The sequence below is a fragment of the Citrobacter portucalensis genome (assembly GCF_002042885.1).
Classification (GTDB): domain Bacteria; phylum Pseudomonadota; class Gammaproteobacteria; order Enterobacterales; family Enterobacteriaceae; genus Citrobacter; species Citrobacter portucalensis.
Genome location: NZ_MVFY01000004.1, coordinates 173,015 through 288,357, shown reverse-complemented (window position 1 = coordinate 288,357; position 115,343 = coordinate 173,015). Strand labels below are relative to the sequence as shown.

102 protein-coding genes and 1 tRNA gene (2 of these 103 running past the window's edge) are annotated in these 115,343 nt (G+C 53.0%); 60 read left to right on the top strand and 43 right to left on the bottom strand.

Features of this window, described 5'->3' with window-relative positions:
• The 6 genes from BZK40_RS08480 to BZK40_RS08455 form a co-directional block, all read left to right on the top strand.
• Positions 1-29, top strand: the end of a protein-coding gene (locus BZK40_RS08480; RefSeq protein WP_003025602.1) for a DUF2065 domain-containing protein. 169 nt of this gene lie to the left of the window's left edge; 29 of the gene's 198 nt are visible here — the last part of the coding sequence; the start codon falls outside the window, past its left edge; it ends in the stop codon at positions 27-29.
• Between the two features lie 102 nt (positions 30-131).
• Positions 132-1,430: an adenylosuccinate synthase gene (gene purA / locus BZK40_RS08475; protein WP_003025606.1), complete on the top strand. Its 1,299-nt coding sequence runs from the start codon at positions 132-134 to the stop codon at positions 1,428-1,430.
• A 216-nt stretch (positions 1,431-1,646) separates the two neighbouring features.
• Positions 1,647-2,072, top strand: a complete 426-nt coding sequence (nsrR, locus tag BZK40_RS08470) for a nitric oxide-sensing transcriptional repressor NsrR (RefSeq protein ID WP_003830485.1) — start codon at positions 1,647-1,649, stop codon at positions 2,070-2,072.
• Positions 2,073-2,110: 38 nt separating this feature from the next.
• The gene (gene rnr / locus BZK40_RS08465; RefSeq protein ID WP_048215088.1) at positions 2,111-4,573 is read left to right on the top strand and encodes a ribonuclease R; all 2,463 of its coding nucleotides are present in this window, start codon (positions 2,111-2,113) and stop codon (positions 4,571-4,573) included.
• Between the two features lie 72 nt (positions 4,574-4,645).
• Entirely contained in the window at positions 4,646-5,377 is a 732-nt protein-coding gene (gene rlmB / locus BZK40_RS08460; RefSeq protein ID WP_003830482.1) for a 23S rRNA (guanosine(2251)-2'-O)-methyltransferase RlmB, read from the top strand.
• A gap of 120 nt (positions 5,378-5,497) precedes the next feature.
• The gene (locus BZK40_RS08455) at positions 5,498-7,120 is read left to right on the top strand and encodes an isovaleryl-CoA dehydrogenase (protein WP_079934475.1); all 1,623 of its coding nucleotides are present in this window, start codon (positions 5,498-5,500) and stop codon (positions 7,118-7,120) included.
• 86 nt (positions 7,121-7,206) lie between these two features.
• On the opposite strand, the gene yjfN is transcribed toward BZK40_RS08455, so the two are convergent.
• Both yjfN and bsmA read right to left on the bottom strand, forming a co-directional pair.
• Complete coding sequence (gene yjfN / locus BZK40_RS08450; RefSeq protein ID WP_003830465.1) at positions 7,207-7,482, bottom strand: DUF1471 family protease activator YjfN; 276 nt, start codon at positions 7,480-7,482, stop codon at positions 7,207-7,209.
• A gap of 147 nt (positions 7,483-7,629) precedes the next feature.
• On the bottom strand, positions 7,630-7,959 hold the full coding sequence (gene bsmA, locus BZK40_RS08445) for a biofilm peroxide resistance protein BsmA (protein ID WP_008786010.1): 330 nt from the start codon (positions 7,957-7,959) through the stop codon (positions 7,630-7,632).
• A 181-nt stretch (positions 7,960-8,140) separates the two neighbouring features.
• Here bsmA and yjfP point away from each other — a divergent pair, with 181 nt between their 5' ends.
• Positions 8,141-8,890 carry an esterase gene (gene yjfP / locus BZK40_RS08440; RefSeq protein ID WP_071446746.1) on the top strand — a complete coding sequence of 250 codons (750 nt, stop codon included), beginning with the start codon at positions 8,141-8,143 and terminating at the stop codon, positions 8,888-8,890.
• On the opposite strand, the gene ulaR is transcribed toward yjfP, so the two are convergent.
• Together ulaR and ulaG are read right to left on the bottom strand one after the other, a co-directional pair.
• Positions 8,887-9,642 carry an HTH-type transcriptional regulator UlaR gene (gene ulaR / locus BZK40_RS08435; RefSeq protein ID WP_003025646.1) on the bottom strand — a complete coding sequence of 252 codons (756 nt, stop codon included), beginning with the start codon at positions 9,640-9,642 and terminating at the stop codon, positions 8,887-8,889. The genes yjfP and ulaR overlap by 4 nt on opposite strands.
• Before the next feature lie 106 nt (positions 9,643-9,748).
• Positions 9,749-10,813 carry an L-ascorbate 6-phosphate lactonase gene (gene ulaG / locus BZK40_RS08430; protein WP_003025649.1) on the bottom strand — a complete coding sequence of 355 codons (1,065 nt, stop codon included), beginning with the start codon at positions 10,811-10,813 and terminating at the stop codon, positions 9,749-9,751.
• A gap of 367 nt (positions 10,814-11,180) precedes the next feature.
• On the opposite strand from ulaG, the gene ulaA reads away from it, so the two are divergent.
• Genes ulaA through BZK40_RS08400 form a run of 6 tightly spaced genes read left to right on the top strand, consistent with a single transcriptional unit; the run spans position 11,181 to position 15,591 of the window.
• Positions 11,181-12,578 (top strand): PTS ascorbate transporter subunit IIC, encoded by a 1,398-nt coding sequence (gene ulaA / locus BZK40_RS08425; protein ID WP_003830456.1) that lies wholly within the window; start codon positions 11,181-11,183, stop codon positions 12,576-12,578.
• A gap of 15 nt (positions 12,579-12,593) precedes the next feature.
• Positions 12,594-12,899, top strand: coding sequence for a PTS ascorbate transporter subunit IIB (gene ulaB / locus BZK40_RS08420; RefSeq protein ID WP_003025655.1), 306 nt, complete (start codon positions 12,594-12,596; stop codon positions 12,897-12,899).
• 11 nt (positions 12,900-12,910) lie between these two features.
• Positions 12,911-13,378 (top strand): PTS ascorbate transporter subunit IIA, encoded by a 468-nt coding sequence (ulaC, locus tag BZK40_RS08415; protein ID WP_006686330.1) that lies wholly within the window; start codon positions 12,911-12,913, stop codon positions 13,376-13,378.
• Positions 13,379-13,390: 12 nt separating this feature from the next.
• Positions 13,391-14,041, top strand: coding sequence for a 3-keto-L-gulonate-6-phosphate decarboxylase UlaD (gene ulaD, locus BZK40_RS08410; protein ID WP_003025660.1), 651 nt, complete (start codon positions 13,391-13,393; stop codon positions 14,039-14,041).
• A gap of 9 nt (positions 14,042-14,050) precedes the next feature.
• Positions 14,051-14,905, top strand: a complete 855-nt coding sequence (locus BZK40_RS08405) for an L-ribulose-5-phosphate 3-epimerase (RefSeq protein WP_079934474.1) — start codon at positions 14,051-14,053, stop codon at positions 14,903-14,905.
• Entirely contained in the window at positions 14,905-15,591 is a 687-nt protein-coding gene (locus BZK40_RS08400; protein WP_020996261.1) for an L-ribulose-5-phosphate 4-epimerase, read from the top strand. Before BZK40_RS08405 ends, BZK40_RS08400 begins: the two co-directional genes overlap by 1 nt.
• 131 nt (positions 15,592-15,722) lie before the next feature.
• Here the strand turns inward: BZK40_RS08400 and yjfY are convergent, their stop codons facing one another.
• Complete coding sequence (gene yjfY / locus BZK40_RS08395) at positions 15,723-15,998, bottom strand: DUF1471 family protein YjfY (protein ID WP_003025668.1); 276 nt, start codon at positions 15,996-15,998, stop codon at positions 15,723-15,725.
• A 299-nt stretch (positions 15,999-16,297) separates the two neighbouring features.
• Between yjfY and BZK40_RS08390 the strand changes: the two genes are divergently transcribed.
• The 6 genes from BZK40_RS08390 to BZK40_RS08365 all read left to right on the top strand — a co-directional run bounded on the left by BZK40_RS08390 (position 16,298) and on the right by BZK40_RS08365 (position 19,726).
• Entirely contained in the window at positions 16,298-17,062 is a 765-nt protein-coding gene (locus BZK40_RS08390) for a TSUP family transporter (protein ID WP_003830447.1), read from the top strand.
• A gap of 158 nt (positions 17,063-17,220) precedes the next feature.
• Positions 17,221-17,616, top strand: coding sequence for a 30S ribosomal protein S6 (gene rpsF / locus BZK40_RS08385; RefSeq protein ID WP_003025672.1), 396 nt, complete (start codon positions 17,221-17,223; stop codon positions 17,614-17,616).
• A 6-nt stretch (positions 17,617-17,622) separates the two neighbouring features.
• Complete coding sequence (gene priB / locus BZK40_RS08380) at positions 17,623-17,937, top strand: primosomal replication protein N (RefSeq protein ID WP_003025674.1); 315 nt, start codon at positions 17,623-17,625, stop codon at positions 17,935-17,937.
• 4 nt (positions 17,938-17,941) lie between these two features.
• A complete protein-coding gene (gene rpsR, locus BZK40_RS08375) occupies positions 17,942-18,169 on the top strand; it encodes a 30S ribosomal protein S18 (protein WP_000135199.1) in 228 nt (75 codons plus the stop codon).
• Between the two features lie 41 nt (positions 18,170-18,210).
• On the top strand, positions 18,211-18,660 hold the full coding sequence (gene rplI / locus BZK40_RS08370) for a 50S ribosomal protein L9 (RefSeq protein ID WP_003025676.1): 450 nt from the start codon (positions 18,211-18,213) through the stop codon (positions 18,658-18,660).
• Between the two features lie 142 nt (positions 18,661-18,802).
• Positions 18,803-19,726: a DMT family transporter gene (locus BZK40_RS08365; protein ID WP_079934473.1), complete on the top strand. Its 924-nt coding sequence runs from the start codon at positions 18,803-18,805 to the stop codon at positions 19,724-19,726.
• Between the two features lie 64 nt (positions 19,727-19,790).
• Here the strand turns inward: BZK40_RS08365 and BZK40_RS08360 are convergent, their stop codons facing one another.
• Complete coding sequence (locus tag BZK40_RS08360; protein WP_079934472.1) at positions 19,791-20,441, bottom strand: LysM-like peptidoglycan-binding domain-containing protein; 651 nt, start codon at positions 20,439-20,441, stop codon at positions 19,791-19,793.
• Between the two features lie 219 nt (positions 20,442-20,660).
• Here BZK40_RS08360 and bamJ point away from each other — a divergent pair, with 219 nt between their 5' ends.
• The gene (bamJ, locus tag BZK40_RS08355) at positions 20,661-21,281 is read left to right on the top strand and encodes a BamJ family beta-barrel-assembly machinery protein (protein WP_032934269.1); all 621 of its coding nucleotides are present in this window, start codon (positions 20,661-20,663) and stop codon (positions 21,279-21,281) included.
• A 308-nt stretch (positions 21,282-21,589) separates the two neighbouring features.
• On the top strand, positions 21,590-22,999 hold the full coding sequence (gene cycA, locus BZK40_RS08350) for a D-serine/D-alanine/glycine transporter (protein WP_008786019.1): 1,410 nt from the start codon (positions 21,590-21,592) through the stop codon (positions 22,997-22,999).
• A gap of 147 nt (positions 23,000-23,146) precedes the next feature.
• Here the strand turns inward: cycA and ytfE are convergent, their stop codons facing one another.
• Positions 23,147-23,809, bottom strand: coding sequence for an iron-sulfur cluster repair protein YtfE (gene ytfE / locus BZK40_RS08345; RefSeq protein ID WP_003025690.1), 663 nt, complete (start codon positions 23,807-23,809; stop codon positions 23,147-23,149).
• A 244-nt stretch (positions 23,810-24,053) separates the two neighbouring features.
• On the opposite strand from ytfE, the gene BZK40_RS08340 reads away from it, so the two are divergent.
• Complete coding sequence (locus BZK40_RS08340) at positions 24,054-25,625, top strand: methyl-accepting chemotaxis protein (RefSeq protein ID WP_079934471.1); 1,572 nt, start codon at positions 24,054-24,056, stop codon at positions 25,623-25,625.
• A gap of 68 nt (positions 25,626-25,693) precedes the next feature.
• Here the strand turns inward: BZK40_RS08340 and BZK40_RS08335 are convergent, their stop codons facing one another.
• The 3 genes from BZK40_RS08335 to BZK40_RS08325 all read right to left on the bottom strand — a co-directional run bounded on the left by BZK40_RS08335 (position 25,694) and on the right by BZK40_RS08325 (position 28,490).
• A complete protein-coding gene (locus BZK40_RS08335; RefSeq protein WP_079934470.1) occupies positions 25,694-26,659 on the bottom strand; it encodes a DMT family transporter in 966 nt (321 codons plus the stop codon).
• 76 nt (positions 26,660-26,735) lie between these two features.
• On the bottom strand, positions 26,736-27,560 hold the full coding sequence (locus BZK40_RS08330; RefSeq protein WP_079934500.1) for an AraC family transcriptional regulator: 825 nt from the start codon (positions 27,558-27,560) through the stop codon (positions 26,736-26,738).
• A gap of 81 nt (positions 27,561-27,641) precedes the next feature.
• Positions 27,642-28,490, bottom strand: a complete 849-nt coding sequence (locus BZK40_RS08325) for an SDR family oxidoreductase (protein ID WP_079934469.1) — start codon at positions 28,488-28,490, stop codon at positions 27,642-27,644.
• A gap of 90 nt (positions 28,491-28,580) precedes the next feature.
• Between BZK40_RS08325 and BZK40_RS08320 the strand changes: the two genes are divergently transcribed.
• A complete protein-coding gene (locus BZK40_RS08320) occupies positions 28,581-28,961 on the top strand; it encodes a winged helix-turn-helix transcriptional regulator (RefSeq protein ID WP_032934267.1) in 381 nt (126 codons plus the stop codon).
• Positions 28,962-29,008: 47 nt separating this feature from the next.
• Here BZK40_RS08320 and cpdB read toward each other — a convergent pair whose 3' ends face one another.
• Positions 29,009-30,952, bottom strand: a complete 1,944-nt coding sequence (cpdB, locus tag BZK40_RS08315) for a 2',3'-cyclic-nucleotide 2'-phosphodiesterase (protein WP_079934468.1) — start codon at positions 30,950-30,952, stop codon at positions 29,009-29,011.
• A gap of 189 nt (positions 30,953-31,141) precedes the next feature.
• On the opposite strand from cpdB, the gene cysQ reads away from it, so the two are divergent.
• Positions 31,142-31,882 carry a 3'(2'),5'-bisphosphate nucleotidase CysQ gene (cysQ, locus tag BZK40_RS08310; RefSeq protein WP_008786026.1) on the top strand — a complete coding sequence of 247 codons (741 nt, stop codon included), beginning with the start codon at positions 31,142-31,144 and terminating at the stop codon, positions 31,880-31,882.
• On the opposite strand, the gene BZK40_RS08305 is transcribed toward cysQ, so the two are convergent.
• On the bottom strand, positions 31,872-32,429 hold the full coding sequence (locus BZK40_RS08305) for a YtfJ family protein (RefSeq protein ID WP_008786027.1): 558 nt from the start codon (positions 32,427-32,429) through the stop codon (positions 31,872-31,874). The genes cysQ and BZK40_RS08305 overlap by 11 nt on opposite strands.
• Positions 32,430-32,757: 328 nt before the next feature.
• Here BZK40_RS08305 and BZK40_RS08295 point away from each other — a divergent pair, with 328 nt between their 5' ends.
• Positions 32,758-32,964: a DUF1107 domain-containing protein gene (locus BZK40_RS08295; protein ID WP_003025710.1), complete on the top strand. Its 207-nt coding sequence runs from the start codon at positions 32,758-32,760 to the stop codon at positions 32,962-32,964.
• Positions 32,965-33,030: 66 nt separating this feature from the next.
• Here BZK40_RS08295 and paeA read toward each other — a convergent pair whose 3' ends face one another.
• The gene (paeA, locus tag BZK40_RS08290) at positions 33,031-34,371 is read right to left on the bottom strand and encodes a polyamine export protein PaeA (RefSeq protein ID WP_003830418.1); all 1,341 of its coding nucleotides are present in this window, start codon (positions 34,369-34,371) and stop codon (positions 33,031-33,033) included.
• A 272-nt stretch (positions 34,372-34,643) separates the two neighbouring features.
• Complete coding sequence (msrA, locus tag BZK40_RS08285) at positions 34,644-35,282, bottom strand: peptide-methionine (S)-S-oxide reductase MsrA (protein WP_003830412.1); 639 nt, start codon at positions 35,280-35,282, stop codon at positions 34,644-34,646.
• Between the two features lie 212 nt (positions 35,283-35,494).
• On the opposite strand from msrA, the gene tamA reads away from it, so the two are divergent.
• Genes tamA through BZK40_RS08270 form a run of 3 tightly spaced genes read left to right on the top strand, consistent with a single transcriptional unit; the run spans position 35,495 to position 41,348 of the window.
• Positions 35,495-37,228, top strand: coding sequence for an autotransporter assembly complex protein TamA (gene tamA, locus BZK40_RS08280; protein ID WP_079934467.1), 1,734 nt, complete (start codon positions 35,495-35,497; stop codon positions 37,226-37,228).
• Positions 37,225-41,001, top strand: coding sequence for an autotransporter assembly complex protein TamB (gene tamB, locus BZK40_RS08275; RefSeq protein WP_079934466.1), 3,777 nt, complete (start codon positions 37,225-37,227; stop codon positions 40,999-41,001). Before tamA ends, tamB begins: the two co-directional genes overlap by 4 nt.
• A 2-nt stretch (positions 41,002-41,003) precedes the next feature.
• Positions 41,004-41,348, top strand: coding sequence for a gamma-glutamylcyclotransferase family protein (locus BZK40_RS08270; protein ID WP_003025723.1), 345 nt, complete (start codon positions 41,004-41,006; stop codon positions 41,346-41,348).
• Between the two features lie 57 nt (positions 41,349-41,405).
• Here the strand turns inward: BZK40_RS08270 and BZK40_RS08265 are convergent, their stop codons facing one another.
• The 3 genes from BZK40_RS08265 to ppa form a co-directional block, all read right to left on the bottom strand.
• The gene (locus BZK40_RS08265; protein ID WP_079934465.1) at positions 41,406-43,415 is read right to left on the bottom strand and encodes a TonB-dependent receptor domain-containing protein; all 2,010 of its coding nucleotides are present in this window, start codon (positions 43,413-43,415) and stop codon (positions 41,406-41,408) included.
• 84 nt (positions 43,416-43,499) lie between these two features.
• On the bottom strand, positions 43,500-44,570 hold the full coding sequence (yncE, locus tag BZK40_RS08260) for a 7-bladed beta-propeller protein YncE (protein ID WP_057066562.1): 1,071 nt from the start codon (positions 44,568-44,570) through the stop codon (positions 43,500-43,502).
• Between the two features lie 199 nt (positions 44,571-44,769).
• Entirely contained in the window at positions 44,770-45,297 is a 528-nt protein-coding gene (gene ppa / locus BZK40_RS08255; protein ID WP_003025726.1) for an inorganic diphosphatase, read from the bottom strand.
• A gap of 309 nt (positions 45,298-45,606) precedes the next feature.
• Here ppa and ytfQ point away from each other — a divergent pair, with 309 nt between their 5' ends.
• The 5 genes from ytfQ to BZK40_RS08230 all read left to right on the top strand — a co-directional run bounded on the left by ytfQ (position 45,607) and on the right by BZK40_RS08230 (position 51,409).
• Entirely contained in the window at positions 45,607-46,563 is a 957-nt protein-coding gene (gene ytfQ / locus BZK40_RS08250; RefSeq protein ID WP_003025728.1) for a galactofuranose ABC transporter substrate-binding protein YtfQ, read from the top strand.
• 103 nt (positions 46,564-46,666) lie between these two features.
• Positions 46,667-48,169, top strand: coding sequence for a galactofuranose ABC transporter, ATP-binding protein YtfR (ytfR, locus tag BZK40_RS08245; RefSeq protein WP_048215067.1), 1,503 nt, complete (start codon positions 46,667-46,669; stop codon positions 48,167-48,169).
• Positions 48,170-48,182: 13 nt separating this feature from the next.
• Positions 48,183-49,205: a galactofuranose ABC transporter, ATP-binding protein YtfT gene (ytfT, locus tag BZK40_RS08240; protein WP_003830397.1), complete on the top strand. Its 1,023-nt coding sequence runs from the start codon at positions 48,183-48,185 to the stop codon at positions 49,203-49,205.
• Positions 49,192-50,193 carry a galactofuranose ABC transporter, permease protein YjfF gene (gene yjfF / locus BZK40_RS08235; RefSeq protein WP_079934464.1) on the top strand — a complete coding sequence of 334 codons (1,002 nt, stop codon included), beginning with the start codon at positions 49,192-49,194 and terminating at the stop codon, positions 50,191-50,193. Before ytfT ends, yjfF begins: the two co-directional genes overlap by 14 nt.
• A 103-nt stretch (positions 50,194-50,296) precedes the next feature.
• Positions 50,297-51,409: a methyl-accepting chemotaxis protein gene (locus tag BZK40_RS08230; protein ID WP_008786037.1), complete on the top strand. Its 1,113-nt coding sequence runs from the start codon at positions 50,297-50,299 to the stop codon at positions 51,407-51,409.
• A gap of 76 nt (positions 51,410-51,485) precedes the next feature.
• Here BZK40_RS08230 and fbp read toward each other — a convergent pair whose 3' ends face one another.
• The gene (fbp, locus tag BZK40_RS08225; RefSeq protein ID WP_003830390.1) at positions 51,486-52,484 is read right to left on the bottom strand and encodes a class 1 fructose-bisphosphatase; all 999 of its coding nucleotides are present in this window, start codon (positions 52,482-52,484) and stop codon (positions 51,486-51,488) included.
• Positions 52,485-52,659: 175 nt separating this feature from the next.
• Here fbp and mpl point away from each other — a divergent pair, with 175 nt between their 5' ends.
• Entirely contained in the window at positions 52,660-54,036 is a 1,377-nt protein-coding gene (gene mpl / locus BZK40_RS08215; protein ID WP_079934463.1) for a UDP-N-acetylmuramate:L-alanyl-gamma-D-glutamyl-meso-diaminopimelate ligase, read from the top strand.
• Positions 54,037-54,135: 99 nt separating this feature from the next.
• Here mpl and yjgA read toward each other — a convergent pair whose 3' ends face one another.
• The gene (yjgA, locus tag BZK40_RS08210) at positions 54,136-54,687 is read right to left on the bottom strand and encodes a ribosome biogenesis factor YjgA (protein ID WP_008786039.1); all 552 of its coding nucleotides are present in this window, start codon (positions 54,685-54,687) and stop codon (positions 54,136-54,138) included.
• 95 nt (positions 54,688-54,782) lie between these two features.
• Here yjgA and pmbA point away from each other — a divergent pair, with 95 nt between their 5' ends.
• From pmbA to BZK40_RS08155, 11 genes are all read left to right on the top strand, one after another.
• The gene (pmbA, locus tag BZK40_RS08205) at positions 54,783-56,135 is read left to right on the top strand and encodes a metalloprotease PmbA (RefSeq protein ID WP_003830385.1); all 1,353 of its coding nucleotides are present in this window, start codon (positions 54,783-54,785) and stop codon (positions 56,133-56,135) included.
• A gap of 86 nt (positions 56,136-56,221) precedes the next feature.
• Positions 56,222-56,608 carry a cytochrome b562 gene (gene cybC / locus BZK40_RS08200; protein ID WP_003025756.1) on the top strand — a complete coding sequence of 129 codons (387 nt, stop codon included), beginning with the start codon at positions 56,222-56,224 and terminating at the stop codon, positions 56,606-56,608.
• Positions 56,609-56,940: 332 nt separating this feature from the next.
• Positions 56,941-57,249, top strand: a complete 309-nt coding sequence (locus BZK40_RS08195; RefSeq protein WP_003025758.1) for a glycine dehydrogenase — start codon at positions 56,941-56,943, stop codon at positions 57,247-57,249.
• A gap of 10 nt (positions 57,250-57,259) precedes the next feature.
• Entirely contained in the window at positions 57,260-57,622 is a 363-nt protein-coding gene (locus BZK40_RS08190) for an SFCGS family glycine-rich protein (RefSeq protein ID WP_003830384.1), read from the top strand.
• A 2-nt stretch (positions 57,623-57,624) separates the two neighbouring features.
• Entirely contained in the window at positions 57,625-57,924 is a 300-nt protein-coding gene (locus BZK40_RS08185) for a DUF4312 family protein (RefSeq protein ID WP_003025762.1), read from the top strand.
• Between the two features lie 22 nt (positions 57,925-57,946).
• On the top strand, positions 57,947-58,723 hold the full coding sequence (locus BZK40_RS08180; RefSeq protein WP_003025764.1) for a DUF4311 domain-containing protein: 777 nt from the start codon (positions 57,947-57,949) through the stop codon (positions 58,721-58,723).
• A gap of 11 nt (positions 58,724-58,734) precedes the next feature.
• Positions 58,735-59,379 carry a DUF4310 family protein gene (locus tag BZK40_RS08175; protein ID WP_003830379.1) on the top strand — a complete coding sequence of 215 codons (645 nt, stop codon included), beginning with the start codon at positions 58,735-58,737 and terminating at the stop codon, positions 59,377-59,379.
• Between the two features lie 113 nt (positions 59,380-59,492).
• Positions 59,493-60,626 (top strand): amidohydrolase/deacetylase family metallohydrolase, encoded by a 1,134-nt coding sequence (locus BZK40_RS08170; protein WP_079934462.1) that lies wholly within the window; start codon positions 59,493-59,495, stop codon positions 60,624-60,626.
• Complete coding sequence (locus BZK40_RS08165) at positions 60,610-61,728, top strand: DgaE family pyridoxal phosphate-dependent ammonia lyase (RefSeq protein WP_079934461.1); 1,119 nt, start codon at positions 60,610-60,612, stop codon at positions 61,726-61,728. Before BZK40_RS08170 ends, BZK40_RS08165 begins: the two co-directional genes overlap by 17 nt.
• Complete coding sequence (gene dagF, locus BZK40_RS08160) at positions 61,725-62,465, top strand: 2-dehydro-3-deoxy-phosphogluconate aldolase (protein WP_071446755.1); 741 nt, start codon at positions 61,725-61,727, stop codon at positions 62,463-62,465. The genes BZK40_RS08165 and dagF overlap by 4 nt, the downstream gene beginning before the upstream one ends.
• 21 nt (positions 62,466-62,486) lie before the next feature.
• A complete protein-coding gene (locus BZK40_RS08155) occupies positions 62,487-64,400 on the top strand; it encodes a BglG family transcription antiterminator (RefSeq protein WP_079934460.1) in 1,914 nt (637 codons plus the stop codon).
• Positions 64,401-64,433: 33 nt separating this feature from the next.
• Here BZK40_RS08155 and nrdG read toward each other — a convergent pair whose 3' ends face one another.
• The 5 genes from nrdG to treR all read right to left on the bottom strand — a co-directional run bounded on the left by nrdG (position 64,434) and on the right by treR (position 71,830).
• Positions 64,434-64,898, bottom strand: a complete 465-nt coding sequence (nrdG, locus tag BZK40_RS08150) for an anaerobic ribonucleoside-triphosphate reductase-activating protein (RefSeq protein ID WP_048227187.1) — start codon at positions 64,896-64,898, stop codon at positions 64,434-64,436.
• 159 nt (positions 64,899-65,057) lie between these two features.
• A complete protein-coding gene (gene nrdD, locus BZK40_RS08145) occupies positions 65,058-67,196 on the bottom strand; it encodes an anaerobic ribonucleoside-triphosphate reductase (RefSeq protein ID WP_048215057.1) in 2,139 nt (712 codons plus the stop codon).
• 408 nt (positions 67,197-67,604) lie between these two features.
• The gene (treC, locus tag BZK40_RS08140) at positions 67,605-69,257 is read right to left on the bottom strand and encodes an alpha,alpha-phosphotrehalase (RefSeq protein ID WP_079934459.1); all 1,653 of its coding nucleotides are present in this window, start codon (positions 69,255-69,257) and stop codon (positions 67,605-67,607) included.
• Positions 69,258-69,306: 49 nt separating this feature from the next.
• A complete protein-coding gene (treB, locus tag BZK40_RS08135) occupies positions 69,307-70,725 on the bottom strand; it encodes a PTS trehalose transporter subunit IIBC (RefSeq protein WP_079934458.1) in 1,419 nt (472 codons plus the stop codon).
• A gap of 157 nt (positions 70,726-70,882) precedes the next feature.
• Complete coding sequence (treR, locus tag BZK40_RS08130) at positions 70,883-71,830, bottom strand: trehalose operon repressor TreR (RefSeq protein ID WP_032942194.1); 948 nt, start codon at positions 71,828-71,830, stop codon at positions 70,883-70,885.
• 191 nt (positions 71,831-72,021) lie between these two features.
• Between treR and mgtL the strand changes: the two genes are divergently transcribed.
• From mgtL to BZK40_RS08110, 5 genes are all read left to right on the top strand, one after another.
• A complete protein-coding gene (mgtL, locus tag BZK40_RS24955) occupies positions 72,022-72,075 on the top strand; it encodes a mgtA regulatory leader peptide MgtL (protein ID WP_223240846.1) in 54 nt (17 codons plus the stop codon).
• Positions 72,076-72,219: 144 nt separating this feature from the next.
• Entirely contained in the window at positions 72,220-74,928 is a 2,709-nt protein-coding gene (gene mgtA, locus BZK40_RS08125) for a magnesium-translocating P-type ATPase (protein ID WP_048215054.1), read from the top strand.
• Between the two features lie 375 nt (positions 74,929-75,303).
• Positions 75,304-76,281, top strand: a complete 978-nt coding sequence (locus BZK40_RS08120) for a TRAP transporter substrate-binding protein (RefSeq protein ID WP_079934457.1) — start codon at positions 75,304-75,306, stop codon at positions 76,279-76,281.
• A 62-nt stretch (positions 76,282-76,343) separates the two neighbouring features.
• The gene (locus BZK40_RS08115; protein ID WP_020996255.1) at positions 76,344-76,853 is read left to right on the top strand and encodes a TRAP transporter small permease; all 510 of its coding nucleotides are present in this window, start codon (positions 76,344-76,346) and stop codon (positions 76,851-76,853) included.
• Positions 76,854-76,883: 30 nt separating this feature from the next.
• Entirely contained in the window at positions 76,884-78,170 is a 1,287-nt protein-coding gene (locus BZK40_RS08110) for a TRAP transporter large permease (protein ID WP_003830349.1), read from the top strand.
• 91 nt (positions 78,171-78,261) lie between these two features.
• Here BZK40_RS08110 and ridA read toward each other — a convergent pair whose 3' ends face one another.
• The 4 genes from ridA to pyrL all read right to left on the bottom strand — a co-directional run bounded on the left by ridA (position 78,262) and on the right by pyrL (position 80,273).
• Complete coding sequence (ridA, locus tag BZK40_RS08105; protein WP_000047544.1) at positions 78,262-78,648, bottom strand: 2-iminobutanoate/2-iminopropanoate deaminase; 387 nt, start codon at positions 78,646-78,648, stop codon at positions 78,262-78,264.
• A gap of 76 nt (positions 78,649-78,724) precedes the next feature.
• A complete protein-coding gene (gene pyrI / locus BZK40_RS08100) occupies positions 78,725-79,186 on the bottom strand; it encodes an aspartate carbamoyltransferase regulatory subunit (RefSeq protein ID WP_003025816.1) in 462 nt (153 codons plus the stop codon).
• 13 nt (positions 79,187-79,199) lie between these two features.
• Positions 79,200-80,135 carry an aspartate carbamoyltransferase gene (gene pyrB / locus BZK40_RS08095; protein ID WP_003025818.1) on the bottom strand — a complete coding sequence of 312 codons (936 nt, stop codon included), beginning with the start codon at positions 80,133-80,135 and terminating at the stop codon, positions 79,200-79,202.
• 36 nt (positions 80,136-80,171) lie between these two features.
• Positions 80,172-80,273 (bottom strand): pyr operon leader peptide, encoded by a 102-nt coding sequence (gene pyrL / locus BZK40_RS08090; protein ID WP_003025819.1) that lies wholly within the window; start codon positions 80,271-80,273, stop codon positions 80,172-80,174.
• Between the two features lie 238 nt (positions 80,274-80,511).
• Between pyrL and BZK40_RS08085 the strand changes: the two genes are divergently transcribed.
• A complete protein-coding gene (locus tag BZK40_RS08085; RefSeq protein WP_079934456.1) occupies positions 80,512-80,964 on the top strand; it encodes a YhcH/YjgK/YiaL family protein in 453 nt (150 codons plus the stop codon).
• Between the two features lie 107 nt (positions 80,965-81,071).
• Here BZK40_RS08085 and argF read toward each other — a convergent pair whose 3' ends face one another.
• Together argF and argL are read right to left on the bottom strand one after the other, a co-directional pair.
• Positions 81,072-82,076 (bottom strand): ornithine carbamoyltransferase, encoded by a 1,005-nt coding sequence (gene argF / locus BZK40_RS08080; RefSeq protein WP_079934455.1) that lies wholly within the window; start codon positions 82,074-82,076, stop codon positions 81,072-81,074.
• Complete coding sequence (argL, locus tag BZK40_RS25010; protein ID WP_370867251.1) at positions 82,046-82,141, bottom strand: putative translational regulatory protein ArgL; 96 nt, start codon at positions 82,139-82,141, stop codon at positions 82,046-82,048. The genes argF and argL overlap by 31 nt, the downstream gene beginning before the upstream one ends.
• Positions 82,142-82,239: 98 nt before the next feature.
• On the opposite strand from argL, the gene rraB reads away from it, so the two are divergent.
• From rraB to BZK40_RS08065, 3 genes are all read left to right on the top strand, one after another.
• Positions 82,240-82,665: a ribonuclease E inhibitor RraB gene (gene rraB, locus BZK40_RS08075; protein WP_003025845.1), complete on the top strand. Its 426-nt coding sequence runs from the start codon at positions 82,240-82,242 to the stop codon at positions 82,663-82,665.
• Positions 82,666-82,716: 51 nt separating this feature from the next.
• Positions 82,717-83,475 (top strand): tRNA isopentenyl-2-thiomethyl-A-37 hydroxylase MiaE, encoded by a 759-nt coding sequence (miaE, locus tag BZK40_RS08070; protein ID WP_008786061.1) that lies wholly within the window; start codon positions 82,717-82,719, stop codon positions 83,473-83,475.
• Positions 83,476-83,640: 165 nt separating this feature from the next.
• Positions 83,641-84,471 (top strand): hypothetical protein, encoded by an 831-nt coding sequence (locus tag BZK40_RS08065; RefSeq protein ID WP_032942198.1) that lies wholly within the window; start codon positions 83,641-83,643, stop codon positions 84,469-84,471.
• Between the two features lie 26 nt (positions 84,472-84,497).
• Here BZK40_RS08065 and BZK40_RS08060 read toward each other — a convergent pair whose 3' ends face one another.
• From BZK40_RS08060 to pepA, 4 genes are all read right to left on the bottom strand, one after another.
• Complete coding sequence (locus BZK40_RS08060) at positions 84,498-85,001, bottom strand: GNAT family N-acetyltransferase (RefSeq protein ID WP_049014657.1); 504 nt, start codon at positions 84,999-85,001, stop codon at positions 84,498-84,500.
• Positions 85,002-85,207: 206 nt separating this feature from the next.
• The gene (locus BZK40_RS08055; RefSeq protein WP_008786064.1) at positions 85,208-88,063 is read right to left on the bottom strand and encodes a valine--tRNA ligase; all 2,856 of its coding nucleotides are present in this window, start codon (positions 88,061-88,063) and stop codon (positions 85,208-85,210) included.
• On the bottom strand, positions 88,063-88,506 hold the full coding sequence (gene holC, locus BZK40_RS08050; protein ID WP_003830256.1) for a DNA polymerase III subunit chi: 444 nt from the start codon (positions 88,504-88,506) through the stop codon (positions 88,063-88,065). Before holC ends, BZK40_RS08055 begins: the two co-directional genes overlap by 1 nt.
• Positions 88,507-88,618: 112 nt before the next feature.
• The gene (gene pepA / locus BZK40_RS08045; RefSeq protein WP_003025870.1) at positions 88,619-90,130 is read right to left on the bottom strand and encodes a leucyl aminopeptidase; all 1,512 of its coding nucleotides are present in this window, start codon (positions 90,128-90,130) and stop codon (positions 88,619-88,621) included.
• A 153-nt stretch (positions 90,131-90,283) separates the two neighbouring features.
• On the opposite strand from pepA, the gene BZK40_RS24690 reads away from it, so the two are divergent.
• The 3 genes from BZK40_RS24690 to lptG all read left to right on the top strand — a co-directional run bounded on the left by BZK40_RS24690 (position 90,284) and on the right by lptG (position 92,579).
• Entirely contained in the window at positions 90,284-90,334 is a 51-nt protein-coding gene (locus BZK40_RS24690; RefSeq protein WP_212723231.1) for a hypothetical protein, read from the top strand.
• 62 nt (positions 90,335-90,396) lie between these two features.
• On the top strand, positions 90,397-91,497 hold the full coding sequence (lptF, locus tag BZK40_RS08035; RefSeq protein ID WP_032942200.1) for an LPS export ABC transporter permease LptF: 1,101 nt from the start codon (positions 90,397-90,399) through the stop codon (positions 91,495-91,497).
• On the top strand, positions 91,497-92,579 hold the full coding sequence (gene lptG / locus BZK40_RS08030) for an LPS export ABC transporter permease LptG (protein ID WP_008786067.1): 1,083 nt from the start codon (positions 91,497-91,499) through the stop codon (positions 92,577-92,579). Before lptF ends, lptG begins: the two co-directional genes overlap by 1 nt.
• A gap of 103 nt (positions 92,580-92,682) precedes the next feature.
• Here lptG and BZK40_RS08025 read toward each other — a convergent pair whose 3' ends face one another.
• Positions 92,683-94,185 (bottom strand): helicase HerA-like C-terminal domain-containing protein, encoded by a 1,503-nt coding sequence (locus BZK40_RS08025; RefSeq protein ID WP_079934499.1) that lies wholly within the window; start codon positions 94,183-94,185, stop codon positions 92,683-92,685.
• Positions 94,186-94,332: 147 nt separating this feature from the next.
• A complete protein-coding gene (gene ahr / locus BZK40_RS08020) occupies positions 94,333-95,352 on the bottom strand; it encodes an NADPH-dependent aldehyde reductase Ahr (protein ID WP_060682818.1) in 1,020 nt (339 codons plus the stop codon).
• A gap of 220 nt (positions 95,353-95,572) precedes the next feature.
• Between ahr and BZK40_RS08015 the strand changes: the two genes are divergently transcribed.
• From BZK40_RS08015 to BZK40_RS08005, 3 genes are all read left to right on the top strand, one after another.
• A tRNA-Leu gene (locus tag BZK40_RS08015) sits at positions 95,573-95,657 on the top strand.
• 333 nt (positions 95,658-95,990) lie between these two features.
• Positions 95,991-99,290: an STY4851/ECs_5259 family protein gene (locus tag BZK40_RS08010; RefSeq protein ID WP_048236220.1), complete on the top strand. Its 3,300-nt coding sequence runs from the start codon at positions 95,991-95,993 to the stop codon at positions 99,288-99,290.
• A gap of 13 nt (positions 99,291-99,303) precedes the next feature.
• The gene (locus BZK40_RS08005) at positions 99,304-105,624 is read left to right on the top strand and encodes a DEAD/DEAH box helicase (protein WP_048236219.1); all 6,321 of its coding nucleotides are present in this window, start codon (positions 99,304-99,306) and stop codon (positions 105,622-105,624) included.
• Between the two features lie 39 nt (positions 105,625-105,663).
• Here the strand turns inward: BZK40_RS08005 and symE are convergent, their stop codons facing one another.
• From symE to BZK40_RS07965, 7 genes are all read right to left on the bottom strand, one after another.
• Positions 105,664-106,002, bottom strand: a complete 339-nt coding sequence (gene symE / locus BZK40_RS08000) for an endoribonuclease SymE (protein WP_079934454.1) — start codon at positions 106,000-106,002, stop codon at positions 105,664-105,666.
• Between the two features lie 350 nt (positions 106,003-106,352).
• On the bottom strand, positions 106,353-107,705 hold the full coding sequence (locus tag BZK40_RS07990; RefSeq protein ID WP_079934452.1) for a restriction endonuclease subunit S: 1,353 nt from the start codon (positions 107,703-107,705) through the stop codon (positions 106,353-106,355).
• Positions 107,702-109,291, bottom strand: a complete 1,590-nt coding sequence (locus BZK40_RS07985) for a type I restriction-modification system subunit M (RefSeq protein ID WP_079934451.1) — start codon at positions 109,289-109,291, stop codon at positions 107,702-107,704. Before BZK40_RS07985 ends, BZK40_RS07990 begins: the two co-directional genes overlap by 4 nt.
• Positions 109,292-109,448: 157 nt before the next feature.
• Positions 109,449-112,958 (bottom strand): type I restriction-modification system endonuclease, encoded by a 3,510-nt coding sequence (hsdR, locus tag BZK40_RS07980; protein ID WP_079934450.1) that lies wholly within the window; start codon positions 112,956-112,958, stop codon positions 109,449-109,451.
• Positions 112,959-113,136: 178 nt separating this feature from the next.
• Positions 113,137-113,820 (bottom strand): winged helix-turn-helix domain-containing protein, encoded by a 684-nt coding sequence (locus BZK40_RS07975; protein ID WP_079934498.1) that lies wholly within the window; start codon positions 113,818-113,820, stop codon positions 113,137-113,139.
• A gap of 28 nt (positions 113,821-113,848) precedes the next feature.
• On the bottom strand, positions 113,849-114,721 hold the full coding sequence (locus tag BZK40_RS07970) for a phosphorothioated DNA-binding restriction endonuclease (RefSeq protein WP_079934449.1): 873 nt from the start codon (positions 114,719-114,721) through the stop codon (positions 113,849-113,851).
• Positions 114,722-115,220: 499 nt separating this feature from the next.
• Positions 115,221-115,343: the end of an NAD(P)/FAD-dependent oxidoreductase gene (locus BZK40_RS07965; RefSeq protein ID WP_079934448.1), read on the bottom strand. Its footprint extends 1,134 nt past the window's final position; 123 of the gene's 1,257 nt are visible here — the last part of the coding sequence; its start codon lies beyond the right edge, outside the window; it ends in the stop codon at positions 115,221-115,223.

Sequence of the window (115,343 nt, the reverse complement as noted above, 5' to 3'; positions counted from 1 at the left end):
ACTACATGTTGAGGAAAACGATTGGCTGAACAATAAGTAGACTAATTTGCGGATTTTCGCATGCAAAAAGTGCTGTATATCTGAAAAAGCGGTGGTAGAATCCATTTTTAAGCAAACGGTGATTTTGAAAAATGGGTAACAACGTCGTCGTACTGGGCACCCAATGGGGTGACGAAGGTAAAGGGAAGATCGTCGATCTTCTGACTGAACGGGCTAAATATGTTGTGCGCTACCAGGGTGGTCACAACGCAGGCCATACTCTCGTAATCAACGGTGAAAAAACCGTCCTCCATCTTATTCCATCAGGCATTCTTCGCGAAAACGTAATCAGCATCATCGGTAACGGTGTTGTTCTGTCTCCGTCCGCGCTGATGAAAGAAATGAAAGGATTGGAAGATCGTGGTATCCCGGTTCGCGAGCGCCTGCTGCTGTCTGAAGCTTGTCCGCTGATCCTTGATTATCACGTTGCGTTGGATAACGCTCGTGAGAAAGCGCGTGGCGAGAAAGCGATCGGTACTACCGGTCGTGGTATCGGTCCGGCTTATGAAGACAAAGTAGCTCGTCGCGGTCTGCGTGTTGGCGATCTGTTTGATAAAGCAACTTTCGCTGAAAAACTGAAAGAAGTGATGGAATATCACAACTTCCAGCTGGTGAATTTCTATAAAGTTGAAGCAGTTGACTACCAGAAAGTGCTGGATGATGTGATGGCTATCGCCGACATCCTGACCTCAATGGTTGTTGATGTTTCCGATCTGCTGGACCAGGCGCGTAAGCGTGGCGATTTCGTCATGTTTGAAGGTGCGCAGGGTACGCTGCTGGATATCGACCACGGTACCTATCCGTACGTAACGTCCTCCAACACCACCGCAGGTGGCGTGGCAACCGGCTCCGGCCTGGGCCCACGTTATGTGGACTACGTTCTGGGTATCATCAAAGCTTACTCTACTCGTGTAGGTGCGGGTCCGTTCCCGACAGAGCTGTTTGATGACGTTGGCGAGTTCCTGTGCAAACAAGGTAACGAGTATGGCGCGACCACCGGTCGTCGTCGTCGTACCGGTTGGCTGGACTCCGTTGCTGTACGCCGTGCAGTACAGATTAACTCCCTGTCTGGCTTCTGCCTGACCAAACTGGACGTACTGGACGGTTTGAAAGAGGTGAAAATCTGTGTCGCTTACCGTATGCCGGATGGCCGCGAAGTAACGACTACTCCGCTGGCAGCTGACGACTGGAAAGGTATCGAGCCGATTTACGAAACCATGCCGGGTTGGTCTGAATCCACCTTCGGCGTGAAGGAACGTAGCGGTCTGCCGCAGGCAGCGCTGAACTACATCAAGCGTATTGAAGAACTGACCGGTGTGCCGATTGATATTATCTCAACTGGCCCAGACCGTACTGAAACCATGATCCTGCGCGACCCGTTCGACGCATAATTCTGGTTATAGCGTAGCGTCAAACGGCGCTGCGCTTGCACTAATTTAGGCCGGATAAGGTGCTTTGCATCAGAATCCGGCTTAAAATCACGTAAGTTCCTCGCTTTTTTCCTTCCCGAACTGAAATAAATTAGCGACCTGGCTGGTGGCTGGTTTATCATCAATGTAATTAATACTACCAGGTTTATCCGTTTTATCCCTTTTCCTGAGGTTGATGTGCAGTTAACAAGTTTCACCGATTACGGATTACGTGCGCTAATCTACATGGCGTCACTTCCCGAAGGACGTATGACCAGTATTTCTGAGGTGACAGAAGTCTACGGCGTGTCCCGTAATCATATGGTCAAAATAATCAATCAACTTAGCCGGGCGGGCTTTGTTACTGCTATTCGAGGAAAAAATGGCGGTATCCGCCTGGGTAAACCCGCTAAGGATATTGGTATTGGTGATGTGGTTCGCGAGCTGGAACCCTTATCGTTGGTCAACTGTAGCAGCGAGTTTTGCCACATTACCCCGGCCTGTAGACTCAAACAGGCGCTTTCTAAAGCAGTGCAAAGTTTTCTCACGGAACTGGACAACTACACACTTGCTGATTTGGTTGAAAAGAATCAACCGCTTTATAAATTATTGCTGGTGGAGTAACGACTCCCGCCAGCAGCGATGATGACGGAGGAACCGACATGTCACAAGATCCTTTCCAGGAACGCGAAGCAGAAAAATACGCGAATCCTATCCCGAGCCGGGAATTTATCCTCGAACATTTAACTAAACGTGAAAAGCCGGCCAACCGCGATGAGCTGGCCGCTGAACTCAATATTGAAGGTGAAGAGCAGCAAGAAGCGCTGCGTCGTCGCCTGCGCGCGATGGAGCGTGACGGACAACTGGTCTTCACCCGTCGTCAGTGCTATGCGCTGCCGGAACGTCTCGACCTGCTGAAAGGTACCGTTATTGGCCACCGTGATGGCTACGGCTTTCTGCGCGTTGAAGGCCGCAAAGATGACCTGTATCTGTCCAGCGAGCAAATGAAAACCTGCATTCATGGCGATCAGGTGCTGGCGCAGCCGTTGGGCGCGGACCGTAAAGGTCGCCGCGAAGCGCGTATTGTGCGCGTACTGGTGCCGAAAACCAGCCAGATTGTCGGTCGCTACTTCACCGACGCTGGTGTTGGGTTTGTCGTCCCAGACGACAGCCGCCTGAGCTTCGATATTCTGATCCCGCCGGAAGAGGTAATGGGCGCTCGTATGGGCTTTGTGGTCGTCGTTGAACTGACCCAGCGTCCGACTCGCCGCACCAAAGCGGTGGGCAAAATTGTTGAAGTGCTGGGCGATAACATGGGAACCAGCATGGCCGTGGATATGGCCCTGCGTACTCATGAAATCCCATATATCTGGCCTCAGGCGGTTGAGAAACAGGTCGCCGGGCTGAAAGAAGAAGTGCCGGAAGAGGCGAAAGTAGGACGTGTCGATCTGCGCTCCCTGCCGCTGGTGACTATCGATGGCGAAGATGCGCGCGACTTCGACGATGCGGTCTACTGCGAGAAGAAACGCGGCGGTGGTTGGCGTTTATGGGTGGCGATTGCTGACGTAAGCTATTACGTTCGCCCGCCGACTCCGCTGGACCAGGAAGCGCGTAGCCGTGGCACATCCGTTTACTTCCCGTCGCAGGTAGTTCCGATGCTGCCGGAAGTGCTGTCTAACGGATTGTGTTCACTCAACCCGCAGGTGGACCGGTTGTGTATGGTCTGTGAAATGACCATTTCGTCGAAAGGCCGCTTAACTGGCTTTAAATTCTACGAAGCGGTCATGAGCTCCCATGCGCGTCTGACCTACACCAAGGTCTGGCATATGCTGCAAGGCGACCAGGAGCTGCGTGAGCAGTACGCACCGTTGGTTAAACACATTGAAGAGCTGCATAACCTCTACAAAGTGCTGGATAAGGCCCGTGAAGAGCGTGGCGGTATCTCGTTTGAAAGTGAAGAGGCGAAGTTTATCTTCAATGCTGAACGCCGTATTGAGCGTATCGAGCAGACGCAGCGTAACGACGCACACAAGCTGATTGAAGAGTGCATGATCATGGCGAACATCTCAGCGGCGCGATTCGTTGAGAAAGCCAAAGAGCCAGCGCTGTTCCGTATTCACGATAAGCCGACGACCGAAGCGATTAACTCGTTCCGTTCCGTCCTGGCAGAGCTGGGGCTGGAGCTGCCTGGTGGCAACAAACCTGAGCCGCGTGATTACGCTGAACTGCTGGAGTCGATTGCTGACCGTCCTGACGCAGAAATGCTGCAAACCATGCTGCTGCGTTCGATGAAGCAGGCGATTTACGATCCGGAAAACCGTGGTCACTTTGGTCTGGCGCTGCAATCTTATGCACACTTTACTTCACCGATCCGTCGTTACCCGGATCTCTCCTTGCACCGGGCGATTAAGTATCTGCTGGCGCAGGAGCAGGGCCATAAGGGCAACACAACGGAAACCGGTGGCTACCATTATTCGATGGAAGAGATGCTGCAACTGGGTCAGCACTGTTCGATGGCCGAGCGCCGTGCTGATGAAGCCACGCGCGATGTCTCTGACTGGCTGAAGTGCGACTTCATGCTGGACCAGGTGGGTAATGTCTTCAAAGGCGTGATTGCCAGCGTGACCGGATTTGGTTTCTTTGTCCGTCTCGATGAACTGTTTATCGATGGTCTGGTGCATGTCTCCTCTCTGGATAACGACTACTATCGTTTCGACCAGGTTGGGCAGCGCCTGACGGGGGAATCCAGCGGCCAGATGTATCGCCTGGGCGATCGCGTGGAAGTTCGCGTGGAAGCAGTCAACATGGACGAGCGTAAGATCGACTTCAGCTTGATCTCCAGCGAACGTGCGCCGCGTAATGAAGGTAAAACCGCGCGCGAAAAAGCCAAAAAAGGCGATGCGGGTAAAAATACCGGTAAACGTCGTCAGATGGGCAAAAAGGTGAATTTCGAGCCGGACAGCGCTTTCCGCGGCGAGAAGAAAGGCAGAGCCAAACCTCAGGCGGATAAGAATGCGGCTGAGAAGAAAGGCGATAAAAAAGCGAAAAAGCCCTCGGCAAAAACGCTTAAAATTGCTGCCGCCACTAAAGCTAAACGTGCGGCGAAAAAGAAAGTCGCACAATAACAGCCATAGACTGTAAGTCGGGCAACCTTCGCGTTGCCCGGCGTTACGCATAAACTATTAACGAGTACATTCATGAGTGAAATGATTTACGGCATCCATGCGGTGCAGGCCCTGCTGGAACGTGCGCCTGAGCGCTTCCAGGACGTCTTTATTCTCAAAGGTCGTGAAGATAAACGCCTGCTGCCGCTGATCCACGCACTGGAAGCACAGGGTGTTGTCATTCAACTGGCTAACCGTCAGTTTCTGGATGAGAAAAGCGAGGGTGCGGTACATCAGGGGATTATTGCTCGCGTGAAGCCTGGCCGTCAGTATCAGGAAAACGATCTGCCGGATCTGATTGCTACGCTCGATCAGCCGTTCTTTTTGATCCTCGATGGCGTCACCGATCCGCATAACCTGGGCGCATGCCTGCGTAGCGCCGATGCCGCTGGCGTACATGCTGTAATCGTACCGAAGGATCGTTCCGCACAGTTGAATGCGACGGCGAAAAAAGTGGCCTGTGGTGCGGCAGAAAGCGTACCGCTGATCCGCGTCACCAACCTGGCGCGCACCATGCGTATGCTGCAGGAAGAGAATATCTGGATCGTCGGAACCGCAGGTGAAGCCGACCATACTCTCTATCAGAGCAAAATGACCGGTCGTCTGGCGCTGGTGATGGGCGCAGAGGGTGAAGGTATGCGCCGTCTGACTCGCGAACACTGTGACGAACTGATCAGCATCCCGATGGCAGGGAGCGTTTCGTCATTGAACGTTTCAGTTGCGACGGGCATCTGCCTGTTTGAAGCCGTCCGCCAGCGCGGCTAATTCATTCTCTATGTCTCTTAAGCCATCCCTCGGGATGGCTTTTTTGTGACCTGAATCCCAGGCACTCTATTGTCTGGCTGACCATACTTAAAGCGACGGCCATTGACGGAGGGAGACACAATGCACTGGCAAACGCATACCGTTTTTAACCAACCTGTACCGCTCAATAACAGTAACTTATATTTGTCCGATGGCGCGCTGTGCGAAGCGGTTATCCGCGAAGGCGCTGGCTGGGACAGCGATCTTCTTGCCAGTATTGGTCAGCAGCTAGGGACTGCCGAGTCGCTCGAACTGGGGCGTCTGGCCAATGCTTTTCCACCTGAACTGTTGCGCTACGACCCGCAGGGGCAGCGGCTGGATGATGTGCGTTTTCATCCTGCCTGGCATTTGCTGATGCAGGGATTGTGCGCCAACCGCGTACATAATCTGGCCTGGGAAGAAGATGCGAGGCAGGGAACATTTGTTGCCCGGGCGGCGCGTTACATGCTGCATGCGCAGGTTGAAGCAGGTACGTTGTGTCCGGTGACCATGACTTTTGCCGCCACGCCGCTGTTACTTCAAATGTTACCCGCCCCCTTTCACGACTGGCTTACGCCGCTGCTAAGCGACCGTTATGACTCGCATTTACTGCCAGGTGGGCAAAAGCGTGGGCTGCTTATTGGCATGGGCATGACCGAGAAGCAGGGTGGTTCAGATGTGCTGAGCAATACCACTCAGGCAGAACGTCTTGCTGACGGCTCGTATCGGCTGGTGGGACATAAGTGGTTTTTCTCCGTGCCGCAAAGCGATGCCCATTTAGTGCTGGCCCAGGCTAAGGGGGGATTATCCTGCTTTTTTGTGCCGCGATTTTTACCTGACGGGCAGCGTAATGCTATCCGTCTTGAGAGATTGAAAGATAAGTTAGGCAACCGCTCCAACGCCAGCTGCGAGGTTGAATTCCACGATGCGATTGGCTGGCTATTGGGTGACGAAGGGGAAGGTATACGCCATATCCTGAAAATGGGGGGGATGACGCGTTTTGACTGTGCGCTCGGTAGTCACGGTATGATGCGGCGTGCTTTTTCCGTCGCGATTTACCATGCGCACCAGCGGCAGGTCTTTGGCAAGCCATTGATTGAACAGCCGATGATGCGTCAAGTGTTAGGTCGGATGGCGCTCCAACTGGAAGGTCAAACGGCGTTACTGTTTCGACTGGCGCGGGCCTGGGACCGCCGTGCTGATGCTAAAGAAGCGCTGTGGGCCAGATTGTTCACACCAGCGGCGAAATTCTCCGTTTGCAAAAGCGGTATGCCATTTGTGGCAGAGGCGATGGAAGTGCTGGGTGGGATTGGCTATTGCGAGGAGAGCGAGCTGCCGCGTTTGTATCGTGAAATGCCGGTAAACAGTATCTGGGAAGGCTCTGGCAACATTATGTGCCTTGATGTGTTGCGGGTACTGACCAAACAACCCGGCATATACGAGATGCTCAGTGAAGCCTTTGCGGAAGTCAAAGGGCAAGACCGACATTACGATCGAATGGTGCGTCAGCTCCAGCAGCGTTTACGTAAACCCAGCGAGGCATTGGGGCGGGAGATTACGCAGCAGCTTTTCCAGCTTGGTTGCGGAGCGCAGATGTTGCGCTATGCCTCTCCACCAGTGGCGCAGGCCTGGTGCCAAATGATGCTTGATACGCGGGGGGGACTACGATTGTCTGAGCAGGTGCTGAATGATTTGCTTCTGCGGGCAACGGGGGGATTACGGTAATAATATGCCTGATGGCGACGCTTTCGCGTCTTATCATGTCTACAGTTCACTGTAGCTCAGATAAGTTTACGCCATCCGGCAATGTGTTAAGCATAGAGTATGGCCTGTACGCGCCAGTTGTCGGGCTGCTGATCTTCGTACATTTGAATGATCCGATACCATGAGGCACCTTGTTCATCCGCTTTTAACGCGACAACACGTTCTACATCCTGCGGATTTCCTGCAATGTTACTGACAGATATCTGGCCAATTTCGTTCAGGCCAGTAACACAGTCAGCACTGGCGAATTCGGCAGACTGCGCCGTAGTACCTACCAGTCCGGCAGAAAGCAGCAGTGAGGATAAGGCAAGTGATTGTTTCATCGTCAGCTCCATTATTCGTACCCCTACACACGGCAGGGCATTCCATCGCGATAATAAACCTCAAGCTTCCTGCTGTTGGTTTATTGTGCACAGGTAAACGCATAGGGGCGCAAAGCAATGTAAAGCTGACTAAATTTCAACCCAATGTTATTTACGATACAAAATAGCCTGTGAATACCATTGGCCTGTCACGATGGTTTCATCCACTAATAAAACCACGTAGTAATCAGCTTTAGCCGCGGCGGCTTTGGCACGGATCTCTGCCAGCGCATCATCCGGAGAGCCTCTTACCAGTGCGCTAACCGTCCCTAATCGCTGTAACCCATTACTCTGGTCACGGCGGATCTCCTGCGGGTGGTCGGCAACGGGCGGTGCGGGTTGCGGCGTTCCCTGTAGCACGCTACAGGCGCTTAAAAACATAACCAACAACACAGAGGCAAACCGACGCATAACTCTATCTCGTTTCCTGATAGCCATAGTGTAGTGCCTTATTAATTTCCCTTTAGGGGAATGTTCCCGAATTGTTATCTCTCACGCGATTTTCGAATGAAAATGTTGCGAAAGCGTAACCCAGTTCTCAACATTATGAATCATTGCCGAACACATTCGCTTGCGTTAAGTATTGCTGCATGGCATACCAGAAAGAAAGAGGCGACAAATGATCGAAATTGAAACACGACGGCTAGCTGGTATCCCTGTCCTGCACGCCGTTCCGGCTGGCAAACGCGAATGTTCACTCCCTTGTATTATCTTCTATCACGGGTTTACATCTTCAAGTCTGGTTTACAGCTATTTTGCCGTTGCGCTGGCTCAGGCCGGGTTCCGCGTCGTCATGCCAGATGCGCCTGACCACGGTGCCCGCTTCAAAGGTGATGCTCAGGGGCGAATGTTCCGCTTCTGGCATATTTTGCAGCAAAATATGCAGGAGTTTGCGACGTTACGTGCGGCGCTGGTGGCGGAAAATTGGCTTTCAGATGAGCGGCTTGCCGTCGGTGGGGCGTCAATGGGGGGAATGACAGCATTGGGCATAATGGCGCGCCATCCTGAGGTTAAATGTGTAGCCAGCCTGATGGGTTCAGGCTATTTTACCCGGCTTGCGCAGACGCTTTTTCCCCCTTTACTGGTTCAGACCCCAGAGCAGCAGGCGGAATTTGATGCCGTTATCGCCCCGCTTGCCGAATGGGATGTTACGCATCAGTTACCACGCCTCGCTGACAGGCCGTTGCTGCTGTGGCATGGACAGGATGATGATGTTGTACCCGCTGTTGAAACCTTCCGCTTACAGCAAGCGCTGATTCAGGCAGGTTTGGACAACAATCTGACCTGCCTGTGGGAAGCGGGCGTACGACATCGCATCACGCCAGAAGCGTTGGCCGCAACAGTGACGTTTTTCCGCCAGCACCTTTAAACGCGCATAATGCTCACGCCCTGGGCTTCAAGCTGTTGCAGAATCTCAGGGTTTGCATTTTTGCCAGTAATCAGCATGTCGATTTGGTCGGCGCGACTGAACAGCATTCCCGCACGTTCACCGACTTTACTGCTATCGACCAGTACCACCAGTTTGCCCACCACGTTAAGCATCTTCTGCTCGGCCATCGCGGTCAGCATATCGGTTTTATACAGTCCGTCCGCGGTCAACCCTTTGCCACTGGTGAACATCCAGTGCCCGGCATACAGGCTATTTTCACTGCCTTGCGGGCTAAGCGTGATGGATTGGCTTTTGTTATATTGCCCTCCCATGATGATCACGCTGTCATGCTCCTGGTCGATCAGATAGTTCGCCAGCGGCAGATAATTAGTGATGATCTGCACCGGCTTGCCGCACATTTCGCGACCCAGCAGAAAGGCTGTCGATCCGCAGTTGATCACCACGCTTTCACCCGCATTCACAAGCTGGGATGCCGCCTTGGCAATGCGAACTTTTTCATCGTGGTTCTGTGCCTGGTGCAGATTCATTGGCGTCCAGCGCGGTCGCTGCTGGGTAATAGCTTCTGCGCCATTGCGGACTTTCTTGAGTTTGCCGCTTTCATCGAGTTTGTTGATATCCCGGCGTGCTGTGGCGGGTGAAATCCCCAGACGCTCAATCACGTTCTCAACGGTAACAAAGCCCAACTGCGCCAGCATATCCAGCAATATTTGATGTCTTTGTGCTTCAGTCATGAGCTATTCCGATACAAATTGATTTGAAAAGATGATATTTGAAATAGCCTGGAAATACTAAAGTAAATGGGAAAAAATGCCGGGATGGCCCGGCATTTTGTGTGGATCACAAGAACGATTTAAATGGTAAATCCGGTTCAATCGTGAAGCAGTCGTCAAAGCCGCGCGGATAGTGATATTCAAAGTTATCTTTGTCCAGCGGCCAGGTGAACTTGCCACCCACCTGCCAGATAAAAGGCTTAAAGCCATACTTCAGCCGATCCTTTTTCATCTCCCACAGTACGCGGATCTCCTGAGGATCGGCCTGGAAGTTTGACCAGATATCGTGATGGAAAGGGATCACCACTTTTGTATTCAGGGCCTCCGCCATACGCAGCATGTCGGAACTGGTCATTTTGTCCGTAATACCCCGTGGGTTCTCGCCGTAGGATCCGAGCGCGACGTCGATCTGGTGCTCATTGCCATGCTTTGCATAGTAGTTGGAGTAGTGTGAATCACCGCTGTGATAAAGCGTACCGCCCGGCGTTTTGAACAGATAGTTTACGGCGCGGGCATCCATACCATCCGGCAGCACACCTGCCGCTTTTTGATCGGCAGGAAGCGTGATCAATGCCGTACGATCAAACGCATCAAGCGCGTGAATTTCAATATCTTTCACTTTCACCACATCGCCAGGTTTTACCACGATGCAGCGCTCTTTTGGTACACCCCAACCGATCCACAGATCCACACAAGTCTGCGGTCCAATAAACGGCACGTCGTCGGCACAGTTCTGCATGACGGCTGCCGCAACATTTACGTCAATGTGATCGTTATGATCGTGCGTGGCCAGCACCGCATCGATCTGACGAATGGCAAACGGATCAAGAACAAACGGCGTGGTACGCAGGTTTGGCTGCAGTTTCTTCACGCCCGCCATGCGTTGCATCTGGTGACCGGTTTTCATCAGCGGGTTACCGTGACTCTGTTTACCCGTACCGCACCAGAAATCGACGCAGACGTTAGTCCCGCCTTCAGACTTTAGCCAAATTCCGGTACAGCCAAGCCACCACATAGCGAAAGTGCCAGGTGCGACCTGTTCCTGCTCGATCTCTTCATTGAGCCAGCTTCCCCACTCCGGGAATGTGCTCAGAATCCATGATTCACGCGTGATGCTTTTTACTTTACTCATCGCAATTACCTTCATGTTTGTTCAAGTTGAATCAAATGATGATTTGTTTTGATTGATACTGACATCATTTTCTCAAGAAGGCAATGCGCTGATTTTTGGTGTTGAATGGGAAAATGTGAACAAATTACAACGTGACAAGATGGTTTATATGAAATGTATTTTTGTATTTTATTGTTTTAAATGAATTTATTTTGACGTGTATGGATTTGAAGTAAATCCACTCTGCAAGTAAGAGAATTATTTGCGTACTTCATCACATTTAATCAAATTCAATCTTGTTGTGATTACTTTTGAAAATTAGAGTGAGGGCACAACATCCTGGGCATCTGTAATGAATGTTCAGCAACTTCGTCTACTGGAGATCGTTATGGAGATCCTCTACAACATCTTTACCGTCTTTTTTAATCAGGTCATGACCAATGCACCGTTGCTGTTGGGTATTGTGACCTGCCTCGGCTATATCCTGTTGCGTAAAAGTGTCAGCGTCATTATCAAAGGCACGATCAAAACGATTATCGGTTTTATGTTATTGCAGGCAGGGTCGGGCATTCTGACCAGCACGTTTAAACCGGTGGTGGCGAAGATGTCTGAGGTTTACGGTATCAATGGCGCGATCTCCGATACCTATGCCTCCATGATGGCAACCATCGAACGAATGGGTGATGCCTACAGTTGGGTAGGGTACGCCGTACTGTTAGCGCTGGCGCTGAACATTTGTTACGTACTGCTACGGCGTATTACCGGTATTCGAACCATCATGCTGACTGGGCACATCATGTTCCAGCAGGCGGGGCTGATTGCTGTCTCTTTCTACATCTTTGGTTACCCGATGTGGACCACCATCATCTGTACCGCGGTGCTGGTGTCGCTCTACTGGGGGATTACCTCCAATATGATGTACAAACCGACGCAGGAAGTGACCGACGGCTGCGGTTTTTCCATCGGTCACCAGCAGCAGTTCGCCTCATGGATTGCTTACAAAGTCGCGCCGTATCTGGGTAAGAAAGAGGAGAGCGTAGAAGATCTCAAGCTGCCAGGCTGGCTGAATATCTTCCATGACAACATCGTTTCCACCGCGATTGTGATGACCATCTTTTTCGGGGCGATCCTGCTCTCTTTCGGCATAGATGTGGTTCAGGCGATGGCGGGTAAAACCCACTGGACGGTCTATATCCTGCAAACCGGTTTTTCGTTTGCTGTCGCTATCTTCATCATCACCCAGGGCGTACGTATGTTCGTTGCTGAACTTTCAGAAGCGTTCAACGGTATCTCTCAACGTCTGATCCCCGGGGCGGTGTTGGCTATCGACTGCGCAGCGATTTACAGCTTTGCCCCCAACGCGGTGGTCTGGGGTTTTATGTGGGGCACCATCGGTCAACTGATTGCGGTAGGTATTCTGGTTGCCTGCGGCTCTTCCATCCTGATTATCCCAGGCTTTATCCCGATGTTCTTCTCGAACGCCACTATCGGCGTATTTGCTAACCACTTTGGCGGCTGGCGCGCGGCGCTCAAGATTTGCCTGGTGATGGGGATGATCGAAATCTTCGGCTGCGTCTGGGCGGTTAAGCTCACCGGTATGAGCGCCTGGATGGGCATGGCGGACTGGTCAATTCTGGCACCGCCGATGATGCAAGGCTTTGCCTCCATCGGCATCGTGTTTATGGCCGTCATTATTTTGATTGCACTGGCTTATATGTTTTTCGCAGGACGCACGTTGCGCGCTGAGGAAGACGCAGAAAAACAACTGGCAGAACACTCTGCTTAATAAGGAGTTCCGATTATGACCGTACGTATTCTGGCTGTATGTGGCAATGGGCAGGGCAGTTCCATGATCATGAAAATGAAGGTGGACCAGTTTTTAACCCAGTCAAATATTGACCATACGGTAAACAGCTGCGCCGTGGGTGAATACAAAAGTGAACTGAGCGGCGCGGATATCATCATCGCCTCTACGCATATCGCCGGTGAGATTACCGTTTCTGGCAATAAATATGTCGTTGGCGTACGCAACATGCTGTCTCCTGCCGATTTTGGACCAAAACTGCTGGAAGTGATCAAAGCGCATTTCCCACAGGACGTGAAGTAAGGGGGCGGCATATGAAATTACGTGACTCGCTGGCAGACAATAATTCCATCCTTTTGCAAGCCGAGGCCAGTACCTGGCAGGAAGCGGTAAAGCTTGGCGTGGATCTGCTGGTTAAGGCTGATGTGGTTGAACCACGCTACTACCAGGCCATCCTTGATGGCGTTGAGCAGTTTGGCCCGTACTTTGTGATTGCGCCAGGCCTGGCGATGCCGCACGGCCGTCCGGAGGAAGGGGTCAAGAAAACCGGTTTTGCGCTGGTGACGCTGAAAACGCCGCTGGTGTTTAACCACGAAGATAACGACCCGGTCGATATTCTGATAACGATGGCGGCAGTTGACGCCAACACGCATCAGGAAGTGGGCATCATGCAGATCGTGAATCTCTTTGATGACGAAGCCAATTTTGACCGTTTACGCGCCTGCCGCACCGCGCAGGAAGTGTTGGATTTAATTGATAACGCCACTGCGGCGGCTGTTTAAAAGGATACCAAAATGTCATTACCTATGTTGCAGGTTGCGCTGGATAACCAATCAATGTCTTCCGCGTATGAAACGACGCGTCTGATTGCCGAAGAGGTCGATATCATTGAGGTGGGCACCATTCTTTGCGTGGCAGAGGGCGTGCGCGCCGTTCGCGATCTGAAGGCGCTTTACCCGCATAAAATTGTGCTGGCGGACGCCAAAATTGCCGATGCGGGAAAAATCCTCTCCCGCATGTGTTTCGAAGCCAACGCTGACTGGGTCACCGTCATCTGCTGTGCGGATATCAACACCACCAAGGGGGCACTGGAGGTGGCGAAAGAATTTAACGGTGATGTACAGATTGAACTGACGGGTTACTGGACCTGGGAGCAGGCGCAAGAGTGGCGTGACGCGGGCATTGGGCAAGTTGTGTATCACCGCAGCCGTGATGCGCAGGCAGCAGGTGTGGCGTGGGGAGAGGCGGATATCAGCGCGATCAAACGCCTGTCCGAGATGGGCTTTAAAGTCACCGTCACCGGCGGTCTGGCGCTGGAAGATCTGCCGCTGTTCCAGGGAATTCCGATTCACGTATTTATTGCCGGTCGCAGCATTCGCGATGCCGCCTCTCCGGTGGAAGCGGCCCGTCAGTTCAAACGTTCTATCGCCCAGCTGTGGGGATAAGGAGCGACTATGTTGTCGAAACAGGTCCCGCTCGGTATTTATGAAAAGGCACTCCCCGGCGGGGAGTGCTGGCTGGAGCGCTTGCAGCTGGCGAAGGAACTGGGCTTTGACTTTGTCGAAATGTCGGTTGATGAAACCGACGCTCGCCTGGCGCGTCTTGACTGGAACCGCGAGCAGCGACTGGCGCTGGTGGCCGCTATCGCCGAGACAGGGATACGGGTACCGTCCATGTGCCTGAGCGCTCATCGTCGTTTCCCGCTTGGCAGTGAAGATGATGCGGTGCGCGAACAGGGGCTGGAGATCATGCGTAAAGCCATTCAGTTTGCGCAGGATATCGGTATTCGCGTTATTCAACTGGCGGGTTACGACGTTTATTACCAGCAGGCCAATAACGAAACGCGTCGTCGGTTTCGCGATGGGCTGAAAGAAAGCGTAGAGATGGCGAGCCGTGCACAGGTGACGCTGGCGATGGAAATCATGGATTATCCACTGATGAATTCGATCAGTAAGGCGCTGGGATACGCCCACTATCTCAACAATCCGTGGTTCCAGCTGTATCCCGATATCGGCAATTTGTCGGCGTGGGACAACGACGTGCAGATGGAGCTGCAGGCGGGAATGGGCCATATCGTTGCCGTACACGTGAAAGATACCAAACCCGGCGTATTCAAAAATGTGCCGTTTGGTGAAGGGGTTGTCGATTTCGAACGTTGTTTTGCGACGCTCAAACAGAGTGGGTATTGCGGGCCATACCTGATTGAGATGTGGAGTGAAACGTCGGACGATCCGGCTCGTGAAGTGGCGAAGGCGCGCGACTGGGTGAAAGCGCGTATGGCCAGCGCCGGTCTGGTGGAGGTGGTGTAATGCAAAAACTCAAACAGCAGGTTTTTGAGGCTAATATGGATCTGCCGCGCTACGGGCTGGTGACGTTTACCTGGGGTAATGTCAGCGCCATCGACCGCGAACGCGGGATGGTGGTGATTAAGCCCAGCGGCGTCGACTACCAGACAATGACAGTGGACGACATGGTGGTTGTGGATCTGCACGGCAACGTGGTGGAAGGACGCTATCGTCCTTCTTCCGATACCGCCACCCATCTGGCGCTGTATCGTCGCTATTCCTCTCTTGGCGGCGTGGTGCATACCCACTCAACCCACGCGACGGCATGGGCGCAGGCAGGTCTGGCAATTCCTGCGCTAGGCACGACGCATGCGGACTACTTCTTTGGTGATATCCCCTGCACCCGGGCGTTAACTGAAGCGGAAGTTCAGGATGAGTATGAGCTGAATACCGGCAGGGTGATTGTTGAAACGCTGGGGGAGGTGGAACCTTTGCATACGCCAGGCGTAGTGGTGTACCAACATGGCCCGTTTGCCTGGGGCAAAGACGCTCATGACGCGGTACATAACGCGGTGGTGATGGAAGAGGTGGCAAAAATGGCATGGATTGCGCGTGGCATTAATCCGGCACTCAGCGCTATCGACAGTTATCTGATGAATAAGCACTTCATGCGTAAGCACGGCCCAAATGCCTATTACGGGCAGAAGTAGGAAAAAACGTTCCGGAGCCAACTCTTCATGGGGATGAGATCGGTCTGGCTTCGGGATTGTTTTGCAAAAAAAGCCCCCAGTGAAGGGGGCAAGTCAAACTGTGGCAATGTTCTCGTTGGTTATTTCTGGTGTTAACGATAAATATCTGCACTGGCGTGCATATTTCCGTTACTACCGGGTTCCCTGGTGAGGATCACGTGGTAGTAGGTTGCGCCTTGCGCATCGGTCTCTTCATTCAGGGCCTGAGTGGCTTCACTTTCAGTGGCGAAGTTATGATTTATGTAAATGACGCCTAAGCTCTGCACATCATCCATGTTCCTGGCCTGATGGTTATCAATTTTGATGGCTGCCGTTGCATTTGCACTGAGCAAAAGCACAGCCAGAAGGGTCAAAACACGGGCTCGCATATGTACCTCCTCGACTGCGGTCTCTGGTTGCCTCTCTCCTGTGAGTGATTAACTTCTGATGTAATTTTAACCGCTACCAGCGCAGTCGATAGCGACCATTTCTGATGCAGTTGTTCAAAAAATTACCGCATAACCATCTTTTCTTTAATTAACAGTCTGCTGGTGTATACCGCTGCGGTGAAAAAATACCTGCCTTTCGCGCATAAGCTCTTACCAAATAGTCAATTTAATCGGGTGAGTACGCCGTTTATAGTGAGCCGGATAATTAATATAACTTTATGATAATAAGGCAAAAACTTATGGATACTTCATTCATGGATTTCAGCTATTTCGTGGTTATGTTTATGGTCGCGCTGGTGGCTGGCTTTATTAACGTGGTGTCGGGTGGTGGTGGATTTCTCTCTATTGGCGCACTCTTAATTTCTGGTTTACCCCCGGCTAATGCGCTGGCAACCAATAAAATTCAGGCTCTGGGTAGCTCGCTGACCTCCGGAATTTACTTTTTACGCCGAGGACATATCAACGTGCAGGAGCACAAGTATGTGTTTTTATCTGCCTTTATCGGTTCTGCGCTGGGAACGACGCTTATCCAGTTCATTGAACCGGAACTGCTGAAGAAACTGCTCCCAATCCTGATTATCGCAGTCGCCATTTACTTTATTTTTGCGCCAAACCTTAGCGAACCGAAAAGAAAGCAGCAGGTATCCCTGTTTCTCTTCTCGTTGATCGGTGGGGGATGTATTGGTTTTTATGATGGCTTTCTCGGGGCTGGGGCAGGTTCCTTTTATACCCTCAGCTATATTCTGCTGTGGGGATACAGTATTGATAAAGCGCAAATCCACTCGAATTTTATTAACCTGGCGTCGAACATCGCCTCGATTTTGTTCTTCATTTTCGGCGGTAAAATGATCTGGTCGCTGGGTTTGGTGATGTTTGCAGGGCAATCCCTTGGCGCACGTCTTGGTGCGACAGTCGTACTGACGCGCGGTAAGAAAGTCATCCGACCCATGATTGTCATTGTCTCCATTTGTATCAGCATCAAAATGCTGCTGGATATGTATTAATGGCAACATGATAAATAATCGTACAAGCACCTTGAGTTTACCTGCTGACCCCAGTATTATGACGCGTCATTTTTCAGCCGACCTTTAACACGTTCCTTGCCTCCATGGGCCTCGGCTGACCCAGACAGGAGGCTGAATAATCCGTAAGGAGCAATTCGATGCGTCATTACGAAATCGTTTTTATGGTCCATCCTGACCAGAGCGAACAGGTTCCGGGTATGATCGAACGCTACACTGCTGCCATCACTGGTGCAGAAGGCACGATCCACCGTCTGGAAGACTGGGGCCGCCGTCAGCTGGCTTACCCGATCAACAAACTGCACAAAGCTCACTACGTTCTGATGAACGTTGAAGCGCCGCAGGAAGTGATCGATGAGCTGGAAACTACCTTCCGCTTCAACGATGCCGTTATCCGCAGCATGGTTATGCGTACTAAACACGCTGTTACCGAAGCATCTCCGATGGTTAAAGCGAAAGACGAGCGTCGTGAACGTCGCGATGATTTCGCTAACGAAACCGCAGATGATGCTGAAGCTGGGGATTCTGAAGAGTAATTTCTGATGACCAACCGTCTGGCGTTGTCCGGCACTGTGTGCAGGGCCCCCCTTCGAAAGGTCAGTCCATCAGGAATTCCTCATTGCCAGTTCGTGCTTGAGCATCGTTCTGTGCAGGAGGAAGCCGGGTTTCACCGGCAGGCGTGGTGCCAAATGCCCGTTATTATTAGCGGACACGAAAACCAGGCCATTACTCACAGTATAACGGTCGGTAGCGCAGTGACCGTTCAGGGGTTCATCTCTTGCCACAAGGCAAAGAACGGCCTGAGCAAAATGGTTCTGCATGCCGAGCAGATTGAATTGATAGATTCTGGAGACTAGCCATATGGCACGTTATTTCCGTCGTCGCAAGTTCTGCCGTTTCACCGCGGAAGGCGTTCAAGAGATCGACTATAAAGATATCGCTACGCTGAAAAACTACATCACCGAAAGCGGTAAGATTGTCCCAAGCCGTATCACCGGTACCCGTGCAAAATACCAGCGTCAGCTGGCTCGCGCTATCAAACGCGCTCGCTACCTGTCCCTGCTGCCGTACACTGATCGTCATCAGTAATCGGTCACGGTCCATTAATACGACTTTGAGAGGATAAGGTAATGCAAGTTATTCTGCTTGATAAAGTAGCAAACCTGGGTAGCCTGGGTGATCAGGTTAACGTTAAAGCGGGCTATGCTCGTAACTTCCTGGTACCACAGGGTAAAGCTGTTCCTGCTACCAAGAAAAACGTTGAATTTTTCGAAGCGCGTCGCGCTGAGCTGGAAGCTAAACTGGCTGACGTTCTGTCCGCTGCTGAAGCTCGTGCTGAGAAAATCAACGCACTGGAAACCGTAACCATCGCGTCTAAAGCTGGCGACGAAGGTAAACTGTTCGGTTCCATCGGTACTCGCGACATCGCTGACGCTGTAACTGCAGCTGGCGTTGAAGTAGCTAAGAGCGAAGTTCGTCTGCCGAACGGCGTTCTGCGTACCACTGGCGAGCACGAAGTGAGCTTCCAGGTTCACAGCGAAGTGTTTGCTAAGCTGACTGTAAACGTAGTTGCAGAATAAGTTTTTATTCTGATGACCGCGTAAAAGCGCCGGCCCTGTGCCGGCGTTTTGCTTTTCTGTTCCCCCGCTTTTCTCTCTGGCTATTCTTTATCCTTTTCGGGATAATCACAAAAATAAAACATTATTTCAAAGTGGTGATGGAATGGAACCAACGCACCAACCTCTGTTTGCGCGTAAAAATGTTGTCTACCTGAGCGCAGCGTTCTGCTGTCTGTTGTGGGGGAGCGCCTATCCGGCGATCAAAAGCGGATATGAGATCTTCCAGATTGCCACGGATGACATTCCCTCAAAGATTGTCTTTGCCGGATATCGCTTTCTGTTTGCGGGATTATTGCTGCTACTGCTGGCGGTAGCGCAGCGTAAACCGATTGGCCGGTTAAGCCCGCGTCAGTACGGCCAACTCACGCTGTTGGGGCTAACGCAAACCTCGCTGCAATACATCTTCTTTTACATTGGCCTGGCGTTCACGACGGGAGTGAAAGGGTCCATCATGAATGCGACCGGGACCTTCTTCAGCGTGCTGCTGGCCCATTTTATCTACCATAATGACAAACTGAGCTACAACAAAGCGCTGGGCTGTATTCTCGGCTTTGCTGGGGTGATGGTAGTGAACTTTAGCAGCGGACTGGATTTTAGCTTCAGCCTGTTAGGAGACGGCTCAGTAGTGATGGCGGCCTTTATTCTCTCTGCTGCCACGCTATATGGAAAACGTATTTCTCAGACGGTGGACCCGACAGTAATGACAGGGTACCAGTTGGGCGGTGGCGGTCTGGCGTTGGTTATCGGCGGCTACGCTTTTGGCGGCACGCTAACCGTACACGGTGCGTCTTCGGTGGCGATTCTCGGCTACCTGACGTTACTCTCTTCGGTCGCTTTCGCCTTGTGGAGTATTCTGCTCAAACATAATCGCGTGGGGATGATTGCGCCGTTTAACTTCCTGATCCCAGTTTCGGGAGCAGTGCTGTCGGCAATATTCCTCGGTGAAAACATTCTCGAATGGAAATATGCGGTGGCGCTGGTGCTGGTCTGTTCGGGGATCTGGTGGGTGAACAAGGTGAAACGCTGACGTTTCACCTTGATGCCTGATGGCGCTATCGCTTATCAGGCCTGGAATCGCGGGGTCACAGCGCTTAACGGGCGCGGATAAAACTGCCGTTAGGCTGGCGGGTAAACAGTACCTGCTGACCATTCCCGGTATCAATGGTTAATCCCGTCACCACGCCATTGGCATTCTGCCTGATCTGTATCATCTGACCGTCTTTCAGATTGCTCAGTGGTTTTCCGGCGCCTTCAACCTGTGCCATCGCATACACATCGGTTGGCGGGAGGTTATGGTCACGGAATACCTGCGCCAGCGTTTTACCTGAGTCTACGCGGTAGGAGCGCCACTGCTGGTCAATTCCGCTATCCTGTTGGAAAGGTTGTGTCTGCGACTGAGATTGCTGGACCTGAGGCTGGGCATCAGGTTCTCCTTCCTGGATTGGCTCTGGCGCAACCGGAGCGACCTGGCCGGGATCATTTTGCGGCGGGACAAGCTGTGCCTGCAGCTGAGCCTCGGTCGGTGGCTGCGACTGTGACTGTAAATCCAGCTGGGCAGTACGCGTCACCATAGGGGTATCGCTGGTGTCACTGGAAGGGAGCAGGAAACCTATCACCAACACAATAGCAGCAATAATAATGCCGCGGCGGTGCATAGGCGGTAGCGGGTCCATAATGCGAAAATTGTCCGGTGCATGCCAGATTTTCGCCAGGGTTGGTTTTAATTCAAAGCGCCCGGGCATGGCTTTCCTCCTGCTCCGCGTCTCGTTCCTCGATCATAGAGTATAGATGGCTAACGCTATGATGTTCGTCATATTACCCGCTTTCGTGACGTCAACGCGGGATATTCCTATTGTTTATGTTTCCTCGCGATTTGTCATCTGTTCCCGAGACAAAGTTTTACCGGATGCGGCATGGCTGATATGCTGCCCGCTACTTTACATCCGATGAAAGGAAATATGATGGCTAACCCGACTTTTGACACTATCGAAGCGCAAGCAAGCTACGGCATTGGTTTGCAGGTAGGACAACAGCTGAGCGAATCCGGACTGGAAGGACTGTTGCCTGAAGCGCTGGTAGCGGGTATCGCTGACGCGCTGGAAGGTAAGCACCCGGCAGTGCCGGTTGATGTTGTGCATCGCGCACTGCGTGAAATCCACGAACGTGCTGATGCAGTTCGTCGCGAGCGTTTCCAGGCTATGGCGGCTGATGGCGTCAAATATCTGGAAGAAAACCGTGAGAAAGACGGTGTGAACAGCACTGAATCCGGTTTGCAGTTCCGTGTTCTGACCCAGGGTGAAGGTGCTATTCCGGCACGTACTGACCGCGTTCGCGTGCACTACACCGGTAAGCTGATCGACGGTACCGTGTTTGACAGCTCTGTCGCACGTGGCGAACCGGCTGAATTCCCGGTTAACGGCGTAATCCCAGGCTGGATTGAAGCGCTGACCCTGATGCCGGTAGGTTCCAAATGGGAACTGACTATTCCTCAGGAACTGGCTTACGGCGAGCGTGGCGCTGGCGCGTCCATTCCTCCGTTCAGCACGCTGGTGTTCGAAGTTGAGCTGCTTGAGATCCTGTAAGCAGTGACTTCTGTTCCCCCCGAGGCCGGGGGGAGCAAAAAAATAGCGTGAAAAGCTATAGTTACGTCGTTGTCGATATTTTATCTTGCAAATGCCCCATCAGCGTGTATTTTTGTGAGCTGATTCGCGCTATCAGAGTGATATGACACTCACTTTAAACATTAAATTAACATTATATCTAAATCTTAGTATTCATCCCGCCAATTCTTACCTAATATCGATGAGTCCTGATAACAGGATCGTCGTATCATAGACACACTAAAGGCCGTAGAGCCTGAACAACACAGACAGGTACAGGAAGAAAAAACATGGTAGATCAGGTAAAAGTCGACACCGCTGAAGAGGCGTCGTCTGAACAGTCGCTACGGCGCAATCTCACAAACCGTCATATTCAACTTATTGCTATTGGTGGCGCTATCGGTACTGGCCTGTTTATGGGCTCCGGTAAAACCATCAGTCTCGCCGGCCCGTCGATCATCTTTGTGTATATGATCATCGGTTTTATGCTGTTTTTCGTGATGCGCGCAATGGGTGAATTGCTGCTCTCGAATCTGGAGTACAAATCGTTTAGTGATTTTGCCTCTGACCTGCTCGGGCCATGGGCCGGGTATTTTACCGGCTGGACCTACTGGTTCTGCTGGGTTGTTACCGGGATGGCAGACGTGGTCGCGATTACCGCGTATGCGCAATTCTGGTTCCCCGAATTGTCAGACTGGGTCGCCTCGCTGGCGGTGATTGTGCTGCTGCTGAGCCTCAACCTCGCCACCGTAAAAATGTTCGGTGAGATGGAGTTCTGGTTTGCGATGATCAAAATCGTTGCCATCATCGGCCTGATTGTCGTCGGTCTGGTGATGGTGCTGACGCACTTCCAGTCGCCAACCGGCGTTCAGGCATCGTTCACGCACTTGTGGAATGACGGTGGCTGGTTCCCGAAAGGTCTGAGTGGCTTCTTTGCCGGCTTCCAGATAGCCGTGTTTGCGTTTGTGGGTATTGAGCTGGTGGGTACGACCGCAGCGGAAACCAAGGATCCGGAGAAATCTCTGCCGCGCGCCATTAACTCGATTCCAATCCGTATCATCATGTTCTACGTGTTCGCGCTGATCGTGATTATGTCCGTTACGCCGTGGAGCTCGGTAGTGCCAACCAAGAGCCCATTCGTTGAACTGTTTGTGTTGGTTGGTCTGCCTGCTGCGGCGAGCCTGATCAACTTTGTGGTGCTGACTTCAGCTGCCTCTTCTGCAAACAGCGGCGTGTTCTCTACCAGCCGTATGCTGTTCGGTCTGGCGCAGGAAGGCGTTGCGCCTAAAGCGTTTGCCAAGCTGTCTAAACGCGCAGTTCCGGCGAAGGGTTTAACCTTCTCCTGTATCTGTCTGCTGGGCGGCGTGGTGATGCTGTACGTGAACCCGAGCGTGATTGGCGCCTTCACCATGATCACCACTGTATCGGCGATTCTGTTCATGTTCGTCTGGACCATCATTCTTTGCTCGTACCTGGTGTACCGCAAGCAGCGTCCTCACCTGCATGAAAAATCAATCTACAAGATGCCGTTAGGCAAGCTGATGTGCTGGGTATGTATGGCGTTTTTCGTCTTCGTACTGGTACTGCTGACGCTGGAAGATGATACCCGTCAGGCGCTGATCGTAACGCCGTTGTGGTTCATCGCGCTGGGTCTGGGCTGGTTGTTTATCGGTAAGAAACGTATGGCAGGCGTGCGTTAATCGCTAAGACGTGAGATGTTGGCCGGATAAGGCGTTTACGCCGCATCCGGCACTATGCTGGCGGGATTGCCTGATGCGGCTTCGCCTTATCAGGCCTACGTTCGAGGTCGTTGTAGGCCCGGTAAGCGCTAGCGCCACCGGGCTTTTTTATTCACCTGCGAGGGCACGCGGGAACAACACATTGTTTTCCAGGCTGATGTGTTCCATCAGGTCGTCAATCATCTCGTTAATGCCGTTATACATGGCTTTCCAGGTAGTGCAGGCCTCTGGTGGCGGCGTTACGTTATGGGTGATGTGTTTGATCACTTCCACCAGTTCACCCGCATCGTCATGCTCGCTTTCCATCACGCTGATTGGCCCCATCGCCTGGCTACCCATGCCCTGTTTGATCATCGGGAACAGGATCTGTTCTTCTTTCATCATGTGGCTGGACAGCTCTTCATGCAGCATGGTCAGGTTTTTCGCCAGACCGCGCGGTACGTTCGGTTTGTCTGCGTGAACGCGTTCAACTTTAGTGGCCTGCAGGATCAGCTCCGGCAGCTGTTCGCGGTGTCTGTCGTGATAACGCACGATGATATGGTCGATGATTTCAGCCAGAGCCACGGTACGCCAGTCTTTCTCCAGCGGCTGTTCAGCCAGCTGCGCGAGCTGCGCCTCAATAACGTCTAAATCCAGCTCTTTACGCGCGGCAGCGCGTGCCAGCGTTTGCTTACCGCCGCAGCAGTAATCCATATCGTATTTACGAAACAGGGCCGAAGCGCGAGGAATAGAGAGCGCCAGTTCACCTAAAGGTTGATCGCGATAAGACATTGCCGTTACCTCATTCTCAATAATATAAGGTGCATTTTAAATGCAACTTATGGCGAAGGATATAACCCTTTCGGGGTGGGGTGTTTTGTGATGGGCGTCACGAAAATTTCTTATCTCGTTAAGATGCTGAATCTTATTGGAAAGGAGAAGTACGGCGAAAAAAGCCGCACGACAGGATTAAATAAGCGCACGCCGCTGCCGATAGTTAGACCTCAGACAATACCTGCATAATAAAAGGCTACAGATGTTCAAACGAATCAAAGTGATAACCTTACTTATCACCGTGTTACTCGCGCTGGGCGCAATGCAGCTCATCTCCGCGGGCGTCTTTATTGGCGCACTCAATAACGATAAGCAGAACTTTAACGTGTCTCAACTTTCCAGCCAGAACGTGGCCGAGTTTACCGATGCGTGGATTAGCCTGAACCAGGCTCGCGTCACGCTCAACCGGGGCATGCTGCGTTTACAGGGAACGATGGCCAGCGAGATTAACGGCGGTCAGTTGCAGGAGCTGGTGAACACGGCAAATCGCCTGTTGGCCGAATCGAAAGAGCATTACGATAAATACTACGCTCTGCCGGAAACGCCGGGGCTGGATGAGCATCTGGCCGATCGACTGGAAGAGCAGTACGGCATCTATTCTGCGACGCTGGCAAAAATGAACGCGCTGCTGGCTGAAGGAAAGCTGGAAGAGATGTTCAAGCAGAATGCCGAGCAAAAGCAAACGGCCATGCAGGACGTTTATCGGCAATGGCGTAGCGCGCAAACGGCGCTGGCCGCTGCTGGAGTGCAGGAAAATGAAAACGACTATCTGCGTATATTGTGGACGCTGGCCATCGTGATAGCAGTCGTTGTGGCTGTTATCGTAATTAGCTGGGTCGCTATGCAGCGTGTATTGCTCAAGCCGCTCAACGAGGTGATGGGACATATTCGCTACATTGCCGCCGGTGATTTGACGCATCGTATCAACGCCGATGGCAGTAATGAAATGGCGCTGCTGGCAAGCAACGTCCGTGACATGCAGCAGGCGCTGGCGAACACGGTCAGCGTGGTGCGTGACGGGGCCGATACCATCTATACCGGCGCGGGTGAAATTGCCGCCGGCAGTAACGATCTCTCTTCACGTACCGAACAGCAGGCCGCCTCTCTGGAAGAGACCGCAGCCAGTATGGAACAACTCACCGCAACCGTGAAGCAGAATGCGGATAACGCGCGTCAGGCGACCAGTCTGGCAAAAAATGCTTCACAGACGGCGCAAAAAGGCGGAACCGTGGTCGATGGCGTGGTGCGTACGATGGATGAAATTGCCACCAGTTCCAGCAAAATCGCGCAAATTACCAATGTTATCGACGGCATTGCCTTCCAGACTAATATTCTGGCGTTGAACGCGGCGGTGGAAGCGGCGCGTGCGGGCGAGCAGGGGCGCGGATTTGCCGTGGTCGCAGGCGAGGTTCGGACGCTGGCGCAGCGTAGCGCTCAGGCGGCGAAGGAGATCAAAGCGCTGATAGATGACTCAGGGAATCGGGTCAATGCCGGTACGGCGCTGGTGCATGAAGCGGGCGAAACGATGGCGGAAATAGTTAGCGCTGTGACCCGCGTGACTGACATCATGGGCGAAATTGCCTCAGCTTCTGATGAACAAAGTCGGGGTATCGATCAGGTAGGCCAGGCGGTTGCCGAAATGGATCGCGTCACGCAGCAAAACGCCTCGCTGGTAGAAGAATCCGCTTCCGCCGCTGCTGCGCTTGAAGAGCAGGCCGCGCGGTTGAACCAGACGGTAGCGGTGTTTAAGGTGTCGCGCCGGATGGCGGCGTAAACGCCTTATCCGGCCTACATGAGATCGTACAGTCCTTGTAGGCCGGATAAGCAGTGCCATCCGGCACATTATGATTGTGAAACCACCACGACGCTCGGTTTCTGCGGCTTGGCTCTGACGGCTATCACCACCCCAACCATCAGTAGCGCAATACCGCTAACCGTCAGCAGAGGTGGAAATTCCTGACGCAGAATAAAGGTGTACAACAAACCGGCCAGCGTTTCGAAGACAATCAGCGGGCCGAGGATCACCGTCGGTAATTTTTGGCTGGCGACGTTCCAGCACAGTGCGCCAACCCACGAACACAATACCGCAATGGCTATCATCAGACCGATAAACACGCCCGGACGCGGACCGAAGGGTAGAGCGAAGTCCGGCGTTTGCCCGTTCAGCCACAGGCAGGCGGCAATGTAACCGAGCAGAGAAACGGGCAACGTTACCAGAGCCTGGGCCGTCGCCCACATCATCGGGTGCTTATCCGGATTCTCGCGCAGCCAGCGGGCATTACGCAGCGCATACCATGCCCAACACACCACCGAGACAAGCGCCAGCGCGATGCCGGAACCATAACGCCAGCCACTAAAGTCTGGTAACCCCTGATTCAACTCCGAGATATTCACGCACAGCAGTCCTATACCAATCAATACCAGCGCAGGCGACAGGCGCCACCATGATAATTTGCCGTCACGCTGGCTGTAGAGCAGGTTAGCGAAGACCGGGATCACCACCGGCAATGTGCCGATAATCATCGTTGAAACCGGCGCGCCGGTGCGCTGAATGGCGCTTGCCAGGCAAACGTAATAAATCAGATTCCCCATCATTGTTAGCGTCAGCGCAGTTATCCAGTCTTTCCGCACAAGTTGACGCAGGCGCGCACGTCCCAGCCAGGCAATCGGCAATGCGATCAGCCCCAGCGCCAGATAACGCCCCATCGACTGCAATACCGCCGGGTATTCCGGTACGATCAGCGGTCCAACAAAAATTAATCCCCACATCAGCCCGGCCAACAGGGCATACAACACACCGCTAATCATTTTGGACATCCACATCGTTTAACAATACGTCGAGTGTAGGCAGGAAAAATGCTGCCGTATTGTATGAGATTGCTGATCAACGCCGGACGACTTGTTTCTGATAACGCACCGGCGTAATGCCGTAGCGATGGGTAAACGCGCGGGTGAGATGCGACTGGTCGGTGAGGCCGGTTGCGGCGGCGACCTCTGCGGCGGGCATACCGTAAGTGAGAAAACCTTTGGCTCGCCACAACCGGATCGCCATCAGCATCTGGTGCGGCGTGACGTGGAAATGAGACTTAAACTGGCGCTGAAAATGCCAGGGACTCAGCGATGCAACCCGCGCCAGCTCGTCGAGCGTGACCGGATGCATATAATTATCGTGCAGATACTCACGTACCCGTTCAAAGCGATGCGCCCCCTCCGTTAATATTGGCGCATGGCGGGCCAGCGGCTGGAACGTGTCGATCAGATCGAGTAGAAGGCCTTTTTGCGCCAGCGGATCTTCAGTGTTCCACAGGCCGTGGATCAGCGAGCAGATCTGGCGCGAGCGCAGCGGATCGTGACGCGTTACGTCATGAAACCACCAGTGGCGGATCCCGGTGACCTCTTCCAGAAGGTCGGGTTCAAGATAAATCATCCGATAGCGCCAGCCGTCGGCGGTTTCGGCTTCGCCGGTATGCAGCTCATCGGGATTCATGGTGACGACGGAATGGGCGGGGGCAACATACTGCGTGCCGCGATAACGAAAACGTTCGGCTCCGGCTTCTATCGCGCCAATGCCAAACGCTTCATGGGTGTGCGGCTCGAAAGCGTAACGCGAGATGTGTGCATGATACAGCTCAACGCCCGGCACCTGCGCCAGATGGCGAAAGCGGGCGCTGTCTTTCTCATCAATAAACTGCTCAGGTACACCTTGCACGTTTTCTCTCCCCACGCATCATCCTGTCATTATCAGAGAGGATGCGCGGGGATGCCACCACAATTAACTAATTTTTAACACTTACACGATGCCTTTGACGCTGTCAGACAACGAGGTGGTCGGGCGACCAATCAGTTTGCTCAGTGTATGGCTGTCGTCGAACAGACCACCTTTGGAGGCGCCAGTGTCTGAGTCAGCCAGCATGTCCGCCAGCCCGGCAGGCAGGCCTACACCTTTAAGTGCGGCGGCAAAATCTGCTTCGCTCAGGTTCTGATACACCACTTTTTTACCACTCTGTTTTGCCAGCTCGGCAGCCAACTGGCTCAGGGTCCAGCCTGCGTCGCCCGCCAGTTCATAAGTTTTACCGGCGTGACCGTCTTCACTGATGACGCGCGCGGCGGCAGCGGCATAGTCGGCGCGGGTCGCTGAGGCAATTTTGCCTTCACCTGCAGCCCCGATAAACACGCCGTGTTCCAGTGCAGCCGGTGCGCTGGCGAGATAGTTTTCGGTGTACCAGCCGTTACGCAGCAGCGCGTAGGCGATACCGGATTCAGCCAGCATCTTCTCGGTTGCCACATGCTCATCAGCCAGCCCCAGCGGGGAGGTGTCGGCGTGCAGCAGGCTGGTGTAGGCGATGAATTTCACGTGCGCGGCTTTCGCTGCGTTAATCACGTTACGATGCTGCGGGGCGCGTTGTCCCACTTCGCTGGAGGAGATTAGCAGTAGCTTGTCGATACCCTGTAAGGCAGTTGTAAAGGCGGCTTCATTGCTGTAATCCGCCTGACGAACGGTAATGCCCTGCTGGCTAAGCCCCGTCGCTTTAGCGGGATTACGCACAATTGCCACAATCTGGCTGGCAGGAACGGTTTTCAGCAGAGATTCAATAACGTGTTGGCCCAGTTGGCCGGTGGCGCCGGTAATTGCGATCATGGGGTGACTCCTTGGTATTGGTCTTGTGTTTAATCACGCTAACACCTAAACTTACTTTTAGTAAGTACGCACAAAAAGGTTAGTATGAAAATGACAGCATCGACGCTCTCCCAGCAGTTACGCGATGGCAACTTGTTTGCCGAACAGTGTCCCTCCCGTGAGGTGTTAAAACACGTCACCAGCCGCTGGGGCGTGTTGATTCTGGTGGCGCTGCGCGACGGTACGCACCGTTTCAGCGATTTGCGCCGTAAGATGGGCGGGGTCAGTGAAAAGATGCTGGCGCAATCCCTGCAAGCGTTAGAGCATGATGGGTTTATCAATCGGGTGTCGTATCCGGTGGTGCCGCCGCACGTGGAGTATAGCCTGACGCCGTTGGGTGAGCAGGTGAGCGATAAAGTCGCCGCGCTGGCGGACTGGATAGAACTGAATTTGCCGCAGGTTTTAGCGCAGCGGGACGAACGGGCTGCGTAGTTTTGTAGGCCGGATAAGACGCTATTGCGCCGCATCCGACACGAAAATTACTTACTTAAATCCATCTGATAAATAGTGAAACCGATGTCATCGGTCGCGACTTTCTTCAGCGGATACTGGCCTTTCTCTTTAATAAATGCCGCGGCTTTATCAGACGGTGATGTTTCAAAGCGAATATCCAGTGGTGTGTCGCTATGAATTGGCGCCAGACGCCAGTTGTTATCTGCCGCCGGGTGAATTTCACCGGCACGCTTCGTCTCAGCACCAATCCACGCGGCCAGCACCGAGCGGTTTTCATCCGGAGAAGCAAACGCGATGTGGCTGTCGCCGGTTCCGGCAAACTTACCGCCGTAGGCGCGGTAGTTGTTGGTCGCGACGAGGAAGGTGGCATTCGGATCGATTGGTTTGCCGTTAAAGGTCAGATTTTTAATACGTTCCGCTTTCGGGTTAATGGTCTGACATTCACCGTCGTAGCGAGCAGGTTGTGAAACATCAATCTGATAATTCACGCCGTCAATCACGTCGAAATTATAGGTACGGAAGCCATCCCAGTTAATCAACGACTGTGGTTTGCTGCTGTGGATATCAATCTGATTGAACTGCCCGGCAGAACATTCCAGCCACTCTTTCACCTCTTTACCGCTGGCTTTCACCACCACCAGAGTGTTGGGATAGAGATACAAATCAGCGGCGTTACGGAAGGTTAACTGACCTTTTTCGACTTCTACGAAGCTTGCCGGATCGTTCTTGCGTCCACCGACCTTAAACGGCGCGGCGGCGGAAAGTACCGGTAGTTTTGCCAGATCCGGATCGCCCTGAATAAAGTGTTCTACATAGGCTTTCTGCGCGTTGTTCACCACCTGTACGGTCGGGTCATCCTGTACCAGCGCCAGATAGCTGTACATGTTGTCGGCGGATTTACCGATCGGTTTGCTGACAAACTCACGCGTGGCGTCGTGATCAGCTTTCAGGATCTCAACGATTTTTTTGTCTTCTGCTGCCAGTGATTTTTTGGCTGCGGCGTCATAGATCGGACGCGCCTCGGCTTTCGCCTGAGTGACCTGCCATTTACCGCTGTCGTTATTCAGCACTAAATCCACCACGCCCAGGTGATCGCCCCACATACCCGGCATCACCGCAGGAACCCCATTCAGCGTACCTTTTGTGATATCTGCGCCTTTTATATTGGCAAAGTCTTTACCTGGGAAGACGGCGTGAGCGTGACCAAACATAATGGCATCCACGCCCGGTACTTCGCTGAGGTAATAAACGGAGTTTTCCGCCATCGTTTGATATGGGTCGGCAGAAAGCCCGGAGTGAGCAACCACCACCACGACATCGGCGCCTTTTTCCCGCATTTCCGGAACGTATTTGCGTGCAGTTTCCGTAATGTCGTCCACCGTGACTTTGCCGCTGAGGTTGGCTTTATCCCAGGTCATAATCTGCGGTGGCACAAAGCCGATATAGCCAATCTTCAGCGTCTGCTTGTTCCCTTCCTTGTCGACCACTTCAGTGTCTTTGATCAAGTAAGGCGTAAACAGCGGCTTTTTGGTCTTCACGTCGATGATATTGGCGTTAACGTAAGGGAACTTCGCTCCGGCCAGCGCGTTGTGCAGATACTCCAGACCGTAGTTGAATTCATGGTTGCCGAGGTTACCCACCGCGTAATCCAGGGTATTCAGCGCCTTATATACCGGGTGAGTTTCGCCCGCTTTCAGCCCCTTGGCCGCCATATAATCTCCGAGCGGGCTGCCCTGAATCAGATCGCCATTATCAACCAGCACGCTGTTTTTGACTTCACCACGCGCAGCGTTGATCAGACTTGCCGTACGTACCAGACCGAATTTTTCAGTCGGTGTATCTTTGTAATAATCGAAATCCATCATATTGCTATGCAAATCAGTGGTTTCCATTATACGCAGATCGACGGTCGCGGCATTGACGCTGGCTGCAATCAGCGTTGCCAGAAGCGTTGCACTAAACTTAATCATCAGGGGGCATCCTTTTAAGATCTAAGCCACAAAAGAAAATGTATATAAATCTTCTTGCTTACAGAACTGTGAATCATGACATGAATATAGCGTTTAAAACCGCAGACGCTATCACAGTTGGCGGATCCCCTGACGATCGGGTATAAGTAAAACAACGAGTTAACACCACTGACAGAAACGAGGTGGAGAATGCTAGAACATGTATGCCAGCTTGCACGGAACGCGGGCGATGCCATTATGCAGGTCTACGATGGAATCAAACCGATGGAGATTACCAGCAAGCAGGATGATTCTCCGGTCACGGCGGCAGATATCGCCGCACATACGGTGATCCTCGAAGGATTACTGGCGCTGACGCCGGATATTCCGGTTCTGTCTGAAGAGGCGCCTCCTGGCTGGGATGTTCGCCAGCATTGGCAGCGCTACTGGCTGGTGGACCCGCTGGACGGGACCAAAGAGTTCATTAAGCGTAACGGTGAATTTACCGTCAATATTGCGCTGATCGAGAAAGGAAAGCCGGTTCTGGGCGTGGTTTACGCGCCGGTAATGAAAGTGATGTACAGCGCAGCAGAAGGTAAAGCGTGGAAAGAAGAGTGCGGCGTACGCAAACAAATTCAGGTTCGTGACGCGCGTCCGCCGCTGGTGGTCATTAGCCGCTCGCATGCCGACAATGAGTTAAAAGAGTATCTGCAACAGTTGGGCGAGCACCAGACCACGTCGATTGGCTCATCGCTGAAGTTCTGCCTGGTGGCGGAAGGGCACGCACAGCTGTATCCGCGTTTTGGGCCAACCAACGTGTGGGACACCGCCGCTGGCCATGCCGTTGCCGCCGCAGCCGGAGCGCACGTTCACGACTGGCAGGGGAAACCTCTGGATTACACCCCACGTGAATCGTTCCTCAACCCCGGCTTCCGCGTCTCTATTTACTGAGTAATTTGTGCAGCAGGGCAATTACCTGCTGCACCTCTTCCTGCGTTAATGCGCCATCTTTTGCCCACTGCACGCGTCCGTCCTTGTCGAGTACGACGATAGCGGAACTCTCTTCATCCAGTTGCCAGGCTTTACGCGCAATGCCATTGCTGTCGACAATAAATTGCGACCACGGGTAGAGCTTCTTATTGCTCTCCAGACTGCTGCGCACAAACATACCGGAGCCGGGAATGGCGTCATCCGTGTTGACGATAGTGGTGGTCTGGTATTTGTCGTGCGGCAGGTTGGCGGCTTTGATTGCCTCGATCAGCGTCGCATTTTTCTCTTTGGCGGAGGTGCGTCCGGCAATGTGTTGCACAATTCGCACTTTGCCTGGCAACTGCGCGCTATTCCAGCTTTTGTAGCTAAACTTATCGTTATCGAGAATCAGTTCGCCGCGATCGGCGATCCCCACCGGCGGTACGCGCTGGTCAGTCTCAAACTTATGTGCGGAGGCAATCATCGGCAGTAGCAGGCACGACAGCGCCAGCAGATTTCGTAAGGTCATAGGTTTTCCTTCTTTCTTTTATTTTGCAGGTGATCCGACCACTTGGGTCTGGAATTTAATCATATGTGCGAATGATGCTTTTTCCCGCAAGCGCGATGCCAGTTTGCGGACGGGCGCACAAATCCTGCGAAAAATGAAGGCTTATACTGAAGACAGCGAAGCGTTGAAAAGATAATTCTGAATAATTGTAACTTGAAGGTAAATAAACTTATACACGCTGGAAACATCAACGAGATAGTCTATAGTCATAGGGCATTAAAATTTGCGCCTGAGGATTGTCGGACCGATTGTGGTACCGCAAAGGCGTAATGCTCAGCAGGAGACAACAATGAAAATTTTCCAACGATACAACCCGCTGCAGGTGGCGAAGTACGTGAAGATCCTGTTTCGTGGACGGTTATATATCAAGGATGTAGGCGCTTTTGAATTTGATAAGGGTAAGATTCTTATCCCAAAAGTGAAGGACAAACTGCATTTTTCCGTGATGTCCGAAGTTAACCGTCAGGTCTTGCGTCTGCAAACTGAGATGGCTTGATCAAAGTGCTATGCAGTAGTTAAAAAAACGGCTCCTGATGGGAGCCGTTGATGTTTCTGTAAGGCGTTAAGACGCCTTTGCCTCTTCTTTTGCATCTGGCAGTTTTGGTACCAGAACGGTAGGTTTACTGTCCAGACGCGTCACCAGCAGCTGATCGATCTTGTAGTTATCGATATCCACCACTTCAAATTTGTAACCTGAATACTTCACCGAGTCGGTGCGTTTCGGGATTTTACGCAGCATGAACATCATAAAGCCGCCGATGGTTTCATAGTTGCCGGACTGCGGGAACTCGTCGATATCCAGCACGCGCATCACGTCATCAATCGGCGTACCGCCGTCGACTAACCATGAGTTTTCATCACGTGCCACAATCTGCTCTTCCAGACCCTGACCTACCAGATCGCCCATCAGCGTCGTCATAACGTCGTTGAGGGTGATAATCCCCACCACCAGCGCGTACTCGTTCATGATGACGGCAAAGTCTTCGCCTGCGGTTTTGAAGCTTTCCAGCGCTTCAGAGAGCGTCAGCGTGTCCGGGACGATCAGCGTATTGCGGATCTGTACGCCGCTGTTCAGCGCCATGCTTTGGTTTGCCAGTACGCGGTTGAGGAGATCCTTTGAATCAACATAACCAATGATGTGGTCGATATCTTCGTTACACACCAGGAATTTGGAGTGCGGATGTTCCGCCACCTTGTTCTTCAGGCTTTGCTCATCTTCATGGAGATCGAACCAGATAATATTCTCGCGCGAGGTCATTGAAGACGGGACGGTACGGGATTCCAGTTCGAACACATTTTCAATCAGCTCATGCTCCTGCTTGCGCAGAACACCCGCCAGCGCACCCGCTTCGACCACGGCGTAAATGTCGTCCGAGGTGATGTCGTCTTTACGCACCATTGGGATCTTAAACAGACGGAAAATGTTGTTTGCCAGACCGTTAAAGAACCACACCAGCGGGCGGAAGACCAGCAGGCAGAAGCGCATCGGGTTGATGATACGCAAAGCCACAGCTTCTGGCGCAATCATACCGATGCGTTTCGGGGTTAAATCCGCGAACAGGATGAACAGGCCAGTAACCAGCGAGAACGACAGAATAAAGCTTAACTGTTCGGACAGCTCTGGAGTGAAGTACTTCGAGAAAAGGCTGTAAAACGCCGGGGAGAATGCTGCATCACCGACGATACCGCCGAGAATGGCGACCGCGTTAAGGCCAATTTGCACGACGGTAAAAAACATGCCGGGGTTTTCCTGCATCTTCAAAACACGTTGTGCGTTTACGTTGCCTTCATCGGCAAGCAGTTTAAGTTTTATTTTGCGTGATGCAGCAAGCGAGATCTCAGATATCGAGAAAAACGCACTCACGGCGATCAGGCAGAGAATGACTAAAATACTGTTTAACATATCTTATCCGACCGTTCGGGTCAGATCCTCGGAAGGGAGAAGTTGATACTCGTCGTCTTTCAAGCTGCAGGTGCGTTAGCTGCACTCATTCACCCCAGTCACATAGTTCTCTATGCTCCTGGGGATTCACGAGTTTGCCGCCTGCCTGCAACTCGAAATCCTTAGAGTATAAATCCAATGGAATATTCATTGAAAACCGGCTCGTGGAAGTGAGCCGGTAAATTCAGAAGCTAGTATAGCGTAAGGTACTGTAAAGTCGCCAGAGGGGGAAATTATCCTTGTGGCGGCAGGCAAACACCAATACCACCAATGCCACAATATCCATAAGGATTTTTGTGCAGATACTGCTGGTGATCGTCCTCGGCATAATAGAACGGGGTTGCCGTAGTGATTTCCGTGGTAATGGTGCGCTCGTCGCCTGCGGCGGTCATTGCTGCCTGAAAACGTTCAAGGCTGGCCTGTGCGGCGGCGGTTTGTTCCGGCGTTAACGGGTAAATGGCGGAGCGATACTGCGTGCCCTGGTCGTTCCCCTGACGCATGCCTTGAGCCGGGTCGTGATTTTCCCAGAACACCTGCAGCAGTTGTTCGTAGCTGATAACATGCGGGTCATAGACGATGCGTACCGCTTCGGCATGCCCGGTATCGCCAGAACACACTTCACGATAGGTTGGGTTTGGGGTGTAGCCGCCGGTGTACCCGGCTGCCGTGCTGTAGACCCCTGGCAATGACCAAAATAAACGCTCAACGCCCCAGAAGCATCCCATGGCGAAATAAGCTATCTCCATACCGTCGGGCACGTTGGTCATCGAATGTTGGTTAACCGCATGCAGCGTTGCCACTGGCATCGGGGTGTTGCGTCCAGGTAGTGCATCTGCTTGAGTAACAAGATGCTTTCTATCAAATAAACTCATGGCCGTTCTCCCGAAATCAGTCATTTGGGTTAAGGTTGTAACGAGACGCGTCTTTGCCCACAATAAACGGCGTGAATACGTCTAGAGTTAAACATAAGAAATATTTGGGTTGTCGTCTGTTTTTCAACTCTTATTGTTGATTTTTTGTTAAGCCGAGGAACGGCATAGTATTTTTTTCCAGGGGTGGGAAAAAAGGATATTCAGGAGAAAATGTGCCACATATCCGTCAGTTATGTTGGGTGGGATTACTGTGCTTAAGTGGCTCCGCCGCCGCCGCGAATGTTCGCTTACAGGTCGAAGGATTATCAGGACCGCTGGAGAAAAACGTCCGTGCGCAGCTGTCCACGATTCAAAGTGATGAAGTCACTCCAGACCGACGCTTTCGTGCGCGCGTTGATGATGCCATCCGCGAAGGGCTAAAAGCGCTGGGCTACTTTGAGCCGACCATTGATTTTGAACTGCGTCCACCGCCGGCAAAAGGCCGCCAGGTGCTGATTGCCAAAGTGACCCCCGGCGAGCCGGTGCTGATTGGTGGCACTGAGGTGATTTTGCGCGGTGGCGCGCGTACGGATAAAGATTATCTGGATCTGCTGAAAACGCGCCCGGCAATCGGCACCGTGCTGAATCAGGGGGACTATGACAACTTCAAAAAGTCACTCACCAGCGTGGCGCTGCGCAAAGGCTACTTCGACAGTGAATTTAATAAAAGCCAGCTTGGAATAGCGCTTGAGCGTCGCCAGGCGTTCTGGGATATCGATTACAACAGCGGCGAACGCTATCGCTTTGGGCATGTCACCTTTGAAGGCTCGCAAATTCGCGATGAGTATCTGCAAAATCTGGTGCCCTTTAAAGAAGGTGAAGAGTACGAGTCGAAAGATCTGGGCGAACTGAACCGTCGTCTGTCGGCGACCGGATGGTTTAATTCCGTGGTCGTCGCACCGGAGTTTGATAAAGCCCGCAAAACCAAGGTGCTACCCCTGAAAGGCGTGGTCTCACCGCGAACCGAAAACACCATCGAAACCGGGGTCGGTTATTCAACTGACGTCGGGCCACGGGTGAAGACCTCGTGGAAAAAGCCGTGGATGAACTCCTACGGTCACAGCCTGACGACCAGCGCCAGTATCTCGGCGCCAGAGCAGGTGCTTGATTTCAGCTATAAAATGCCGCTGTTAAAGAACCCGCTGGAACAGTATTACCTGGTACAGGGCGGCTTTAAGCGTACCGATTTAAACGACACCGAGCAGGATTCCACAACGCTTGCGGTTTCCCGTTACTGGGACCTCTCCAGCGGCTGGCAGCGTGCGATTAACCTGCGCTGGAGCCTCGACCACTTTACCCAGGGTAATGTCACCAACACCACTATGCTGCTCTATCCGGGCGTGATGATCAGCCGGACGCGTTCACGCGGCGGCCTGATGCCTGTCTGGGGCGATTCCCAGCGCTACTCTATTGATTACTCGAACACGGCCTGGGGTTCAGATGTTGATTTCTCCGTTTTCCAGGCGCAAAACGTCTGGATCCGCACGCTGTACGACAAGCATCGCTTTGTGATGCGCGGTAATCTCGGCTGGATTGAAACCGGAGACTTCGACAAAGTGCCGCCGGACCTGCGTTTCTTTGCCGGGGGCGATCGCAGTATTCGCGGCTACAAATACAAATCTATTTCGCCGGAAGGCAGCGACGGCAAGCTGAAAGGGGCCTCCAAGCTGGCAACTGGCTCGCTGGAATACCAGTACAACGTGACCGGTAAATGGTGGGGAGCGATGTTTGTCGATAGCGGCGAAGCGGTCAGCGATATTCGCCGAAGCGATTTCAAAACCGGTGCCGGGGTCGGCGTACGCTGGCAATCGCCGGTTGGACCTATCAAGCTCGACTTTGCCGTCCCGGTCGGCGACAAAGATGAACATGGTTTACAGTTTTACATCGGTCTGGGGCCTGAATTATGAGTTTATGGAAGAAGATAAGCCTCGGCGTGCTGGTTTTTATCCTGCTGTTGTTAGGTACGGTGGCGTTCCTCGTCGGTACCACCTCGGGCCTGCATCTGATCTTCAAAGCCGCTAATCGTTGGGTTCCGGGTCTGGAAATTGGTCAGGTCACCGGCGGCTGGCGGGATCTATCACTGAAAAATATTCGCTACGACCAGCCTGGCGTGGCGGTGAATGCTGGTGAAGTGCATTTGGCCGTGGGGCTTAACTGTCTGTGGGACAGCAGCCTGTGCGTCAACGATCTGGCGCTGAAAAACATCAACGTGGCGATCGACAGCAAAAAGATGCCACCATCCGCGCCGGTTGAGGAAGAAGAGAGCGGTCCGCTTAATCTTTCCACGCCTTACCCCATCACGCTTTCGCGCGTGGCGCTGAACAACATCAATATCAAAATCGATGACACCACGGTTTCAGTGCTGGATTTTACTTCCGGCCTGAACTGGCAGGAAAAAACGCTGACGCTGAAGCCAACGTCATTACAGGGGCTGCTGATTGCTCTGCCTAAAGTGGCGGAAGTGGCACAGGAAGAGGTTGTCGAACCGAAGATTCAAAACCCGCAGCCGGATGAAAAGCCGCTCGGGGAAACGCTAAAAGATCTGTTCTCAAAGCCGGTACTGCCGGAAATGACCGATGTCCATCTGCCGCTCAATCTCAATATTGAAGAGTTTCGCGGCGAGCAGCTGCGCGTGACCGGGGATACGGATTTAACAGTACATAGTATGCTGCTGAAAGTGAGCAGCATAGACGGCAACATGAAGCTCGACGCGCTGGATATCGACTCGAATCAGGGAACGGTAAAAGCCAGCGGCACGGCGCAACTGACCGACACGTGGCCGGTTGATATTACGTTAAACAGCACGCTAAACATCGACCCGTTAAAAGGCGAAAAGGTGAAGCTGAAGGTCGGCGGTGCGCTGCGCGAACAGCTGGAAGTCGGCGTCAATCTGTCTGGTCCGGTGGATATGGACCTGCGTGCGCAGACGCGCCTGGCAGAAGCCGGATTGCCGCTCAACATTGAGGTGGTAAGTAAGCAGGTTTACTGGCCGTTTACCGGTGAGAAACAGTTCCAGGCCGATGACATCAAGCTCAAACTGACCGGCAAGATGACCGACTATACGCTGTCGATGCGTACCGCCGTGAAAGGTCAGGATATTCCTCCGGCTACCATCACGCTGGATGCCAAAGGCAACGAACAGCAGATCAATCTCGACAAACTCAGCGTTGCGGCGCTGGAAGGGAAAACCGAGCTGAAAGCGCTGGTGGACTGGCAGCAGGCGATCAGCTGGCGCGGGGAGCTAACGCTGGATGGTATCAATACCGCGAAAGCGATCCCGGACTGGCCGTCAAAACTGAATGGCCTGGTGAAAACGCGCGGTAGTCTGTACGGCGGAAGCTGGCAGATGGAGGTTCCGGAGCTGAAGCTGACCGGCAACGTGAAGCAGAACAAGGTCAATGTGAACGGTTCGCTGAAGGGGAACAGCTACCTGCAGTGGACGATTCCGGGCCTGCATCTGGAACTGGGACGTAACAGTGCGGACGTAAAAGGCGAACTGGGGGTTAAAGACCTCAACCTCGACGCGACGATTGATGCCCCAAGCCTGGATAACGCGCTGCCGGGGCTGGGCGGTACGGCGAAAGGGCTGGTAAAAGTTCGTGGTACGGTTGAAGCACCACAACTGCTGGCGGATATTACCGCCCGTGGTCTGCGCTGGCAGGAACTTTCCGTTGCTCAGGTGCGCGTCGAAGGCGATGTGAAATCGGCAGAGCAAATCGCCGGTAATCTCAACGTTCGCGTAGAGCGAATTGTACAACCTGACGTGAATATTGGTCTGGTGACGCTCAACGCCAAAGGCAGTGAAAAGCAGCATGAGCTGCAGTTACGCATTCAGGGTGAGCCGGTTTCCGGGCAACTGGATCTTGCCGGGAGCTTTGATCGCAAAGAACAGCGCTGGAAAGGGGAGTTAAGCAATACCCGCTTCCAGACGCCGGTCGGTCCGTGGTCGCTCAACCGGGCTATCGCGCTGGATTATCGTAATCAGGAACAGAAAATTAGTATCGGGCCGCACTGCTGGAACAACCCGAATGCGGAGCTGTGCGTACCACAAACCATTGATGCCGGTGCAGAAGGTCGCGCGGTGGTGAATCTTAACCGCTTCGACCTGGCGATGCTAAAACCGTTTATGCCGGAGACAACCCAGGCCAGCGGTGTGTTCACTGGCAAAGCTGATGTGAGCTGGGATACCACCAAAGAGGGGCTGCCACAGGGGCAGGTCACCCTGAGCGGACGTAACGTGAAGGTCACGCAAAGCGTGAATGATGCCCCGCTCCCCGTGGCGTTTGAAACGCTGAATCTGACCGCCGACCTGCACAATAACCGTGCCGAATTGGGCTGGCTGATTCGTCTGACCAACAACGGGCAGTTTGACGGACAGGTGCAGGTAACGGACCCGCAAGGGCGTCGTAATCTGGGCGGTAACGTCAATATTCGCAACTTCAATCTGGCGATGGTGAACCCCATCTTCTCGCGCGGTGAAAAAGCGGCAGGGATGATCAACGCCAACCTGCGGCTGGGCGGCGATGTGCAAAGCCCGCAGCTGCTCGGACAGCTGCAACTGAGTGGTCTGGATATTGACGGTAACTTCATGCCGTTTGACATGCAGCCAAGCCAGTTAGCCGTTAACTTCAACGGAACACGCTCAACGCTGGCGGGCGTGGTACGTACGCAGCAGGGAGAAATTAACCTGAGCGGCGATGCCGACTGGAGTCAGATAGACAACTGGCGGGCGCGCGTTGCGGCTAAAGGCAGCAGGGTGCGTATTACCGTACCGCCGATGGTCCGCCTCGACGTATCGCCGGACGTGGTCTTTGAAGCCACGCCGAGCCTGTTTACTCTCGATGGCAACGTGGATGTGCCGTGGGCGCGTATCGTGGTACATGACCTGCCGGAAAGTGCGGTTGGGGTTTCCAGCGATATGGTTATGCTTAACAACAACCTGCAGCCCGAGAAACCGCAGACCGCCGGCATTCCGATCAACAGCAACCTGAACATCCACGTCGGTAACAACGTGCGTCTTGACGCCTTTGGTCTGAAAGCGCGTCTGACGGGCGATCTGAAAGTGGTGCAGGATAAGCAAGGTCTGGGGCTTAACGGGCAAATTAATATCCCGAGCGGTCGCTTCCACGCCTATGGTCAGGATCTGATTGTGCGTAAGGGCGAGCTGTTGTTCTCCGGTCCGCCGGATCAGCCGTTGCTCAACATCGAAGCGATTCGTAACCCAGATGCCACCGAAGACGACGTGATCGCTGGCGTTCGCGTCACCGGTACCGCCGATGAACCGAAGGCGGAGATCTTCTCCGACCCGGCAATGTCGCAGCAAATGGCGCTTTCCTACCTGCTACGTGGACAAGGGCTGGATAGCGAACAGAGCGATAGCGCAGCGATGACTTCAATGCTTATTGGTCTGGGGGTTGCACAAAGTGGTCAGGTTGTGGGTAAAATCGGGGAGACATTTGGCGTAAGCAATCTGGCACTGGACACGCAAGGGGTGGGCGACTCATCTCAGGTGGTTGTCAGCGGATACGTACTGCCAGGTCTGCAGGTGAAATATGGTGTGGGTATATTTGACTCCTTAGCGACACTCACGCTACGTTATCGTCTGATGCCTAAGCTATATCTGGAAGCAGTGTCTGGCGTAGATCAGGCACTTGATTTGCTCTATCAGTTCGAGTTTTAGCAATGCGAATATTTGTCTACGGCAGTTTACGAACCAAACAAGGCAACAGCCACTGGATGACCAATGCCCTGTTGCTGGGAAATTTCAGTATCGATAACTACCAGTTGTACAGCCTGGGCCACTATCCAGGCGCGGTTCCGGGAAATGGAACAGTACACGGGGAAGTTTATCGTATTGATAACGCCACGCTGGCAGAGCTTGACGCTCTGCGTACCCGCGGCGGTGAATACGCACGCCAGTTAATTCAAACGCCGTACGGAAGTGCATGGATGTACGTGTACCAACGTCCGGTTGATGGCTTAACGCTGATTGAAAGCGGTAACTGGTTAGACAGAGACCAGTACTGATATATCGTCTACCAGAATAAACAACGCCGCCTTCGGGTGGCGTTGTTTATTAAAGGCTTAAAACTCCACGCGCGCGCCGAGGTTATAGCGGCGTCCTTCCACCTGCGCGGATTCATTCCATGCAGTCGTCAGTTTCGGATCTTCATCCAGCACGTTGTAGATCCCTGCCATCAGCTGCGTGTGCTTATTGAGCTTATAACGTACGCCTACATCGACCATCGTGTAGTCATCGTACTTATAGTTATTGCCGCTGTTGCGGTTACTGCTGCGGTAATTCACCGTACTCCATACGTCCAGACTCTGCGTTGCCGCCCAGTTCAGCGACAGGTTCGCCATATGGCGCGGATAATCGTTGAGCGCGTAGCCTTTGTTTACGCCGCTTTTCTGTTCGCTATGGTTCCAGGTGTAGTTAGCGTTGGCTTTTACATCGGCGCTAATCTGCCAGTCGGCATTCAGTTCTATGCCGTACACGTCCGCCTTGCTGACGTTGAAGTATTTACTGACGGAGTCCGCCTTGTAGCCATTCACGGAGCACTGATTCGTCGATGTAGTTTCGCAAATGGTTTGTTCAGCAATTTTGTCTTTGAACTGCGTATAGAAGACTGTGCTATCCAGTGACAGCGCATTCCCCGTCCAGTAGAGGCCCAGCTCAGAGTTAACGCTTTGTTCTGGTTTCAGATCGTCGTTACCGACGGTCAGGAAGGGATAAGGTACGGTCGAGCCGTATGGGGTGACAAAGTCGCTGGATGTCGCACGCAGCTCAGGTTTTTTATAACCTGCGGAAACGCCGCCCTTCAGCGCCCAGTCATTGCTGAAGGCCCAGTTACCGTACATTTTCGGCGTAATATGTGTGCCAAAGTTATCATCCTGGTCCATACGCGCTGATGTGGTCAGGATGAAGTCGTCAATGCTCCAGCCGTCTTCAGCAAACAATGCCCAACCGTTACGGCTGATTTTTGTCACTGGCTCAGATCCGGGCAGCGTTTTGTTGGCCACATCAAAGCGGTCATTCAACTCTTCGCGGGTGAAATTCGCCCCAACGGTCAGTTTATGGTTGTCGAGCGTGAAGGTGGTTTGCGAATTAGCGACGTAGTTCTCCATCTGTACATACTGCGGCGACTGGCCGTCATAAACGTACTTCGAACGGCCTTTTTCATAATTTATGTAGTTGGTCGTTGCAATGGTGTCGTCGGCATACCAGCCGGTATGCGTTAAGGTGGCGGCGTTACGATCGAACAGCCATGACCACGGCGCGCCGCGCTTCTGGGTACGGTTTTTCTCCTGCTCACCGATGACCACATTGAGGTCGAACAGGTTATTTTCGCTAGCGGCCAGGCCCAGCGTCATATCAACGGATTTACGGTTGTGTTTGCCGAAATAGTTATTGCGATCGTCATCGCGACGGTCGAGCCAGTCGGCCGCTACGCTAAGGCCGAGAACATCGGGCACAATCGGCCCCATGGTAAACAGATTCATCTGGCTGGTATTACCCAAATACTGGTGTTCCTGAAGCCAGGTATTGGCGGCAATTGCCGTCGTCCACTCTTTTGCGCCATACGGTTTTTTGGTAATCACGTTGACCACACCGCCGATGGCATCTGAGCCGTACAGCGAGGACATGGGCCCGCGGATAACTTCGATACGCTCAATGGCCTCCATCGGCGGTAAGAAGTTGGCTTCAGTACCGATGTCATGTCCGTAAGGGCGAGATTCACCGGTATTTTGTTTGACGCTGTTGACCATAAACGCGGTATAGGACGGGTCCATGCCGCGAATCATAATGCTGCCAGCGTTCATACCGCTGCTGTTGGTGACCGAGACGCCAGGAAGGTTTTTAATCGCTTCACCAATGCTACGGTCCGGCTGAATATCCAGCGTTTTACGATCGATAACGGAAATGGTGGCCGGCGCTTCGCGCTTTTGCTGCGAGAACCCGGATGCGGTGATCACCATTTCATCTTCGCTATTGCGTGAGGTTTCGGTGAGTTCTTCTGCCTGAGTGGGGAAAATAACACCGCCTGAGAATGCAACGATCCCTGTCAGCGTAATAAGTTGACGCGTTTTCATAATATAGACACCTGAAAAGTAAAAAATAAAAGCATCACCTTGCAGCCCAGAAAAGCTGCAAGGTGTCAGAAGCGTTATTAATTATTAATATTTGGAGAGGTCGATTTTCAGCATGTAATCGGGCTTCACACCTGCCGTTTTTTCCGGCTGTTTGACGCTGACATACAGAGTGTTGGCATCAGACGAGAGCGCCAGGCTATTAGGTAACGCATTGGTTTCAATGCTTTGTTTTACCTGATAAGTCTTGCTGTCCACAATGCTGATACGCTTTGCATTACGGTGGGTGATATACACTTCCTGGCGCTTTTCGTTATATATCACTGCCAGCGAGTTGATAACCTTAATGGGCGCAATAACCTTACCGGTATTAATATCAACAACCAGTACATCCGCTAAATCAGGATCGGTCAGGAATGCGCGATTATTTTTTGCATCCAAAGCAATATTCAGGAAAAAATGTTTTTTGCCTGGCTCAATACTAAAGCGGTTAATAATTTGATGGTTAGTGGTATCCAGCGTAATAAGTTCGTTGCGGCCATTTACGACATACAGGCGGTTCTTATTGGCATCTACGGCCATGCCGGTCGGATACTGGCCCATGTTTTCAAGGGTGGCGATTTTCTCGCGCTTTTGCGTATCCACCACCCAGACAATGCCCTTTTCAGCTACGCCGGAAACGTACAGGCGGTGATGCTGTTTATCGAGCACCATTTCGCGGGTATGGACAATTTCTTTCGGGTTTTTGGCTTCGCTCAGTTGCAGTATCGCCAGCTCTTTACCGCTGCGGGTATCAATGAGCGTGACCGAACCCTCCAGCGTGTTGCCGACATAGAGCACCTGGTTTTCTGCATCCAGGGCAGTGGCAAAGGCACGACGGCTGGTTTCGATAACTTCAGTCGTGGTGAGCTTCTCCAGATCGAGTTTATAGATAAGCCCGCTGGTTTTATCTTTATCAAACGACGGCGACGAGGCAGCAAAAAGCGCATTCTGCTGGCTATCAACCGCCAGTTCATACACGCCGTTGCCAACGTCGCGGGTCAGAAAATCTTGCTCAGGTAGCGTCTGCGCCACGCTGGACAGGCTGGTAAATAACAGTGCTGTGGCGAGAGCCACGCAGGAATAGCGTTTCAGGGACTTCACATTGTGGAGGTTCATTGACTTTTATTCACATTTATTTACATGCTGAGAATGATAATGAGATCTAATCTCATTCGCAATTAAGATAAATGAAATGTGACTACCCAATCTGGTAGGTCAAAAAGAAAACAGCGAAGGGGAGGGGGAAAAGAAAGTAGAAATTAAAAAACCCTTACTAACCAGGGGCTGGCGTTCAGGGCTTTACGCTAACGCGAACTTACTTCTTCGCGCGCTCGAAGGAAGCAACGATTTCAGCTTTAGCAGCTTCAGCGTTGTCCCAACCGTCAACTTTCACCCATTTGCCCGCTTCGAGATCTTTGTAGTGTTCGAAGAAGTGGGTGATCTGCGCTTTCAGCAGTTCCGGCAGGTCGGTCACATCTTTGATGTGATCGTATTCTTTGCTCAGCTTGGTGTGCGGTACCGCAACCAGTTTCGCATCTTCACCGGATTCGTCGGTCATTTTCAGTACGCCAACCGGACGGCAGCGGATCACTGAACCTGGCTCCAGCGGGTACGGAGTCGGGACCAGAACGTCTACCGGGTCACCATCCAGAGACAGGGTGTGGTTGATGTAACCGTAGTTGCACGGATAGAACATCGCGGTGGACATGAAGCGGTCAACGAACAGGGCGCCGCTCTCTTTGTCAACTTCGTATTTGATCGGATCTGCGTTCGCAGGGATCTCGATAACAACGTAGATATCTTCCGGCAGGTCTTTACCGGCAGGGACGTTGAGTAAGCTCATGTCTGTTTCCTTTAAATAAGCTATGGCAAACAAGTGGCGGGTATTATAGCCAACTCGCGCGGAATGTCTCCGCTTGTTTTCGCTTTCTCTGCGTGCATTTTCTTCTTTTTACCTCTCTCTCGTGACAGAAAAATCCATATCTTCAGCCGCATTTTTCATAGTGAGATGAAAGCGATTACAAAGTTGTGATTAACGTTTTATTTACTTTTTTGAAGTGTGATGTAACGCAATCCGTTACATGCTCAATTGTCTATAGTTTTTTCGCAACGGTTAATTAACCAACAATAATCACCCTACGAGGACGCACTTATGTGGAAGCGCTTACTTTTAGTCACAGCAGTTTCGGCAGCCATGTCGTCTATGGCAATGGCAGCCCCTTTAACCGTAGGATTTTCGCAGGTTGGCTCTGAATCCGGCTGGCGCGCCGCAGAAACCAACGTCGCGAAAAGCGAGGCCGAAAAGCGGGGAATTACGCTGAAAATCGCTGATGGCCAGCAAAAGCAGGAAAACCAGATTAAAGCAGTCCGCTCATTTGTTGCGCAGGGCGTCGACGCCATCTTTATTGCGCCGGTCGTGGCAACGGGTTGGGAGCCGGTGTTAAAAGAAGCTAAAGATGCCGACATTCCGGTCTTTTTGCTCGATCGTTCCATCGATGTAAAAGACAAATCTCTCTATATGACCACGGTCACCGCCGACAACGTGCTGGAAGGTAAATTGATCGGCGACTGGCTGATTAAACAAGTGGACGGCAAGCCGTGTAACGTCGTTGAGCTGCAAGGGACCGTTGGGGCCAGCGTGGCGATCGATCGTAAGAAAGGCTTTGCTGAAGCTATTGCCAGTGCGCCAAACATCAAAATTATTCGCTCTCAGTCCGGTGACTTCACCCGCAGTAAAGGGAAAGAAGTGATGGAGAGCTTTATCAAAGCGGAAAACAACGGCAAGAACATCTGTATGGTTTACGCCCACAACGATGACATGGTGATCGGTGCGATTCAGGCGATCAAAGAAGCGGGCCTGAAACCTGGCAAAGATATTCTCACCGGTTCTATCGATGGCGTACCGGATATCTACAAAGCGATGATTGACGGTGAAGCCAACGCCAGCGTCGAACTGACGCCGAATATGGCCGGCCCGGCATTCGACGCGCTGGAGAAATTCAAAAAAGACGGCACGATGCCTGAGAAGCTGACCATTACCAAGTCGATCCTCTATCTGCCGGATACGGCAAAAGAAGAGTTAGAGAAGAAGAAAAACATGGGCTACTAAGCCTTCATGAAAATGCCGGGGGCGCTGCGCTTGCCCGGCCTACATTACGCTCTTTTGTAGGCCGGATAAGCGTAGCGCCATCCGGCGTGATGCAGGGGGAACCATGACCACCGACCAACATCAGGAAATCCTCCGCACCGAAGGATTAAGCAAATTCTTTCCCGGCGTCAAAGCGTTGGATAACGTGGATTTCAGCTTGCGTCGTGGCGAGATTATGGCGCTGCTGGGAGAAAACGGAGCCGGCAAATCGACGCTCATCAAAGCGCTGACCGGCGTTTACCATGCCGATCGCGGCACTATCTGGCTCGAAGGCCAACCGATCACCCCCAAAAACACCGCCCATGCACAACAACTGGGGATTGGCACCGTGTACCAGGAAGTGAACCTGCTGCCCAATATGTCGGTTGCCGATAACTTATTTATTGGTCGTGAACCGCGGCGCTTTGGCCTGCTCCAGCGCAAGCAGATGGAAAAACGTGCGACGGAGCTGATGGCGTCATACGGTTTTTCCCTCGACGTGCGCGAGCCGCTGAACCGCTTTTCCGTGGCGATGCAACAAATCGTCGCCATCTGTCGGGCGATCGATCTCTCCGCGAAAGTGCTGATCCTCGATGAGCCGACCGCCAGCCTTGATACCCAGGAAGTTGAAATGCTGTTTGGCCTGATGCGACATCTGCGCGATCGGGGCGTCAGTCTGATCTTCGTCACCCACTTTCTTGATCAGGTTTATCAGGTCAGCGATCGCATTACTGTTCTGCGTAACGGCGGCTTCGTTGGCTGCCGTGAAACCCGAGAACTGCCTCAGATCGAACTGGTCAAAATGATGCTGGGCCGTGAACTGGATACCCATGCGCTACAGCGTGCGGGCCGCACGTTGCTGAGTGATAAACCGGTGGCGGCATTCAGCGGCTTTGGCAAAAAAGGCACCATCGCGCCATTTGATCTACAGGTGCGTCCCGGTGAGATCGTCGGTCTCGCCGGACTACTGGGGTCCGGGCGAACGGAAACGGCGGAGGTGATCTTCGGTATTAAACCCGCCGACAGCGGAAGTGCGCTGATCAAAGGCAAACCGCAGACTTTGCGCTCGCCACATCAGGCTTCGTGTCTGGGGATCGGTTTCTGTCCGGAGGATCGCAAAACGGATGGCATTATTGCCGCCGCTTCGGTGCGGGAAAACATCATTCTGGCATTGCAGGCACAGCGCGGCTGGCTGCGGCCTATCCCACGGAAAGAACAAAACGAGATTGCCGAGCGTTTTATCCGCCAGCTTGGTATTCGTACTCCGAACGCTGAGCAACCGATCGAATTTCTCTCCGGCGGCAATCAGCAAAAAGTGCTGCTCTCGCGCTGGTTACTGACCAAACCGCAGTTCCTGATCCTCGATGAACCCACGCGTGGGATCGACGTTGGCGCGCATGCGGAGATCATTCGCCTGATCGAAACGCTGTGCGCGGATGGTCTGGCGCTGCTGGTCATTTCATCCGAACTGGAAGAGTTAGTGGGCTATGCCGATCGGGTCATTATTATGCGCGATCGCAAACAGGTGGCCGAGATCCCCCTGGCTGAACTGTCCGTACCGGCGATCATGAACGCCATTGCGGCCTAAGGAGACTATGGTGATGCCTCAATCTCTCCCTCAATCCAATCCGTCTAAACGGCGGTTCCGTTGGCCAAAGGGGATGCCACAGCTGGTGGCGTTACTGCTGGTGCTGCTGGTGGATAGCCTGGTCGCCCCGCATTTCTACCAGGTGATTTTGCAGGATGGTCGGCTGTTCGGTAGCCCGATTGATATTCTCAACCGCGCCGCGCCCGTGGCGCTGTTGGCGATTGGTATGACGCTGGTGATTGCTACCGGCGGCATCGACCTTTCCGTGGGGGCCGTCATGGCTATTGCTGGCGCCACTACCGCGGCGATGACGGTGGCCGGGCACAGTCTGCCGGTGGTGCTGCTTGCCGCGTTAGGCTCCGGCATTCTGGCTGGGTTGTGGAATGGGATTCTGGTGGCCATCCTCAAGATCCAACCGTTTGTCGCCACGCTAATCCTGATGGTGGCCGGGCGCGGGGTGGCGCAGCTTATCACTTCCGGGCAGATCGTCACCTTCAACTCGCCAGAACTTTCATGGTTTGGCAGCGGCTCGCTCTTACTATTCCCCACGCCGGTAATTATTGCACTGCTCACGCTGGTGGTGTTCTGGCTGCTGACGCGGAAAACGGCGCTGGGTATGTTTATCGAAGCGGTGGGTATCAACATTCGTGCGGCAAAAAACGCCGGGGTGAACACCCGCATTATCGTGATGCTCACCTATGTGCTGAGCGGCCTGTGCGCGGCTATCGCTGGTATTATCGTCACGGCGGATATCCGCGGGGCAGATGCCAATAACGCCGGATTATGGCTGGAGCTGGATGCCATCCTGGCGGTGGTTATCGGCGGCGGGTCGCTGATGGGCGGGCGCTTTAACCTGCTGCTGTCGGTGGTAGGCGCATTGATTATTCAGGGCATGAACACCGGGATTTTGCTATCGGGCTTCCAGCCGGAACTGAATCAGGTGGTCAAAGCCGTGGTGGTGTTGTGTGTGCTGGTCGTGCAGTCGCAACGCTTTATCAGCCTGATAAAAGGAGTGCGTGGTCATGATAAAACGTAATTTACCGCTGATGATCACCCTCGGCGTGTTTGTGCTGGGTTATCTCTACTGCCTGACGCAGTTTCCCGCTTTTGCTTCCACCCGGGTCATTTGCAATATCCTGACCGATAACGCCTTTCTGGGCATCATTGCCGTAGGCATAACCTTCGTAATCCTCTCTGGCGGGATCGACCTTTCCGTTGGCTCGGTGATCGCCTTTACCGGCGTATTTCTGGCAAAGGCCATTGGCTATTGGGGCATTTCCCCGCTGCTGGCGTTCCCTTTGGTTTTGCTGATGGGCTGCGCGTTTGGTGCGTTTATGGGGTTACTGATTGATGCGCTGAAGATCCCGGCATTTATTATCACCCTGGCGGGAATGTTCTTCCTGCGCGGCGTCAGCTATCTGGTCTCAGAAGAATCCATCCCAATTAATCATCCGGTTTATGACACGCTCTCAAGCCTGGCATGGAAAATTCCCGGCGGTGGTCGCCTGAGCGCGATGGGATTGCTGATGCTGGCGGTTGTCGTCATCGGCATATTCCTGGCGCACCGTACGCGCTTTGGTAATCAGGTTTACGCGATTGGCGGCAACGCCACCTCTGCCAACCTGATGGGCATCTCAACCCGCAGCACCACCATCCGCATTTATATGCTGTCTACCGGGCTTGCGACGCTTGCCGGCATTGTCTTTTCCATTTACACCCAGGCGGGCTATGCGCTGGCGGGCGTTGGCGTCGAACTGGATGCGATAGCCTCAGTTGTGATTGGCGGAACGCTGCTCAGCGGTGGGGTCGGTACAGTGTTAGGGACGTTGTTTGGCGTCGCTATTCAGGGGCTGATCCAGACCTACATTAATTTTGACGGCACATTAAGTTCCTGGTGGACGAAGATCGCGATTGGCATTTTATTGTTTATATTTATAGCGTTACAACGCGGTCTGACGGTGCTTTGGGAAAATCGTCAAAGCTCGCCGGTTACCCGAGTGGGTACGGCGGCAACACCAAAGTAACATCCTGATTTTGCACAAGACATTTAAATACCTAAACTTTTTCCGGTTGTAGTCGATAGGTTCTGTACAGGTCTGTTTTAACCCTACAACCGGAAATATAACGATGCCAAAATCCCTTTCAATTCGATCAAGTTTGTTGGTGTTATTGTCTCTGCTGACGTTCCTTCTGTTACTGACCGGTGGTATGGGGCTATATGCTTCTACCCGTGTCATTACCTCGTTGATTTATCACGGTATTATGAGCGCTGCAATGTTGGCTGCTATCGCATTGCTGGCGGTCATTTGGTTTATGCTGCGAAATAAGTTTCTCAAACCGTTGGATAACATGGTTGAGCAACTGGAACGTCTGGCAACGGGGGATTTGTCGCCGGTTACCGCGTTGTCGGCCAGCGCCGAATTCAACCGCCTGAACGCAGCAATGGATGACATGCGCCATGCGCTGGGCGACTCGGTACAGCGCGTACGCGATGCCAGCTCGCAAATTGATATTGGCAGTCGTGAACTGACGGCCGGGAACCAGCATCTGGCGCAACGCACTGAATCGACAGCCACTTCGCTGGAGCAGACCGCCGCCAGCATGGAAGAACTCACGGCTACGGTGAAACAGAATGCGCAGAACGCGGAACAGGCGCACCAGCTGGCAAAATCGGTGTCGGATACTGCCGATCGCGGTAGCGAAATGGTGTGCTATGTGATCGAGAAAATGCGCGATATTTCCGGCAGTTCCAGCCGAATCGCCGATATCCTCAGCGTGATTGACGGCATTGCTTTCCAGACCAATATTCTGGCGCTCAATGCTTCCGTTGAAGCGGCGCGGGCTGGTGAGCAGGGGCGGGGCTTTGCGGTTGTGGCAGGTGAAGTGCGTAATCTGGCCAGCCGCAGCGCCGAGGCGGCCAAAGAGATCCGTACGCTAATCAGCGATTCGCACACCCATGTGGGGGAAGGCAGTGAACTGGCGCAGCAGGCGGGCGAAACCATGGATGAAATCGCGACCGAGGTTATGCGTATGACCAAACTGATGCGTGAAATTGCCAGTGCGTCCCAGGAACAGAGTCGCGGCATAGAGCAGGTGAATATCGCGGTAATTCAGATGGATGAAACGGCGCAGCAAAACGCGGCGCTGGTGCAGCAGTCTTCAGCGGCTACCCGCTCGCTGGAAGAGCAGTCTTCAGCGCTAATCGAAGCAATGGCCGTATTTAAGCTACAGAAAGCGTAAGCAGACGATGGATTTTGTAGGCCGGATGGCAACGCTACGCGTTTTATCCGGCCTACGTCCGTGCGATGAATGATACTTACGCGTCCGGGAACTCGCGGATAAAGCGTTCTACATCTTCAACCATATGGTCGTTACCCACGAAGAAGGAGCGGCGCTGGTGCAGGCTTTCTGGGGTGATATCCAGAATGCGTTCTTTACCATCGCTGGCTTTGCCGCCCGCCTGCTCGGCCAGGAAGGCCATCGGGTTGCATTCATACAGCAGACGCAGTTTCCCTTGCGGGTGGCTGGCGGTGCTTGGGTACAAGTAGATCCCGCCTTTCAGCAGATTGCGATGGAAATCCGCAACCAGAGAGCCAATGTAGCGCGAGGTATACGGGCGCTGGGTTGGCTTATCTTCTTCCTGGCAGAATTTAATGTACTTCTTCACGCCGTTCGGGAATTTGATGTAGTTACCTTCGTTAATGGAGTACGTGCTGCCTTTCGCCGGGAAGCGCATACGTTCCTGGCTGAGGCAGAATACGCCCAGAGAAGGATCGTAGGTGAAGGCATGTACGCCACAGCCGGTGGTATACACCAGCATGGTGGAAGAACCATAAACAACGTAACCTGCAGCAACCTGCTTGTTGCCCGGTTGCAGGAAATCCTCTTCCGTGACCGGTGTGCCGACTGGGGTTACGCGGCGGTAAATAGAGAAAATCGTACCGACAGAGACGTTAACATCGATGTTGGATGAGCCATCCAGCGGATCCATTAGCACAACGTATTTAGCGTGTTCACAGCCTTCAAAGACGACGATTTCATCTTCTTCTTCTGAGGCAATGCCCGCCACAATGTCGCGCGCCTTCAGTGCAGCTTTCAGTTTTTCGTTCGCGAACAGATCGAGTTTTTGCTGAACCTCTCCCTGCACGTTCTCAGCACCGCTGGCACCCAGGATATCGACCAGACCGGCCTTATTGATATCGCGGTGGATGATCTTGGCGCCCAGCTTTATTGCCGACAACAAAGCAGTGAGCTCACCGGTAGCATGAGAAAACTCGTGCTGCTTTTCGACAATAAATTCACCTAACGTTTTCATAACACTTTCCCTGCAATTTATGTGGAGTAAAGCGACCGCAACAATATTAACAAATATTTCCTTTGTTGCGCTTAGGTGAATCGCGCCAGCAAACTGCGGAATATCCTGAAATGCGTTTCTCACTTGCCGGACATGTGCGTAAAATGGCCCCCAGATTAAAAAAGGATAGTGACGTATGCGCATTCATATTTTGGGAATTTGTGGCACTTTCATGGGCGGTCTGGCGATGCTGGCGCGCTCGCTCGGTCATGAAGTAACCGGTTCGGACGCCAATGTGTATCCGCCGATGAGTACCTTACTTGAGAAGCAAGGCATTGATCTGATTCAGGGTTACGATGCCAGCCAGCTCGACCCGCAGCCGGACCTGGTGATCATCGGCAATGCCATGACCCGTGGTAATCCGTGCGTGGAAGCGGTGCTGGAAAAGAACATTCCGTACATGTCAGGCCCGCAGTGGCTGCATGACTTTGTCTTGCGCGATCGCTGGGTACTGGCGGTTGCGGGTACGCACGGTAAAACCACCACCGCCGGGATGGCGACCTGGATCCTCGAAGCCTGCGGCTATAAACCTGGCTTTGTGATCGGCGGCGTTCCGGGCAACTTTGAGGTTTCCGCGCGCCTCGGCGAGAGCGACTTCTTCGTGATTGAAGCGGATGAGTACGACTGTGCGTTCTTCGACAAGCGTTCTAAATTCGTACATTACTGCCCGCGCACGCTGATCCTCAATAATCTTGAGTTCGATCACGCGGATATCTTTGACGATCTTAAAGCTATTCAGAAACAGTTCCACCATCTGGTGCGTATCGTGCCGGGCCACGGACGCATCATCTACCCGGAAAACGACATCAATCTGAAACAGACGATGGCGATGGGCTGCTGGAGCGAACAAGAGCTGGTGGGCGAACAAGGTCACTGGCAGGCGAAAAAGCTGACCACCGATGCCTCCGAGTGGGAAGTGTGGCTGGACGGTGAAAAAGTCGGCGAAGTGAAGTGGGGCCTGGTGGGCGAGCACAACATGCACAACGGCCTGATGGCGATTGCAGCCGCGCGTCATGTTGGCGTCGTGCCTGCGGATGCGGCCAATGCATTGGGCTCGTTCATCAACGCCCGTCGCCGTCTTGAGCTGCGCGGTGAAGCCAATGGCGTGACGGTGTATGACGATTTTGCCCATCACCCGACGGCCATTCTGGCAACGCTTGCGGCACTGCGCGGTAAAGTGGGTGGTACGGCGCGCATCATCGCGGTGCTGGAACCTCGCTCGAACACCATGAAAATGGGCCTGTGCAAAGATGACCTGGCGCCGTCGTTAGGGCGTGCAGACGAAGTGTTCCTGCTGCAACCTCCGCACATTCCGTGGCAGGTAGCAGAAGTCGCTGAAGCCTGCGTTCAGCCGGCACACTGGAGCGGCGATGTGGATGCACTGGCAGATATGGTAGTGAAAACCGCACAGCCTGGCGATCACATTCTGGTGATGAGCAACGGCGGGTTTGGCGGTATTCATCAAAAACTGCTGGATGGTCTGGCGAAGAAAGCTCAGGCAGAAGAAGAGTAAAAAAATGCCCGGTGGCGCTACGCTTACCGGGCCTACAACGGATCGTAGGCCGGATAAGGTATTTGCACCGCCATCCGGCACTTTCGGCGGACGAAGAGGTTACGCCTCGTTTTCCGCCAGTTCACGCAGATACTGGAAGATCTGGCGGGAAGATTTTGGCGGCTTGTTGCCCGCTTTTTCTTTCCTGGCGTTACGCACCAGCGAACGCAGTTGCTGACGGTCGGCGTCAGGCCACAGGTTCATCACTTCTTCGATAGCTTCATCGCTACCGTCAACCATACGGTCACGCAGTTGCTCCAGCTTATGGAAGACAACGACCTGTTGGTTGTGACGGTTTTTCAGCTTGTCCAACGCCTGACGGATAGGATCAACATCGCGCTGGCGCAACATTTTGCCAATCAGCTGCAGCTGACGACGGCGACCTTCCATCTTAATACGCTGGGCCAGCTCAATCGCGGCACGTAAATCCGCATCGAGCGGGATTTTATCCAGCGCGTTTTTCCCCAGTTTTACCAGTTCCACACCCAGGTGTTTTAACTCCTCGGCGTCACGTTTTATTTCACTTTTACTGACCCAGATAATTTCATCGTCTTCGTCTTCGATGTCATCACCGGGAACGTCGTCGAGCCAGTCTTCGGGCTGCTTAGTCATGTCAGGCTCCTTAAAAAAAGAGGCTAATGTTACCAGTTAAGATGCGCACTGAAAAACGGTTCTCTGTTAGACTTCAGAGAAACTCTCTCTACATTATGGCATTTGCGATGAAAGTAATCTCACAAGTTGAAGCGCAGCGTAAGATTCTGGAAGAAGCAGTCTCGACGGCACTGGAATTAGCATCAGGTAAGTCGGATGGCGCGGAAGTCGCTGTGAGCAAGACCACGGGTATTAGCGTCAGCACCCGTTATGGTGAAGTGGAGAACGTCGAATTCAATAGCGATGGTGCACTGGGGATTACGGTTTACCACCAGAACCGTAAGGGCAGCGCATCGTCCACCGATTTAAGCCCGCAGGCGATTGCACGCACCGTGCAGGCCGCGCTGGACATTGCACGTTACACTTCGCCGGATCCGTGTGCGGGCGTGGCAGATAAAGAACTGCTGGCCTTTGATGCGCCCGATCTGGACCTGTTCCACCCGGCGGAAGTTTCCCCTGACGAAGCTATCGAACTGGCTGCCCGCGCTGAACAGGCGGCGTTGCAGGCCGACAAACGCATCACCAACACCGAAGGCGGCAGCTTTAACAGCCACTATGGTATCAAAGTGTTTGGCAACAGCCACGGTATGCTGCAGGGCTACTGCTCCACGCGCCATTCCCTTTCCAGCTGCGTAATTGCAGAAGAAAATGGTGATATGGAGCGTGATTACGCTTACACCATTGGCCGGGCGATGGGCGATCTGCAAACGCCGGAGTGGGTGGGGGCAGACTGCGCTCGCCGTACCTTATCTCGCCTGTCTCCGCGTAAGCTTTCCACCATGAAAGCGCCGGTGATTTTCGCCAATGAAGTGGCGACCGGACTGTTCGGACACCTGGTTGGCGCCATTGCGGGCGGCTCGGTGTACCGCAAATCCACCTTCCTGCTCGACTCGCTGGGCAAGCAAATTCTGCCGGAATGGCTGACCATTGAAGAACATCCGCACCTGCTGAAAGGGCTGGCGTCTTCACCGTTCGACAGCGAAGGCGTACGGACCGAACGCCGCGACATTATTAAAGACGGTGTGCTGACTCAGTGGCTGCTGACCAATTATTCTGCACGTAAGCTGGGGCTTAAGAGCACCGGTCATGCTGGCGGGATCCACAACTGGCGAATTCCGGGACAGGGTCTAAGCTTCGAGCAGTTGCTCAAAGAGATGGGCACAGGTCTTGTGGTTACCGAGCTGATGGGACAGGGCGTAAGCGGCATTACCGGCGATTACTCGCGCGGCGCGGCGGGCTTCTGGGTCGAAAACGGCGAAATTCAGTACCCGGTGAGTGAAATTACCATCGCTGGTAACTTAAAAGAGATGTGGCGTAATATCGTCACCGTCGGCAACGATATTGAAACGCGCAGTAATATTCAGTGTGGTTCGGTCCTGTTGCCGGAGATGAAGATCGCCGGGCAATAATACCCGTCATACTTCAAGCTGTGGCGTGAATTATTGAGGGTATCTGGCGTTTGTTTATTTTTGAATAATAAAAAAGGAAGTGAGCAATGCGTAAACACCTGTTAGCGATCGTCGCAGCTTCAACGCTGGTTCTTGGTTCTTCTGCGTTTGCAGCCGATCTTGAAGACGATATGGGGATCCTCAACGACAACCTGAAAATCGTCGAAAAAACGGATAATGCGACTGAACTGAAAGATGCGTTAACCAAAATGCGTGCAGCTGCGCTGGACGCGCAAAAGGGAACGCCGCCGAAGCTGGAAAACAAATCCCCGGACAGCCCAGAGATGAAGGATTTCCGTCACGGTTTTGACACGCTGATCGGCCAGATTGACGGCGCGCTGAAGCTGGCGAACGAAGGTAAAGTTAAAGAGGCGAAAGCTGTTGCGGAAGAGCTGAAAACCACGCGCAACGAAAACCACAAGAAGTTCCGCTAATCTGCGCTATCCGGCCTGCATACCCGTAGGTCGGATACAACACCCCGCTACTGCACGTCCCATAAGTAAACGCTATCCCCATCACATTTTTTCATTTTTATCGCCCATTCATTGTTCGCACTTCCTTCCATTTTTCTGCTCGCTCTTGCGATCTCAATCACATTCTTCCAGTGATAAATCGTGGTTCCAGCTCTTTTTGCGGCACAGATCACTATCGCTGCACACCTTTCCACTTCGAAGTGGAAAACAACTCGCTACAAACTCATAACCTCCGTCGTTAATTTACCCTCAGAGACATTAACGGGGTAAGACGAGTGAATAACGGAGCTGTAATGAATGACATGGGGGAATCGGTGGAACTGGCCGACCGCATGCTGGCGCAGGTGTATGCCTTGCTGCGTGAACGCAACATTATTCCCAACGCCGTACAGGAACAGATGCTGACGTCGCATGTTCGCGCCATGGCGCACCGCTCGGTAACGGGTGAACCCTTACCAGAGGTCGATGCCAGCTTGTTTGATGAAATATCTGCCGAATCAATGGCGCTTGCCCGCGACGTGGTCGCCGAGTTTGGCAATCTTCCTGAGGAAGAGGCCTGGCTGCTGTCGGTGCACTTCGAAGTCGCGAAAGACAACCTTTAAGGAGCAAAAGATGGAACAGATTACCGTAGTGATTGGCGATCGTCTGGGTAAAGGCCAGAAAGTGGCGGCAGGCGTAGAGAAAGCGGGTGGTCGTGCCGTTGTGGTGCCGGGCGTTGCAGCAGATATGAAGCTGGGTGACGTGATGAAAGCGGAAAACGCCACCTTTGGTATCTCGTTTTGCGGCAGCGGTGGTGCGGGTGCGATTACCGCGCAGACCAAATACGGCTACAAGGCGAAATACGGCATGCGATCGGTCGATGAAGGGGTAACCGCCATCAACGAAGGGTGCAACGTACTGGGATTCGGCTTTATGGACAAAGAAGAGCTCGGCGAGCGCCTGGTGCAGGCGTGGCAAAAGAAACACGGCGCTTAAGCATGAAAGAGCAATTCACCACCACGGTGAGAGTCACGGGTAAGGGCGAGACCAAAGCTCGCGCCTTTGCCGATGCCCTGAACCACGTTCAGGCTGCGGTGATGAAAGCGTCGCCGCATATCTTACTGCGTATTGAGCCACAGGATGTGCAGGTTGTTCAAGCGCGTGAATCGGTGCGTAAAGAGGCGTTTTTATTCCTCTTTTTGCGCCGGGAAAGACGCACTTTCAGCGTGGAGCTGGACGTGACCGTCAACGTGACTGCCATCAATCTCGACAAGGTGGATTTCGTTACGCAACGCTGATTTTCTATTAAAAGGCATAATTATGTTCCTGATAATATTAATAAAATCGCTCATCATCGGCGCGTTGGTTGGCGTTGGTGTCGGCGCTGGGGCTGCACGCATGTTTCATGCGCCTACCACTCAAGGGATGGGCGCGTTTCGTACTCTGGGAGAACTGAATTCCTGCGAAGGGGATCCGGCTTCTCACTTCTCGTTCGGCCTGGGCTTCTTCTTTAACGCCTGGGCTTCCTCTGTTGCGGCGGGGGCGTTCACGCAGGACGTCGACCATCGCATCATCCCCAACTGGGGCGCCGCCGCGCTGATGATTAAAAATCGCAACGTCGGTGAAACGCTGCACGACCCCAAACGCATGGCAATTGCCTGCGGCGTTATCGGGATGATCGTGGTGACCTTCCTGAACCTCACCGCATCATCCGTACCGGAAGCGTTGCAGGTTACCGCCGTCAAGGTACTGGTACCTGCGGCTAACCTGCTGGTTAACACCGTGATGCCAGTAATCTTCTGGCTGGCGGCGATCGACGCCGGTAAGAAATCTGGCTTCTGGGCCACCGTTTTTGGCGGCGCGGCGCAGCTGATCATGGGTAACGCCGTTCCGGGTCTGGTTCTCGGCATTCTGATCGGCAAAGGTGTTGAAGAGAGCGGCTGGAACCACGTCACTAAAGTGATGATGGTGGCTATCGTCGCGCTGTTTGTCCTGAGCGGCTTCTTCCGTGGCTTCGACATGAAGATGATCGAATCCTTCCATCTGACCGTGCCTAACTGGCTCGAACTTATCCACAACTCGCTCAGCGGCAAATAACGGAGGTCATCATGGAACAGAATAAAGGTTTTTGGTTCGCTGACTGGTCGTTCCCGATCTTCGTGGGCCTGCTCTCCTCTGGCGTGTTTGCCGGAACACACATGTACTACCTGTACGGTATTGGCGCATTTAACGAAGTGGCTTTTGTGGCGATGCTGAAGGCGGGAATGGATACCGGCTCCTACGGAGCAGTGGCGGCATTTGGCGCAAGCTTCCTGTTTGCCCGCATCATTGAAGGTTCGCTGGTGGGGATTTTGGATATCGGCGGGGCGATTCAGACCGGGGTTGGGTTAGGTGTTCCGGCGCTGCTGCTGGGCGCGGGCATTATCTTCCCGGTCGCCAACTTCGCCGCCTCGCTGGTCACCGGTCTGGTGATTGGTCTGGCGATTGGCTACATCATCATTCTGGCGCGTAAGTTCACCATCAACCAGAGCGACTCGACCTACGGTGCGGACGTCATGATGGGGGCCGGTAACGCCTCCGGACGCTTCCTCGGGCCGTTGATTATCCTCAGCGCGATGACGGCTTCGATTCCTATCGGAATCGGTTCTCTGGCAGGCGCGCTGCTGTTTTACCTGTGGCAAAAACCGATTACCGGCGGGGCGATCCTCGGCGCGATGATCCTCGGGTCCATCTTCCCGATTGCCATTAGTTGATGGTGTGTCGTTGTAGGCCGGATAAGGCGCAGCCGCCACTCGGCAATGACGCCTGATGGCGCTGCGCTTATCAGGCCTACACGACCGCCCCCATTTCAACAGGAGAGAGAGACATGTTTGATTTACTCCTGCGCCGTGCGCGCCTCGTTGACGATACGGTGAGCGATATTGCGCTCAAAGACGGCAAGATCGCGGCGTTGGGTGACGTTGATGGCCCGGCGCTGAAAACCATCGAGCTGGGCGGTGAGTGCTACGTCAGCGCAGGCTGGATTGACTCCCACGTTCATTGCTACCCGAAATCCCCGATTTACCACGACCAGCCGGATAGCGTTGGTATTGCGACCGGCGTCACTACCGTAGTGGATGCGGGCAGTACCGGGGCGGATGACATCGACGATTTTTACACCCTGACCCGGGAAGCTGCCACCGAAGTGTACGCGTTGCTGAATATCTCCCGCGTTGGGCTTATTGCCCAGAACGAGCTGGCCAACATGGCCAATATTGACGCTGATGCGGTACGAGAGGCGGTGAAACGCCACCCTGATTTTATCGTCGGTCTGAAGGCACGTATGAGCAGCAGCGTAGTCGGTGAAAATGGCATCACGCCGCTGGATCGCGCCAAAGCGATGCAAGCGCAGAACGGTGATCTGCCGCTGATGGTGCACATCGGCAACAACCCGCCGGACCTGGATGAGATCGCCGAGCGCCTGAGCGCAGGTGACATCATTACCCACTGTTACAACGGTAAGCCGAATCGCATTCTGACGCCGCAAGGCGAGCTGCGGGCGTCAGTGACGCGGGCGATTTCACGCGGCGTGCGTCTGGACGTTGGGCATGGCACCGCCAGCCTGAGCTTTGCGGTGGCAAAACGCGCTATCGAACTGGGTATTTTGCCGCACACCATCAGCTCCGATATTTACTGTCGTAACCGTATCAGCGGCCCGGTGCATTCCCTGGCGAATGTGATGTCGAAATTCCTCGCCATTGGGATGTCGCTTCCGCAGGTCATTGAATGCGTTACCGCCAATGCCGCCGATGGTCTGCGCCTGAAACAGAAGGGGCGGCTGCTGGTCGGTCTGGACGCCGATTTAACCCTCTTTACGCTTAAGCGCCAGCCAACCGTGCTGGTAGATGCAGAAAACGACAGCCTGCAGGCTGAACAACTGCTGGTGCCGCTTGCCGCAATACGTGCGGGCAAGGGCTATATGACCGAACAAGGGAGCGCGGAACATGCCTTCAATTTTTGAGAAATACGATTTAAAACAGGTGATTAATACCTCCGGCCGCATGACGGCGCTCGGCGTTTCCACGCCGCGACCAGTAGTGGTTGAAGCCGCGATGGCGGGGATGAACCAATATTTCGAGATGAAAGACCTGGTCAATAAAACCGGCGACTACATCGCGAAATTACTGGAAGTGGAGGGGGCAACGGTTGTCTCTTGCGCCTCGGCCGGGATCGCCCTGTCGGTGGCTGGCGTATTGGTTAAAGACAGCGACTGGCTGCTGGAGAACCTGCACGTCACGCCCATCGAGAACAACGAAATCGTGCTGCCCAGAGGTCACAACGTCAACTTTGGCGCACCGGTGGGCACCATGGTAGCGCTTGGCGGCGGCAAGTTAGTGGAAGCCGGTTATGCCAACGAATGTTCCGCGGCGCAGTTGGCGGCGGCCATTACACCGCGTACGGCGGCCATTCTGTATATCAAATCTCACCACTGCGTCCAGAAAAGTATGCTCAGCGTGGAGCAGGCTGCGGTGGTGGCGCGTACGCATAATCTGCCGCTGATCGTGGACGCGGCGGCGGAAGAGGATTTGCAGTGCTACTACCGGGTTGGTGCAGATCTGGTGATTTATAGCGGCGCCAAGGCGATAGAAGGACCAACCAGTGGTCTGGTGATTGGTAAAACCCAATACGTTGAGTGGGTGAAGCGCCAGACGGCGGGAATTGGCCGGGCGATGAAGGTGGGCAAAGAGGGGATTCTTGGCCTGACCTGCGCCATCGAACTGTATCTGAACGCGCAGAAAGAGAGCGGCGCGGAGATGGTCGAGAAAATGACGCCGTTCATTAATGCCTTGAACCAGCTTAACGGCGTGAGCGCCCGCGTGGTGTGGGATAGTGCAGGGCGCGACATCGCGCGCACGGAAATTAAGTTTGATGAAGCGGTCACCGGGATCGCCACGGGGGAACTGGTCGATGCGCTGAAACAGGGGGAGTACGCGATTTACTTCCGTGGTTACAAAGCCAATGAAGGCATTATCGAAGCCGATGTGCGCAGCGTCGATCGCGCGCAGCTGGAGATTGTGGCCCGTCGAATTGGTGAAGTGATTTCGCAGGAGAAAAACGCATGAAACTGACCCCTAACTTTTATCGTGACCGCGTCTGCCTGAACGTGCTGGCAGGCTCCAAAGAAAATGCCCGGGACATTTATGCGGCGGCGGAAGGACACGTGCTGGTTGGCGTGTTGTCAAAAAATTACCCGGATGTCGCAAGCGCGGTAGCGGATATGCGTGAATACGCGGCCCTTATCGACAATGCGCTCTCCGTGGGGCTGGGGGCGGGCGATCCTAACCAGTCGGCGATGGTCAGTGAAATCTCCCGTCAGGTGCAGCCACAGCATGTCAATCAGGTCTTTACCGGCGTGGCCACCAGTCGCGCGCTGCTGGGCCAGCAGGAGACAGTGGTCAATGGTCTGGTCTCGCCAACCGGCACGCCGGGCAGGGTGAAAATCTCCACTGGTCCGCTAAGCAGCCAGTCGCCGGACGGTATTGTGCCGGTAGAAACCGCGATTGCGCTGCTCAAAGACATGGGCGGTAGCTCAATTAAATACTTCCCGATGGGCGGCCTGAAATGCCGTGACGAGTACATTGCGGTCGCGCAGGCCTGCGCCCGTCATGACTTCTGGCTTGAGCCAACCGGCGGTATCGATCTGGATAATTTCACTGAAATCCTGCAAATTGCCCTCGATGCCGGAGTGAGTAAAATCATTCCTCACATCTATAGTTCGATTATTGATAAGGTGAGTGGTAACACTCGTCCGGACGACGTACGCCAACTGATGGCGATGACCCGGGCCTGCGTAGGCTAACTGACTGATGAGGAAACTGACGTGCGATTCCCCAACCAACGTTTAGCACAGCTGTTTGCCATGTTGCAAAACGAAGCGCTTCCACAGGACGAGCTGGCGCAGCGGTTGTCGGTTTCCACACGCACCGTACGGGCGGATATCACCGCGCTAAACGCGCTGCTCACCCAGTATGGCGCACAGTTTGTCCTCAGCCGGGGTAATGGATATCAGCTCAAAATTGACGACCCGGCAAGCTTTCACACCCTGCAAACGCAGCAGCCCAATACGTTGCTGCGCATCCCACGCACCAGCCAGGAACGGATACACTGGCTGGTGGTGCGTTTTCTGACGTCGGCTTTCTCGCTGAAGCTGGAAGATTTGGCTGATGAATGGTTTATCAGCCGAGCGACGCTGCAAAACGATATGGCTGAGGTGCGCGAGCATCTGCAACGTTATCATCTGACGCTGGAAACGCGTCCCCGTCACGGCATGAAGCTGTTCGGCAGCGAAATGGCGATCCGCGCCTGTTTGACCGATCTGCTGTGGACGCTGGCGCAGCAGGATCCGCAGCATCCGTTAGTGACGCAAGAAGCGCTGAATGCGGGGCTTCCTGAACAGTTGCAACCCGTTTTGCAGGACATTTTTGCCCGTTTCCATATTCGTCTGACCGATGAGGGCGAGCTGTTTTTACGCTTGTACTGCGCGGTGGCGGTACGGCGGATTAGCGAAGGATATCCACTCCCGGATTTTGCCGCAGAAGAGGCCGATCAATCGGTGTGCCTGGCCACGCGGGAAATCGCGGCGGTACTGCACCGCCTGGCAGACAAACCGCTTTCCGTTTCCGAAGAAAACTGGCTACAGGTGCATATTGCTGCCCGCCAGGTTCAGGAGATCGCGCCCAGTGCTATCAATGCGGATGATGACGAAGCGTTGGTCAATTACATCCTGCGTTTTATCAACACCCAGTACAACTACAACCTGTTGAATGATAAACAGTTGCATGCTGACCTGCTGACGCATATTAAGACGATGATCACCCGGGTGCGTTACCAGATAATGATCCCCAATCCGTTGTTGGAAAATATTAAACAGCACTACCCCATGGCGTGGGACATGACGCTGGCCGCCGTCTCGGGATGGGGAAAATATACGCCGTACACCATCAGTGAAAATGAGATTGGCTTCCTCGTGCTGCATATTGGCGTCGGGCTGGAGCGTAGTTACAACATCGGTTACCAGAGGCAGCCGAAGGTTCTGCTGGTATGCGATGCCGGAAATGCGATGGCGCGGATGATTGAAGCGGTACTGGCGCGTAAGTATCCGCAGATAGAGATCGTCGATACCGTAACGCTTCGCGACTACGAACAGCGGGAAAGCATCAGCGAAGATTTTGTCATCTCAACCGCGCGGATTGGTGAAAAAGATAAGCCGGTGGTGATGATTGCGCCATTCCCTACCGATTATCAGCTGGAGCAGATTGGCAAACTGGTGCTGGTCGACAGAACCCGTCCGTGGATGTTGAACAAATTCTTCGATGCCGCCCATTTTCGTGTGATTGACGAGCCAATGGATCAACAAACGTTGTTCAAAACCTTATGCCGTCAGTTGCAGGATGAAGGTTTTGTCGACGCGGAGTTTCTTGATTCGGTGGTTGAGCGTGAGGCCATCGTCAGCACCATGCTGGGTGACAGCATTGCCTTGCCGCACGCCCTTGGTCTGCTGGCAAAGAAAACGGTGGTCTACACCATCCTCGCCCCGCAGGGTATCGCCTGGGGAGATGAAACGGCCCACGTGATCTTCTTGCTCGCCATCAGCAAGAGTGAATACGAAGAGGCGATGGCTATCTACGATATCTTCGTCACCTTCCTGCGCGAACGCGCGATGACGCGACTCTGCGCGTGTCGCAATTTCACCGAGTTCAAAGCGGTTGCGATGGAGTGTGTGAGCCGTTTTTGAGAGGCGGATAACAGAATATTTACCGCCTGAAAGTTAACGCAAATGATGTACAACCTGGTTGCTGCTACCGCGCCAGATCAGCGCCGGGTCTTTAAGATCCTGCACAAATTTACCATCGACCAGCACGTTGATGAGATCCACCACCTGCATTTGTGCGGCGTTGAGTTCATCAAGCTTGTAGCCGGTCCACACCCAGATATCTTTCCCCGGACACTCAGCGTGAATACGCTGTACCAGTTGCAGGATATCCGGCACGTTTTGCGGATGCAGCGGATCGCCGCCGGACAGCGAAATACCCTGGCGAGGGATTCGCGTGTCGTTCAGATCGGCAATGATCTTGTCTTCCATCTCTTTGGTAAACGGCTGGCCGGAATTGAGTCGCCAGGTGCTTTTGTTATAGCAGCCAGGGCATTCATGCACGCATCCCGACACAAACAGGGTGCAGCGGGTTCCTGGGCCGTTGACGATATCGACAGGATAGTATTGATGGTATCGCATTTTCGCTTCTCAATTGACGCCATTACTGCGTTGTCTGCGCTCGCTCACCCGGGTCACTTACTTATGTAAGCTCCCCGGGATTCGCTTGCTTGCCGCCTTGTCCTGGCGCCAATTGCTTTGCGAAAAGCGTCACATCGCCAGGCAATAATACTGTCGAAATTAACCGATCTGCCCATTACCTAAATGCTTAACGCGGCGCTTCACTTCTTCCTGCTTACCGGCGTTAAACGGACGAGCGTCCGGGCTGCCTAAATAACCGCATACGCGGCGGGTGACCGACACGCGCGCGGCGTCGTGGTTACCACATTTCGGGCAGGTAAAGCCTTTGCTGGTGCACTCGAACTCACCGGTAAAGCCGCACTCGTAGCATTCATCGATTGGCGTGTTGGTCCCGTAATACGGCACGTGCTGATAGCTGTAATCCCAGACGTCTTCCAGTGCTTTCAGGTTGTGCTGAATGTTCGGGTACTCGCCGTAGCAAATGAAACCTCCATTCGCCAGCGGCGGGTACGGCGCTTCAAAATCGATCTTGTCGTACGGGTTAACCTTTTTCTCCACGTCGAGGTGGAAACTGTTGGTGTAGTAACCTTTGTCGGTAACACCCGGCACCACGCCAAACTCGGCGGTATCCAGACGGCAGAAACGATCGCACAGGTTTTCACTTGGTGTACTGTACAGGCTAAAGCCGTAGCCGGTTTCGTCTTTCCACTGATCGACTGCCTGACGCAGACGTTCCACAATGGCGATAGCTTTAGCGCGAAGCTGCTCGCTGTCGTACAAGTGTTTGTCGCCAAACAGCGCGTTGATGGTTTCGTGAATACCAATGTAACCCAGAGAAATCGACGCGCGGCCGTTTTTAAAGATTTCAGACACGTCATCATCTGCTTTCAGACGTACGCCGCAGGCCCCTTCCATATACAGGATCGGTGCAACGCGGGCCTTCACGCCTTCCAGACGCGCAATGCGGGTCATCAGCGCTTTACGCGCCAGGATCAGACGGTCGTCGAGCAGTTTCCAGAAGGTGGTTTCATCGCCATGAGCTTCCAGCGCGATACGCGGCAGGTTAAGGCTGATAACGCCGAGGTTGTTACGGCCATCGTGAACCTGTTCGCCGTTCTCGTTTTCCCATACGCCCAGGAAGCTGCGGCAGCCCATTGGCGTTTTGAACGAGCCGGTCACTTTAACCACCTGATCGTAGTTCAGGATGTCCGGATACATACGCTTGCTCGCGCACTCCAGCGCCAGCTGCTTGATGTCATAGTTCGGATCGCCAAACTTGTGGTTCAGACCGTCACGAATAGCAAACACCAGTTTCGGGAACACGGCGGTTTTACGATTTTTACCCAGGCCAGCAATGCGGTTACGCAGAATGGACTGCTGGATCAAACGCGATTCCCAGCTGGTTCCCAGGCCGAAACCGAAGGTGACGAACGGCGTCTGACCGTTGGCGGTATGCAGGGTATTCACTTCATACTCAAGGGACTGGAATGCGTCGTAGCACTCTTTCTCGGTACGGGAATGCGCATAACCGTCGGCATCTGGGATCTGCCACTCTTCAGCGGTTTTGCGATGCTTATTAAAGCTCTCGGTCACGAACGGTGCGAGAACTTCGTCAATACGGTTAATGGTGGTACCGCCATAAATATGGCTGGCAACCTGCGCGATAATTTGCGCGGTGACGGCCGTCGCGGTGGAGATGGATTTTGGCGGCTCAATCTCCGCGTTACCCATCTTAAAGCCCTGCGTCAGCATACCTTTCAGGTCGATCAGCATGCAGTTAAACATTGGGAAGAACGGAGAGTAGTCGAGATCGTGATAGTGAATATCACCACGCTCGTGCGCCTGGACGACATCACGCGGCAACAGGTGTTGACGCGCATAGTGTTTGGCGACGATACCGGCCAGCAGATCGCGCTGGGTCGGGATCACTTTGCTGTCTTTGTTGGCGTTTTCGTTCAGCAGAGCAGAGTTGGTTTGCTCAACCAGACCACGAATTTCCTGGTTCAGACGGCCACGTTTTTCACGCTGTATATCACGGTCGTGGCGATATTCGATGTACGCACGGGCGAGTTGTTTGTACGGACCAGACATCAGCTGGTTTTCTACCGCTGTCTGGATCTCGTTGATATCGACCTGGCTGCGCTCATTCATCTGGCTACTAACGACTTCTGCGACGGTGGCACAGTAATCTGCGTCATCGACTCCCGCTGCTTTAGCTGCACGCAGAATGGCTTCTTTGATGCGCTCTGATTTAAACGGCACTTTACAGCCATCTCGTTTCATCACATGCGGTGTCATGATCACTCCATATTTATAAGAACAGGTTATCCACAGAGGTTGGGGAAGCGGTCATGGCTTTATTCATCTATCTGGCCAATGACTTCCCGCAATCCTGACCCACTTTATCCACAATTCCACCGTTAAACGGTGCACTGTAGTTGTAGCAATTGTAGTCGATTAATACAACATATTGGGTCGGCGTGCATTTTAAGTTCTATATGTAGTGATTTGCATCAAGGATGTTTACGATTTATTTGATGTAGCGCAAAGTAAAAATCGGAGCGTACAGATGACGGGCAGTACAGCGATTGTAAATTGTGGGCAGAAAATTCTGATTAATTATTCAACAAAAACAGGAAGCTAAGCTAAGCGTATGTAGCAACGCCCGGTAGCGCTATGCGTACCGGGCCTGAACATAATTGCAAGCTATTTTTGCAACCACCAGACGGCCTCAAAAGGACGCAGTGTCATGTCCCCAGGTTGGCTGGCAACCTCGGCATAGTTGTGCATCAGCACCTGCCAGTTTCCGTCGGTCTGGGCTGGCTGCCAGCTCTGAAAGGTACCGCTCAGATTGGCAATGACCAGCAGCCGCTGCCCTTGCCACTCTCGTTGATAGCACCACAGATGCGGGCTGTCCGGTAGCAGATCCTGGTAGTCGCCCCAGGTGATAACCGGCTCCGCTTTGCGCAAGGCGATCAGCTTCTGATAGGTGTAGAACACCGAGTCGGTATCGTTCAGTGCTGCCGCCACGTTGATGTCTGCTGCGTTGTCACACAGATTGATCCACGGCTCGCCGTAGGTGAAGCCCGCGTGTTTGCTGCTATCCCATTGCATCGGCGTGCGGCTGTTATCGCGTGATTTACTGGCGAGGATCGCCAGCAGTTCTTGCGCATCGCGTCCCTGGCCGTTCAACTCGGCAAACATGTTATGGCTTTCCACATCGCGATAATCGGTAATCTGGCGGAAGTGCGGGTTGGTCATGCCAATCTCTTCACCCTGGTAGATGTAGGGGGTGCCCTGCATGCCATGCAGCACCATCGCCAGCATTTTGGCCGACGGAACGCGGTATTTACCTTCATCGCCAAAACGCGACACGATGCGCGGTTGATCGTGGTTACACCAGAACAGCGCGTTCCAGGCCTGATTGTACATGCCCTGCTGCCAGTGGCGGAACAGGGTTTTTAGCGCCACATAATCGGGTTTTGCTAACGTCCACTTCTCACCGTTGGGGTAATCCACTTTCAGGTGGTGGAAGTTAAAGGTCATCGACAGTTCACTACCATCTTGTGCGGCGTACTGCTGGCAATGTTCCAGCGTAGTGGAAGACATTTCGCCGACCGTCATCAGGTTGCGTGGGGTAAAAACATCGCGGTTCATCTCACGCAAAAATTCATGCGCGCGCGGGCCGTCGGTATAAAAACGCCGTCCATCGCCGTCGGGATCGTTCGGGAAGTCCTGGTCTTTAGAGATAAGATTCACCACGTCGAGGCGCAGTCCGTCCACGCCGCGATCGGCCCAAAACTCGCATACTTTCTTAAGCTCGGCGCGTACCGCCGGGTTTTCCCAATTCAGGTCGGCTTGCTCCGGAGCAAAGAGGTGCAGATAGTACTGCTCGCTTTCGGCGTGCCAGCCCCAGGCGTTGCCGCCAAACTTGGAGCGCCAGTTATTTGGCGGGCAGTCTGGCGTGCCGTCGCGCCAGAAATAAAACTGACGATACGGGCTGTCTTTATCCAGCGCTTCACGAAACCAGGCGTGCTGGGTTGAGGTGTGGTTAAACACCATGTCGAGAATAATACGGATGCCGCGCGCTTTCGCCTGCGCCACCAGTTCATCAAAGTCTTCCAGCGTGCCGTAGGCCGGATCGACAGACGTGTAGTCTGCGACGTCGTAACCGTTATCAACCTGCGGCGAAATATAGAACGGCGTCAGCCAGATGGCATCAATGCCCAGCTTTTGCAAATAGTCGAGGCGCTGCGTCACGCCGCGTAAATCTCCGGTGCCGCTGCCGGTGGTGTCCTGAAAACTCTTGGGGTAAACCTGATAGATAACGCCGTTTTGCCACCAGTGGGGAATATTCATGGTTGTTTCCTGGAAATACGCTGGGGCGCAACTGCGCCCCGAAGAAAAGTTAGACAATCTGTAATGTGCCCAGACGGTGTTTACGCTGGTAAACGAATGAGGTCAGTACCATTGGGATGACAATCGCAATGACCATCGCCATGCCAAAGACCTGCCAGTAAGTCGGCTGGATGGAGAGGATGCCCGGCAAACCGCCGACGCCAATCCCGTTCGCCAGCACACCGTTCAGGCCGCACAGCAGTCCGGCGAGACCGGAGCCGATCATCGCGCACAGCATTGGGAAGCGGTATTTCAGGTTGATCCCGTACATTGCTGGTTCGGTTACCCCGAGATAGGCGGAGATCGCGGCAGGAACGGAAATTTCACGTTCGTTGTGTTTGCGACTGGAGATAATGATCCCGACCACCGCAGAGGCCTGAGCGATATTCGACAGTGCGATCAGTGGCCATACCGGCGTGCCGCCCATGCTCTGAATCATCTGCATGTCGATAGCCAGCGTGGTCTGATGCACACCGGTGATCACCAGCGGGGCGTACAGGAAGCCGAACAGCGCCGCGCCAATCGGAGCAAAACTGCCGGTCAGCAGATGACGGACCGCAAACGCGACACCGTCGCCAATCATGCGGCCAAATGGACCGATAAAGGCATGCGCAAGGAATACCGCAAGGATCAGCGAGCACACCGGGACGATCACCAGATACAGGTAATCCGGAACGATGCGCTTCATGCGTGTTTCAATAAACCCTAGCGCCAGCCCGGCCAACAGTGCCGGTATGACCTGCGCCTGGTAGCCCACTTTCTCAATACTGAACAGGCCGAAGTTCCATACTTCTGGTACCTGCTGGCCGAGCAAATAGGCGTTCATCAGTTGCGGAGAAACCAGGGTCACGCCCAGCACAATACCGAGGATCGGCGTACCGCCCATTTTCTTCACCGCCGACCAACAAATCCCGACCGGCAAATAGAAGAAGATCGCTTCGCCAATCAGCCACAGGAAGTCATAGAGGGTTTTCAGCGAAGGATGCATCTGCGCCAGCGTCTGCCCGTTACTCATGGGCAGATCGCCGATCACGTTACGGAAACCTAAGATCAGACCGCCGCTAATCAGTGCTGGCAGCAGAGGGAAGAAGATCTCCGCGAAGTGAGAAATCAACTGCTCGTGCCACTTCATGTTCTGCCGCGCCGCTTTCTTTGCCTGCTCTTTGTCGGCACTGGCTTGTCCGGTGGTCGCCAACAGCGCTTTGTAGTAATCGCCCACCTCGGTGCCAATTACCACCTGAAACTGCCCGGCGTTGGTGAAGCAGCCTTTGACCATTGGCAACAATTCGATCTCTTTCGGTCTGGCGTTTGCAGGCTGATTCAGCACAAAACGCAGGCGAGTAATGCAGTGACTCACCGTAGCGATATTGTCGCGCCCGCCAACCAGCTCAATCAGCCGGTCGATGTCTGCTTGTTTTATTTTGCTCATGATGGTGTGTGTTCCCCGTAGACCGGAAAAGACGCTGTTGCGTCGTCATTCGGCAACTCTCTCGTTGTTGGCGCCAGAGTATATCTTCGATGAATATTTAAAAATGGGAACGTTCCCGAAACGCAGCGAAGATCACAAATTAATGCTCAGAAAGCGATCAGGAGAGGGTGGAAGGAATAACGATTTGTCGTGGTTCGCTACGGCCGTTGATCTGTTCGATCAGCTGCGAGGCCGCTTGTCGCCCGGCTTCGGCGTATCCTGGATCGACGGTGATAATTTCCGGATGGAGGAATTTCATCAGCGGCGTGCTGCCCACGCTTGCCAACTGCAGGTTCTCAATCCGCTGCTCTTGCAGATATTTGCTGACCCCAAGGGCAAGGGTATCCGTCGCACAGACTAAGGCGGTGGTTTCCGGGGTGATGACGTTGGCGGCCTGCTCATAGCCCTGTTTCATGGCCAGACCCGGCAGCGCGGCCACAGGATGTAGTTTGTGTTTTTTACAGAATGCCAGGTAGGCCTCATGGCGGCGTTTACCAGTGGTCACATCGCTATGCGGAACACCAAGAAAGCTAATATGGCGATGCTCGCGTTCGTATAAACGCTGCATCAGGGTACGAATGGCACCCTCATCGTCATAGCAGACGGAGGCAAAGCCTTTGGCATCTCTTGCCAGAAGCACCAGAGAATCCTGCCAGGAGGCGAGCATGGCTTCAGTAATGCCGGTAAAACCAAACAGCACCACGCCATCAATGTTGCGGCGTCTGAGCATGCCGAGATGTTCTTCAACCAGCTCGGGCGAGAACTGGCTTTCCATCATGATCGGATCGTAGCCCTGTTCATAAAAGGCGGGCAGCATGGTCTGCACGGCGAGATTTTCTGAAAGCGAGTCCAGACGCGTGACGATAATCGCCACCACCTTGTCGCTTTGCCCACGCATGGCGCGTGCGGAGCGGGAAGGGGAAAAACCGTGCTGATTCATCACCGCCTCAACGCGTTCGCGGGTGCGTTCACTCACGCCGCTTTCATTGTTGAGCACACGGGAAACGGTTGATTTTCCCACACCGCTTAAGCGGGCGATGTCTTTAATGGTCAGCCGATTTTGCATCCTGTTTTCCCGTGTTGCGTGTGAAGTTATGCCAAATAGAGAATAACTTTACTCAAGCGCGGCGCAATGGGCAAAGTCTGGTATACGTTTGGTTTAGTTTCCATGGTTTATCATACCGCCATAATTGCCACAAACCTTATGGTTTTCTGCGTATAATCCGCGACGCAAATCATTCACTTACCGGAGGCTATATGGATCCCGATCCCACCCCTCTCCCGAGATGGAGAAACAACCCTTTCCGGTAAGCCTGTCTTTCACTGTCTTACCGGAGCAGTAAGACAGTGACGTTCTGACGTCCCTGTTGTGATTTTAATATTGCCACCAGGCAAGGCTTTGCCACGCCTGAAGGATTTACTGCGCCTGTTTATACAGGTGCAGAGGGACTGCCTATGTTCAAAAATATGACCCGCCAGCTGTTTGCCCGGCTAAACCGCCATTTACCGCATCGTCTGGTGCATCGTGATCCATTGCCGAATGCTCAGACCGTTGCCAGCACGCCGATCCCGCCATCGCTAAGCGAACATTGCCTGAAAATGGCGCTGATGGACGAAGACGCGCTGTGGAAAACGTTCGGCGCTCATCCGGAAGGCTTAAACGCCGCAGAAGTCGAGAACGCCCGCGAAATACATGGCGAGAACCAGTTGCCGGCGCAGAAGCCGTCGCCCTGGTGGGTGCATCTGTGGGTCTGCTACCGCAATCCGTTTAATATACTGCTGACCATTCTCGGGGCGATTTCCTATGCCACCGAAGATCTGTTTGCCGCTGGCGTCATCGCCCTGATGGTCGTCATCTCTACGCTGCTGAATTTTGTGCAAGAGGCGCGTTCCACCAAAGCGGCTGATGCGCTGAAAGCGATGGTCAGCAACACCGCCACGGTGCTGCGCGTCATCAACGAGAAAGGGGAGAACGGCTGGGTTGAACTGCCGATCGACCAGTTGGTTCCCGGCGATGTCATCAAGCTGGCGGCAGGGGATATGATCCCGGCCGATCTGCGCGTGGTACAGGCTCGTGACCTGTTCGTAGCCCAGGCTTCGCTGACCGGTGAATCGCTGCCGGTGGAGAAAGTGGCAACCAGTCGCGATCCGCAGCAAAGCAACCCGCTGGAATGCGATACCCTGTGCTTTATGGGTACCAACGTGGTGAGCGGCACGGCGCAGGCCATCGTGATTTCAACCGGAGCCAATACCTGGTTTGGGCAACTGGCCGGTCGCGTCAGCGAGCAGGAAAGCGAGCAGAATGCCTTCCAGAAAGGGATCAGCCGCGTCAGCATGCTGCTGATCCGCTTTATGCTGGTGATGGCGCCCATCGTGCTTATCATCAACGGCTACACCAAAGGTGACTGGTGGGAAGCGGCGCTGTTTGCCCTGTCTGTGGCGGTGGGACTGACACCGGAAATGCTGCCGATGATCGTCACCTCGACGCTGGCGCGTGGGGCGGTGAAGCTGTCAAAACAAAAGGTTATCGTTAAACACCTCGACGCTATCCAGAACTTTGGCGCAATGGATATTCTGTGCACCGATAAAACCGGCACCCTGACTCAGGATAAAATTGTACTTGAGAATCATACGGATATCTCTGGTAAACCCAGCGAACATGTCCTGCATTCTGCGTGGCTGAACAGCCATTATCAGACCGGGCTGAAGAATCTGCTGGATACGGCGGTGCTGGAAGGTGTGGACGAAGAATCAGCCCGCCAGCTCTCGACTCGCTGGCAGAAAATCGATGAGATCCCGTTTGATTTTGAACGTCGCCGCATGTCGGTAGTGGTGGCAGAAGAAACCGATGTGCACCAGTTGGTCTGTAAAGGGGCGCTACAGGAGATCCTCAGCGTGTGTACCCAGGTGCGTCACAACGGTGAGATAGTCCCGTTAGATGACAACATGCTGCGTCGGGTGAAACGCGTTACGGACACGCTGAACCGCCAGGGGCTGCGTGTGGTGGCGGTGGCGACGAAATACCTGCCAGCGCGTGAAGGTGATTACCAGCGTATCGATGAATCAGATCTGATCCTCGAAGGCTATATTGCGTTCCTCGATCCGCCGAAAGAGACCACCGCCCCTGCGCTTAAAGCGCTGAAAGCCAGCGGCATTACGGTGAAAATCCTCACTGGCGATAGCGAACTGGTGGCGGCAAAAGTGTGTCACGAAGTGGGGCTGGATGCGGGGGATGTGGTTATCGGTAGCAGCATTGAAGGATTAAGCGATGATGAGCTGGCTCGGCTTGCTCAGCGCACCACGCTGTTTGCCCGTCTGACGCCAATGCACAAAGAGCGCATTGTCACGCTGCTCAAGCGCGAAGGCCATGTGGTCGGCTTTATGGGCGATGGTATAAACGATGCCCCGGCGCTGCGCGCGGCGGACATTGGTATCTCCGTTGACGGCGCGGTTGATATTGCGCGTGAAGCGGCGGATATCATCCTGCTGGAAAAGAGCCTGATGGTGCTGGAAGAAGGGGTGATTGAAGGACGCCGTACCTTCTCTAACATGCTGAAGTACATCAAAATGACGGCCAGTTCAAACTTCGGTAACGTGTTTAGCGTGCTGGTGGCGAGCGCCTTCTTACCGTTCCTGCCGATGTTACCGCTGCACTTACTGATTCAGAACCTGCTGTACGATGTATCCCAGGTGGCGATTCCGTTTGATAACGTCGACGAAGAGCAGATCAAAAAGCCGCAGCGCTGGAATCCCAGCGAATTGGGCCGCTTTATGATCTTCTTTGGACCGATCAGCTCGATCTTCGACATTCTGACCTTTTGCCTGATGTGGTTCGTCTTCCATGCCAATACGCCTGAACATCAGACGTTGTTCCAGTCTGGCTGGTTCGTGGTGGGCCTGCTGTCGCAAACGTTGATTGTGCATATGATTCGTACCCGTCGCGTGCCGTTCATCCAGAGCCGCGCCGCGTGGCCGCTGATGCTGATGACGCTGGTGGTGATGGTCGTCGGCATTGCATTACCCTTCTCGCCGCTGGCCAGCTATCTGCAATTGCAGGCATTACCGCTGAGCTACTTCCCGTGGCTGATTGCGATTCTGGCGGGTTACATGACATTGACTCAATTAGTGAAAGGTTTTTATAGCCGTCGCTACGGCTGGCAGTAAACATAAAACGCCTCAGCAGGATGGTGTTAATACCATCCTGCATTCCTCATTTTCATTCGAAGATATTACCTCACAACATTAGTGTTTTATTTTTATTGAAATGCTAACGGGTGTTATTAGTATCAAATCGCCTTCCTTGCGTTGTTTTTTTATCAATAAAACGATCTGCATTGCAAAAATGAAACAGTGTGCTAAAAATTTTAAGCATCTACGATTTTTTGTGAACGCAGTCATCGAAATAAATTGTTACACCAGTTAGTCTGCGCAGGTAACGTCGTTAAGAAAGTTTCTCGCTGCCCGTTTTTAATTCCGGCAGTCATTTGCTCTGTAAGCTATTCCTGTTAATGGATATTATGAACTTCTGGAGAAGGACAAATGAAACTGACAAAAAACCTGTTAAGTCTATGTATTGGCGCGTCTGTATTACTGATGAGTCATTCAACGCTGGCACAAACTTTTCGCGCCGCAGATGTGCATCCGGCTGATTACCCGAACGTTGTTGCAGTGAAACATATGGGGGAAAAACTTAGCGCCGCGACCGACGGGCGTCTGGAGATTAAAACATTTCCTGGTGGCGTGTTAGGCGATGAAAAACAGATGATTGAACAGGCGCAATTAGGCGCTATCGATATTATTCGTGTCTCAATGACGCCTGTTGCCGCCATTCTCCCTGAAATTAACGTGTTTACCCTGCCATATATTTTCCGCGATGAGGACCATCTGCATAAGGTTCTCGACGGCATGATCGGTCAGGAGATTGGCGACCGTCTGACGGCCAATACCAAATCGCGGCTGGTGTTTCTCGGCTGGATGGATGCCGGCACGCGAAACCTGATCACCAAAAATCCGGTGGTGAAACCGGAAGATTTACACGGTATGAAAATCCGCGTTCAAGGAAGTCCGATAGCGCTGGATACCCTGAAAGCGATGGGCGCTAACTCCGTTGTCATGGGCGTCAGTGAAGTATTTAGCGGCATGCAGACCGGCGTTATTGATGGCACGGAAAATAACCCGCCAACGTTTGTTGCGCATAACTATTTGCCGGTCGTGAAAAACTATACCTGGAGCAAACACTTTATTATTCCTGAGCTTTTTCTGTTTTCGAAAGCTAAATGGGATAAGTTGAAAAAAGAAGATCAGGATCTCATTATTAAACTCGCCAAAGAAGCACAGATAGAGCAACGAAAACTTTGGCAGGATTATAATGCGAAATCACTGGAGACCATGAAAGCCAACGGCGTTCAGTTCCACGATATTGATACGGACTATTTCTATAAAGCCACGCAGTCAGTGCGGGATAATTACGGTAAAGACCACCAGGATTTGATCAAACGTATTCAGGATGTGAAGTAATTCATCAGGTGGAGGATATCAACCCTCCGCCTGAATCTTTTGATTAATTCGAGGTGATAATTATGGGTGAATGCTATTCATCGGTAATGGATTTTCTTTATCGAGTGTCAATGTGGATTGCCGGTATCGCATTATTGGTCATGGTCGCCATTATCCCCATTGGCATATTCGCGCGTTATGTTCTGAATAACGCCCTGTCATGGCCTGAACCCGTCGCTATTCTCTGTATGGTGACATTCACCTTTATTGGCGCGGCGGTGAGCTATCGTGCAGGCTCGCATATCGCGGTGAGCATGGTGATTGACCGTCTGGGGGATGCTTCCCGCCGTTATTGCTCGGTAATCGCTGACGTTATGTTGGTGGCGATAAGTCTGTTCATTCTGTGGTACGGAACCAATCTCTGTCTTGAACTGTGGGACCAGCCTGTGGCGGAATTCCCGCTTTTAAGCGCCGGGCAAAACTATCTTCCGTTGCCGATAGGCTCTGCCATAACGCTGCTGTTTATCGCTGAAAAGATTTTCCGTGGTCCGCAGTACCAACGTCCCGTTGTCATGCTGGGATCGACCAGCTAGTTACCGCCCCCATTTCAGAAAGGAAAGCAGATGGATGCATTTATTCTCGTCTTTACGCTCGGCATTATGCTGGCGATTGGGGTACCGGTAGCGTACGCGGTTGGCATTAGCGCCATCATTGGGGCCTGGTATATTGATATTCCGCTGGAAGCGGTAATGATCCAACTGACCAGCGGGGTGAACAAGTTCTCTCTGTTAGCGATCCCATTCTTTATTCTGGCTGGGGCAATCATGGCCGAAGGGGGAATTGCGCGGCGACTGGTGAACTTTGCCTATATTTTTGTTGGTTTTATCCGCGGCGGACTGTCGCTGGTAAACATTGTGGCATCAACCTTTTTTGGCGCTATTTCCGGATCGTCTGTGGCTGATACCGCGTCCATCGGTTCGGTAATGATCCCGGAGATGGATAAAAAAGGTTATCCGCGTGACTTTGCCGCAGCGGTAACGGCCAGCGGTTCGGTACAGGCGATTCTTACGCCGCCCAGCCATAACTCGGTTATTTACTCGCTGGCGACCGGCGGCACGGTGTCGATTGCCGCGCTGTTCATCGCCGGGATACTGCCGGGGCTGCTGTTAAGCCTCAGCCTGATGGTGATGTGCGTGGCTTTTGCGCACAAGCGCGGTTATCCAAAAGGAGAACGTGTACCGTTTCGCCAGGCGCTGAAGATTTTCGTCGATACGCTGTGGGGCCTGATGACCGTTGTGATCATCATGGGCGGTATCCTGTCAGGTATCTTTACCGCAACGGAGTCTGCGGCAATTGCCTGCCTGTGGGCTTTCTTTGTCACCATGTTTATCTATCGTGACTATAAATGGTCTGAGCTGCCGAAGCTGATGTTCCGCACGGTGAAAACGGTCACTATCGTTATGATCCTGATAGGTTTTGCTGCTGCGTTCGGTGCCGTCATGACCTATATGCAGTTGCCGATGCGTATCACTGAAGCCTTCACCAGCATCTCGGACAACAAATACGTCATCCTGATGTGTATTAACATAATGCTGCTGCTGATCGGTACGCTGATGGATATGGCACCGCTGATCCTCATTCTGACGCCGGTTCTGCTGCCGGTGACCAACGCGCTCGGCATTGATCCGGTTCATTTTGGCATGATCATGCTGGTGAACTTAGGGATCGGCCTGATTACGCCGCCGGTAGGGTCGGTGCTGTTTGTGGCCAGTGCGGTGAGTAAACAGAAAATAGAGCAGGTGGTGAAGGCGATGTTGCCGTTCTACCTCGTGCTATTCCTGGTGCTGATGCTCGTGACGTACATTCCGGCGATTTCGCTGTTCCTGCCGAAACTGTTTGGCGTGATGTGATAAATGCCCGGTGGCGCTCGCGCTTACCGGGCCTGTAAACGATCCGTGCATTGGCCGGACGAGGCGAAGCCGCCATCCGGTACAAGGAGACTTAGCGACGAACGGCGATCGCTTCAATCTCGATTTTCACGTCTTTCGGCAGACGGGCAACTTCTACGCAAGAACGCGCAGGGAAGGTCGCGTTGTGTTCGGTGAAGAACGCTTCGTAGGTCGCGTTTACAGTTGCGAAATCGTTCAGGTCTTTTACGAAGACGGTCGTTTTTACGATGTCGCCCACTTTCAGGCCTGCTGCTTCAACGATAGCTTTTACGTTTTCCAGCGACTGACGTGCCTGAGCGGACACGTCTTCCGCTACGGCACCGGTTTTCGGATCGACCGGGATCTGACCGGAAGTGATTACCATGCTACCCAGGTCAACGCCCTGAACGTATGGGCCGATTGCTGCTGGTGCATTTTCCGTCGCGATAGTCTTGCTCATGATTTCTCCTGAATTACAGCGGTAGTAGAATGTTCCCGCTCATTATAGGGAGCCGGGATCTCATAACCAACCCCAATTAGTTGGCCAGCACCACATAATGCGAAAACTCTTTTTCACAGTATTTGCATTTGAGTGCGATGTCATCAGCACGCTTTTTCACTGCAAAACTGGAGGAAACCGGCTCAGCATGGCTGATACAGTTGCTGTTCGGGCAAACCAGTACGTTGTCGATACGCTCTGGCAGGCTCGGACGTGATTTACCCACCACGTCGTAATCGTCAATGCGGTTTACCGTTGCCTGCGGGGCGTACAGGGAGAGCTGGTTTACCTGCTCATCGGTCAGGAACGTGTTTTCAATTTTAATCAGGTCCTTACGGCCCATCTCGCCTGACGGCAGGTTCAGACCGATGGTGATACGCTGGTCGGTTTCCGTCAGTTTGAACAGCGTCAGCAGCTTAAAACCAACCTGTGCGGGAATATGGTCAATCACGGTGCCACGTTTGATGGCTTCAACCTGCAGTTTGTTATCGTGTGTCATCTCTTTTTCTCCCTTACAGTGCCAGTTCGCTATTCAATACCAGTGCCAGTAACGCCTGGCGGGCGAAGATGCCGTTGCCAGCCTGCTGGAAATACCAGGCGTGCGGCGTCTTGTCGACGTCGGTGGTGATCTCATCAATACGCGGCAGCGGATGCAGTACCTTCATGTTTGCTCTGGCGCCGTTCAGATCGCTGGCGCGCAGAACAAACTGCGCTTTCACGTTGGCGTATTCGGACGGGTCCAGACGCTCTTTTTGTACGCGGGTCATGTAGAGGATATCGACCTCCGCCATCACCTCTTCAATAGTGCCGTGTAGGCTCCAGGCGATACCTTTTTCATTCAACATATCCAGAATGTATTGCGGCATCGCCAACGCGTCCGGGGCGATGAAGTAGAAACGGTTACCTTCGAACTTCGCCAGCGCCTGGGTCAGGGAATGGACGGTGCGGCCATATTTCAGGTCACCCACCATGGCGATGTGCAGATTGTCCAGGCGACCCTGAGTTTCCTGAATGGTGAACAGATCCAGCAGCGTTTGGGTGGGATGTTGGTTGGAGCCGTCGCCTGCGTTCAGTACCGGAACGTTACCGGAGAACTCCGTAGCCAGACGCGCGGCGCCTTCCTGCGGATGGCGCATTACGATGGCGTCGACATAGGTGCTGATGACGGAAATAGTGTCGGCCAGCGTTTCACCTTTTTTGCCCAGAGAGGTATTGCTGCTGTCAGAGAAACCCACCACGCTGGCGCCCAGGCGGTGCATGGAGGTTTCAAAGGATAAACGGGTGCGGGTTGAGGCTTCAAAGAAGCAGCTGGCGATAACCTTATGCTTTAACAGCTCCGGCTGTGGGTTAGCTTTTAATTTCGCCGCTGTTGCGAGGACCAGATTGAGGTCATCGCGGCTGAGGTCGTTTATGGAAATGATGTGTTTTTGATAGAGCGGGTTAGCCATGTTTATCTCCTGACGCCTGGGCAAAAAAAAAGCCCCTCAATTGAGGGGCTCGGAATGGGTGATCAACGGAAAGAAAAACGGCAGGCCAGCGTCCTTTTTCAGACGCGGTAAGACAAAATGTCGTACACACTGAACCATACATCCTCCCGGCAAATTGTCCGCGATTATACTCAGCTCCGTTATGGGATCAAGCGAAAAATTCACAAATTATTCATCGCAAACGATTCTCATGAATATTCATTCACCCTGAATGCCAAACAGCAACAATGAGATAAACATGCGTTGACGCAAAATATCGGCAAATAGCAGTAGTATGGCAGACCGTTTTTTCGTATAACAACTAAAATGAAACGATGTTTTAATTAAGGGGTTTAAGATGATTGTCGGCAATATTCACAACCTGGATGCCTGGCTGCCGGAAGAGCTGCGTCAGGCGATTGAACACATTAAAGCGCATGTGACGGATGCGACGGAAAAGGGTAAGCACGACATCGACGGCGATCGTCTGTTTTATCTGATTGCTGAAGATATGACGGAGCCGTTTGCACAGCGCCGCGCTGAGTATCACGCGCGCTATCTGGATATTCAGATCCTGCTCAAAGGTCAGGAAGGCATGACCTTCAGCACGCAGCCTGCGGGCGCGCCGGAAACTGACTGGCTGGCGGATAAAGATATCGCCTTCCTGCCGGAAGGGGGACAGGAGAAAACGGTGGTGCTGAACGAAGGTGATTTCGTGGTGTTCTATCCGGGCGAAGTGCATAAACCGCTGTGCGCGGTCGGTGCACCAGCGCTGGTACGCAAAGCCGTGGTGAAAATGCGGGTGGCATAAGCGTATTTGCCGGGGGGCGGCTTCGCCTTGCCCGGCCTACGGGAGCGCTATTGTAGGCCGGATAAGATGCTTAGCATCGCCATCCGGCATTCTTTTCATCCATGCTCTTACTTCGCCAGCGTCGCCACCATCACCGCTTTGATGGTGTGCATCCGGTTTTCTGCCTGATCAAATACGATACTGGCGGGGGATTCAAAGACCTCATCGGTCACTTCCATTCCACCGTGCAGACCATATTCCTGTGCCATTTGTTTGCCAAGCGTGGTTTGATCGTCATGAAACGCGGGCAAGCAGTGCAGGAATTTCACCTGCGGATTGCCGGTCAACGCCATCATCGCGCTATTAACCTGGTACTTACGCAGCAGCGCAATACGTTCGGCCCACTTCTCTTTTGCCTCGCCCATTGATACCCAGACGTCGGTATAGATGAAGTCTGCGTCTTTCACGCCCGTGGCGACATCTTCGGTCAGCGTAATATTGCCGCCGTTTTTCTGTGCCAGCGCTTTGCACTCCGCAACCAGACTTTCTTCCGGCCAGCAGGCCTGCGGTGCGACCAGACGCAGATCCAGCCCGGTTAACGCGGCGGCTTCCAGCATGGAATTACCCATATTGTTGCGGGCATCACCGGTGTAGACCAGCGTCATCTCATTAAACGCTTTACCCGGCAGGTGTTCATGCATAGTTAACAGATCCGCCAGCAGCTGGGTGGGATGAAACTCGTTGGTTAATCCGTTCCACACCGGAACTCCGGCATATTCCGCCAGCGTCTCGACAATCTCCTGACCGTGGCCCCGATACTGAATACCGTCGTACATACGGCCGAGTACGCGGGCGGTGTCTTTGATCGACTCTTTATGGCCAATCTGGCTGCCGCTCGGCCCGAGATATGTCACGCGCGCGCCCTGATCGTATGCGGCAACTTCGAAAGAGCAACGGGTACGGGTTGAGTCTTTTTCGAAGATGAGCGCGATGTTTTTACCGGTGAGCTTTGCGACTTCAGTGCCGTTTTTCTTATCCGCCTTCAGCTGTGCGGCGAGCTGAAGCAGTGACGTGAGTTCAGCAGAGGTGAAATCAAGCAGTTTCAAAAAATGTTTCTGATAAAACGCAGACATGGTTCCCTCACATGGCTTAGGCCATTTATTGAATTAAAATTCAATTTATATGGATGTTTATTCATTTGCAACCTTGTTTAACAAATCTTTCCTGGAAAGGTGGAGGCAATGACAGCGGTATGTGACAATAAGAGTATCGGCAGGACATTATGAGGAACGAGCCATGGCAAACCCGGAACTACTGGAAGAGCAGCGTGAAGAAACACGCTTGATTATTGAAGAGTTACTCGAAGATGGCAGCGATCCAGACGCGCTGTACACCATCGAGCATCACCTTTCCGCGGATGACTTCGAAACCCTGGAAAAAGCGGCAGTAGAAGCCTTCAAGCTGGGTTATGAAGTGACCGAGCCGGAAGAGCTGGAAGTGGAAGAAGGCGACACGGTTATTTGCTGTGACATTCTGAGCGAATGTGCACTGAATGCGGAGTTGATCGATGCTCAGGTTGAGCAGCTGATGAACCTGGCTGAAAAATACGATGTGGAATACGACGGTTGGGGCACCTATTTTGAAGACCCGAACGGCGAAGAAGGTGAAGACGGCGACGATGAAGACCTCGTCGACGAAGATGATGACGGCGTGCGTCACTAAGTCATCAACTGACCTGCGGTAGCATCGGCTGCCGCAGGCCAAGGACAACGTATGGATTACCTGCAAATACTCTCCCCGATCCACAACTTCCTACACTGTAAAACGCCTCAGGCCTGGCTTGATAAAGCGCGGGACCCGGCAAATCTGCCTCTGTTATTGACCGATCACCTCGTCTGTGAGCTGAAAGCGGCGCAAACGGCGATGCTGTTGGTGCGTAAGTATGTTGCGGATAAACAGGGATCGCAGGCGCTGTTGGACTGGCTGAAACCCTATGAAGCGTTTGCTTTCAGAGAAGGGGATGAGCCGGATTTTATCGCGCTGAATAAACAGATAAGCAAAAGCGTGATGCCGCAAACCGACGACCCGTGGGGACGCAAGCTTATCGACAGCATGGTTTTGCTGATCAAAGAAGAGCTGCATCACTTCTGGCAGGTGCGTGAGGCGATGATGAGCCGCAACATTCCCTATATTAAGATTACCGCCAGCCGTTACGCTAAAGGCATGCTCAAAGAGGTACGCACCCACGAGCCGCTGACGTTAATCGATAAACTGATTTGCGGGGCTTATATTGAGGCGCGTTCCTGTGAACGGTTCGCCGCGTTGGCACCGTATCTGGATGACGATTTGCAGGCGTTTTATCTGTCGCTGCTGCGATCCGAGGCCCGACATTATCAGGATTACCTGGCGCTGGCGCAGCAGGTTTCAGCCGATGATATCAGTAGCCGGGTTCGGTTTTTTGGCGAAGTAGAAGCCGCGTTGATCACCTCTCCTGACGATGAATTCCGCTTCCACAGCGGTGTGCCAGCTTAATTCCTTTCTTTGACGCGCGGTGTCCATCGCCGCGCGGTTTAATCCTTCCTGTTTCTGTTAGCAAAATCTGGTGGCTGGAAATCGCTCGCTGCTGCCGTAATAATCAAAACACGCGAAGGGGAAATATATCCCCGTAACAGAGATGATTTGGCATAAGGATGGTTAATGAACTGGGCACACGTTTTGTTGGCAGGTTATATCGGGGCGGTGATTGCTATCGTCGTTGGCATGTTTCGCAAAAAAGGCTGGCTGGGCAAGATCTCCGGCGCGGTGGTTTTTGTGGTGGCGATTATCGCGTGGAATCTGTTTGATGTGCACTACCTGATCCCACGCGAAAGCCCGGATTATGGTCTGACCGAAGAGCAGCAGTTTGAAAAGGCGATGCTCTCCAATCCGGCGTTTCAGGTGATTAAGGAGCAGGAACCTGAGCTGACACAAAAAATTATCAGCCAGGCTGCGCAGATGAAGAAAGCAGGGAGTAGCGAACAGCAGGTTATCGACGCGATACAGCCGCAAATTCTTCAGTTGCAAATGGCGAGATTGCAGCAGGCGCCAGATGCTAATGTCATTGAATATATGAAAATTAACCTTGAGCAGATCGCTGCTGTGGCCAAAATCGGTGATGACGAATGCTTCCGCTTTCTGTTTCCGGCAGTGAAAGGGGGGATTAACCCGGCACGTCTGGTTCCGCATGAGATCATGAACCGTCGTATGGCGAGTGATATGAGTATGATGCGTGCTGCCTATGGTCCGAACAAACATACGGTCACGGCAGAAGAGAAACAGCTGGCGTTGCAGGATCTGCAAGCAATAAGCCCTGGGCTAGTACAGCGCTATGGGCCGGATATTCAGATCATGGCCGATCCGACTAAAGCGATCGGCAAAGAGAAGATTGCCTGTGAGATAGTGCAGGATCTCTGGTCACAGGTGCTGAAGCTGCCAACCGCCCGCGCGGCTGGCGTTATTCGACTGATGCTCTCAGCCGAGATGCAGTAACGTGGCTAAAGCCTCTCGGCGTAAGGTCAGAGGGGCTTTAACATCCGCACTTCACAATCCACGTGCCCGGTACAGCCCAGCGCTTCGCTGATATGCTCAAAGCCTAAATGTTCATACAGGCGGATTGCCTCAGTCAGAAAAGCCGTGGTCTCCAGATAGCACTGTTTAAAACCCTGCTCGCGGGCATGTTCGAGCGCCATCAGCGCCAGTTTTTTCGCCAGCCCCTGACCGCGCGCGCTCGACAGGAAGTACATCTTTTGCAGCTCGCAAATGTCTGGTTCACTACATCCTAACGGTGCAACACCACCGCCGCCCACGACTTCACCGTTTTGCTCAACCACCCAGTAGGCTGCGCCCGGCTGGCTGTAAACCTGGAACAGTTCGTCCAGATTAGGGTCGGCAACGGTATACCCCTTATCGGCGGTAAGCCCGTATTCAGCGGAAACTTTGCGGATAACGCGGGCAATTGCGGCGTTATCATCGGCAGAAATTCGGCGCAGCGTTGCCGCGACGGAGGTAATGACACTCATAGCGAACTCATGACATAAAAGTGAGACATATGCAGTTAATACCACTGCGGCGAGGGGAAGCGCAAGCGAGGATAATTCAATAAAAAGCCTCTGAGCATATGCGTCAGAGGCTTTATCGTCTGTGGTGTCGGATGCGCTACGCTTATCCGACCTACGATGACGGTGCCCGTTTGCCGAATAAGCGCAGCGCTATCCGGCATAGGCAATTACAGCGCGGCGATGACCGCCTGCTGTTCAATCAGCTTCGCTTTGGCTTCTGCGTAACCGTCCAGCTTCTCACGCTCTTTGGCGATAACTGCTTCCGGTGCGCGGGCAACGAAACCTTCGTTGGAAAGTTTGCCTTCGATACGGGCAATCTCGCCTTCGATTTTCGCCACTTCTTTCGCCAGACGTGCCAGCTCATCTTCTTTGTTGATGAGGCCAGCCATTGGGATCAGCAGTTCGGCGCCGTCGATGATTTTGGTCACGGAGACCGGACCTTTGTCATCGGCTGGCAGCACGGTAATGCTTTCCAGACGTGCCAGGTTCAGCAGGAAGCTGCGGTTGTCGTTCACACGACGCATCGCATCAGCGCTGCAACCACGCAGCAGCAGCTCCAGCGGTTTGCCCGGGGCGATGTTCATTTCCGCACGGATGTTACGTACGGCGACGATTGCCTGCTTCAGCCATTCGGTATCGGCCAGCGCCGCTTCATCAACCTGCGCTGCGTTATATTCCGGGAACGGCTGCAGCATGATGGTATCTGCAGTGTTGCCACAAATCACTTTCACGCGCTGCCAGATGGTCTCGGTGATGAACGGAATGATTGGGTGCGCCAGACGCAGCAGACCTTCCAGCACGGTAACCAGCGTATTGCGGGTGCCGCGCAGTTCAGATTCGGAACCACCGTTCATGACCGGCTTGGTCAGCTCCAGATACCAGTCGCAGAACTGGTTCCAGGTGAACTCGTACAGAATGCCCGCGGCGATATCGAAGCGGAAGTTGTCCAGCGCTTCGCGGTACGCTTTGATGGTCTGGTTGAATTCAGCGAGGATCCAGCGATCCGCCAGCGACAGGGTCATTTCGCCACCGTTGAAGCCGCAATCCTGATCTTCGGTATTCATCAGTACGAAGCGGCTGGCGTTCCACAGCTTGTTACAGAAGTTACGGTAACCTTCCAGACGCTTCATGTCCCAGTTGATATCGCGACCGGTAGAGGCCAGCGCTGCCAGGGTGAAACGCAGGGCGTCGGTGCCGTGCGGCTCGATGCCGTCCGGGAACTGCTTCTCGGTACGCTTGGCAATTTTCTCAGCCAGCTGCGGCTGCATCATGTTGCCGGTACGTTTCTCCAGCAGTTCTGCCAGAGAGATACCATCGACCATATCCAGCGGGTCAATCACGTTGCCCTTGGATTTGGACATCTTCTGGCCTTCGTCGTCACGGATAAGACCGGTCATGTAGACGGTCTTGAACGGAACCTGCGGCTTGCCGTTTTCATCTTTGATGAAGTGCATGGTCATCATGATCATGCGGGCAATCCAGAAGAAGATAATGTCGAAGCCGGAAACCATCACGCTGGTTGGGTGGAACTGACGCAGCGCGTCGGTATTTTCCGGCCAGCCCAGCGTAGAGAAGGTCCACAGTGCAGAAGAGAACCAGGTATCGAGAACGTCTTCGTCCTGACGCAGCGCAACGTCGGCGCCGAGGTTGTTTTCCTGACGCACTTCGTCTTCGGTGCGGCCAACGTAGACATTGCCGTCGTTGTCATACCATGCCGGGATACGGTGACCCCACCACAGCTGACGGGAAATACACCAGTCCTGAATATCGCGCATCCAGGAGAAGTACATGTTTTCGTACTGCTTCGGTACGAACTGGATGTCGCCATTCTCAACCGCTTCAACCGCCGGTTTTGCCAACACGTCGGCACGGACGTACCACTGGTCGGTCAGCATCGGTTCGATAACCACGCCGCCACGGTCGCCGTAAGGTACGGTCAGGTCGTGCGGTTTAATTTCTTCCAGCAGGCCCAGGGCATCAACGGCGGCAACCACCGCTTTACGCGCAGCAAAACGTTCCAGCTTCTGGAACTCAGCCGGGATTTCATTGGAGTAAACGTCGGACTCTTCGCCTTTGGTGTCGTACACTTCCGCGGTTTCGCGGATGTCGCCGTCAAAGGTCAGAATGTTGATCATTGGCAGACCATGACGTTTCCCGACTTCGTAGTCGTTAAAGTCGTGCGCCGGGGTGATCTTCACGCAGCCGGTGCCTTTTTCCATGTCGGCGTGTTCATCGCCGACGATCGGAATGCGACGGTTAACCAGCGGCAGGACAACGAATTTGCCGATCAGATCTTTGTAGCGCGGATCTTCCGGGTTAACGGCTACGCCGGTATCACCCAGTACGGTTTCCGGACGGGTGGTGGCGACGACCAGGTAATCTTTACCGTCTGCGGTTTTCGCGCCGTCAGCCAGCGGATAGCGGATGTGCCACATGGAGCCTTTAGACTCGCGGTTTTCCACTTCCAGATCAGAAATAGCGGTGCGCAGTTTCGGGTCCCAGTTGACCAGACGCTTGCCACGGTAGATCAGATCTTCTTTGTACAGGCGAACAAAGACTTCTTTCACGGCATTGGAAAGACCTTCGTCCATAGTGAAGCGCTCGCGCTCCCAGTCAACGGAGTTGCCGAGACGGCGCATCTGACGGGTAATGGTGCCGCCGGATTCCGCTTTCCACTGCCAAATTTTGTCGATAAACGCTTCGCGACCGTAGTCGTGACGGGTTTTACCTTCTTCAGCGGCAATCTTACGCTCAACCACCATCTGGGTAGCGATACCCGCGTGGTCGGTACCGGCCTGCCACAGGGTGTTTTTACCCTGCATGCGCTGGTAGCGAATCATGGTATCCATGATGGTTTGCTGGAAAGCATGACCCATATGCAAACTGCCGGTGACGTTCGGCGGCGGGATCATGATGCAGAAGGACTCTTTGCTTTCATCGCCGTTAGGTTTGAAATAGCCCTGCTTTTCCCAGTGCTCGTAAAGCGGCTGTTCGATATCTTGTGGGTTGTATGTCTTTTCCATTATTTCCAGGTTGCCGTATTCAGGTTAAAACCAGCCACGCGGTAAGCTTTGTAGCGATCGCGTGCCGATTGTTTCAAAGAATCTTCGTAAGGAACGAAGTCTATCACTTCTGTGAAAGCGGTGGCAAAATCTGCAAAGCCAACGCGCAAACTGATGAGCAGGTCGCGCGGGCTGCTATTGCGTTTCTCCGGCCAGGCAATCTCTACCGGCGCGCCACCTCTGGGGCCTTCTCCCGCCAGATTATGCGGAACAAAACTTTCTGCCGGTCTTGCCCACAGAGCTTCATCCAGTCGAAGAGCCTGCTTTTCGTTTTCACAGGCGATCAGCACGCGCTTGCCAGCACGCCAACGTTCTGCGGCAATTTCACACACCAGTTGTTCAACGGCGCTTAAGCCATCGACGGTGTTGTCATTGTCCAGAATATAGAACGTTGCGTTTCTCATGATATGGGGCTTCTTGTTGTGGATTTAAATGCAAAGCCGGGTGGCGCTACGCTTACCCGGCCTACGGTTGAGTGATGTTGTAGGCCGGGTAAGGCGCACCCGGCGTTTTACATCACTCTTCGCCGTTAAAACCGGCACGATTGAGCAGGAACTGCGACAGCAACGCGACCGGACGACCGGTTGCGCCTTTGGCTTTCCCTGAACGCCATGCGGTACCGGCGATATCCAGGTGCGCCCAGTTGTACTTACGGGTAAAGCGTGACAAGAAGCAGCCCGCGGTAATGGCACCGCCAGGACGTCCGCCGATGTTCGCCATATCCGCAAAGTTGGACTCTAACTGCTCCTGGTATTCATCACCCAGCGGCAAACGCCACGCGCGGTCACCAGCCTGCTCGGACGCACCGATCAGCTCATGCGCCAGCGGGTTGTGGTTCGACATCAGGCCGGTGATGTGATGGCCCAGCGCAATCACACACGCGCCGGTCAGGGTCGCGACGTCAATCACCGCTTCTGGCTCAAAGCGCTCGACGTAGGTTAACACGTCGCACAGCACCAGACGGCCTTCGGCATCCGTATTGAGCACTTCAACGGTCTGTCCAGACATCGTGGTCAGCACGTCGCCTGGGCGATACGCGCGGCCACCCGGCATGTTTTCACAGCCCGCCAGCACGCCGACAACGTTGATGGGGAGCTGAAGCTCGGCCACCATGCGCATCACGCCGTATACCGCTGCCGCGCCGCACATGTCGTATTTCATCTCATCCATGCCTTCGGCTGGTTTGATGGAGATACCGCCGGAGTCAAAGGTTAACCCTTTACCGACCAGCACAATCGGACGCGCGTCTTCGGATGGATTGCCTTTGTACTCGATGACCGACATCAGCGACTCGTTCTGCGAGCCGTGACCGACGGCCAGATAAGAGTGCATGCCCAGCTCTTTCATTTGTTGCTCGCCGATCACTCGGGTCACAACATTTTTGCTGTAGCTGTCTGCCAGCTGGCGCGCCTGAGAGGCCAGGTAGGCGGCGTTACAGATGTTCGGCGGCATGTTGCCAAGATCTTTTGCCGCTTTAATGCCGGCGGCGATCGCCAGACCGTGTTGGATCGCACGCTCACCGCTGGTCAGCTCGCGGCGGGTCGGCACATTGAAGACCATTTTACGCAGCGGGCGACGTGGCTCGCTTTTGTTGGTCTTCAGTTGATCAAAGCTGTACAGCGTTTCCTGTGCCGTCTCAACGGCCTGACGCACTTTCCAGTAGTTATTGCGCCCTTTGACGTGCAGCTCAGTCAGAAAGCAGACGGCTTCCATTGAGCCTGTATCATTCAGGGTATTGATGGTTTTCTGAATGACCTGCTTGTACTGGCGCTCATCAAGTTCGCGCTCTTTGCCACAACCAATAAGGAGAATTCGCTCAGACAGAACGTTAGGAACATGGTGCAGCAACAGGGTTTGACCCGGTTTGCCTTCCAGTTCGCCGCGACGCAGCAGTGCGCTGATGTACCCGTCGCTGATCTTGTCGAGCTGCTCTGCAATCGGAGAGAGGCGGCGTGGTTCAAAGACACCCACGACGATGCACGCACTCCGCTGTTTCTCCGGGCTACCGCTTTTTACACTGAACTCCATGCACTACGCTCCTGAATCTTAAAGACAACGGCGGTGGCTACGGATAGAATTGCAAGCTTTCGTAACTCATACCCGCTGTTGCGGTGACTTCGTGTTAATCTTAACGTTATTACGGCATTGGCACGTCAGAACAATTTCTGAGAGGTGGATCCGTTGAGTATAATGATCTTAGCGACGATTTCGACGACTCAAGAGAATAAATGACGTTTAAGCCATGAAACAAGCTAAATTCCGGCAAAAGACGGGTTTTTACGGGCGTATTTAAAGTGATAATCATAAGATATCTGGTTCGGGAAACGCTCAAAAGCCAACTTGCGATCCTATTCATCCTGCTTTTGATCTTCTTTTGTCAAAAGTTGGTCAGGATCCTTGGTGCGGCGGTTGACGGTGATATCCCGGCAAATCTGGTGCTCTCGCTGCTGGGGCTGGGCGTGCCAGAAATGGCGCAACTTATCTTGCCCTTAAGCCTGTTCCTCGGGCTGTTGATGACGCTGGGCAAACTGTATACCGAAAGCGAAATTACGGTCATGCACGCCTGCGGGCTGAGCAAGGCAGTGCTCGTGAAAGCGGCGATGGTGCTGGCGCTGTTTACCAGTATTATTGCGGCGGTCAACGTGATGTGGGCCGGGCCGTGGTCCTCCAGACATCAGGACGAAGTCCTGGCGGAGGCGAAAGCGAACCCCGGTATGGCGGCGCTTGCTCAGGGGCAATTCCAGCAGGCGACCAACGGCAGTTCGGTGCTGTTTATCGAAAGCGTTGACGGCAGCAACTTCAAAGACGTGTTCCTCGCGCAAATCCGCCCGAAAGGCAACGCTCGTCCTTCGGTCGTCGTAGCCGATTCCGGACATCTTACCCAGATGCGTGATGGCTCTCAGGTCGTGACGCTGAACCAGGGGACGCGCTTCGAAGGTACCGCGCTGCTGCGCGATTTCCGCATTACCGACTTCCAGGATTATCAGGCGATTATCGGTCATCAGGCCGTGGCACTGGATCCAAACGATACCGACCAGATGAACATGCGTACGCTGTGGACGACCGACACCGATCGTGCCCGCGCGGAGCTGACCTGGCGTATCACGTTAGTATTCACCGTATTTATGATGGCGCTGATGGTCGTACCGCTGAGCGTGGTGAACCCGCGTCAGGGGCGCGTGCTGTCGATGCTGCCAGCAATGCTGCTCTATTTGCTGTTCTTCCTGGTTCAGACGTCGCTGAAGTCGAACGGCGGTAAAGGTAAGCTGGATCCGGTGTTCTGGATGTGGACGGTTAACCTGGCGTATCTGGCGCTGGCGATTGTGCTTAACCTCTGGGATACGGTGCCGATGCGCCGCTTGCGTGCCCGTTTTATGCGTAAAGGAGCGGTATAATGCAGCCTTTTGGTGTACTTGACCGCTATATCGGTAAAACCATTTTCACCACCATCATGATGACGCTGTTCATGCTGGTGTCGCTCTCCGGGATCATCAAGTTCGTTGACCAGCTGAAAAAAGCCGGGCAGGGGAGCTACGATGCGATGGGCGCCGGGCTGTATACCCTGCTCAGTGCGCCGAAAGATATCCAGATCTTCTTCCCGATGGCGGCACTGCTGGGGGCATTGCTGGGGCTGGGCATGCTGGCCCAGCGCAGTGAACTAGTGGTGATGCAGGCTTCCGGCTTTACCCGTATGCAGGTGGCGTTGTCGGTGATGAAAACCGCGATTCCGCTGGTGCTGCTGACGATGGCTATCGGCGAATGGGTTGCGCCACAAGGCGAACAGATGGCACGTAACTACCGTGCGCAGCAGATGTACGGCGGCTCGCTGCTCTCTACCCAGCAGGGTTTGTGGGCGAAAGACGGTGACAGCTTTGTCTACATCGAGCGGGTGAAAGGCGACGCAGAGTTAGGCGGGATTAGCATCTACTCGTTTAACGACAAGCGCCGTCTGCAGTCTGTACGCTACGCTGCGAGCGCGACGTTTGACCCGGAGCAGAAGGTCTGGCGTTTGTCGCAGGTAGATGAATCCAACCTGACCGATCCGAAGCAAATCACCGGCTCGCAAACGGTGAGCGGCACCTGGAAAACCAACCTGACGCCCGACAAGCTCGGCGTTGTGGCGTTGGATCCTGATGCGCTGTCGATTAGCGGTCTGCATAACTACGTGAAGTACCTGAAGTCGAGCGGCCAGGATGCCGGACGCTACCAGCTCAATATGTGGAGCAAAGTCTTCCAGCCGCTGTCTGTAGCGGTCATGATGCTGATGGCGCTGTCGTTTATCTTTGGTCCGCTGCGTAGCGTCCCGATGGGCGTGCGCGTGGTGACAGGGATTAGCTTTGGCTTTGTGTTCTATGTGCTGGACCAAATCTTTGGCCCGCTGACGCTGGTGTACGGCATTCCGCCGATTATCGGTGCGCTGCTGCCAAGCGCCAGCTTCTTCCTGATAAGCCTGTGGCTGATGCTGCGTAAGTCGTAATCACAGTAATCGTAGGCCTGATGGCGTTGCGCTTTTCAGGCCTACTCCGGACCCGTAGGCCGGAGTAGGCGTTTACGCCGCCATCCGGCAACGTAACACGGGGCTAGCGTTTTCTCCCGCCCATCAAACTCCCCAACATGCCGCGGATTATCTGATTGGTAACCTGTCGCGCCGCGCTTTTCGCCACGCTCTGCACTACGCCATCGCGCTTACCGCCGCGCGGTCCGGTGCTGCCAAACAGAATATCCTTCAACCCGCCGAGAATACCGCTGTCCACATCGACAGCTTTACCGCTGGCGGGAGGCGTATTTTGCTGCTCGGTACTGGCCTGCACACCTTGCTGCAAACGTTCATAGGCGGACTCGCGGTCGATCTCTTCTTCATATTTACCGTACAGAGAAGAGTGATTAATCAGCCCGTTACGCTCGTCGTCCGTCACCGGTCCCATCCGTGAGCATGGCGCAATCACCATTGCTCGTTCAACCACCGACGGGCTGCCTTTGGCGTCCAGAAACGACACCAGCGCCTCACCGGTTCCCAGCTCCTGAATGGCTTTTTCGGTATCAAATGCCGGGTTGGCGCGCATGGTTTGCGCCGCGCTTTTCACCGCTTTCTGATCTTTCGGGGTGAACGCGCGCAGGGCGTGCTGCACACGGTTTCCCAACTGACCAAGCACGTTGTCCGGAATATCCGACGGGTTTTGCGAGACGAACCACACGCCGACCCCTTTCGAGCGGATCAGGCGGATCACCTGTTCGATTTTATCCAGCAGCACCTGCGGAGCATCGTTGAACAGCAGGTGCGCTTCATCGAAGAAGAACACCAGTTTTGGTTTCTCCAGATCGCCCGCTTCCGGCAGCTGTTCGTACAGCTCGGAGAGCATCCACAGCAGGCTGGCGGCGTACAGTTTGGGCATCTGATAGAGCTTCTCGGCGCTGAGGATATTAATCATCCCTTTGCCGTTGGCATCGGTACGCATCCAGTCTTTGATGTCCAGCATCGGTTCGCCAAAGAAGTGTGCCGCTCCCTGCTGCTCCAGCGACAGTAGCCCACGCTGGATCGCCCCGACCGAGGCGCTACTGATATTGCCGTACTGATTCTGGAAGGATTTAGCGTTATCGCCAATGTACTGGGTGATGGCCCGCAGGTCTTTGAAATCGAGCAGCAACAGACCCTGGTCATCGGCAATGCGGAAGATTATATCCAGCACGCCGGACTGCACGTCGTTGAGGTTCAGCAGACGGGCCAGCAGCAACGGACCGAGGTCTGATACCGTGGCCCGCACGGGGTGACCTTTTTCGCCGAAGATATCCCACACGGTGACCGGATTAGCATGCGGTTGCCAGTCGGTAATGCCGATATTTTTCAGGCGGGCGAGCAGCTTTTCAGAGGCTTGTCCTTCCTCGGCCACGCCGGTTAAGTCACCTTTCACATCGGCCATAAATACCGGCACGCCAATCTCGGACAGCGATTCGGCCAGCTTCTGTAGCGTGACGGTTTTACCGGTCCCGGTCGCGCCGGTAATCAGCCCGTGACGGTTGGCCATACCTGGCAGTAAAAACAGTTCGGTGTCCGGCGTGCGGGCAATTAGCAGGGGTGCGCTCATTGAGATTTCCTCCATTTATCCTGCCTGGAGTATAGGCAACCGTGACGCACTCTTCACCGCTAAATTACGGAGATTGTGAGGAGAATTTAACCTGTCTGGAATAGCGGGGAGAATAGCCGGGAAGCTTACGCCACCCGGCAAAGACGATCAGAAGTCTGCTTTAAGCACTACGCGGTAGCGGGCCTTACCGTCACGCACGTGCTGGATTGCTTCGTTAATTTGCGACATCGGGTACAGTTCGGTGGTGGGCGACACCTTGCTGCGCCCGGCAAACTTCATCAGCTTGCGCAGTTCGAACGGCGTACCGGTCGCCGAACCGGAGATGCTGCGATCGCCGGCTATTAAGGTGAACGCCGGAACCGGCAGCGGCTTCAGCACCGCACCGACGGTATGGAAGTTACCGCCGTAGGCCAGTGCTTCAAAATAGGGCTGCCAGTCGAGATCGACGTTAACCGTGTTAATAATGAGATCGAACTGGCCCGCCAGCGCTTGTAGCGCATCCGGATCGCGGCTATTGACGACTTTATCCGCCCCCATTGCCAGCACTTCCTGCTCTTTCGCCGGATTGGAGCTGAACGCGGTCACTTCGCAACCCATCGCATGTAACAGCTTAATAGCGATATGCCCCAGACCGCCGATGCCGATCACCCCGACGCGGCTGGTGGCGGTGATATGGTGCATCAGCAGCGGTTTGAACACCGTGATGCCGCCGCACAGTAATGGGCCAGCGGCCGCCAGATCGATACTCTCCGGCAACGGGATCACCCACTGCCAGTCGGCCCGCAGCTTCTCGGCAAAGCCACCGCGATTAAGAATTGTGGGAACAGACCCTTCAAGGCAGTTGATCTGATTACCGCTGATACAGGCGTCGCAGTGCCCGCAGCTGCGTGCCGTCCAGCCAACGCCGACGCGCTGACCAACTTTCAGACCTTTATCCTGCGCCGCGCTGCCGAGCGCCGCCACGCGACCAATCACCTCATGCCCGGCAACCAGCGGATACTGAGAGAACCCCCATTCGTTGTCGATCATCGACAAATCGGAATGGCAGATACCGCAGTAATCGACCTGGACTTCGACATCTTCCGGCTTAAGCTCGCCCGCATCATATTCATAGAGTTCGAGTTCGCTGCCCGCCGCTTTTGCAGCGTAGCTTTTTATCATCGACATCGTGTTTCCCTCAGTATGGTGTTGAACTGGAAGTGTAGAGCATGGGGAAACGGGACGCTTCGCAGAAGGGGGGATTAAGGAGAGGGCAAACTGTGATGAGGGTTACAGCTAAGAAAGGTAATGCTGAAATTTTCAACACTTAGCGAGCCAGACACACGCTGGCGCTTGCATGGTGGCGCATGACAGGTATAATCCACAACGTTTTCCGCATCCCTTCCGTGCCGGAGTGGCGAAATCGGTAGACGCAGTTGATTCAAAATCAACCGTAGAAATACGTGCCGGTTCGAGTCCGGCCTTCGGCACCAATAATGCAAGATTAAGCTACCTAAGGGTGGCTTTTTTTGTGTCATTTTTTCCGAATCATATACTCAGCTTATATATCCCTCTGACAAAGCAACAAATCATAGGTGCTTCATCCTGTTGAATTAATTACACTAATTAAGTATGTTTAATTTATTGATTCTGAAGTGTATTAAATTTACAGGTCTATTTTTATTGTGACTAACTTCGCGTTTTAAAATGCTAATAGATGATCATCTTTGTGAGGGGTAATATTATTATCTGTTTTGCTAGCTATTTTTATGAATTATTCCTGTCGGATCAGTCTGTTTACGCAGTCAATTTGCAAGGAGCATGCTTTGAATCAGTCAGAATACACGTCGATCCTAAAATGTACCCCGTGGCTAGATAAATTCCTCGCTCGTAGAGGATTGAAGCAACCAGATCATCGCCCGTTATATGAATATCACGCAACGTGTGATGAATATGATGAATTGAAACGCCTGTTGCGAGCTATAGGGCTACCCGATGGTTACAAAAGTGATAAAGGGTATGCAGCCTGCTTCACTTTGTTCTGCTCTGAGTGGTACAGAAGGGATTACGAGCGAGATTGTGGATGGACGTGGGAACCTATTTATAAAACTCTTGGTATATTGCTACCTTCTTCTGAAATGGGGAATATAATCCCTAAAGGTCTGGATGGGTACTGGGGACGCCCAGTGCGGTTCTATGATACTGAAAGGCGGAATTTTTTAGGGTCCTTATTCAGTGAAGGCGGTTTACCTTTCAGGTTGCTGAAGGAATCTGATAGCCGTTTTCAGTCAATGTTTTCTCTCATTTTAAACCAATACGATCAGGCTAAATCCTCTAACATTTCCACGTACGCGTTGGTTCATGCAGCGGTAGAAAAATCATCCCTGCCAGTCGTTTTCAAAGAGGATACTTCAGTTGAACTTATTAGTCGAATGGCTGAACAGTTAGTATCTCTTGTTCAAATTTATGATTTGAGTAATCATACCGAACCCGTAAAAGAACTTGAGCGTGTTCATCCAAAGTGGCGGGACAGTTTCCCTGTTCCTCTAGAGGATGATACGGGTACTAGTTTCCTTAATGGACTTTTACGAACAGCTTCTACTGAATCAAAACCCCGCATTCAAAAGAATAAAACCACTCTCTTTCAGTTTTTATGGTCAGAAAATAACCCTGAAGCCGTCCAGGCTATTATTTCTCTGCCTGAGGAGCTGAGCTTTTCAATTGATAGTGAGCCTTCAACAACGCGCTTCGAGCTTGCTATCTATGAAGATGGTAACGAAATCGCAAGTCTGGGACCTGCTTACGCCACGTTAAGTAACTCCCAGGCAAAAATAAGAGTTCGTAAGCGCGAGATTAAATTTTGCCGAAGAAATCCCGCAGTAAGTTTGTTTATTGTGGCGAGAGCTGGGGGAATGTTTGTCGGCTCCAATCTTTTAGAAGGTAGTGAAGTTGCCGTTGGCGATGTTCCATTGGTTTTTGTTTCTGATAAAAGTGAATGGCTGTTACAGGGACAAGCCTCTTGCAGCGTGCGTGGCAGTCATGTGCTTATCGTACTACCAAAGGATGGCTGTCTGGCTTCGGAACATGAGGATTGTGACTCTAGCTTTTCGGCTTTGGGCTGCCGAACTCTGACTATCAAAGGTCGGCAGGATATCATTATTGAAGGCGACGAAACGTACCGGATAAAGACAGGAAGAGAGCAGATTATCCAGACTGGATTTTCTTTCCAGGGAAAGCGATTGAATTGGACAAGCTACCCGGATGAAGTCTTCCTTGGTATTCCCGGAATTACCAAAAATCCTGAGAATCTCTCAAAGCATCATTATAAACGCTTTTTCAACGGTACGTTTATAGATGATTGCGATGTGCAAGAGAGAATGGGAGCACAGTTTATTTCGGTGCGTAACGAAAGTAATGAAACTTTACTGCGTAAGAAAATAGGTATTCTCCCCAATGATTTTAGCCTGGAAATAAAAAACGGAGAACAGGCAAACGAAGGTTCGGTCATTATTACTACTCAGCATCCTTGTTTGTATCGTTTGAAGGAAAAAACACTTGAAGTTGGACGGGAGCGGTTGCCTGGTAGTACAGAAATAATGATGAAGGCGGAGGGGATACCTCCTGCATCGATTTCATTACAAATAACGCCAAACCTCACTGCGGACCCAATTGTTATTTGGTTACCATTTCCTGCACGAGGCTGTCTTGCGTTCGATAAAGACGAGAAGCCTCTACCTAAAAATTTAACGATTAACGATCTTCTGGGAGCCAGAGCATACCTTTTCGGAAAAAATGGAGAGCCTACGCGATACCAGCTTGAACTACGTTTACATTCCCGTAGTGGAATGCAGGCTTGGTATGAGTGGCACTATAGTGCGGGAGAAAGTCCGGTAGAGCTTACGTTATACAGCTTAAGGGAACATATTGATAATTTACTCTCACTGGAAGAGGGAATTGATCAAATAGTTGATATGCGTATAGAAGGAGGTGGTAGTTCTTTTACCTGGCAGATTCGACGTTACAAATATAGTCTGGACTATGATCGGGAAAGGCAGATTCTTTTCGCAAACTCAATAAGTAATCGTACAGGACAGATCCCTTCGCCCGTAATTATGTTACTCAGCGAACCGGAGAGAAAACCCATACCGCTGATGTCAAGAATGAGCGAAGGTGTACCGGTTGGGGAATTCGAATTAAGTTCGACAATACAAAATAATGGCCCATGGCTGGTGTTGCCAAAACAAGGTGAAGAAGCTTCATTTCGGCCATGCTACATTGCTGGCGAGTCGGTGATTCAAAGCGACACGACAACAATACAGTCCTTGCAAAAAGCAACGCAGCTTTTTAATCCCCGGTCGGATGTAAATACAATTACGTTAGTTCTGGAACAAATGGCGAACGACCCTGCACATTCAGGCTGGCAGTTTTTACGCAATTTATACGATCAGTTTGGATATTTACCTTTGGCTACCTTTGAAGTATGGCGGGCGCTTGTTCAGCATCCGCAAGCGTTGGCGATGTCGCTATTCAAATTTGAAATGTCCATTGATTATCTCAGCCGTATTGAAAGCGAGTTTCCTGTTTTCTGGGAGTTTTTACCTATTACAGAAGTTAAACGTGCCGCCACACATTTTCGTACTTTTTTGACTCATAAAGGTGCGCCTGGGGAAATGCAGATAAAGTTGCTGGACAGAATGTATCAGCAGCTGGGCACAGTGTTCCCGACTTATGCCAGTGAGGTGAAATTATGGTTGAGTCAAGGGAAATTACCACCGGTTTTTCCGGAGTTTGTGATGAAAGGTATTATCCAAGGGTGGTATCAGGAACTTCTACGCGAACATGGTGAATCTCGCTGGCCAGAATTTGGTGGTCCGGGCCTTTTCCGTTGGTATATGTCGCAACAAAATCCGGTTATCGATATTTCACCTGATGCCAGTTACCGATATTCCGTTACCTTGCTCCCCGTATTTGCTGCTGCTGTTGCAAGCGGAAAAACAACATTTGGCAGTGTTTTTGAAAATAAGCCCGGTGCCGTATTTTTTTTGAGGCAGGTTAGAGATTTCGACTCACGATGGTTTAACGCCATTTTCCAGTACTGCTTATTGTGTAATGTTACCGAAAAATAAAAAAGGGATAAGAATGACTACACGCTATTTTTCGTCACTTATTGAACAATCGTTGTCTCGTTCTACAGAAGCAACGCTGAGTATCATGGGGGTCACAAACCCGCAGTTGCGTGAACACCTCGCGCAGCAAATGGGCGCCGATTGTGGGGAGTCTGGCTCATTTCTTGCTGCACCGGTATTCCAGCAAATGTTTGGCTGGAAAGAGTCAAATAACACGATGCGCAGCCTGACTGAAGGCAAGGCATTACTAAGTAAAGCCGTTGTTGATTCGCTTGATGCTCAGAACAATGGTCGCTACCGTTTTGGTGCTGACTGGAAACCTTTCACTCACCAACTGGCCAGTTGGAAGGCTTTACTGGAAGAGAAACATTCCGTGGTGGTGACAAGTGGTACGGGTTCAGGCAAAACGGAATGTTTTATGGTGCCGGTGCTGGAAGATCTCTACCGGGAACTGCATGAAAATGGCAACAATCCGCTGGTTGGTGTCAGAGCCCTTTTCCTCTATCCACTTAACGCGCTGATTAATTCACAGCGTGAGCGCCTGGATGCATGGACACGAGGTTTTGGCACCGGGATCCGATACTGCCTCTATAACGGTAATACTGAAAATCTCCACGCTGCGGTAAAAAGTGAGCAGATAAAAAGGCCGAATGAAGTGCTCTCGCGTGAAAAGATGCGTGAAGAACCTGCTCCGATTCTGGTGACCAACGGCACAATGCTGGAATATATGATGGTACGCCAAGTCGACGCCCCGATTATTCAGCAATCCAAAGCACAAAAGTCACTACGTTGGATAGTACTGGATGAAGCGCATACCTATGTCGGTTCGCAGGCCGCTGAACTGGCGCTACAGTTACGTCGCGTGATGACGGCATTTGGCGTGACGCCCGATGATGTGCGTTTCGTGGCAACATCTGCAACTATTGCCGGAGGCGATGCCGAAAAACAGCTGAAAAAATTCCTCTCTGAATTATCCGGTATACCGCAGGAGCGTATTGACGTACTGGACGGAACCCGGGTGATTCCGAAACTAGAACCGTGCAAACACGTTTATATTCCGTTAGAAGAAATTGAGCAAATCCCTGATACAGACATGAAGGGCGTAAGCCCAGAGCGCTTTGAGGCACTTACACATTCACCTGAAGCGCATTACTTGCGTGAGATGTTAGTCACTCAGCCGGATCCAATGAAGCTGGATACGATGACGCAGCGGTTGAATACGCTGACCAGGCAACATTATAGCCAGCAGGATGTGCTGCGCTGGATCGATGTTTGCTCCGGCACTCAACCTAATACTAAAGATCCGGCATTTCTGAAGGTAAGAGCGCATATCTTCCAGCGCAACACCCAGGGTGTGTGGGCTTGCGTTGATAAAGAGTGCAGAAAAAAGCACGGCACTCCGCTGGAAAAGGGCTGGCCCTTTGGCTATGTGTATGTGAATCAACGGCAAAATTGTGACTGCGGAAGCCCGATCTACGAACTGGCATTCTGTAATGAATGTAACGAGCCACATCTTTTGGCGCGGGACAAAAAGGGCAAACTGGTCCAATGGGAAAATAAAGGCGGCGATGAGTTCTCGTTGCAGGATGATACGCATGTTGAATATGACGGCGTAGAAGATAAAGTCGAGAAAGAGAGTACTTTCCAGCCCCCGCTTATTATTGCCGCAGAAAAGACCAGTGAGATGGGGTATACCATCCAAAGGCTGGATCGCCAGACGCGTCGTATTGGCGTGGGTAGTAATGACAGTATCCCGTTAGTTATTAATGATATTGAGCAAGTTTGCAGCGCCAGTGGCTGTGGCTACAGAGGGACGAGCGGGAAACAACCCTTCCGTCGCGCTTTATTGGGGGGGCCATTTTATGTCACCAACATTGTGCCCACCGTTCTGGAGTATTGTCAGGACTTTATTAGTGAAGAAGGAAAAGAGGGCGTCGGACCTGATTCGCTACCAGGTCGAGGCCGTCGACTGATTACCTTTACCGATAGCCGGCAAGGAACGGCCCGAATGGCGGTGCGCATGCAGCAGGAAGCTGAGCGCAGTCGTTTACGCGGCAGCGTGGTGGAAATCCTGAGCTGGCATCAACGAACGCAGACTACTGTCACACCGAATGCCAGTGCCGATCTTGAAAAGTTATCCGCGAGGGCAAAACAGGCCCGAAATGAGGCAGAAGAATATAGAAGCTGGGGAATGCCGGAACAAGCAAAACTGGCAGAAGCGCAAGCTGAACAGCTTGAACAGGCTATTCAGGTTGCGACCGGTGGCAAAGCAGCAACTGTTCTGCTGTCCCGGACCTGGACGGAAATGGTTAATGAACTTAAAGAGAAGGCTGATATTCGCGGTCCGATTCTACAATATAACCACTATCTGAAGCCTGAGATTTTCAATGAAAACGGAGGCCCGCTGAAGCTTTCAGAAATGTTGCTTTTCCGGGAGTTCATGCGTCGCCCTAAACGAACTAACAGTCTGGAAACGCAAGGGCTAGTCCAGGTTGGTTATCAGGGGCTGGAGAAAATAATTAAACTCCCGGTGCACTGGCATGAAAAAGGGCTGACGGAGGGCGACTGGCAGGATTTTCTTAAGGTTACGCTGGATTTATACGTTCGTGAAAGCAACTTCACGCAACTGGACGATGAATTGAAAAACTGGATTGGTAGTCGTTTTTCATCGAAATTCGTCCGTAACCCGGAAACGAAAGATCCTGAAGATAATCAGAACAAACGCTGGCCGCAAATCCGTAATGGCAACTTATCCCATCGTTTAGTGAAGTTGTTGATGCTGGGAGCGGGTTTCAAAACAGCAAATACGGCGACGATTGATATTATCAACGCGTGGCTGAAAGAAGCATGGAATCAACTTACCGGGCCACTTGCCGTACTGAAGCCTGATGGTAACCGTTTCTATCTGCCAAAAGAGCACCTGACTTTTTCTTTAATCACGGATGGCTGGATTTGCCCGGTAACCAATAAAATTCTGGATACCACCTTTAAAGGCTTAACCCCTTATCTGCCAACCCATATTTCGTTTGAACATCTTAGCCAGGTGCAGTTCGACACGTTTATCGCGCAAAAGGTCACCATGCCGGAAATCTGGAAGCTGGACCGTTCGCAAGAAGACTACGCGGCAGGTCTGGCGAAAGTACGTGACTGGGTCAGCAAGGAGCCGCTGATCGCGCAATTACGTTCGGAAAACGTCTGGACGGATATCAACGATCGTGTTGTGGAAGGAGGCTTCTATTACCGCACGGCTGAGCACTCAGCCCAGCAATCATCGGAACGTCTGCAAAGCTACGAAAAGATGTTCAAGAATGGGCAACTGAATGTTCTCAACTGTTCTACCACCATGGAAATGGGGGTTGATATTGGCGGTATTACTGCCGTGGTGATGAACAACGTACCGCCGCATCCGGCCAACTATTTACAGCGTGCAGGGCGGGCCGGGCGTAGTAAGGAATCGCGAGCGATCTCTTATACGCTATGTAAAGGGAACCCGCATGACCAGCAGGTTTTTGCCAATCCGCTGTGGCCGTTTGAAACCATGATCCCGGCCCCGATGGTGGCGATGAATTCTGCCCGGCTGGTACAACGCCACGTCAATGCCTTATTACTGTCCGACTTCTTATGCAACGTTATTGGTGAAACGGAGAAAGAAAAAACCAGCCTCGACAGTCTCTGGTTTTTTGGTGAGGACGACGGGCAGTCAAAATGTGAGCGCTTTAAAGTCTGGCTGGAGCGCCCGGTTCTTGATATCGACGCGGCGCTGGAACGGCTGGTGAAAGGTACGGCGCTGCATGGAGCCAGACCCGACCTGCTGCGGGATAAAACCATTAACGCGATTACTTTCCTGCAACAGCGATGGCTTTCCGTCTATCGCGATCTTGTGGCTCAAGAGCGCGAATCACAGCCGCAAACGCCTTATCGCAAGCGTATCGAACTGGAGAAAAAACGGCACTGTGGCGAGTATTTGTTGCGCGATCTGGCAGCCAGAACCTTCCTGCCTGGTTATGGCTTCCCGACGGATGTGGTGACGTTTGATAACTTCACTATGGAGGACTATATCCGTGAAAAATCGCGGAAAAGCCGGGATAAAAAAGATCGCGAAGATAACGTGTCACGCTACAAAGGGCTGCCCTCCCGAAACCTGGGAGTCGCCATCCGGGAATATGCGCCAGGCGCAGAGATCATTCTTGATGGTCGGGTCTTCCGCTCCGCCGGTGTCTCGCTGCACTGGCACAATATTAACGCTGATACCAATGAGGCCCAGCGTCTGGATTGCGCCTGGCGCTGCCACAAATGCGGTACGATTGGCTATAAAGAGGGGATGAGCAACTCCGGGACGCTCTATTGCACCAACAGCGCGTGTGGTGAAAAAATTATCACTGAAAATCGCCGTCAGGTGCTGCAGCCTGCCGGATTTGTGACCGATGCGCATGCACCGGTGACCAACAATATTGAAACCATGAAATTCATCCCGGTGGTCCCTGCATGGGTATTTGTTAAAGCCGAACCAATGCCGTTGCCTAACCCAATAATGGGATATATGACCTCTGGTGCTGACGGGCATGTCTTCCAGCAAAGCCTGGGAGAAGGTGGGCATGGTTACGCGTTATGTCTGAGCTGTGGTCGTGCAGAGTCGATGTTGAATGCTAACGACGCACCGAAGAGTATGGAAGCACACTACCCACCGCGCCCGGGAAAATCGGATCGCGATAGCCAGAATCAACGTCTAATTTGTCCCGGTTCGACGGCGCTTATGAAGAACGTCACGCTGGGGGCTTTGGCGCGAACGGATGTCTTTGAAATGGTACTACGCAAGCCGCAAAACGGTGAATATCTGCCGGATAACACTGAAGAGGGGCGGGTTGTCGCCATGACCCTTGCAGTTGCGCTGCGTCAGGCGCTGGCGGGTGTTCTGGGTATCTCTGCCGCAGAGCTGGGCTACGCTGTGCGTCCGGTCCGGTTGGAGGACGGGCAATCGGTATTAGCCGTTCAGCTGTATGATGTGATCAGTGGTGGGGCTGGTTTTGCCTCCAGTGCGCCATTGCATATTGAGTCTATTCTGCAGGGAATGGTCAAACAGCTAGGGTGTCATCATTGTGATACCTCCTGCAGTGAATGCCTGCTCGACTCCCAGACTCGCCACGATCACGATTTACTGGACCGAAAAGCGGCACTGGCCTGGCTTGGGGATGACTTCGTCTACTATGTTGGTTTGCCGGATACGGAGACATTCTCGCTGCCGGATGCCCGCTACTGCCCGGGAGCCATTAGCGACACCCTTCGCCGGGCGATTAACGAAGGAGCTGAAAAACTCACGCTGTGGATGAACGGGCCGCTCAATGAGTGGGATCTCTATGCCCGCCAATTCCGGGCGGCTATTCAGAACTACCGGGTAAAAGATAACGTTGCGGTTGATCTCGTCATCCCGGCAGGCGTCGATGACCCTGAACTGATGCACGAGCTTTCGCAGTTTACTGCTCTGGGTGTACGGTTGTGTCATAGCGAACAGGCTCCGGACCTGCCGATTGTGGCACAAATCGCCTTTGCCGATCGGGTCATGACGCTGGCTTCACGCAGCCAGCAGGCAACGATCCCGGGACCGGGCTGGCATCTGAATGACGAACTGGTTGTTCGCAGCCTCGGCTATAAAACGGTAAAACTGAACGAGTTTGTTCTGCCGGGGAAAGCCACGAGCGCGGTTGAACGCGTCAAAGATATTGCGATCCATAAAGAGCTGAACGGCCCGCTTTCGTTGTTCGGACAACGCTTCTGGGACGTGCTGTTTAACGACCATGAAGAGGCGCAGTCGCTGATGAAAAATCAGCGGATCATCGGCGTTCACTATACCGATCGCTATCTGCAAAACCCGGTTGCGCTGGTGCTGCTGGCGGCGTTATTGAAACCGCTGAAGCCGTTACTGACTGAGGAAGCTAAGGTGGCGATTGATACATTATTCAAACCTAAAGATCGCGCCGGTAACCGGCCTTTCCATGACTGGATGAGCGACGCGGATTTTCAGGATTTCGCCGACCAGTGGTTTGCCGCGGCAATGGGCAGGGCGGTAGCGCTAAGAGTATTCGATTCGCTGCGCGACATTCCCCACCATCGTAAACTGACGGTGACCTTTGAGAATGGTCAGGTATTAAAGATTCGTTTTGATCAGGGGATGGGCTACTGGCGTATCAACTTTGCATCAAAATGGTATTACTTTGACTTCAGCGATGACGTTTCCTTTCAGTTAGGCAATATGGCGCTGGCCTGTCAGGATGGCAAGGTGCTTAACAGCGAAGAAAGCTGGGCAACGGATGTGCTGGTGGAGGTGATGGCAGCGTAAGGCACACCGCTCCCGACTCGCTGTCGGGAGCGGTGTGCGTCAGGTGGTACGTTTACCGGTAATCACATCGATAAATTCCTGTACCTGCCGTTGCTTACGCGCGGACAGTTTGCACACCCGACGCAGCGACTGCAATAACGCGGGTTCTTCCGGCTCCGGCAGTTTTGTCGTTAGCACAATGCAGCCGGGCATTACTTTGACATCGAATCTACAGCCGGTAGCGAAACCGGCGGCTTCCAGCCACTGGCCTTTCATAATAATTGCCGGAACATGCGTGTAATCCGGATAACGACTCGCATAAGTGACGGTACCCAGACGATTATTTGCCGGGGAGACTTCTGGATCGCACGGATCTGCAATAGAATGAACGGTAGTCATGATAGCTATTTCCTATGAATAGTGATTGTGATGAGCGATATGGCCGTGTTCCCGCACGGCCATATCGCGCTAAATACCTGTGCATATCATCAGTAAATAAAAGAAAAGTCCAGCTGAAAATAGACTGTAATGGGAATGTTCAGGAATAAACTGGATATATTTTTGATGGTTATGATTGCGGGAAAATAATATACACAAAATCATTCGAGTTGCATCAAGGCGGCAAGAGAACGAGTCCCCAGGAGCGTATATAAATACGTGACTGGGGTGAGCGAACGCTGCCAACGCCGAGGCAACTTGAAGGATGAAGTGTAAAAAAGCGCACCGGTGAGGTGCGCTTGAAATAAGCGTCAGGCTTTTTTACGCGAGGTTTTTTTACCGCCGCTGGCGGCGCGTTCGGCCTTGATTTTCTCCAGCAAGGCGGCGGCGCTGTTTTCACCGCTGATGAGATCCGGGTTTTCCGCACGCCACTGGGCGGTAAGCTCGCCGCGGAAGGCTTTTGCCAGGATCGACTGGGTGAGGCTGTTGACGCGGGTTAGGGCGCTGTTGACCTGTTTTTCGATGGTGTCGGCGTAGGCGAAGAGTTGTTCGATGCGACGGACGATTTCAGCTTGTTCTTGGAGTGGTGGTATATTTACGATAGCTTGTTTAACCAATTCACTTCTAATGTTTTGGACGACCCCACCCACAGCTAAACTTGAGAACTGTGTTTGGAGTTGTGATGACGACAACAGGTAATAAAAATAGTTCTTATCGATATTTTCAGGTAGGCGTAAAATAAACCATCCATCATGAACATAACCTTCTATTTCAACTATGTATGCCCTGCCAAGAGACATTGAATTTGAAAGTATAAAATCACCAGGAGTTACTTTTCTGGATTTCTTAGAGCCTTCTCTTGTTATTCTTTCTTTAGTTGAACGTATATATTTCTCGCCTTCTTTTGTATCGCCAATTTTTATCCAGTTAACACCATTCTCATCGGTGGTGATATAATCTTTAATTGGTCTTGGCGAACTGCCTCGATCTATAGTTACCAATTCTCCAAGAGTGTAAGATTTCCATATAGTTTGTAAATCAGTTAATTTTCTCCATTTATCTGTCAACCTACCACTAATAGCAGCAGTCAAAATAGCCTGACGAAAACGTTTCAGGATTTGCGGGATTTGCTCAAGACGTGCTTTGGTGCTGTCTACCTGCGCCAGCAGCGTATCGAGTTTTTCGGCGATGATTTTTTGTTCAGCGAGCGGTGGTAGAGGAAACTTATAGGATTGAACATCACTAGACTTTGCCGCTGGGTACAATGCTCCCTGAACTAACCCTGAAATTGAATCAATAAAATGACGTGAGCGAACCAGTGCAAAAATGTATCGACTCTCTACCAGAGTTGGCCGAATAACCTCGAAGCCGGTTGAGGCAATTTGTTCATCATATTTTTCGCTGACTAAAGCGACAGCATTTAAATTCGGTCTTGTTAGCGAAACAATGATGTCATGTGCTTTAATCTCTTTTCTTGCCCGGCTTGGAGCATCTTTACCAGTAAGGTGTTGAGGGTTTTCAATTACCTTGAGTTCACGATTTATGCTACCAATATCAACATAGATGAATTGCTCGCTTTCATCAGGTACTCGTTGTGAACATTTAACCGAGATATCTCCGATGGTTGTGTTTACCCACCCCTCTGGCAATTTCCCCGCACTCATTCCTTCACCTCGCCAAATTCAGCATTCAGCAACTGACGCTGCGCATCTGCCTCATCCCCCGCGCCCAGTTCGCGCATCAGCGCATCCAGCTCGCCCAGCGCCTGCACCAGCTCGCTCATCGCTTCTGCCGCCAGCACATCCGGTTCCGGCAAGCTGTCGGCGTCAATGCTGTCCTTATCCTTCAGCCAGGAGATATCCAGCGAATCGGATTTTGCGCTGCGGATCCACTCGCGGCTGAACTTACGCCAGCGGCTGGTGGCCTGGTGCTGATCGGTGTTTTTGTTCTCTTCGCTGTCGGCGACTTCGCTCTCTTCGGCGTTAAAGCTCCACTCGCCTTCGGTGCGCGGGCTTAAGCCGTGCGGGTCCACACCGTAGACGGTTTCAAACGGCTGCAGGTGCTGCTCAGTAAACGGCGTGCGCTTGCCGAAGCTCGGCATATTAGTCCGCAGGTCATACACCCACACGTCGTCGGTGCAGTTTTTATCCTGATTGGGATTGGCTACCGTGCCTTTGGTAAAGAACAGCACGTTGGTTTTGACGCCCTGAGCGTAAAAGATGCCGGTCGGCAGACGCAGGATGGTGTGCAGATGACATTTGTCCATCAGGTCGCGACGAATATCGGTACCCTTGCCGCCTTCAAACAGCACGTTATCCGGCACGACTACTGCTGCACGGCCGCCGGGGCGCAGGGTTTCGATAATATGCTGCATAAAGCACAGCTGTTTGTTGCTGGTCGGGTGGACGAAGGTGCGGGTAATGTTGGTGCCCGCGGCGCTGCCAAACGGTGGGTTGGTGGCGACGATATCGGCCTGCGGTAAATTCTCGCCGTCGCTGCCCAGCGTGTTCCCCAGACGGATGGCGCCGCCGTGGTCGAGGTTGCCTTCAATATCGTGCAGCAGACAGTTCATCAGCGCCAGACGACGGGTGCCGGGCACCAGTTCGAGGCCGATAAACGCGCGGTGGATCTGGAAATCCTGGGTATCGCCGTCAAGGTCATCCAGATCGTGAGTCTGTGATTTCACGTAACGGTCGGCTTCAATCAAAAAGCCCGCCGTACCCGCAGCCGGGTCTTGTACCACTTCACGCGGCTGCGGCTTCAGCAGATGGATAATGGTTTTGATCAGCGGACGCGGGGTGAAGTACTGGCCCGCGCCGGATTTGGTTTCGTTGGCGTTCTTCTGCAGCAGCCCTTCGTACATATCGCCGAAGTCATCGCGGGACTTGCCGTGGTTGCCATTGTACCAGTCCAGCGCGTCCATATAGCTGACCAGTTCAGTCAGCTGTTTAGGCTGTTCAATGGTGGTGCTGACATTATGGAATACCGCCTGCACCAGCTTTTTCTCATCTGAGCCTAACTGAACCAGCAGGTTACGGTAGAACTGCATCTGATCCTGACCAATACGGGATTTCAGGTCATCCCAGCGGTAGCCTTCCGGCAGGTAGTCCGCTTCCTGGCCGGTTTCTTTACACATTTTCAAAAACAGCAGCGAGGCGAGTTCATTGACGTAGTTTTGATAGGAGACGCCGCCGTCGCGCAGGTTGTCGCACAGTTTCCACAGCTTGGCGACCAGATCGTTATTGTTCATTGAAGATCCCATTTGACATGGCGACCACCATTGTGGGTCGCAAAAGTGATTGAGCGTTTCAAATGCCTGATGGCGCTTCGCTTATCAGGCCTACACGTAACCCTGTAGGCCGGATAAGGCATCGCCGCCATCCGGCGAAAACGGGGATGATACCCTCTTAAGCCAGTTCGTCCCAGATGTAATCGCTGAACTTATCCAGCACGCTGTCGAGGTTGTCGTCAAAGGTGCGTTGTAACATTGGCTTACCGCCGCGGCGGTGGAAATTGCCGGTTTTGAACACGTCGTCGTCGAGCACCACTTTCTCTTTTAGCGCCTGCGCTAAACGGTCGAGCCAGCTTAGCTGTTCGTCGCTCCAGTCGTTCTCGCCTTTGATACGCGCCAGCGCGTGGTCGACACGTTCGTCGAACGGTTTGAGCGCATCGCCCACCGCCGCACGACGGATATGGCCAATCAGCCTGGCGGCGATATCCTGATTGCGCGTTGCTTTCCACGCGCTGCGCAGGGAGGACTCTTCAAAATGCTGGCGGTCAAACCACTCCTGCAATTCCACCAGCCCTTTACGGGTGAGGTCGCGCGGGCGATTGATCACCGCCTGCAGCGCCGGCTGGGCGTTAGGAGCGTGTTGCACCAGCGCATCGAAGGCTTCGAGGAAATCCTGCGGCGTGTCGTAATCGCCGTACAGCGATTTGACGCTTACCACCTCATCGTCAATATCGAGGAAAATAGGGGCCTCGCGCAGGGCGTTGATATCGGTTTTAAGCCTTTCGAGGCGGGCGATAAAGCCGGGAAGCTTATTGAAAATCTCGGCGCTCCAGTGCGGCCCTTTTTCCCGCAGGCGTGAGGCCAGGCCGCCGAAGTTAACGCCCGCGGCATCCAGGCATAGCTCGTCCAGGCGGCGGACCTGCTTATCCACCGTTTCGCTGCGATCGCGGTTATAGGTGGCGAGGCCGATGATTCGCTGCAGCTTGGCGACCAGCTGTTCATGGCTGTGTTCGGCAAAACTGCGGCCATCCGCTTCGATGGTTTTGTAGGTTTCTGAGTCGGTAATTTCGTTGACCAGCGTTTGCAGTTCCACCTGCGGACGCACAACCACCGGACGCATGGTGTCGACGCTTTCCAGCGAGCTGTAGATATCGACGCAGTCGAAAATCTTAAAGCTGGTTTTCCCTACTGACGGGCACAGACGCGTGGCGCGCCCCTTCATCTGCTCGTAGAGAATGCGGCTTTTGACTTTGCGCAGGAACACAATATTACAGATAGACGGAATATCCACGCCGGTGGTCAGCAGATCGACGGTGACCACGATATTCGGCAGCCGCTCTTTGTTGAAGCGGACGATCATGCTTTGCACTTTCTTCGCGTCTTTATCGGCGTCACCAGTGATCTTGATGATCGCGTCGTGTTCCAGCTGCGGGTACTTTTTCTTAAACGCGGTGCGCAGCTCGTCCACCACCATATCGGCATGGGCGTTGGTGACGCAGAACACCAGCGTTTTTTGCTGCCCGGTGGGATCCAGGTATTTGGTCAGCTCACCGCATACCGCGCGGTTAAACGCCGGGATCACCAGGCCACGGTTAAAATCAGCGACCTCAAAATCCTGATCGTCAGCCAATGTGTCGTTGATCAGCTCGCCCTGCGGGTTCAGGCGTTCCACCTGTTCACCCTCGGAAAGATAGACCCCATCCTGCGCGTTGCGGGTGACGATCTTAATCGGCGGATCCTGGTCAATCAAGTAGCCGTCGATCACCGCCGTACGGTAGGTGTAGCGGTAAACCGGCTCGCCGAAAATATCGACCGTGTGCAGCGCTGGCGTGGCGGTCAGGGCAATTTTTACCGCATCGAAGTGATCGAGAATGCGACGGTAGGCGGAAACGTAATCCAGCTGACTGCGGAACTGCAGCTCGCCTTCGGTCTGCTCTTTATCGAGAATGTAGCCGCGGTGCGCTTCATCGACGACGATACAGTCGTAGCGGCCGACTGGCATCGGTTCATCAGATTGCAGCGTGCGTTTGACCAGTGACTGCACCGTGGCGACGTGAATTTTGGTGCTGTCTTCCGGGAATTTGTCGGTCAAGCCTTTGATATCAAAAATGCTGTTAAAGGTATCGCCGTTAATGCGTGTGTCTTCAAACGACCCCAGCGCCTGCTCGCCGAGCGAGCGACGGTCGACTAGGAACAGCACGCGTTTGAAACGCTGCGACTGGATCAGGCGGAACATCAGGGCGATGGCGGTACGGGTTTTACCGGTACCGGTCGCCATCGCCAGCAGAATTTCTTGCTGGCCGTTAACGATAGCCTTTTCTACCGCACGGACGGCATCTTCCTGGTAATAGCGCAGGCCGAGTTCGCTCATTCCGGGGTTTTCAGCAAACCACTGGTTTTGTTTCTGCGGGTCGCTGCCCAGCATATCCAGCAGCTCTTCCGGGCGATGCCATTCCGGCAGCGCTTTTGACATGTTGGTGGTGTGGCGGACGTCGCGATACCAGATGCCGCTTTTGGTCTTCATCGCCGCGCGGTATTCGCGCCCGTTGGTGGAGTAGCAGAAAGGGATTTTAAAGCGCTGTTTACCGCTGGTGTCCTGCCAGCTGATTTCATACTCGGGCACGGCTTCGTGTACGTCGTCGGGAGCGTAGTGCTCCAGCAGCGTGTCGCGTAAGAAGGCGTTATCGAAGTATTTGCTGTAGCGGTAAGATTCATTGAGCTTGCTGGGTACATCGGTATTTTTGCGTTTAGCTTCAACGACGGCAATGGGCTTAAGGCCAACGAACAGCACGTAATCGGCAAAGCCTGTTTTACCCGTTTCATCTGTACCGGTCGGCCATTCGGCTATCGCTTTGTTGACGCCGGGTTCCGGGCGAGCGCCTTTGGCAAAGCGTAACGTTTTGCTATCAGCCTGCCAGCCCGCTTTACGCAACTGGGCGTCAATCAGGAAGCGACTCTCTTCTTCGCTGAGATTCAGCGTGCGCTTGATAGCCTGGTCGGTGATCTCTTTGTGATAGGCCTTACGTTCCTGCTCGGTCTGTTTTGCTAACTCGGCATTTTTGGCAGCGAGCTGTGCTTCCAGGGCAGCCACGCGGGCTTTGGTCTGGGCTTCGGTTTCCTGCTGTTTGCCCTCAAGGATGGCAATGTAGCCGTTGAGCGCAACCAGTCTTTGCTGCTGAGCTTCCAGCTCGGCCTGGCTGTGTACTTTTTCCTGTGTCTGCTGCTCCAGCTGTTGTTTGAGAGTGAGAACCTCGGCGTGGTAGCGATCCTCGCCGTGTTCAGGCATCACAAACGTTGGCACCGGGAAATCGTAATCTTTGGTCACCAGCCGGTAGTACCAAACGGCAAGACGGAATCCGAGGCGCAGACACATCTGGGCATCATCGAGATCGTTATGGTATTCGTGAACGGCCTGATTACCGATACGGCGCAGCTTATGGAAAACGGAAAGAATGCTGTCGTCAATGAAGGCGATTTTGCCCAGCTCACGCAGCAGGTCGTGCTGGTTTTCGCAGGGAGGAATATCCAGTAATAACCCCAGGTGTTTGGCCGTCGCTTCGCCAAACATGCGCATTTTTACCAGTGTCGTATTCGGGTCGTCGGGGTAGTTGTTTTCCGCCGCGCAGGCAATGGCGTAAGTGAAATCGTTTACGCCTTTCAGGAAATCGAAGTTGGATTTGTTCATGCACGTTCCGCGTTCAGGCCAGCCTTTGGGATGCTGACGTATTAGGATAATCCGTTAATGGAGGAGGCATCAGTGCATGCTACCTCTCTCCAGTTGTACATTCAATCGTCAGAATTTAATGTAACTCACTATTTTGTAAGTATGTTATCAACTTCCTGCCCCACTTATTGTTCTGTGTTTAACAGGCAGTACTCACTTGTTCCTGTTTTTGTGCTTTTTTCATTAAGGTTTTTAATGCCTCAATAGTGAGTGAGGGTTTTTGTCTGTGGATCATGGCATGGCAATTGGGGCAGACAGGGCGAAGGTCTTTTACGGGATCCAGTTTGTAGCGCTCTCCAATATCAGACAGCGGAGTAATATGGTGGACGTGAATATAGTCCTTCCCGGTTTCACCATATGTTTCCTCAAAATCCATATTGCACACGCTGCACTGACAGCCGTAATGATCTATGCATTTGTCTCTTGCCGTTTTACTACGTTCGTATTTGTTTACTTTGATTTGCTTTACGGCACCTTCGTAAAAGGTTTCTGGAACATCATCTGGATAATCGATATTTAATCGGGTGGAAAGCGATTCTGCCTTTTTGATGCCATCTGGCGTGAGCTTCCAGACACCAAGGCCTGATTCTTTTGCATTGTGGAGATACTTGTAGTCAACAAGCTTTTTTCTCGCCCATTGGACCATGTTGTTCCATTGAGGGCGATTAGTATCATCAGGGAGTAACATGTTCATTTCTTCGTTTGTCAGGCCGAACTCTTTGCCCAACGGCTCGTAACATGAGGAGGAACTTACTTCTCCCCCTCTGGTGTAAATATTTAAAAGCAGGGGGATTTCTATCTCTTTATAACTTGGAAACGACATGTTGATCACCATCAATGGATTAATATTTTTATGTCCTGAAAACTTCTTGTTGATGCCACTCAATAAATTTGTCTTGAGGATAGTCCTCTTTATTTTTTGGAAGATGAATCTGAACTCCTGAAAAGTCCCAAAATAGCCTGGAGACAATATTACTGCCATTTACTGCAGACGAAATTCGTACCCGCATACTTTCATCCAGCCCAATCGAACCTTTATCAAAGGCTTTATGATGAATTGCACACAGCGCCAGGCCGTTTGAAATCTCGCATGGGCCGCCGTGCTGTTTCCATTTGATATGGGCGGCTTCCAGGGCGACTGAGGTGCTGTCGTGGCGCATATTGAAGCCGCAGATGGCGCATTCATAGTTATAGGCACGCAGAACCTGCTGGCGGAACAATGGGGCCCGCTGTTTGCGGATTTGCAGGATATCAAATCCCAGTTCATCCGCGATCTCTTCCTGGATGCTTTCGGTGAAGTGAGCCTCGAGAATTTGCTGTGCCAGGGTGTTAATGAGGTTTTTGCTCTTTTTCAGCAGGGCAAAATGCTGTTCATCAAAACCTCCGGCAACGTTATGCGTCACCAGTTCTCCGGCGGGGGGCTGTTTGCTGCTGCCGGATGTTGAGCAATGCTCGGCGTTTTGTAGTTCCCAGAACCTATCTCCCTGTAAGCGCCAGAAGGGCATATCGGGGCGGTACTGCGCGCGCTGTGGCCCAAATCGCTCCAGCAGGCTATGCAACGAGTCGCGAACTTCCGACCCGTAGTCAAACAGGCGACCGTGACCCTGCTGATACCCCGCCAGCACGTGAAGCAGCAGTAGGGGCTTGTGCGGCGCGCGCTGCTCGCCTTTACGCCAGATGGTGATGTCGGCAATTGCCTGTTGCAGGGATTTACTGGAAGTCATTGATTTCATTTTCGGGTAAATAATTGCGATGATGCTCGCAAAATATCACTTAATCAAGCATTGCTGTGTCTATTTCGGCCAACACTAAAAACAATATTCATTATCGAATTCGCAGATTAAATGAAAAACTTTTTTCGCCATATTATTTTTTAGTTATTCATGCTTATTCATAGGGGGGGGTATAAGAATAAACCTTGCTTTAGTAAGTGTTATTTTTCTAACTATACGAAAAGAAAAGATTATTTCCTGGGGTGTTATGCTGGTTTCTGCTTGTTAATAAAAGCAATATCGGTAATTTGAAGTGTTGGGTTTATCATATTTTAAATATGCATTACATTCCCTTTATATTTTTGAATGTTTGGCAGAAATAGGATGCTCGGTTCCCAATACACAGAGCGAAATAGATATGGGTGAAGATAAAAATTATTCCCTTTGACGAAACGGTCTACGGATACACCACATTAAAAAAGGCGCCAGTGGGCGCCTTTATACCTGACCATCAGCCCTCTGGCTTTGCGAGATGGATAAGCGTGTCGACACGAGCGGGGGAGAGCGGTTCGCGCGGCTGCGGCAGCGGCCAGCCGTACAGCCAGCGGGCGCTGGTGGCGCAGACTTTCCCCTG

Excerpts from the sequence above, each read along its gene's own strand:
- ulaD (WP_003025660.1), top strand. The coding sequence starts at position 13,391 with ATGTCATTACCTATGTTGCAGGTTGCGCTGGATAACCAATCAATGTCT.
- BZK40_RS08295 (WP_003025710.1), top strand. The coding sequence starts at position 32,758 with ATGAAAATTTTCCAACGATACAACCCGCTGCAGGTGGCGAAGTACGTG.
- argF (WP_079934455.1), bottom strand. The coding sequence starts at position 82,076 with ATGTCTGCGTTTTATCAGAAACATTTTTTGAAACTGCTTGATTTCACC.
- dagF (WP_071446755.1), top strand. The coding sequence starts at position 61,725 with ATGAAACTGACCCCTAACTTTTATCGTGACCGCGTCTGCCTGAACGTG.
- BZK40_RS08085 (WP_079934456.1), top strand. The coding sequence starts at position 80,512 with ATGATTGTCGGCAATATTCACAACCTGGATGCCTGGCTGCCGGAAGAG.
- ytfT (WP_003830397.1), top strand. The coding sequence starts at position 48,183 with ATGCCTCAATCTCTCCCTCAATCCAATCCGTCTAAACGGCGGTTCCGT.
- ytfR (WP_048215067.1), top strand. The coding sequence starts at position 46,667 with ATGACCACCGACCAACATCAGGAAATCCTCCGCACCGAAGGATTAAGC.
- pmbA (WP_003830385.1), top strand. The coding sequence starts at position 54,783 with ATGGCATTTGCGATGAAAGTAATCTCACAAGTTGAAGCGCAGCGTAAG.
- mgtA (WP_048215054.1), top strand. The coding sequence starts at position 72,220 with ATGTTCAAAAATATGACCCGCCAGCTGTTTGCCCGGCTAAACCGCCAT.
- BZK40_RS08110 (WP_003830349.1), top strand. The coding sequence starts at position 76,884 with ATGGATGCATTTATTCTCGTCTTTACGCTCGGCATTATGCTGGCGATT.
- BZK40_RS07990 (WP_079934452.1), bottom strand. The coding sequence starts at position 107,705 with ATGAGTGCGGGGAAATTGCCAGAGGGGTGGGTAAACACAACCATCGGA.
- BZK40_RS08060 (WP_049014657.1), bottom strand. The coding sequence starts at position 85,001 with ATGAGTGTCATTACCTCCGTCGCGGCAACGCTGCGCCGAATTTCTGCC.
- BZK40_RS08390 (WP_003830447.1), top strand. The coding sequence starts at position 16,298 with ATGGATACTTCATTCATGGATTTCAGCTATTTCGTGGTTATGTTTATG.
- treB (WP_079934458.1), bottom strand. The coding sequence starts at position 70,725 with ATGAGCAAAATAAAACAAGCAGACATCGACCGGCTGATTGAGCTGGTT.
- miaE (WP_008786061.1), top strand. The coding sequence starts at position 82,717 with ATGGATTACCTGCAAATACTCTCCCCGATCCACAACTTCCTACACTGT.
- BZK40_RS08025 (WP_079934499.1), bottom strand. The coding sequence starts at position 94,185 with ATGAGCGCACCCCTGCTAATTGCCCGCACGCCGGACACCGAACTGTTT.
- BZK40_RS08265 (WP_079934465.1), bottom strand. The coding sequence starts at position 43,415 with ATGAAAACGCGTCAACTTATTACGCTGACAGGGATCGTTGCATTCTCA.
- BZK40_RS08335 (WP_079934470.1), bottom strand. The coding sequence starts at position 26,659 with ATGATTAGCGGTGTGTTGTATGCCCTGTTGGCCGGGCTGATGTGGGGA.
- BZK40_RS08065 (WP_032942198.1), top strand. The coding sequence starts at position 83,641 with ATGAACTGGGCACACGTTTTGTTGGCAGGTTATATCGGGGCGGTGATT.
- BZK40_RS08180 (WP_003025764.1), top strand. The coding sequence starts at position 57,947 with ATGTTCCTGATAATATTAATAAAATCGCTCATCATCGGCGCGTTGGTT.
- BZK40_RS08190 (WP_003830384.1), top strand. The coding sequence starts at position 57,260 with ATGGAACAGATTACCGTAGTGATTGGCGATCGTCTGGGTAAAGGCCAG.
- BZK40_RS08230 (WP_008786037.1), top strand. The coding sequence starts at position 50,297 with ATGCCAAAATCCCTTTCAATTCGATCAAGTTTGTTGGTGTTATTGTCT.
- BZK40_RS08170 (WP_079934462.1), top strand. The coding sequence starts at position 59,493 with ATGTTTGATTTACTCCTGCGCCGTGCGCGCCTCGTTGACGATACGGTG.
- ulaB (WP_003025655.1), top strand. The coding sequence starts at position 12,594 with ATGACCGTACGTATTCTGGCTGTATGTGGCAATGGGCAGGGCAGTTCC.
- BZK40_RS08305 (WP_008786027.1), bottom strand. The coding sequence starts at position 32,429 with ATGACCTTACGAAATCTGCTGGCGCTGTCGTGCCTGCTACTGCCGATG.
- BZK40_RS08360 (WP_079934472.1), bottom strand. The coding sequence starts at position 20,441 with ATGCCCGGGCGCTTTGAATTAAAACCAACCCTGGCGAAAATCTGGCAT.
- ulaC (WP_006686330.1), top strand. The coding sequence starts at position 12,911 with ATGAAATTACGTGACTCGCTGGCAGACAATAATTCCATCCTTTTGCAA.
- ulaG (WP_003025649.1), bottom strand. The coding sequence starts at position 10,813 with ATGAGTAAAGTAAAAAGCATCACGCGTGAATCATGGATTCTGAGCACA.
- tamB (WP_079934466.1), top strand. The coding sequence starts at position 37,225 with ATGAGTTTATGGAAGAAGATAAGCCTCGGCGTGCTGGTTTTTATCCTG.
- rpsR (WP_000135199.1), top strand. The coding sequence starts at position 17,942 with ATGGCACGTTATTTCCGTCGTCGCAAGTTCTGCCGTTTCACCGCGGAA.
- BZK40_RS07985 (WP_079934451.1), bottom strand. The coding sequence starts at position 109,291 with ATGAACAATAACGATCTGGTCGCCAAGCTGTGGAAACTGTGCGACAAC.
- BZK40_RS08005 (WP_048236219.1), top strand. The coding sequence starts at position 99,304 with ATGACTACACGCTATTTTTCGTCACTTATTGAACAATCGTTGTCTCGT.
- nrdG (WP_048227187.1), bottom strand. The coding sequence starts at position 64,898 with ATGCGATACCATCAATACTATCCTGTCGATATCGTCAACGGCCCAGGA.
- cycA (WP_008786019.1), top strand. The coding sequence starts at position 21,590 with ATGGTAGATCAGGTAAAAGTCGACACCGCTGAAGAGGCGTCGTCTGAA.
- BZK40_RS07970 (WP_079934449.1), bottom strand. The coding sequence starts at position 114,721 with ATGACTTCCAGTAAATCCCTGCAACAGGCAATTGCCGACATCACCATC.
- BZK40_RS08320 (WP_032934267.1), top strand. The coding sequence starts at position 28,581 with ATGACAGCATCGACGCTCTCCCAGCAGTTACGCGATGGCAACTTGTTT.
- BZK40_RS08455 (WP_079934475.1), top strand. The coding sequence starts at position 5,498 with ATGCACTGGCAAACGCATACCGTTTTTAACCAACCTGTACCGCTCAAT.
- bsmA (WP_008786010.1), bottom strand. The coding sequence starts at position 7,959 with ATGGCTATCAGGAAACGAGATAGAGTTATGCGTCGGTTTGCCTCTGTG.
- BZK40_RS08115 (WP_020996255.1), top strand. The coding sequence starts at position 76,344 with ATGGGTGAATGCTATTCATCGGTAATGGATTTTCTTTATCGAGTGTCA.
- yjgA (WP_008786039.1), bottom strand. The coding sequence starts at position 54,687 with ATGACTAAGCAGCCCGAAGACTGGCTCGACGACGTTCCCGGTGATGAC.
- BZK40_RS08185 (WP_003025762.1), top strand. The coding sequence starts at position 57,625 with ATGAAAGAGCAATTCACCACCACGGTGAGAGTCACGGGTAAGGGCGAG.
- paeA (WP_003830418.1), bottom strand. The coding sequence starts at position 34,371 with ATGTTAAACAGTATTTTAGTCATTCTCTGCCTGATCGCCGTGAGTGCG.
- treC (WP_079934459.1), bottom strand. The coding sequence starts at position 69,257 with ATGAATATTCCCCACTGGTGGCAAAACGGCGTTATCTATCAGGTTTAC.
- purA (WP_003025606.1), top strand. The coding sequence starts at position 132 with ATGGGTAACAACGTCGTCGTACTGGGCACCCAATGGGGTGACGAAGGT.
- argL (WP_370867251.1), bottom strand. The coding sequence starts at position 82,141 with ATGAATAAACATCCATATAAATTGAATTTTAATTCAATAAATGGCCTA.
- rpsF (WP_003025672.1), top strand. The coding sequence starts at position 17,221 with ATGCGTCATTACGAAATCGTTTTTATGGTCCATCCTGACCAGAGCGAA.
- fbp (WP_003830390.1), bottom strand. The coding sequence starts at position 52,484 with ATGAAAACGTTAGGTGAATTTATTGTCGAAAAGCAGCACGAGTTTTCT.
- pyrL (WP_003025819.1), bottom strand. The coding sequence starts at position 80,273 with ATGGTTCAGTGTGTACGACATTTTGTCTTACCGCGTCTGAAAAAGGAC.
- cysQ (WP_008786026.1), top strand. The coding sequence starts at position 31,142 with ATGCTAGAACATGTATGCCAGCTTGCACGGAACGCGGGCGATGCCATT.
- lptG (WP_008786067.1), top strand. The coding sequence starts at position 91,497 with ATGCAGCCTTTTGGTGTACTTGACCGCTATATCGGTAAAACCATTTTC.
- ahr (WP_060682818.1), bottom strand. The coding sequence starts at position 95,352 with ATGTCGATGATAAAAAGCTACGCTGCAAAAGCGGCGGGCAGCGAACTC.
- BZK40_RS08365 (WP_079934473.1), top strand. The coding sequence starts at position 18,803 with ATGGAACCAACGCACCAACCTCTGTTTGCGCGTAAAAATGTTGTCTAC.
- yjfP (WP_071446746.1), top strand. The coding sequence starts at position 8,141 with ATGATCGAAATTGAAACACGACGGCTAGCTGGTATCCCTGTCCTGCAC.
- rnr (WP_048215088.1), top strand. The coding sequence starts at position 2,111 with ATGTCACAAGATCCTTTCCAGGAACGCGAAGCAGAAAAATACGCGAAT.
- BZK40_RS08405 (WP_079934474.1), top strand. The coding sequence starts at position 14,051 with ATGTTGTCGAAACAGGTCCCGCTCGGTATTTATGAAAAGGCACTCCCC.
- BZK40_RS08325 (WP_079934469.1), bottom strand. The coding sequence starts at position 28,490 with ATGATCGCAATTACCGGCGCCACCGGCCAACTGGGCCAACACGTTATT.
- nrdD (WP_048215057.1), bottom strand. The coding sequence starts at position 67,196 with ATGACACCGCATGTGATGAAACGAGATGGCTGTAAAGTGCCGTTTAAA.
- yjfF (WP_079934464.1), top strand. The coding sequence starts at position 49,192 with ATGATAAAACGTAATTTACCGCTGATGATCACCCTCGGCGTGTTTGTG.
- BZK40_RS08055 (WP_008786064.1), bottom strand. The coding sequence starts at position 88,063 with ATGGAAAAGACATACAACCCACAAGATATCGAACAGCCGCTTTACGAG.
- ytfQ (WP_003025728.1), top strand. The coding sequence starts at position 45,607 with ATGTGGAAGCGCTTACTTTTAGTCACAGCAGTTTCGGCAGCCATGTCG.
- BZK40_RS08270 (WP_003025723.1), top strand. The coding sequence starts at position 41,004 with ATGCGAATATTTGTCTACGGCAGTTTACGAACCAAACAAGGCAACAGC.
- BZK40_RS08195 (WP_003025758.1), top strand. The coding sequence starts at position 56,941 with ATGAATGACATGGGGGAATCGGTGGAACTGGCCGACCGCATGCTGGCG.
- priB (WP_003025674.1), top strand. The coding sequence starts at position 17,623 with ATGACCAACCGTCTGGCGTTGTCCGGCACTGTGTGCAGGGCCCCCCTT.
- pepA (WP_003025870.1), bottom strand. The coding sequence starts at position 90,130 with ATGGAGTTCAGTGTAAAAAGCGGTAGCCCGGAGAAACAGCGGAGTGCG.
- pyrI (WP_003025816.1), bottom strand. The coding sequence starts at position 79,186 with ATGACACACGATAACAAACTGCAGGTTGAAGCCATCAAACGTGGCACC.
- yjfY (WP_003025668.1), bottom strand. The coding sequence starts at position 15,998 with ATGCGAGCCCGTGTTTTGACCCTTCTGGCTGTGCTTTTGCTCAGTGCA.
- cpdB (WP_079934468.1), bottom strand. The coding sequence starts at position 30,952 with ATGATTAAGTTTAGTGCAACGCTTCTGGCAACGCTGATTGCAGCCAGC.
- treR (WP_032942194.1), bottom strand. The coding sequence starts at position 71,830 with ATGCAAAATCGGCTGACCATTAAAGACATCGCCCGCTTAAGCGGTGTG.
- BZK40_RS08120 (WP_079934457.1), top strand. The coding sequence starts at position 75,304 with ATGAAACTGACAAAAAACCTGTTAAGTCTATGTATTGGCGCGTCTGTA.
- ulaA (WP_003830456.1), top strand. The coding sequence starts at position 11,181 with ATGGAGATCCTCTACAACATCTTTACCGTCTTTTTTAATCAGGTCATG.
- mpl (WP_079934463.1), top strand. The coding sequence starts at position 52,660 with ATGCGCATTCATATTTTGGGAATTTGTGGCACTTTCATGGGCGGTCTG.
- ytfE (WP_003025690.1), bottom strand. The coding sequence starts at position 23,809 with ATGTCTTATCGCGATCAACCTTTAGGTGAACTGGCGCTCTCTATTCCT.
- rlmB (WP_003830482.1), top strand. The coding sequence starts at position 4,646 with ATGAGTGAAATGATTTACGGCATCCATGCGGTGCAGGCCCTGCTGGAA.
- yjfN (WP_003830465.1), bottom strand. The coding sequence starts at position 7,482 with ATGAAACAATCACTTGCCTTATCCTCACTGCTGCTTTCTGCCGGACTG.
- ulaR (WP_003025646.1), bottom strand. The coding sequence starts at position 9,642 with ATGACTGAAGCACAAAGACATCAAATATTGCTGGATATGCTGGCGCAG.
- BZK40_RS07975 (WP_079934498.1), bottom strand. The coding sequence starts at position 113,820 with ATGTCGTTTCCAAGTTATAAAGAGATAGAAATCCCCCTGCTTTTAAAT.
- bamJ (WP_032934269.1), top strand. The coding sequence starts at position 20,661 with ATGGCTAACCCGACTTTTGACACTATCGAAGCGCAAGCAAGCTACGGC.
- ridA (WP_000047544.1), bottom strand. The coding sequence starts at position 78,648 with ATGAGCAAGACTATCGCGACGGAAAATGCACCAGCAGCAATCGGCCCA.
- BZK40_RS08165 (WP_079934461.1), top strand. The coding sequence starts at position 60,610 with ATGCCTTCAATTTTTGAGAAATACGATTTAAAACAGGTGATTAATACC.
- holC (WP_003830256.1), bottom strand. The coding sequence starts at position 88,506 with ATGAGAAACGCAACGTTCTATATTCTGGACAATGACAACACCGTCGAT.
- symE (WP_079934454.1), bottom strand. The coding sequence starts at position 106,002 with ATGACTACCGTTCATTCTATTGCAGATCCGTGCGATCCAGAAGTCTCC.
- BZK40_RS08340 (WP_079934471.1), top strand. The coding sequence starts at position 24,054 with ATGTTCAAACGAATCAAAGTGATAACCTTACTTATCACCGTGTTACTC.
- rraB (WP_003025845.1), top strand. The coding sequence starts at position 82,240 with ATGGCAAACCCGGAACTACTGGAAGAGCAGCGTGAAGAAACACGCTTG.
- cybC (WP_003025756.1), top strand. The coding sequence starts at position 56,222 with ATGCGTAAACACCTGTTAGCGATCGTCGCAGCTTCAACGCTGGTTCTT.
- yncE (WP_057066562.1), bottom strand. The coding sequence starts at position 44,570 with ATGAACCTCCACAATGTGAAGTCCCTGAAACGCTATTCCTGCGTGGCT.
- BZK40_RS08400 (WP_020996261.1), top strand. The coding sequence starts at position 14,905 with ATGCAAAAACTCAAACAGCAGGTTTTTGAGGCTAATATGGATCTGCCG.
- BZK40_RS08175 (WP_003830379.1), top strand. The coding sequence starts at position 58,735 with ATGGAACAGAATAAAGGTTTTTGGTTCGCTGACTGGTCGTTCCCGATC.
- ppa (WP_003025726.1), bottom strand. The coding sequence starts at position 45,297 with ATGAGCTTACTCAACGTCCCTGCCGGTAAAGACCTGCCGGAAGATATC.
- hsdR (WP_079934450.1), bottom strand. The coding sequence starts at position 112,958 with ATGAACAAATCCAACTTCGATTTCCTGAAAGGCGTAAACGATTTCACT.
- rplI (WP_003025676.1), top strand. The coding sequence starts at position 18,211 with ATGCAAGTTATTCTGCTTGATAAAGTAGCAAACCTGGGTAGCCTGGGT.
- msrA (WP_003830412.1), bottom strand. The coding sequence starts at position 35,282 with ATGAGTTTATTTGATAGAAAGCATCTTGTTACTCAAGCAGATGCACTA.
- pyrB (WP_003025818.1), bottom strand. The coding sequence starts at position 80,135 with ATGGCTAACCCGCTCTATCAAAAACACATCATTTCCATAAACGACCTC.